This is a genomic window from Nonomuraea angiospora, from assembly GCF_014873145.1.
Classification (GTDB): Bacteria; Actinomycetota; Actinomycetes; order Streptosporangiales; family Streptosporangiaceae; genus Nonomuraea; species Nonomuraea angiospora.
The window spans coordinates 4,038,031-4,152,279 of sequence record NZ_JADBEK010000001.1; the positions used below are offsets into that span (position 1 = coordinate 4,038,031).

Consider the following 114,249-nt stretch of genomic DNA (forward strand, 5'->3'; position numbering starts at 1 on the left):
AAGGACGCGCTGAGCGGCCTCAACATGACCTTCGTCTCCTACGGAGGCGTCTACCAGGAGGGCCAGCAGAAGGCGGCGGTGGACCCGTTCGCCCAGGAGTCGGGCGCCAAGATCCTCCAGGACGGCCCGACCGACTACGCCAAGATCAAGGCCCAGGTCGACTCCTCCAACGTCACGTGGGACGTGATCGACGCCGACTCCATCTGGGCCGAGGCCCAGTGCGGCAAGCTGCTCCAGCCGCTGGACTACTCGATCATCGACAAGTCCAAGGTCCCCGAGGGCCTGTCCGGCCAGTGCACCGTCCCCGCGATGCAGTACGGCATGGTGCTCGTCTACAACAAGGACAAGTTCGGCGCCAACCCGCCCAAGGGCTGGAAGGACTTCTTCGACACGACGAAGTTCCCCGGCAAGCGCGCCATCTCCGGCAACCCCGGCGACTCGGCGCCCGGCCCGTTCGAGGGCGCGCTGATCGCCGACGGCGTGGCCCCCGACCAGCTCTACCCGCTGGACGTCGACCGGGCGACCAAGAAGCTGCAGTCGGTCCGCTCCAACCTGGTCTTCTGGAAGACCGGCGCGGAGGCCCAGCAGCTGCTGGAGTCCGGCGAGGTGGACATGGGGATGGTCTGGAGCGGCCGGGCCTACGCCGCCGTCAAGAACGGCGCGCCGTTCCAGGTCGCCTGGGACCAGTGGATGCCGATCATGGACTCGCTGGCCGTGCCGAAGAACGCCAAGAACCCCAAGGCGTCGATGGCGCTGATCAACTACTACCTGGGCGCCCAGCAGCAGGCCAAGCTGACAGAGCTGACCTCGTACTCGCCGATCAACACCGATGCCAAGCCGAGCCTCGACCAGGCCGGCCAGGCGTTCCTGACCACCGCTCCGGGCGTGCCGGAGAAGGCACTCAAGATCGACTCCAAGTGGTGGGCCGAACACCAGCCGGAGATGATCGAGAAGTGGTCGGCCTGGCTCGGCGGCTGATCGCGCATGGCCTCCACCCTGCAGGCGGTCGCCCCGCCCGCCGCCGCCAGGCAGCCGGCGGACCCTGAGCGCCGCCCGGCGCTCCTGGTCCTGCCGGCGCTGGTGGCGCTCGCCGTCTTCTTCCTGTTTCCGCTGATCTCGATGGTGATCAGCGCGTTCACCGATCCGGTGCCCGGTCTGGGCAACTTCACCTGGTTCTTCAGCGAGACCCAGAACCTGCGGGTGCTCGGCCGCACGTTCACCACCGCCCTGTGGGTGACGGTGGTCGCGCTGGTCCTGTCGTACCCGTACGCGTACGCCATGACGATCGCCGGCACCCGGGCCAGGGCCGTGCTGACGCTGCTGGTGCTGGTGCCGTTCTGGACCAGCCTGATGGTGCGGACCTTCGCGTGGGTGATCCTGCTGCAGGACACCGGCGTGGTGAACGACCTGCTCGGGACCATCGGGCTGGGTCCGTTCAGCCTGATCCGCACCCAGACGGGCGTCGTGATCGGGATGGTGCAGTTGCTGATGCCGTTCATGGTGCTGCCGCTCTACGCGGTGATGAGCGGGATCGACCGGCGGCTGCTCACCGCGGCCGGCAGCATGGGAGCGCGGCCCGTCAAGGCGTTCCTCGACGTCTACGTGCCGCTGTCGCTGCCCGGGGTGTCGGCGGGGTGCCTGACGGTGTTCATCAGCGCGCTCGGGTTCTACGTCACGCCCGCGCTGCTCGGCTCCCCCACCGACGCGCTGCTCTCGCAGCAGATCTTCACGCAGGTCAACGGCCTGCTGAAATGGGGGCGCGGCGGCGCCATGGGCGTGGTCCTGCTCGGGCTCACGCTGGCCATGATCGCGCTGCTGGCGGTCACGCTGCGCCGCGCCGGGAAGAAGGTGACCGGATGAGCGCCCGGGTGGGACGCGGGGCGCTGTGGGCGTTCTGCGCGCTGGTCGGCGTCTGGCTGGTGGCCCCCGCGCTGATCGTGGTGCCGCTCAGCTTCACCTCGAAGGCGTCGCTCAAGTTCCCGCCGGACGGCTGGTCCACCCGCTGGTACGAGCACTTCTTCGGCGACCCGGCCTGGATGTCGGCCCTGTGGACCTCGCTGGAGGTGGGCCTGCTGGTCACCGTCGTCGCCACCACGCTCGGCACGGCGGCGGCGCTCGGCCTGACCAGGGCCAGGATGCGCGGCCTCGCGCTGGTCCAGGGGTCGATGCTGGCCCCGATGATCGTGCCCGGGGTCGTGCTGGCCATCGGCGTCTACGCCGTGTTCCTGAAGCTGCAGCTCGTCGGGACGCTCATGGGCTTCGTCATGGCGCACACCGTGCTGGCGCTGCCGTTCGTGATGATCCCGGTGACGGCGTCGCTGAGCGGGTTCGACCGGCGGCTGGAGAGCGCGGCGGCCAGCCTGGGCGCGGGCCGCTGGACCACGTTCCGCACCGTGACGCTGCCGCTGGTCGCCCCCGGGGTGGCCGCGGGCGCGCTGTTCGCGTTCGTCACGAGCTTCGACGAGGTGGTCGTCTCGCTGTTCATCCAGAGCCCCTACCTGCAGACCCTGCCGGTGAAGATGTACGCGAGCGTCACCCGCGAGACCGACCCGACCATCGCCGCGGCGGCCACGATGATCATCGTGCTGACCACGAGCCTCGTCCTGATCGCCACCTTCTTCGTCGCCAGGAGGTCACGTGCCCACCAGTAACGATCTCGCCGCCCGCGGCGCCGGCATCGAGCTGACCGGACTGACCAAGCGCTACGGCGACTTCGTCGCCGTGGACGACGTCTCGCTGTCGATCAAACCGGGCGAGTTCATCACGCTGCTCGGGCCGAGCGGCTCGGGCAAGACGACCACGCTGAACATCATCGCCGGCTTCGACCACCCCACCACCGGCGAGCTGACCGTGGACGGGACCGCCATCGCCGCGACGCCCGCCCACAAACGGGACATGGGCATGGTCTTCCAGCACTACGCCCTGTTCCCGCACATGACGGTCGCCGAGAACATCGCGTACCCGCTCAAGCAGCGCAAGGTGCCCAAGGGCCGCCGCGCCGAGCTGGTCGCGGCCGCGCTGGCCACCGTCCACCTCGGCGAGTACGGCCACCGCTACCCGCGCGAGCTGTCCGGCGGCCAGCAGCAGCGCGTGGCCGTGGCCCGCGCCATCGTCTACAGCCCGCGCGTGCTGCTGATGGACGAGCCGCTGGGCGCGCTGGACAAGAAGCTGCGCGACTGGCTCCAGCTCGAGATCAAGCGCATCCACGGCGAGCTCGGCACCACGTTCGTGTACGTCACGCACGACCAGGACGAGGCGCTGGTGCTGTCGGACCGGATCGCGGTCTTCAACCGCGGCCGCATCGAGCAGGTCGGGGCCGCCGAGGAGCTGTACGAGCGGCCCGCCACGCTGTTCGTGGCCCGCTTCCTCGGCGAGTCGACGATCCTGCGCGGCGACGTCACGCCGGACGGCATCGGCGTGTGCGCGCGGCTGCTGCGGGCGCCGGGCACCTTGGCCGACAAGGCGGGGGCGCTCGTCGTGCGCCCGGAGCGGCTGGCCGTGCGCGAGGCGGGTTTCTCCCCCGACCCGGAATGGAACGCCCTGCCGGCCACCGTCACCGGCGAGATTTACCTGGGCTCCAGCAGGAAGCTGGAGCTGAGGCTGCCCGACGGCTCGTCCGCGCTGGTGCGCGAGCAGGCCGGCAGCCTCAGCGACGCCCGTGGCGGCGACGAGGTCACGCTGACGTGGCGCGTCGCCGACTCCGTCCTGCTGCCCGACTCGCCCGATGTGGAGGCTGTGCTCACGTGAAAGGCATCCCGCTCACCAAGGATTTCGCCAACGGCGGCGTCTCGTTCTGGTACCGGCAGATCGGCCTGCCGGACCGGCGTCCCCCGCTGCCGGGGCCGCGCTCGTACGACGTGGCCATCGTCGGCGGCGGCTACACCGGCCTGTGGACCGCGTACTACCTGAAGAAGGCCGAGCCGGGCCTGCGGATCGCGATCCTGGAGAAGGAGTTCGCCGGGTTCGGCGCGTCGGGGCGCAACGGCGGGTGGCTGTCGGCGGAGTTCGCCGGGTCGCGCAAGCGGCACGCCAAGGCGCGCGGGCGGCAGGCGATGATCGACCTGCAGCACGCCATGTTCCACGCCGTGGACGAGGTCATCGAAGTGACCCGCGAGGAGGCCATCGACGCCGACATCCACAAGGGCGGCCTCATCCACGTCGCGACGAACCCGGCCCAGCGGCGCCGGCTGCGCGCGGAGCTCGACGACCTGCGCACCTGGGGGTACGGCGAGGGCGACCTGCGGCTGATGGACCGCGACGAGCAGCGCGAGCGCGTGCAGGTGGCGGGCACCCTGGAGGCCACCTACTCGCCGCACTGCGCCCGCATCCAGCCCGCCAAGCTGGCCGTCGGCCTGGCCGAGGCGGTCGCCCGGCTCGGGGTGGACATCTTCGAGGACACCACGGTCACGAAGATCATCCCGCGGCGGGACGGCAGCCAGGCGGCGGCGGTCACCACGCGCGGGGCGGTCACGGCGGACTACGTCATCCGCGCCACCGAGGGCTTCACCGCCTCGCTGGCCGGGCAGCACCGGCAGTGGCTGCCGATGAACAGCTCCATGATCGTCACCGAGCCGCTGCCGCCCGAGGTGTGGAAGCACATCGGCTGGCAGGGCAACGAGCTGATCGGGGACGAGGCGCACGCCTACATCTACGCGCAGCGCACCGCCGACGACCGCATCGCGATCGGCGGGCGGGGCGTCCCCTACCGGTACGGCTCGCGTACCGACGTGCGGGGCGCCACGCAGCCGCAGACGGTCGCGCTGCTGTGGCGGATGCTGGTCAAGCTCTTCCCCGCGGCGGCGGACGCGCGGATCCAGCACTCCTGGTGCGGCGTGCTGGGCGTGCCGCGCGACTGGTGCTCGACGGTGCACCTGGACCACGCGAGCGGCCTCGGCTGGGCGGGCGGCTACGTGGGCAGCGGCGTCACCACCACGAACCTGGCCGGCCGCACCCTGCGCGACCTGGTGCTGCGCCAGGACACCGAGCTGACGTCCCTGCCCTGGGTGGGCCGCCAGGTGCGCCAGTGGGAGCCCGAGCCGCTGCGGTGGACGGGGGTGCAGCTCATCTACGCGCTCTTCCGCGCCGCCGACCGGCAGGAGAACGACCACGGCACCACGACGTCGCCGTTCGCGCGGCTGGCGAACCTGATCTCCGGCCGCTGACGCGCCTCCCCGGGGTGTGCTCAGCGCTCCGGGGGCCCGGCGCCGCGCCAGGGGTCGTAGTCGACCTCCAGCGGCTCCTGCGGAGGCCGCTCGGCCTCCGGCACGTGCTGGAGGTTGACCCGTATGCGATACCACACGCTGCTGCGCCCCCTCATGCCGTCGACCAGCACGTCGGCGGGCTCCAGCCGGTCGGCGACCGCCGGGTGGCGGACCTTCCACCGCTCGAACCCGGCCAGCGCCTCCTCCTTGTGCTCCGCCCGCGCGATCTCGATGACGGGCATCGTCTGCTGCCTGCGCCCGCTGCCCTTGGGCGGCTTGGGCGCCGGGCCGAGCTCCTCGGCCAGCTCCAGCAGCGAGTCGAGCGAGCCCGGGTGCAGGTCCATGTCCTCCCACGGGTCGCCGGCCTCGGCCAGCCGCTTGGGCACGGTGTCGATCGTGAACGCCTCGGGGCGGCAGCCGGGCACCTCGTCCCAGGTCAGCGGCGTCGAGACCCGGGCGTCGGGCACGGCCCGCACGGACCAGGCGGAGGCCACGGTGCGGTCGTAGGCGTTCTGGTTGAAGTCGACGAACACGCCGTGCCGCTCCTCCTTCCACCACCGGCTGGTGGCCAGCTCGGGCGCGCGCCGCTCGACCTCGCGGGCCACCGTCTCGGCCGCCCTGCGCACCTTGGCGAAGGGCCAGCGCCGCTCGATGCGGGCGTAGACGTGGAACCCTCGCGACCCGGACGTCTTGGGCCAGGCGACCAGCCCGTGGTCGGCCAGCACCTCGCGCGCCACCTGAGCGGTGGCCAGCACGTCGGCCCACTCGACGCCCGGCACCGGGTCGAGGTCGATGCGCAGCTCGTCGGGCCTGGACAGGTCGTCGGCGCGCACCGGGTGGGGGTTGAGGTCGACGCACCCGAGGTTGACCACCCACAGCAGCTGGGCCAGGTCGGTGCAGACGACCTCCTCCGCGCTCAGCCCCGAGCGGTATTTCAGCTCGGCCACCTCGATCCAGTCGGGCCGCTTGGCCGGGGCGCGCTTCTGGAAGAACGCCTCCTGCTCGATGCCGTGCACGAACCGCTTGAGCACCATCGGCCGCCCGTGGACGCCCCGCAGCGCCGCCTCGCCCACGGCCTGGTAGAAGCGGATCAGGTCGAGCTTGGTGTGGCCGGACTGCGGGAAGACCACCTTGTCGGGGCTGGTGATGCGGACCTCGTGACCCGCGACCTCGATGTCAGGCATACGGTCACGATACGCGGGGCCACCGACAAGGCTCGGGGCACCGGCTCGGCGGGCGTTCTCAGGCCATCGGCTCGGCACGACGGCGCGAGGGCTCAGGGTGCCAGCTCGGCGCGGCGGGCGCGGCTGCGCGACTCCAGGTAGGTCAGGCCGAGCCGCCGGTGCCGGGCGGCGGCCGCCCGGTTGTGCTCGAGCGCCTGCTCCGTACGCCCGAGCCGGAGCGCGAGCTCGGCCAGCACGTCGTGCACGCAGCCCAGGGCCGCGCTCCCCGTGCCCAGGACGATGGGCTGGTCGGCGATCGGCAGCAGCCGCTCGTACATCTCCCCGGGGTCGGGGGTGCCGAGCTGGGCGGCCACCAGGCCCCAGACCGGGAAGAAGAAGTCGGCCGACCAGTCCTCCCGCAGGTCCACGCCCCACCGTTCGAGAAGCTCCCTCGCCTGTTCGGTGCGGCCCACGTCCAGGGAGGCCAGGATGGCGAGCGGGCGCACCAGGCTCATGAGCGGGCGGTCGCCCGCTGCCACCAGCTCGTCCAGCAGCTCCGCCACCCGGCCCTGGCCGCGCCGGCAGGTGTAGAGGACGCCGAGGCGGCGGGCCTCCTGGCCCCACAGGCTCGCCCCGAAGGAGATCTTGGGGAAGCTCTCGGCCAGCGCCTCCGCCTCCGCCCACCGCCCGTGCAGGGCGTGGTCGGCGGTCTGCGCGACGCGGACCATGGCCTCCAGCTCGGGCCGGGCGACCTCGTGCAGGAGCTGCTCGCAGCGGGCCAGGTCCCTGCTCCACTCGGCCAGCTCGCCCGCGCGCAGCAGGCACGACATGCGCAGCACCCGCGCCACCAGCCTGGCCTCCCTGGGCAGGCCGGGGATGGCCAGCATCTCCTCGGCCGCCGCCAGCCGCTCGGGGTTGCGGCCGGGTACGAAGCTCGCGATCACGTAGTTGTTGAGCGCCCTGGCCAGCAGCATGGGGTCGCCCGAGCGGCGGGCCAGGCCGACCGCGTCGAACGCCAGCCGCTCGCCCTCGGCGCGCCGGGGGCCGTAGTGCAGCTCGATGCCGAGCGTGCCCAGGAGCGCGGCCCTGGACCGGTCGTCGAGGTCGCCCGCCAGGAGGTCCTCCAGGATCGCGACCATGTCCTCGTCCACGACGCCGTACGGGCGCCAGTTCCACACCGACAGGCCGCCGAAGACCGAGACCGCCGCCACCAGCGCGTCCCGGTCGCCGAGCCGCTGGGCCTGGGCGACGGCCTCGGTCAGGTCGCGGTAGGCGCCTTCGGCGTCGCCCGTGGTGCGCCGGGCCTGGCCCAGCTCGGTGAGCACGCGGCAGCGCTCGGGCGAGTCGCCGGGCGGCAGGTGGTCGAGCGCCAGCTCCCACAGCTGCACGGCCTCCTGGTAGCCGTGGCGCTCCGCGGCCTGCGCGGCGGCCCGGACGGCGTACGTGACGGCCTTGGGCGCGCCGCCCAGCCGGGCCCCGGCGGCGAAGTGGCCGGCCAGGATCGCCGGGTCGGCGCCGGGCAGGGTCTCCAGGTGCCCAGCGGCCCTCAGGTGCAGGCGGGCGCGCTCCAGCCGGGTGAGGCCCTGGTCGAGCGCCTGCCGTACGAGGGCGTGGGAGAAGCGGTAGTCGGCGGCCCCGGTCGGCGGCTGGGCCAGCAGCCCGGCGGCCAGCGCGGGCTCCAGCCGCGACATGACCTCCTCGACGGGGCGGTCCGCGAGGGCGGCCAGCAGGTCCAGCTCCACCTCCCGGCCCGCGACCGCGGCGGCTCCGAGCAGGTCCCGGGTGGGCTCGGGGAGGCGGGCCAGGCGGCGTTCGATGACGTCGCGGGCGCCGGGCGGGACGAGGTGGCGCTCGCGTTCGGGCAGGCGGAGCAGCTCGGTCAGGTAGAACGGGTTGCCGCCCGAGCGGTCGAGCAGCTCCTGGGGGTCGGCCGCCACGTCGCGCAGGCGCAGGTAGTCGCGCACGCCCGAGGCGTCGAACGGCGCCAGCGGCAGCCTGCGACCCTCCCTGGCCAGCGCGCCCAGGGTCTCGCGCAGCTGCTCGGGGTGGTCGCCCGGCTCGGGCCTGAGCGTGGCCACGACGAGCGCGGAGGTCCTGGCCAGCTCACCGGCGACGTGGCCGAGCAGCTTCAGCGAGGAGGCGTCGGCCCAGTGCAGGTCCTCCAGCACCACGAGCAGGGGGCCGGTCCGCAGCTCCGCCAGCACGGCGTCGTACAGGTCGAACAGCTCGGCCTGCGGCGACGGCGGGATCAGGCCCGCGCGGGTCCACGGCCAGAACGCCGGGGCCGTGCCGCCGTCGAGGCAGCGGCCCCACTCCACCCGGAAGCCCCTGGCCGTGGCCACGTCGGCGACGGCCCTGGCCAGGCTCGTCTTCCCGATGCCCGCCTCGCCGGTGACCAGCGCCAGCCCGCCCCTGCCGTGCCTGGCCCGCGCCAGCAGCTCCTCCAGGACCCGCAGCTCGCCCTCCCTGGCCACGAGCCTGTCGGACCCCGGGCCCGCGGGGACGGGCGCGGGAACGGGATCAGAGGCGGGCGCCGGGTTGGGCTTGGGGCCCGGGTCGAGCTCGGGCGCCTGCTCGAACACCGCCTGCTCCAGCCGCCTCAGCTCCGGCCCCGGCTCGATCCCCAGCTCGCCCGCGAGCAGGGCGCGTACCTTGCGCAGCGCCGCGAGCGCGTCGGCCTGGCGGCCCGCCCGGTACAGCCCGAGCACCAGCAGCCCCCACGCCCGCTCCCGGTAGGGGTGCGCCTCCGTCAGCGCCTCCAGGTCGGGCACGCTGGCCTCGCCGAGCGCCAGCCGGGCCTCCAGCCGGTCCTCCTCGGCCGCGAGCCGCAGCTCCTCCAGCCGCGCGGACGCCGCCGGCGCCAGATCGGGGAACTCCGCCAGCGGCTCCCCCCGCCACAGCGCGAGGGCCCGGTCGAGCGTCCGCGCGCCCTCCGCGTGCCGCCCCTGCCTGACCAGGCGCGCCCCGTCGGCGGCCCACGCGGCGAAGCGGCCCACGTCCGTCTGGGCGGGCGTGACGTCCAGCACGTAGCCGGGCTCGCGGGTCAGCAGCACCCGGGGCGGCGTGCGCGGCTTGCGGCCCGGCTCCAGCACCCGCCGCAGATGCGAGACGTACGCCTGCAGCGTCGCCGTGGCCTTGGCCGGCGCCTCCCCCGCCCACAGCTCCTCGATCAGCCGGTCGAGCGGCACGACGCGGCCGGGCTCGAGCGCCAGCCTGGCCAGGACCGCCCGCTGCTTGCGGGTGCCGAGGTCGAGCCGGTTGCCGTCGCCGTCGTCCACCTCAAGCGGACCGAACAGTCTGAACTCCACGGACCCCAAGTCAACCTCAAATACATCCCAAGTGCCGAAACGCATGCTTGATCCATGAACGAACTGAAGAACTTGACGACCGGCCGCGTCCTCCTCCCCGGCGACGAGGGTTTCGACGAGGCGCGCAGGCCCTGGAACCTGGCCGTCGACCAGCCGGTGCGCGCGGTCGTGGACGCCGCCGACGCCGACGACGTGGCGGCCACGATCGGCTACGCCCGCCTGAACGGGCTGTCGGTGACCGCGCAGCCGAGCGGCCACGGAGCCTCCGGCGACACCGAGGGCGCCATCCTGCTGCGGACCGGCGGCCTGGGCGGAGTGGAGATCGACAACGGGGTGGCGCGCGTCGGCGCGGGCGTGAAGTGGGGCGAGGTGCTGGCGGCGGCGAGCCCGCTCGGGCTGACCGGCCTCGCGGGCAGCTCCCCCGTGGTCGGCGTGACCGGGTACACGCTGGGTGGCGGGCTGAGCTGGTTCAGCAGGAAGTACGGCTTCGCCGCCGACGGCGTGCGGGCCTTCGACGCGGTGGACGCCGAGGGCCGGCGGATCCGGGTGACGGCCGAGCGGGACCCCGAGCTGTTCTGGGCGCTGCGGGGCGGCGGCGGTGACTTCGCGGTCGTGACGGCGATGGAGTTCGAGCTGCGGCCCGCCCCGTTCCTGTACGGCGGGCGGATCACGTGGCCGATCGAGCGGGCGCCCGAGGTGCTGGCCGCCTACCGCGAGGTCACCGCGACCGCGCCGGACGAGCTGACGGTCTGGTTCGACCTGCTGCAGATCCCCGGCGGGCCGGGGTTCGTCATGGTCGACAGCACGTACCTGGGCCGGGACCCGGGCGCGCTGCTGCGGCCCTTCGAGCTGATCGGCGGCGCGATCGGCGACAACCGGCGGCTGCTGCCGGTGGCCGAGCTGGGCTCCATCTGCGACGAACCCACCGACCCCCAGCCCGGCACCAGCCGGTGCGAGCTGCTGACCGGGCTCGACGACCAGGTGGCCGGCGTGCTGCTGGGCGAACCGATCGACCCGATGATCAGCCTGCAGATCCGGCACCTGGGCGGCGCGCTGTCCAGGCCCGCCGACGGGGGCGGCGCGGCGGGGCACCTGGACGAGCCGTACCTGGTCTACGCGATCGGCCGGCCCACGGAGGCCACGGCCGAGCGGCTGGAGCGGCTGGGCAAGGCGCTGGTGCCGTTCAGCAGCGGGCGCAAGCCGTACACGATGCTGCACGGCGGCGAGCAGGCGGCGGCGGCGTTCCCGCGCGAGTCCCTGGCCAGGCTCCGCGACCTCAAGCGCTCCCGCGACCCGCACGGCGTCATCCGCGCCAACTTCCCCGTGCTGGGGTAGCCCTTTTCACCCGATGACCCGGGCCAGGAAATCGCGGATCAAGGGGACGATCTCGCCGAGGCTGGTCTCCAGCGCCCAGTGGCCGGCGTCGAGCATGCGCAGCTCGGCGTCCGGCAGGTCGCGCAGGTACGCCCTGGCCGGCCTCGCGGTAGAAGACCTCGATCCCGTCGACGTCGATCCTCCGATGCGCGACCACGGCCGGCGTGCCGTGTCGGTTTCCGGTCATGGGACAAGGACCTACCCCGCAGGCCCCGGATGGTGTCCTGCGGAGTGCCTAAAGGTCGCCGAAGTCTCCGTGGCGGCCCGCGCCGGCGGCGAAGCGGGCGGCGCCGCCCACGGCGTCGGGCAGCGAGACGAGCCCGTGACGCAACTCGTTCCGCATCGCCTCCTCCTCGCCCAGCCCCTCCTGCTCCAGCGCCGACAGCCGGTCGCCGCGCAGGCAGGTCTGCGGGAAGCGCGCGATCTCGCGGGCCAGCTCCTCGGCGTGCCGCCGGGCGGTGCCGTCGGGCACGAGCCGGTTGGCCAGCCCCCACTCGTACGCCTCCCGCCCGTCGACGGGCCGGCCGGTGAGGATCATGTCCATCGCCCGGGAGGCGCCGATGAGCCGGGGCAGCCGTACGGTGCCGCCGTCGATGAGCGGCACCCCCCACCTGCGGCAGAACACCCCGAAGGCGGCCCCCTCCTCGGCCACCCGCAGGTCGCACCAGAGGGCCAGCTCCAGCCCGCCGGCGACGGCGTGCCCGGCCACGGCGGCGATGACCGGCTTGGACAGGCGCATCCTGGTCGGGCCCATCGGCCCGTCGCCGTCCTCGCCGACGTGGTTGTCGAGCGCCTTTAGATCGGCCCCGGCGCAGAACGTGCCGCCCTCGCCCCACAGCACCGCCACGGCGGCGTCGGAGCCCTCGAAGTCACGGAACGCGCCCGCCAGCGCGTCGGCCGTCTTGCGATCGACCGCGTTACGCGCCTCCGGCCTGCTGATCACCACGGTGGTGACCGGTCCCTCGCGCTCCACGCGTACGGTCATGCGGCCCTCCTCGGGCAGGTCCTCGGGGAACGGGGCGAGCGTACGTCCAAGCCGGGGTCCCCGGCCAGCAACTCACCGTCAGCCATTGCCGAGAAGCCGCCTCGAACCGGTCTGGCCGGGCTCCACTCGGCGCGGGCCGCCCTGGTTAATCCGTGCTCGTTGCTTGGCGGCGGTTGTCTAGCAACCGGGCAGTGGTCTGCCGATCATCGGGCCTCTCCGCGCAGGATCTGCTGGAACATGCGTCTGGCGGTCGCGGTCAACGTCCACGCGGTTTCGCGTACGGTCCGCTTCGCGCGGTCGGTACGGCGGACGAAGCCCTGGCCGGCGGCGGCGCACAGTTCGTACGTCGTCTCGCGGCATTCACAGGTGTGTGAGATCACCCGGATACGCGGCGCCCGAGGAGTGGGTTCGTACCATGACAGCTTGACGTGGCCGGACAGGGGCGGCTCGATGTGCGGGCCATGGAAGTCGGTGATCTTCGACATGTCACGCGGTCCTTCCCTCAAGTTCTCGGCGAGGTTCCTGCACGTGATGCCGATGCGGGACATCCGCGATGTCCACTGCGGCAGGGGCTTGGACAGACAGCTCGAACCAGACGGTTCGGCCGAACGAGCGCCTTCTGACTCCCCATTTCGTCGCCACGGCCGCCAAGATCTGAAGTCCTCGTCCGCCGGTCTCGAATGGGTCGTCACGGAGTCTCGGCCCCGACCACCATCCCTGGTCCATCACTTCGATACGGATCCGATCGGCGCCGAGCCACAGGCGGACTCGAAATGACCCCCATTTCCAGCGACCGGACATGGTGTGCTTCATCGCGTTCGCGGCGAGCTCGGTGACCAGGAGCCGCAGATCCTCCAGAAGATTCTCATCATCGGCGGCCTCCGGCAGTGCCATAACGAGCCAATGAGCAGCATAAATCCGTACATCACGGATTACCTGAGGGCACCCAGGAAACCGCATTGAGCCGACGAGTTTCATTTCGCGTGAAGGCACATTTATCACCCATACCCCTATTAGCCCGGCATAACGATGCCATCATTGGTCCTGCCGGGCTCTGTTATGAGCGCTTGCGAATCATCCATCTCCGCAAGCCCCTTTAAACAATGCCTGCGACGCGCTACATTGTCTTGCGAAACAATCCCAGAGCGGTCCCAGACTTCAACTGGCAACAAACCAGAAGAGCTGGAATGGACGTGGTTACGGGAGGCGTGATGCCAGCACCCAAGGAGCTCGACCCAACCGCCAGCCCAGCGGCACATTTCGGTGCCGATCTACGCAAATACCGATATGCCGCTAAATGGACTCAGGAACAGCTCGCCGAGCGCATCGGCTACAGCAAGAGCCGTATCGGCAACGTAGAACGCGGAGAGGAGAACCCCACGCGCGAGTTGATCGAGCTCTGCGAAGAGGCACTTGGCCTCAACGGCCCCCTGCTCTCCCACTGGCCGGCCATCAGCGGCAACCGGATGCCCGATTGGTTCCGTCAGTGGCCGCCGATCGAGCGGAAAGCCGATCAGCTCCTCACCTGGGCCCCTCTCATCGTGCCCGGACTGGTACAGACGGAGGAGTACGCGCGTGCGATCTTCGAGGGCGGGCCGCACGCGACCCCGCAGCAGGTTGACGAAGCGGCCGAGGCCCGAGTGGATCGACAATCCATATTCAATCGGCCGAATCCCCCTCAATTCCTTGCTGTGATAGACGAAGGCATCCTGTATCGTCCGATTGGAGACGAGTTCGTAACCCACCGCCAGCTAGAACACCTGATCACTTTGGCCGAGAACAAGTGGTTCACAGTCCAACTACTCCCGTACGCAGCCCGGTGTACGGCAGTGCTGGTGGGCCCAGCTCTCTTGGCACAGCAGAACGGAGTGCCGATCGCCGCCTACGTCGAATCAGCCGTCCACGGTCGCGTCGTTGACTCCACCAGCGAGATCAAGCGACTCGTGGACCGACTCGAACTCATACGCAGCGCGGCACTCCCTGAGTATCTGTCAGTGCAGCGGATCAAGGAGAGATTGCAGCGTGGAGTTGAATGAGGAAGTCGCCAAGGAGATAGCAAGCCCGGCCGGATGGATCACCGCGTCAAGCGACCAGGGTGGCGACTGTCTGGAGGCCAAGCATCTGCCGGATGGCCGCATCGCGTTGCGCGACACCGAACAGCCGGATGCCGAGCCATGGGTGGTCCGCCGGGCCGTCTGGGACAAGTTCGTAGCAGGCGCAAAGAACGGCATATTCGACTTTTAGTGTCATCAACGGTGCGGCCCCCGAAATCCGTCAGGGGGCCGCACCGTTCCTGACCCTGTGATCCTGCAGCCTCACCGGGACTTGTCCAGCAGGAGGGGTTTGAGCTGGCGGAAGAACTCGGTTGCGTCCGCCAGAGAGTCCCGGCCTGGCGCCCCTTCCATGATGTTGACAGTGAGAAGGCGCTTATAGTCGGGGGTCCATCCGTAGACAAAGGCGATGGTCTCGTCCTGGGCGTTCTTTCTCCGCGCCGCGAAGCCCGGCCCGAGTTCGTCGGACAGGTCCTTCCCTCGAGTGGACAACTTGGTGTTCTCCAAGTCTTCCGCGTCGTTTGGAGACGGATCGAAGACTTCGATCAAGAGGCCTTGGGTTTCTTTGGTGTCGGATTTCTCGCTCACAGTGCACGACTCGAAACTTCGACCCATGTCCATCTTCGTCCCGAATGCCTTGTAGTCGTTGAGGCCGGTTGCGATCTTGATGGCATTTGCCGAGATCAGATCGCACTCTCGCGGGGCGGCAATCACATTACCGAGTGGCCGGGTGTCCGGTGGCGGAGTGGGCGGAGATGTGCATCCCCCCGCCAAAACAAGGGCGGCAAGGATGGGGAACACTAGTGGCCTAAGTCTCATGAGCCATGTCCGGAATAGTATTTTTCTGCACTCCTGAAGCCGGCCTCGATGGATTCATCCGGACGACCGAAAACGCGACCCGTCTCGTTCAGATCCAACCACTCCTCGTAGGCCTCACGCTCGTCGGCATTCATATCGGCCCAGGGCTTGATCTCCCCATCCGCCAAGAAGTGACCTTTCGAGCCCGGAGCGAAATCCTTGTAGCGGTATGGGTGCGTCTTGGCGGGCACGGATCCGTCCCCGAACAGGCCATGGCGCATCATCGTGGCTGCCGTGAGATCGGTGAACATGTGCTTGGCCGCTCCCATCGCGGTGTCCGCGTCCTGGCGAGCCTGGTCCTCGTGGCCGGACTTGATCTTTCCGAAGATCGCGCTCTTGGCCTCGTCGACCAAGAGCCCGACGAACTTCCCCTGCGGCCCTGGAGCCAGGCCCACGACTTTCTCCGTCATCTCCTTGAAGGCGGCGACGCGTGCGTCGTTCTCCTTCGCCTCTCCGATCTTGGAGATATTGGCGGCATCGGTGATCACCCAGGTCGTCATGCCGAGGCCGCGCGTCGCCCGGGAGAATTCCGCGCCTCCGCTGCGGCTCATGCGCTCTTCGAGGATGTCCTGCCGTGCGGCGTCGAGTTGCTGCTTTGTGGCCTCCGGATGCGACTTCCGCCATGCCGCGAAATCGGCGTCGACCTCCTTCGCGACCTTGGCAGCCAGTTCGTCCAGCACCTTGGCGGAATACAGCCCGTGCGCGGCGGCCACGCTCTGAAACGCGTCGTCGTCTGCGAACGCCCATGTCATCGCCTTCTTGACCTCTGGCGCATTGAACTTGGCGCCGTAGGGTTCCGCGCCTAGCAGGTTCTTGTCCGAGTCCGCTTCTGTCACCACAGCCGGCGTTTTCTCGCTGAAGGATTGGAAGTCGCGGTGCAAATCCCCGGTGTATTGGGCCAAGATCTCGCCGAGGTTGGCGCGGGTATTGGGAAGATTCTTCTGGACCTTGGCATCGCTCCAGAAGTGGGCTGCCCACGAGGCGATCAGGGCGGACTTGTAGCCGCGGGAATTGCCAGGCGGCAGGCCGTGATCGCGGAATTCCGTGCTGGCCGCCTGGATGGCCCAGCCGAGATCCGCGTCGGCGTCGCCATCCCAGTGGTGCTGTCGCATCAGGTAGGCAAGTGGTTTGCGCTGCGGGTCGGTGAAGAAGTCCTGGGCGACGGCGGGATGGTGGGCGAGCGCGACCAGGGCCGTGCCCATGGGGCTGAGATCGCCGGGCGAGACGTCCTTGGGGCCGGGCATCGTCCACGGATCGCGTGGCCGGCTCGGGTCGGGTGGATGAGCCACGTCCTTGTCGTACAGCTTCCGGGCCACCGTGAGCAGGAACGTATGGTCGAACTCGCCGTCTTGGAGCAGCTTTTTCACCGCGAACGCGTCCTGCGGGTTCTCGACGTCGGCGACCAGTTGATCAGCGTAGTCGTCGGCCAGCTTCATCCGGCCCACTCCGCGCGAGGCCGTACCAAGGATCTTGCTCAGCATGGTGGCGAGCCTGTCCTGTGTCCTGACGTCGCGTTGGGATGGTCGGCCCGACTGCGGGAGGCCGGCTCCGTACAGCCTGTTGATCAGGGCTTTGAGCTCGCGCGGCGGTATTTCCTTGGCGAAGGCCACGGCGAAGTACGGATCGTTCTTGTGCCGCTCGATTTCGGCCACTGTCTCGGCGTCGAGGGAGTGACCCTTGACCTGGTCCCGCAACTTGGTGGCCAGAGCCTTGGCGGATGCCGCGCCCTCGGCGGGAGACTTCGACAGCCAGTCCGATTCGTTGGCCCAGAGAACGCCGCCCTTACCGGATTTGCGGTCCGGTTCGGCGAGGATGAGGTCGAGGCGGCCCTGGAGCGAAGGGATCTGCTCGCTCATCTGGCGGCCGATGGCATGGGCAGGGCCGTACAACTCGACGCCCAGCGAGGCCACAGCCCGTTCCACCTGGAGGCTGACGTCCGGGATCGTCCCGCTGACCCGCTTCATATTGTTGATCAGTTGCGTCATCAGCGTGGGGTTGATGCCGACCATCGGGCTCATCGGGGGGCCGCCCCCTTGCCCGGCCCGGATGAGGGTAGGGAGTCCAGCAGGGACAAGGCACGGGTGAACAGGTCCTTGAAGCCCCGATCCCATGCGCGTATATCAGCGGCGAGCCTGTCTCCGGCCTCGCCTTTGAGCGCACCATCCTCGACCAGGCGTGCAAGCGCGATGACGTCATTCACATGCTCATCGCGTAATCGCTCGATGTTACGCCGGGCGGCGTCGATCTCTTCCTGCGTCGCCATCATCACCCGATCTCGTGGAAGTGGGAGATACCGGGGTCGATGGCATGGTAACTACAGGGAACGTCGGGTTAAAGCGGAATGCCATATACCCAACGAGATAACTATGAATGGGTGCGTTCCCCGCGCATGCCTGCCGTGTTCTCCGCAATGCATCAGACAGCGGGGACTCCATACCGGGCGCATGCGACTCGTCATCACTGATCGTGTTGATGATGTAACCATGAGCGCCACGCCGTCCCTCGACATGATGCCCTCGTCCAGATCATCCGCGACCGCCACCAGTTTGCGATGGAGATCCTGCGTGACCAGGCTGCCAGTAGCTGTGTGCATACCCCACATGCATGAAAAGCATTATGCTTACAGCATGGATGCCACCTTGCAGGTCAGAGGGTTGGACGCGGAAGTGGTCGCAGAACTGAAGGCACGGGCCGCGCGTAAGCGGATGTCGCTTTCCGCGTATGTGGCCGTCATCCTTACCGAGGTCGCCGCCACTCCCGCCCCGGATACGATCAGAGAACGGCTGGAGGCGCTCCGGTCGCTCGGCGGCGGGGCGAGTCACGACGACGTCGTATCCGAGATACGGAAGATCCGCGAGTCGTGATCGTCATCGACAGCTCGGCGCTCGTCGAGGCCCTGGCCGGAGACGCCCCCGCAGACGAACTGCTCACACGCGTCGCCGAGAACCGGCTCCACATCCCTTACCTGCTCGACTACGAGTTCCGCAATGCCATGCGCGGCCTGCTCCTCGGCGGGAAGATCAGCGAGGCGCGCGCCGAGGGAGCCCGGATCGTCAAGGCGGGTCTGCCCTTCACCCGTCACGCCGACGACGTGACCGCCGAGCGCGCCTGGGACCTGCGGGCCAACTTCAACGGTTACGACGCCACTTACGTCGCCCTCGCCGAAGCGCTGGACTGCACCCTGGTCACCACGGACGAGAAGATCTACAAGGTAGCCCGCAAGTACATCAACATCGACCTCTGCTGATCTCTCGATCGATCGCGAGTATCTGCCGTGAAGCTCGGACCTTTGGCCTCAATACTTCTGGCTGCCTTCCGGCCCGCCTGCCGGGCCCCATTGCCCAGTCCGGACGACTGGAGAGAGCCCGGCAGGCACGGGCGAACGGATCCTTGAAGCCTGATCCGACCCAGGTAGATCGGCAGTGAGCCTGTGCACAAAATCGCCACTTAGAGTGATGGCGCAGCTACGATTTGACCTGTGAGCAGCTACGTCCGAACCATTCGCGAGTACATGCGCCAGCAACCGCCCCCAACTTGGACAGAACTGCCGCTTGCGGGCGAACAACTCTCGGAGATCATCCTTTTTGGTCATGGGAAGGATGCCGATGTCATGGTGGAGCTGCTTGACGGGCGGCAGTTCGTCTTGGGTCTGGGCGGCACCCTACGAGTACACGGCTGCCCTGGGCTGGAAACCGAGGTAACCAGATGGGATGACCGTTCGCTGGTCATCCGGTATTTCGGCCAGAACCTGAAAGTGGCTGCTGTACGGCTTGGCGTTCCGGACCGGGCCGACGTGGAGGAGCTTGTCGCTGATGCTCACGAATGGCTGGCGACGGACGGTGTTGAGGACCTGCTTTGGGGCGTGTCTATCGAGATTGAGGTCGTGCCGATCCTCCAAGATGCCGATTGAGGGTCAGCGGACCGTCACAAGCGAAGCGGCGCCGTTGCCGCGGGCACCAAGCGCCTGGACGTGCTGGTCCGCTGGCCCTACACCGGTCCGGAGGGCGAACGGCTGATGCAGCGGGAGGCGATGGAGCTGAAGGTCTGGCGGACGGGCGGGGACGACCGTACTGCGTGTGTGACGGGTTGCCCTCCTGAACCCGCTCGAACACAGGCGCGACAGAGGCGGGAAAGCGATACGACAGCCCTCCTTGATTGGCTCGATGCGTCGCGCCGTTTCTCGCTCAAAAGGCGGGTTCGTACGGCGTCGGTTCCGCGATCAGCAGGAAGGACAGACATCGCATGCTTACCCGAATCCGCCGTCGAGGGCTGGTTCTCGCACTCGCCACGGGACTGCTCACCACCCAGGTGGTGGCCGCCGGGGCGTCCCCCGCCGCCGCGTCGCCGCAGGACTGCGAGGGGGGCGCCAACGGCTTCCGCGACATTCCCGACACCCTGCGGGGCACGCAGGCGCCGGTGGCACCGGTCGGCATCTTCGGACGGACCGCCACCCTCTACTACGGCCAGGTCGGCGGTGTCACCCGCGGTTGGGCTCACCTGGGTGGGGACACGCTGTCGGGTGACAGCGTGTGGATGGACTGGACCAAGGACGGCGGCAACACCTGGCTCCAGTGCGGTCCGTTCGAGGTGACCTCCGGCGGGCAGACCAAGACCAGCGCGGCACAGCGCACCAGCTCCGACGCCAACTGGCGATTCCGGGCGTGCCTGAGGTGGGGTCGTCACGAGCCGCCGCACGTTCGCTGCACCGCTTGGTGGTGATCGCCGGCTGGAAACGCTGGGGTGAGCGGATCGCTCACCCCAGGTTCGTCAGAGCGCGACAGCCCCTGAAAGGAGGTCGTCGAACAGCTCCTGGCCCTCCGCCGGGCGGTCGATCCCGCGCAGCGGGCCGTGCTCCACGAGGTGGGCCTCGGCGTAGAGCCGGGCCACCAGCGCCTTGCGGCCGTCGTCGAGCCCCCAGGTGGCCTGGTCCTCCAGCAGGGCGGCGGCGTACACGTCGGCCATGAACTGCGCCAGCGGATACAGCCGCTCCTCCGCCACCGAGGGCTCCAGCGCGGCCCACGCCGTGACGGCCTTGGCGAGGTCGTCGATGCGGGCGTGCAGCAGGCCGGAGGTGGCCAGGTCGCGCAGGCGGTCGAGGAAGGGCAGGTGGGCCTGCTCCTTCACCATGGCCCGCCGCACGTCGAGGCAGAGGATGTTGTCGCCGCCCTCCCAGATCGGGTTGACCTGGGCGTCGCGCAGGAGGCGGGCCACCGGCCACTGCTCGATGTAGCCGTTGCCTCCGTGCACCTCGATCGCGTCGCTCGCCGCCGTCACGCCGAGGCGGGCGGCGCGCAGCTTGATCAGGGCGGGGGTGATGCGCAGGCGGGGGCCGGCGAGGCCGTCGAAGGCGAGCGCCTGGGCGGCCTCGACCTCGACGATCAGCTCGCTCAGCTTGCGGCGCATGAGCGGCTGGTCGATGAGCGGCCGGCCGAACGCCTCGCGGGCCCGGGCGTAGCAGATCGACTCCACGAGCGCGCGCCTGGCCACGCCGACGCCCATCATGGCCACGCCGAGCCTGGAGGCGTTGGTGAGCTTCATCATGGTCCCGAGCCCGGAGCCGGTGGTGCCCTCTCCGAAAAGAGGGAACGCCTCCGCGTCGCTGAACTCGACCTCCGCCGAGGCGACCGAACGGGTGCCGAGCTTGTCCTTGAGCCTCCGGATCCGCAGGCCGTTGCGGCTTCCGTCCCGCCGCTCCCACAGCACGAGGAACGGCGACACGTTCCCGTCAGGGCGCCTGGCCAGCACCACGAACGCGGAGCCGTTGGCGTTGGACGCGAACCACTTGAAGCCGGTCAGCAGCCACGCGTCGCCGGCGGGCTCCGCCGTGGCCTCCAGCGCGGCCAGGTCCGAGCCGCCCGTCCGCTCGGTGAACATCTGAGCGGCTTCGCCGGAGTAGTAGCCGTTGGCGAAGATCTCCCGCACCCGATCGCGTACGTCCTCGGGCGCGTACTTGTCGGCGAGGGAGACCACCATGTCCCCGCCGGTACCGAGCGCACAGCCCATCCCGATGTCGGCCTGATCGAGCAGGTACGTCCAGGCGGCGCCGAGCGCGGCCGGATCAGCCCCGTGCGCCCGGGCCTCGGCGGCGAAGGACGGCGAGGTGAAGTTGTCCTCCATGAGCGCCTGCCGGGCCGTGTGAAAGGACGGCGGCATGACGACCTCGCTGACGTCCCTGCCCCACTTGTCGTACTTCTCCAGCCGCGGCGGGTTGCGGTCGGTCTCCTCCGCGGACTCGGCCACGAGCCCGCCCATCAGCGCGCCCAGCCGGTCCAGGCGCGGCTCCGCCCAGGCGAAGCCCTCGCCCAGGTGGCGCCGCATGAGCAGGCGCAGCGTGGGATCGCAGGTCCACCAGTTGCGCCCGGCGGCGCCCTGGTAGCGCTCGGTGGCGTAACGGTCGCTGCGGTCGAAAGGTTCGATGAGATAGCGCCCCATACTCGCGAGTGTTACATATACTCGACACGCGATGGAAGAGCGTAACACCCTGAGCGCCAGATCGGCCGTGCTGAGCGCGCTGCTGGGCAGCCACCCGCCGCGGCTGCCCGCCCGGCAGCTGGTGCGCATCGGCGCGCTGTTCGGCATCGCCGAGGGCACCGTACGGGTGGCGCTGTCGCGCATGGTCGCGGCCGGCGACCTCCTCCAGGACGGTCGCTTCTACACGCTGTCGGAGCGGCTCGCCGAGCGCCAGGCCAGGCAGGACGAGAGCCGCGACCCGCACACCAGGCCGTGGGACGGCACCTGGGAGATCGCCGTGGTGACGGCGGAGCGGCGCGCGCCCGCCGACCGGGCCGCCTTCCGGGCCACGATGACCGCGCTGCGCCTGGCCGAGCTGCGCGAGGGCACCTGGATGCGGCCCGCCAACCTGGTGCGCGCGTGGCCGGAGGCCGTCACGGCGCAGTGCACGCTGATCGACGGCCGCCCGCACGACGACCCCACTCCCCTGCTGTGGGACCTGGACGGCTGGGCGGCCGAGGCCCACCGGCTGGAGCGGGCCCTCGACCGATCCCTCGACCGGGCCGGCGGCCTGGCCGAGGGCTTCCTGGTCTCGGCCGCCGTGCTGCGCCATCTCCTGGCCGACCCGCTGCTCCCGAGGGAGCTGCTGCCGGCCGGCTGGCCGGGCGCGGAGCTGCGCGCCCGCTACGACGACTTCGACCGCCACTACCGCGAGGTGCTGTACGAGCACCTCAAGGGCTGAAGGCCCCTAGAGGGGCACGCCGAAGATGATCCGGCGGTTCCTGAACTCGGTGACGCTCCACAGCTTGCCGCCCTGCACCGTCAGGTCCTCCGGCCCGATGGGGAAGCCCCGCGTCTGCAGCCTGCCGTCGGCCTGGACGAGCAGCTTGCCGTTGGCGTTCGCGCCGGCCGCCTGGCTCAGGTACCACTTGCCGCCCCACGAGACGGCCCCCTGGATCTTGGGCTGTCCCATCACGTAGGCGTCCTCGGGCTCGCCGCCGGACAGGCCCAGGGGCCAGCGGCCCACCCAGCCGCCCGGGTCGTCCTCCCGGTACTCGCCGGTGACCAGCCGCGGCGTGCCGCCGCTGCGGTCGATCGAGACGAACGAGAAGAGCGGCCCCGGCTTGGCGACCTTCCAGAAGTCGGTCTGGGGGATCACGTACCGGTAGCCGAAGGCGTGGAACTTGCCGCCGTGCCGCCCGACCTGCTTGGGGTCGCCCAGGTCGCTCTGGGCGGTACGCAGGTCGAGCACGTGCTTGAGGTCGAAGACGCGCAGCCCCCGCTTGGTGTCGGCGATGTAGAGCAGGTCGCCGTCGCACGCGACGCCGCCCGCGTGGATGTTGATCGGCCCGTACGAACCATCCGGCTTCGCCTCGACCAGCAGCGCATGCTGATATTTCAGGGTTTTGGGGCTGAGAAAGGACAGCCTGATGCCCCGCTCGCCCACCTCCGGCTTGAAGTACCAGGTCGCCAGGAACGCCGGCACCCCGATGGAGCCCGACTCGTCCGAGCAGGTCAGCCCCTGCGGGTACCAGTCGACCGTGTCCTGGTCCTTGACGTCGAAGGCGTACCACTCGGCCGGTTTCGGGCTCATCGCCCCGAGCGCGCCCGATGCCCCCTTGCGGGTCGCCACCCGGTTCGCCTGCGCCAGCACCGCCTCGACACCGGCGCTGCCGATCTCCCCCGCCAGCTTCGCCGCCCCTTCGGCCAGGTCGCCCGTTTCCCGGCGCAAGGCGAAGGGTGCCTTGTTCGTGGGTACCATCCCCGTTGCCGCCATAACTTCCTCGCTTTGCCGTCCCTTGACCTAGTTTGACGGACGGAGTGCGATAGAAGTTTGCGTTCAGGGCCACAAATGCACCGGAAGCCCCGACAGTGACAGCTCGCGGTAACGCTGGACGAGCCGTTCCCTGTCGCCCTCGAAACGCTCCAGAGCCTCCCGCTGCCAGACCGCGCCCGTGCGGCGCAGCCGGGTGCGCTGCGCGATCACGTCCAGCGCGCCGTCGGCGTCAGACGGCGTCACCCCCGCCGCGAGCAGCCCTTCCCGCGCCTCGGGCAGCAGGCGGAGCACCAGGTCGGCGGCCTCGAATTCGGCGTCGGAGCCGGGCCAGGAGAGCTTGGCGTCCAGCCCGTGCATGGCGGCGCGGTAGAAGTTCTGGTACGCCTCCCCGAACCGGAAGCCGGTCAGGTCCCGCTCCGCCTGCGACAGCGTGAGCCCCAGCAGGAACGCCGTGTTGGCCGCCATGTCCGCGCACGAGGGCCCCGCCGGCAGCGCCCGCATCTCGATCCGCAGGTGGCCGCCGTCGGCCGGGTCGTACACGGGCCGGTTCCACTGCCAGATCGTGCCCTGGTGCAGCCGCAACTCCGGCACCTCGTACGGCTCCGCGTCGTCCCGCAGATCGGGCAGCACGGGATCGTAGTCCCGCACGTACCGCTCGAACAGCTCGTACGCCCCCTCGCGCACCCAGTCGGAGCCGAACGTGACCCGCCCGTCCCTGCGCTCGCGCCGCTGCACGTCCCGGTCGTCGGCGGCCTCCTCCATCAGCGCGATGCGCGTCTCCTCCCACAGCCGCCTGCCCAGGAAGAACGGCGAGTTCCCGCAGGCGGCCAGCACCGGGCCGATGGCGAGCTGGGCGGCGTTGAACAGCCGCGCGAAGCGCTCGGGCGGCGTGCGCATGTGCACCTGCCAGGAGGTGTTGGCGCTCTCGAGGATCACGTCCTCCACCGACAGCTCCAAATCGTCGATCTTGACCAGGAACGGCTCCAGCCGCAACCGCCTGATGCCCCTGCTCATGGCCCGGTAGCGGTTCTGGTCGCTCATCGCGCCGACCGTGAAGTCCTCGGCGTCGAGCGTGGGCAGGATGCCGATGGGCAGCGCGCCCCCGCCCTCCACGGCCCCGTCCACCTTGACGACCGTCTCCTGCACCTCGCCGCTCAGCCGCTCGAAGGGCCGCCCGGCCAGCGGGGTGGGGGTCAGGTTCACTTCAATGTTGTAGCGGCCCAGCTCCAGCACCACGCGGGGGTCACCGAGGGCTTCGAGCACCTGGCTGTTGCGGGGCAGCGGCCGGCCCCGCTCGTCGACCAGGAACAGCTCCAGCTCGGCCCCGATCGTGGCCGGGCCCTCGCCGAAGCCGGGGGTGGCGAGCAGCTCGCGCAGGACCCCGAGCTGCTCCCGGATCCGCTCCCCGAAGGCGGCGTACTCCGCCTCGGTGAACCGCTCCTTATCTAGATCTCGTCCCATCACCCCCTTCTGTCCTATTCACCAGGCTTGACACCTCACCAATTGACAGATCCGCGGTCTTCCAGGAACGCCCCGGTAGGGCCGTCCGCGTCGAGGGTGGCGAGCCGCACGGCGATGGCCGCGCCCTGCTCGGCCGTCCGGAACCCGCTGTGCCCGTTGAGGTCGGTGGCGCAGTAGCCGGGGTTGGCCGCGTTCACCTTGATCGGGGTGTCGATCAGCTCCTTGGCGTAGCTGACGGTGACCATGTTGAGCGCCGTCTTCGAGGAGTTGTAGGGCATGATGTTGACGTCCCAGTAGGGGCTCTCCCGGTCCATCGCCATGGTCAGCGAGCCCAGCTCGCTCGTCATGTTCACGATCCGCCCGGCCTCCGACTCCCGCAGCAGCGGCAGCATCGCGTTGATGACCGTCACCACGCCGAAGACGTTCGTCTCGTAGACCTCCCTGAGCACCCCGGCGGGGGTGGCGCTGGGGCGCGGGTCCATGAAGCCGCCGGTGATCCCGGCGTTGTTGACCAGGATGTCCAGCCGGCCGTACTCCTGCTCGATCCACTTGGCGGCGGCGGCCACGCTCGCCTCGTCGGTCACGTCGAGCCGCACGTACGGCTGCCCCAGCCGCTGCGCGGCGGCCCTCCCGCGTTCCTCGTCGCGCGCCCCCACGATCGTGGTGACACCCTGCTCGGCCAGCAGCCGCGCGATCTCGTAGCCGATTCCCTTGTTGGCGCCCGTGATGAGGGCGATCGTCGTCATGCCTCCACGTTCGCGCAGGTCACAGCCGGTCCGGGAGAGGTCTGGGGAGGCTGGTATCAGCGGTACCACCCACGCGCGGCCGGACATCCCTGAGGATGGAGGCATGAACCGCGACGAACTCGCCGACTTCCTTCGCGTCAGGCGCTCCCGTGTCACCCCCGCCGAGGTCGGCCTGCCGGGCGGCGAGCGGCGCCGCACGCCGGGCCTGCGCAGGCAGGAGGTCGCGCAGCTCGCGGGCATGTCGATCGACTACTACATCCGCCTGGAGCAGGGCCGGGGCCCGCACCCGTCCCGGCAGGTGCTCAACGCGCTGGCCCGGGCGCTCATGCTGAGCGGCGACGAGCGCACCCACCTGCTCCACCTGGCCGGGCACGCGGTGGAGACGCCCCGGATCAGGGAGGACGTGCCCCAGAGCCTGCTGCACCTGCTCGAGTTCATGGAGGAGGTCCCCGCGTACGTGCTGGACGCCCGGTACGACATCCGCGCCTGGAACCCCCTGGCCAACGTGCTCATGGGCGGCCTCGACACCGTGGCCCCGGACGACCGCAACGTCATCCGCTGGGTCTTCATGTCCCCCCACATCGCCGAATACCTCAGCGACGAGGAGAAGGGCCGCTTCGCCCGCTCCTCCGTCGCCGACCTGCGCGCCGCCGCGGGCCGCTACCCCGACGACCGCAAGATCCAGGCGCTGGTCGCCGAGATGCTGGCGCTCAGCCCGCACTTCGCCGAGCTGTGGGCCAGGTACGAGGTCGAGATCCGCAGGGAGCAGCGCAAACAGGTCACGCATCCGCTGGTCGGCACCATCGACGCGATCTGCCAGGTCATGCCCGTGCCCGACCGCGAGGACCTCCGCCTCGTCCTCTACACCACCGAACCCGGTTCGCCCTCCCACCAGGCCTTGCGCGACCTGCGGCAACTGACCCTAAGCTCATGAGATGCGAGCCGTTGCGTTTGACATCTTCGGTGGTGAGCTCGACGTGCGCGAGCTGCCCGACCCGTCCCCCGCCCCGCACGGAGCGGTGATCAGGGTCGAGGCGACGGGGCTGTGCCGGTCCGACTGGCACGGCTGGCAGGGGCACGACCCCGACATCAAGGTCCTGCCCCACGTGCCGGGCCACGAGCTGGCGGGCGTCGTCGAGGCGGTGGGCTCCGACGTGCGCGGCTGGCGGCCGGGGGCGCGGGTGACGGTCCCCTTCATCTGCGCCTGCGGCTCGTGCCCGTCCTGCGCGACCGGCGACCAGCAGGTGTGCGAGCGGCAGACGCAGCCCGGCTTCACCCACTGGGGCTCGTTCGCCGAGTACGTGGCCATCGACCACGCGGACGTCAACCTGATCGCGATCCCCGAGGACATGGACTACGCCACCGCGGCCGGGCTCGGCTGCCGCTTCGCCACCGCCTTCCGCGCCGTGGCGCAAGTGGGCGAGGTGCGGCCGGGCGAGTGGGTGGCGGTGCACGGGTGCGGCGGCGTGGGCCTGTCGGCCGTGATGATCGCGACGGCGGCCGGGGCCCGCGTGGTGGCCGTGGACATCAGCACCGACGCCCTGCACCTGGCGGAGCGGGCGGGCGCCACGCACTTCGTCAACGGTTCGGCCGGGGACGTGGCGGCCCAGGTCAGGGAGCTGACCAGGGGCGGCGCCCACGTGTCGATCGACGCGCTGGGCAGCCCGCAGACCTGCGCCGCCTCCATCGAGAGCCTGCGCCGCAAGGGCCGCCACGTTCAGGTGGGGCTGCTGCCGGGAGGGCCGACGCCGCTGCCGATGGCCCGCGTGGTCGGCCATGAGCTGCGGCTGCTGGGCAGCCACGGCATGGCCGCGCACGCGTACCCGCCGATGCTGGAGATGATCAGGGCCGGGATCCTCCATCCCGACCAGCTCGTCACCCGCACGATCGGGCTGGCCGACGCCGGCAAGGCGCTGGCCTCGATCGGCTCGGTGCCGGGCGTCACGATGATCACTCCTCGAGTTCCACTCTGAGGGTCCTGAGCACGAGCGCCAGCATGGTGTAGTGGGCCACCAGCACGACCAGCTCGATCCTGCCGGGCTCGTCGTAGCGGTCGCAGAGCGCCGTCCAGGTGGCGTCGGTCAGGTCGCCGGCGTAGTGGAGGTCGTCGGCGACCTGGAGCACGAGCTGGTCCTCGACCGGCCAGAGGGCGTCCGGGTGGCTCACCGAGGCAATCTCCTGGTCCGTGAGCCCGGCCTCGCGGCCCAGGCGCGCGTGGTGGGCCCAGACGTAGGGGCTGCCGGCGTGGTAGGCGGTGCGCAGGATGGCCAGCTCCCGGTCGCGGGCGGGCAGCGTGCCGTTGAGCAGCACGCCACCGAATCCCAGCCACTCCTTGTAGAGGGCGGGGTGGCGGGCCAGCGTGGTGAACACGTTCTGCGGATTGGCCTTCGTGAAATCGTCCCATTCCTCGGGCGGGAGGGGGCGAACGCGTGGTTCCATGTCGGTGTCCATTCCCCAAAAGCGCATGTTTGGTCTGACGGTTATTTGGCAGGACTTTTCACACCCAGGTCAATAAGTCAGGATTAGGGCACTCCCAGACGTTGCAAGCCGGCCGACCGCAAGGACGCATGGTGATTCGAACGTTGCTCGCTGAGGACATGAACCTGGTACGCGGGGCGCTCGTGGCGCTGCTGGCTTATGAGGAGGACATCGAGGTCGTGGCCGAGGTCGCCCGGGGAGATCGCATCCTGGCCGCGGCCAGGGCCTGCCGCCCGGACGTCGCCGTGATCGACATCGCGTTGCCCGGCAAGGACGGGCTCGCCGCCGCCGGCGAGCTGCACGCGAAGCTGCCCGAGTGCGGGGTGCTCATCCTGACCGGCGTGGGCACGCCGGGCCTGCTCAAGCGGGCGCTCGACGTGCACGTACGGGGCTTCATGGCCAAGGACGCCCCGCCGGACCGGCTGGCGGACGGGATCCGCCGGGTGGCCGAGGGAGAGCGGGTCATCGACTCGGAACTGGCCATCGCGGCCATGCGGCCGCCCGAGGCGCCGCTGACGCCGCGCGAGCTGGACGTGATCGGGGCCGCGGCGGACGGGGCGTCGATCGGGGAGATCGCAGCGTCGCTGTACCTGTCGGAGGGCACGGTGCGCAACTACCTGTCCAAGACGACGGCCAAGCTGGGCGCCCGGGGCAGGATCGACGCCATCCGCATCGCCAGGGAGTCAGGCTGGATCTAGTCAGGCTGGATCCAGGCCCGTGTGGGCGGCCAGGAAGGCGAGGGCGTCCGCCGCCAGCGCGACCGACCTGCTGGCCGCCCGCGCGCCGTGGCCCACGTCCGGCTCGTGCCGGAGCAGGATCGGCCGGTCCCCGCCGGCCGCCCACTGCAGGGCGGCGCACATCTTGCGCGCGTGCATCGGATCGACCCGCGTGTCTCCCGCCGAGACCGTGAACAGCGTCGCCGGGTAGTCCGTCCCCTTCCTGACGTGGTGGTAGGGCGAGTAGGCGAGCAGCCAGGCGAGCTGCTCGGGGTCGTCGGGGTCTCCGTACTCGCCGGTCCAGGAGGGGCCGAGGCCGCCGAGGTGGTAGCGGGCCATGTCGAGCAGGCCCGCCGAGCACACCGCCGCCGCGAACAGGCCGGGCCGCTGGGTGAGGGCCGCGCCGACGAGGAGGCCGCCGTTCGACTCGCCCCAGATGCCGAGCTGCCCGGGGGTCGTCCAGCCGCCGTCGATGAGCTTGCCGGCGGCGGCCGCGAAGTCGTCGAAGACGTTCTGCTTGCGCTCCAGCATGCCGTCCCGGTGCCATTCCTCGCCCTCCTCGCCGCCGCCTCTGAGGTTGGCGACGGCCAGCACGCCGCCCGCCTCGACCCAGGCCAGGGAGTCGGCGGCGTAGCCGGGCCGCAGGGGGATGCCGAAGCCGCCGTACCCGGTGAGGATCGTGGGACGGGGGCCACCCGCCGAGGGGCCCGCCACCACGACCATGCGGACGCGGGTGCCGTCGGCGGAGGCGTACTCGAGGTGGTGGCTGCGCACGGCGGGCCGGCTCACGCGGCCCGGCGGGGCCGACCAGAGGGTGGTCTCGCCGGTGCGGACGTCGTGCCGCCAGACCTCGGGCGGCGTGACGGCGTCGGTGTAGGCGAACCACGCCTCGGAGCCGCCGCCGGGGCGCGAGGTCAGCGAGGCGATCGTGCCGCTGCCGGGCAGCGGCACGGAGCCCAGCCGCTCCCCCGTGCGGGCGTGGTGGACGGCGATCTCCCCCACGGCGTGGCGGGTCCGGGCGACGAGCAGCCGGTCGCCGTCGAGCACGGTGAACGCGCCCAGCACCGCCTGCGGGTCCTCGGGGACCAGCTCCCGCCACGCGGCGGGCTCGGCCGGATCGGCCACGCAGAGCCTGCGCCGCGGCGCGTCCCGGTCGGTGACCAGGTAGAGGCGGCCGTCGCAGGCCACCGCGGCCGCCAGGGCGTCCGGTACGGGGCGGGGCTCGCCCCGGCCGCCCGGCTCGGCGAGCCAGAGCGAGCCGCCCGCCGAGATCGTCAGCCAGCGGCCGTCGGCGCTGATCTGCACGCCGTACCGGAGCGGCCCTCGCGTGAAGACGGGGACGTCCGCCGCGTCGCCGATCGTGTGCAGGTAGACGCCCTCGTGGAAGCGCACGTAGTAGAAGGCCGCGCCGCCCGGCAGCCAGGCGACCGCGGAGTAGCGGCAGCCGCCGATGGGCCCGTCCACGACGGCCCCGGTGTCGACGTCCCTGACGTACAGGTCCGCCTTCTCGTCGCCCCGGCGGGAGATCTGGTACGCCAGGAGGCGCCCTTCCGGGTCGGGCTGCCAGTCGTCCAGCGTCGTGAGCCCCGTGGGGTCGAGGTCCATGGGGTCGAGGACGACGCGGTCGCCGCAGTGGAGGACCGGATGCTCCTGGGAGGTGGTCTGGCGCAGGTGGAAGCTCCGCTCGCCGCGCCAGAGCGGCGGGGTGACCAGGCCCGTCTCCCTGAGCTCGGTGAGCCGGGCGAGGAACCGCTCGCGCTGGGGCAGCCGGGCGGCGTGGTCGCGCCACAGGCGGTCCTGCCCGGCCAGCCAGGTCTTGGTGCCGGGGTCGTCGGGGTCTTCGAGCCAGAGGTACGGGTCGTCGAGGTCGCTCGGTGCCGAGCTGCCGGGGAGGCGCTCAGCGCGCGGATATTTGTCCAGAAATTTCATGACACGGGCTCCGGGTGCCAGTGGCCGGCCAGGTCGGCGTAGAGGGCAGAGGTACTGATCAGCTCGTCGTGGGTGCCGATGCTCACCCGGGTTCCGTCCATGAGGAGGATGCGGCGGGCGCGCAGCGCGGAGGTGAGGCGGTGCGCGACGACGACGAGCGTGCCGCCGCGCCGCGCGAACGCGGTCTCCGCACGTGCCTCGGCTGCGGGGTCGAGGTGGCAGGTGGCCTCGTCGAGGATCACCAGGGGCGCGGGGGTGAGGTAGGCGCGGACGAGCGCGATGAGCTGGCGCTGCCCGGCCGACAGCGCCGCCGGGTCGAGCCGCGCCCCGTAGCCGCCCAGCTCGTCCACCAGCTCCCGGGCGCCGACGGCCGCGACGGCCTCGTCCAGCCTCGCCGGGCCGTCCGGCGTGCCGAGGGCGGTGAGGTTCTCCATGAGGGTGCCGCGGAAGACGTACGCCTCCTGGGGGATCAGTACGCGGACGGCGGGGTCGAGCCGGTCGGCGGGGACGCCGCCGACCAGCGCCTCGCCGCTGCCGGGCAGGAGCATGCCGCTGACCAGGGCCGCGAGCGTGGACTTGCCGGCGCCGCTGGGCCCCACGACCGCGAGGTGGTCGCCCTCGGGGATGGCGAGGTCCAGGCGGTCGACGACGGGGGCCGAGTGCGGGCCGTACGCGAAGGTGACGGCGGACAGCCGCACGTCGCAGGCGCCGGGGCGGATCCTGGGCCGGGGCGGCCCGATGGACGGCCCGGCGGGCGGGGCGGAGGCGGCGATGCGGCCGAGCGTGGCGGCCAGCCGGATGCCGCTGACCCCGAGGCCCTGCACGAGGCCGCCGAGCGCGGGGGCCAGGGACTGCGTGACGTACGCGAGCGTGCCGGCGATCACGCCGGGGCCGAGGTCGCCGTCCAGCAGCCGTGGGGTGCCGGCCAGCACGAGGACGACCGGCAGCCAGCCGCCCACGGCCAGGGCGGCGGTGCGGGCGGCGGTCACCCCGGCGAGCGCGCGGGCGGCGGCGGCCTGCGCGCGGACCTGGCGATCCAGCCGCTCGGCCACGGGTTCGCGCAGGCCGCACGCCTCGATGTCGCGCAGCCCGCCGACCGTGGCCGTCATCTCGTCGGCCAGCCGTTCGTCGGCCAGCAGGAACGCCCGCTGCCTGCGCGCGAGGGCCGGCAACGAGGCCAGGAACAGCCCGAGCCCGGCCGCGAACGGCGGCAGCACGAGGGCGAGCGCCTGCGGGGCCAGCGCCGCCAGGCCCAGCACCACGCCGGCCACCGTGAACACGAACCCCCGCACAGTGGTGACGACGGCCGCGAAGGCGTCCCTGGCCAGCTCGACCTGGAGCGTCGCCCTGGCCACCGCGGCGCTGTCGCGGCTCGCGCCCCGGGTCAGGGTCCCCTCGACGACGTGCGTCAGGAGGTCGTCCCTGAACGGCTCCGCCACCGCCGCGACGCCCAGCACGACCTGCCGCGCGGCCACCGCCCCGACCAGCCACGCGACGCCGAGGGCGGCCAGCCACGCCAGCCCGGTCGCGGGTTCGGCTTTGGCGAACCCGTCCTCGATGGCCCGGGCGACGGCGTACCCGATGAGGAACGCGGGCGCCGCCTCCAGCACGGACCAGAACCCGATCGAGGCCAGCCGCCGCGGCTCCCGCCCCAGCGCCCGCCAGAACATCGCCCCCGCTGGTCGCCGCCGTCGAAGGGGGCGCTTCATGGCGTGGCTCCCTGGAAGACGGCCCGGTAGGCAGGGTCCCGCCACAGCACGTCGTGCGGCCCCCGGCCGCGCACCCTCCCGCCCTCCAGCCAGACGACCTGGTCGGCGCGGGCGGCGGTGGCGAGCCGGTGGGCCGCGATCAGGCGGGTGCGGCCCCGCCGGTCGGTGGTGAGCGCCCGGCCGACCTCGCGCTCGGTCACGGTGTCGAGGCTGGAGGTGGCGTCGTCGAGCACCAGCAGCCGCTCCCCCTGCGCGAACGCCCTGGCCAGGCCGATCCGCTGCCGCTCGCCACCGGACATCGGGGCCTCGCGCAGCGGGGTGCCGTAGCCGAGCGGCAGCCGCCGGACGAACGCGTCGGCGCACGCCGCCTTCGCCGCCTCGACGGCAGGGGGCCCGGCGGCCGTCGTGATGGCCTCCGCCACGGTCTCGCCCACCAGGACCGGGCGTTCGAAGGCGTACCCGATGGCCCTGCGCAGCTCCTCGCGCGACAGCTCCCGCAGCGGGACCCCGTCGAGCAGGACCGCGCCCCGCTCCGGGTCGGCCAGGCGGCCCGCCAGGGCGGCCAGCAGCGACTTGCCCGCGCCGGACCGTCCCACCACGGCGGTCACCGAGCCTCCGGGCAGCGTGAGGTCGCCGACGGTCAGGCCGTCCACCGCCACGTCGCGGAACTCGACCGTGCCCGGCCCGGGAGGGAGCGTCCGCGTGCCGTGCTCGACGGGGGCGAGGTCGAAGATCTCGGCCACCCGCCCGGCGGCCGCCCGTGCCCGGGCCAGCCCGCCGACATGGCCCAGGGCGGTGCTCAGGGACGCCCCGAGCACGGCGTAGCGGGCGGCGGCGTACAGTTCCCCGACCGTCAGCCGGCCGGAGGCGAGCATGAATCCCCCGACGATCAGCACCGCGACCTCCAGCAGCGGCACCACGAGCCCCGACTGGACCGCGGCCCCGGCGTTGGCCCGCCACAGTGACATGCCGTGGGCCCGCAGCCGGGGCAGCGGCTCCAGCACGCGCCGCGCCTCCCGGGCCGCGGTCCCCGCCGCGGCGATCGTGCGCGCCCCCTCCATGGCGTCCACGAGCCGCGCGGCGATCTCCCCCTGCACCTCCTGGTACCCGCCCGAGATCACCGTCGTCGCGCGGAGGAAGGCGCGCAGCACGAGCAGGATGGCGACGATGCCCACCCCGAGCGTCAGCGTCAGGACGGGCGCGATGAGCGTGAGCGCGACGAGCGCGCCCGCCGTGGGCACGAGCAGCGCGAGCGCGCCGGTCACCGTCTCCGGGGCCCGGCCCGCCTCCTCGGCGTTCAGCCCGGCCCGGGTGACCAGCTCGCCTTCCGGGAACCGCCGGGTGGCCGCCGGCCCGGCGCCGAGCACGTGACGCAGGACCCCCAGCCGCAGCCTGGCCGCGGCGAACGCGCCGCAGGCGCCGCGGGCCCAGACGCCGAGGCTCTCGCAGAGCACGACGGCGGCGACGGCGCAGGCGCAGAGCGCCAGCCAGGACGAGCCGTCCGGCCGGCGCAGGACGAAGGCGTCCACGGTGCGCCCGACGAGGTACGGGACCGCCAGCTCACCGGCCGCGCCCACGAGCGCCGTGACGGCCAGGACGGCGGGCCAGGGGCCGCTGCGCCGTACCGTGCCGACCACCAGCCGATCACCAGCGCGGTCTCCCGCTCGCACCCGATACCTCCTGAGAGTCGGCGTCCCCGCGCCGTGGCACGGCGCGGGGACTGATATGGCGGATCAGTGGCAAAGTGCGACACTGAGGTTGCTGGGCTTGCCAGAGTGACACGAGAGAACCGTCAGCGTGCTGCCACCACTGGCGACGTCGCTGGCCGCGGGCGCCTCGAGACCCTGCAGGTCGAGAAGAACCATCCTTGTTACACCTCCTTCCAGGACTCGTCGGGGGCGAGCCGCCCGGGAGCGGCCGCCAGGAACGGCAGGTGGCCAGGCTGGTCGCCCAGAGCCGTGCCGAGGGCGAAGAGCACGCCCGCCGTCCCGGTCGCGAAATCCATGGAGAGGCGCAGCAGCTGGTCGCCGGGGAACGCCAGTCCCCCGCCGTACGGCAGCGCGTGCCATCTCAGGCCCTTGATGTGCTCGCGCGGGTCGCCCGCGCGGGCCGCGAGCATGCCCGCGCGGCCGGTGAACAGCCCCGACTGGACGAAGAAGCCCGCGTGCCCGGCCAGCCGCAGCTCGGCCAGCGCCGTCGCGAGCTCCTCGTCGTGGTGGTGCGCGAGGTAGCGCTCCAGCACGAGGGCGATGCCGGCCGACCCCTCGTCCAGGTACGGCAGCAGCCGCCAGCCCTGGTTCACCTGGAGCGAGCCGTCCACCGAGTGCCGGCAGCGCCGCAGGTCCTGCCGGAGCGCGGTGGCCGCCAGGTCGAGCAGGGCCCGGTCGCCGGTGTGCTCGTACGCGTGCAGGAACAGCAGCGCGGGCCCCGACGAGCCGAACATGAGCCCGGCCCTCGGGTGGGAGCCGCCGCTGAGCTCGGGGACGGGTTCGGCGAGCCGCTCGGCGCAGATGTCCACGGCGCGCAGGGCGAGGTCGGTGCGGCCGAAGCCGAGGAGGTTCAGCCCGATGCCGGACAGGCCGGAGAACAGCGCCGACTCCATCCGCTCCCATTTCTCGCGCAGGCAGACGTCGACCAGCTCCTGCGCGTGCTCGTGGTGTCCGAGCAGGCCGAGGACGTGCGCGATGCCGTGCAGCCCGTCGTACAGGCCGAGCCCGGAGCCCTGGACGGGGCGCAGCGCCCGGTCGCGTAGCCAGCGCTCGTACTCGGGGAACGGCCCGAGTCCCGCGCGGTCGAGCGCGAAGAGCACGCCGGCCGCGCCGTAGGCCAGGTTGAGCCCGCCGCCCGGCCGGAACTGGGCCACGTCGCCGGGGAAGAGCCGGTCGTCGCGCGCGGGCGTGGCGCTGGCCACGATGGCCCGGCACATCGCGTCGCGCAGCTCGGGCCAGGTCTCCGGCATGGTCACGGGCTCGCCGCGGTCGGAAACGGGCCCGCTGATGGCCGCGACGGCGGCGTCCACCGTCGCCTCCTGCACGGGGAACGTCTCCTTGACGATCTCCCCCAGCTGGGCCGCCTTCGCCCGGTATAGCGGCAGCATGATCGTGCACTGCGGCGCGAACAGGCCGAGCCCCAGGCAGGCCAGCGCGTAGCGGTCCACGTCCACGCCCTGGCGGTCGGGGGGCGCGATGAAGGCGGGGTGGGCCAGCGCGGCGCGGGCCCCGTCCGCGACGAGGGTGGCGACCTCGTAGTCGATCAGCGCCACCCGGCCCTCGGCGGTCAGCAGGATGTTGTCCGGGTGCAGGTCGCCGAAGACGACCCCGCGCTCGTGCAGCGACTCGACGGCCCGCTCCACGTTCCGCAGCGTCTCGACCGCCCAGGCCGTGTAGTCGGCCAGGTCCGGCTCGGTGCGGTCGGCGCGGGTCAGCGGGTAGCGCTGCACGAGCCGGCGCTGCAGCGGCGTCCCGTCCACGAACTCCTGCACGAGGAACTCGTGCTCGCCCAGGGCGAAGTAGCCGCGCAGCGCGGGCGCGGCGGGCAGGCCCTCCAGGCGCCGCAGGATGTCGCGTTCGTGGCGGAGGCGGGTGACGGCGTCGCGGCCGGCCGCGTCCAGCCCGGCGTGCGGCCTGGCCTCCTTGAGCACGACCCGCTCGTCCGTACGCGTGTCCCGGGCGAGGTAGACGCCGCCGCCGTTGGAGAAGTGCAGCACGCTCTCGACCCGGTACGGCAGCCCGGTCGTCGTCACGGCGTTGCGCGCGGCCAGATGCGGCTCCAGGAACCCGGGCAGCGTCGTCCACGGCGGCACCGAGAACGTCGCGCCGCGCACGTCGGGCACCAGCCGCCCGTCGCCGTCCTCGACGGCCAGCACGCGCTCGCCGGAGCCGGACAGGCAGTGCCGCTCGGCGAACCCGCCGTACCTGACGAACAGCGGGCCGTCGCCGTAGCGCAGGTCGCTGAGGATGTACGGGCCTTCGACGCCGCGCAGCAGCTCGTCGAGCTCCTTCAGGACCAGCTCCAGCTGGCCCTCGTCCCTCGGGTAGACGGTGATCAGCTTGCCGCTGGACGCCCGGGAGGCGGCCTTCGAGTTGACCATGACGAGCACGGGGGTGCCGCGCAGGAACTTGAACGCGATCCGGCGCGCCAGGCAGTAGTCCCACACGGCGGCGATGGCCCGCTCGGCGTCCTCCACGCGGGCGGACACGTGGATCTTCCAGCCCTGGGCGGGCAGGGGCGGCTCGTTGTCGGGGGCGAAATAGCACCACGTGCCGGTCAGGGCGGTGGACCAACCGTCGGGCAGGGGTTCACGCAGAAGGGGAAAGTCGGCGTCTTCGGCCGTGCCGTGTTCGAGCGAGTCGTAGAAACGCGGATCCACCAGGCAGTACAGCTCGTACTTGTCCATCTGGCGCCGACCTCCAAGGCGTTGTCCCTTAGAGATTGCCGTCGATGGCGGGATTCGGTCTAGTTACACGTAACAACACCGAAATATGGTTATTGAAATTGCATTTGTGTGTTTTTCATAATTGGCTATTTCTTTCGTGGGACGTACGCGCTGAAGGTGAACTGCCCGGTCCTGGAGGACGTGGCCTCCAGCCAGCCGCCCAGGCAGGAGACGCGTTCGGCCAGGTTGAGCAGGCCCTGTCCGGTGTCTTCCGGGCGGCGCGGCGGGCGCACGCCGTCGTTCCTGATCGTCAGGCGGACGAGCTGGTCGCGTTCGAGGAGCTGGATCGAGCACTGCCGGGCCTCGGCGTGCCTGAGGACGTTCGTCACGCCTTCGCGCAGGGCGTGCGTGAGCGCCTCCTCCACATCGCCGGGGAGGTCGGGGCAGGACATCTTGACCTGGCAGCGGACCCGTACCGACTCCAGGAGCGAGCGCGCCGAGCCCAGCTCCGCCGCCAGGGAGGAGCTGCGCAGGCCGTGGGCGACGGCCCGGACGTCGGCGGACAGGCTGCGCAGCAGCTCCACCGTCTCGGACGCCTCGCCCCGCGCCCGCTTGTCGCCCTCGGCCACGAGCCGCTCCAGGAGCTGCGCCTTCAGCACCAGGACGGTGAGCCGGTGGCCGACCAGGTCGTGCAGGTCACGGGTGAAGCGGCGGCGCTCCAGGGCGACGGCCTCGCGCATGACCTCGGTACGCGCCTTCGTCAGCCGCGTGACCCGCCCGCCCAGCGTCACCAGCGCGTACTCGACGGCGCCGAGCACCGGGCCGGCCAGCGCCCAGGCGGGATGGATCATCGCCGGGTCCGGCGCGGCCAGCATCACCGGGCCGCACGCCAGGGCCAGCGCCACCAGCACGACCGAGCGGATCCGGCCCGCCGTCACCAGCAGCGCGCCCGTCAGCAGGGCGGACACCGGGGTCCACGCCGCGCCGAACACCGTCAGCGGCAGGTACGTCAGCCAGGCCTGCACGGCCACGATCCACCACGAGCCCGCCCGCCGTATCGGGGTCTCCATGATGAACCTGACGTGCAGCGTCAGCAGGACGAACAGCGTCACCCCGCCCGCGATCCCCATCCCCGACCGCACCAGCCCGAGCAGGACCGGCACCGTCACGCCGAACAGCCCCGCCGCCAGCCCGAGGCCGCCCAGCCAGCCGGGGTTCTTCAGTTTGGAACGTGCCCACGACAGGAGTGCACGGTGTGCGCCTTCCACCTCACCCCCGGTATGCGGTTGGATCGCCGGTTCCGGCCGTGTCGCGAGAGCCCGCCCGCCGTTGTCTCGCTTCCCCCTAATCGACCCGATCGGGCTCGTCCCTGTAAAGGTCGTTGCCGCTTTTGGACACCCCTGACTTCCCGTCGGGCCGCCGGTTAACCAGACCAATCCGTTCCCTCCCAGGGGGGCGACGAACCACCACAAAGCCCACCCTAGGGTTGGCATATGGAATACACCCGACTTGGCACCACCGGTTTGAAGGTCTCGAAGATCTGCCTGGGCATGATGAGCTACGGCGACCCCGCCAGGCAGGAGTGGGCCCTGGCGCTCGACGAGGCCGAGCCGATCATCCGCAGGGCCGCCGACGCGGGCGTGACCTTCTTCGACACGGCGGACGTCTACAGCCAGGGCGCCAGTGAGACCGTGACCGGCGAGGCGCTGCGCGCGATCTTCCCCCGGCGCGAGGACTACGTACTGGCCACCAAGGTCTACTTCCCCATGGGCAGGGGCGTCAACGACCGGGGGCTGTCGCGCAAGCACGTCCACGCGGCCGTGGACGCCTCGCTCCAGCGGCTCGGCACCGACTACGTGGACCTGTACCAGATCCACCGGTGGGACGACGAGACGCCCATCGAGGAGACCATGGAGGCGCTGCACGACGTGGTCAGGGCGGGCAAGGCCCGCTACATCGGCGCGTCGAGCATGTGGGCCTGGCAGTTCTCCAAGGCGCAGCACGTGGCCGAGAAGAACGGCTGGACGAAGTTCGTCTCGATGCAGAACCACTACAACCTCCTCTACCGGGAGGAGGAGCGGGAGATGCTGCCGCTCTGCGCCGACCAGGGCGTGGGCGTGATCCCGTGGAGCCCGCTGGCGCGCGGCGTGCTGGCCAGGGCCGGCTCGGCCGCGACGACCGCGCGGACCGGGTCGGACGAGCGCATCGACTTCCTGTACGACCCGGAAAACGACAAGGCGATCCTCGACCGGGTGGCGCGCGTGGCCGCCGAGCGCGATCTGCCGGCCGCCCAGGTGGCGCTGGCCTGGCTGCTCCACCAGCCGGCCGTGTCCGCGCCCATCGTGGGGGCCACGAAGGATCGGCACGTGGACGACGCGGTGGCGGCCGTGTCGGTGTCGCTCTCGGAGTCGGAGCTGGCCTTTCTCGGCGAGCCGTACCGTCCCCGTGAGGTGCGCTTCTGACGGTCCTGGATTGTCGGGGCCGACCTTTAGGGTTGTGCCATGCGGGCAAATGAGGAGGCGGCGTCGGCGCTGCAGGAGTACGCGGAGCTGTTCGCGCTCTGCGGCGGCGACGCCTTCCGAGTGCGGAGCTACCAGAAGGCGGCCAAGGCCATCGCGGGGTTCCCCGAGGACATCTCGGTGGTCGACGTGCGCAGCGTCCCCGGGGTGGGCGAGGCGATCGCCAAGAAGATGGAGGAGTTCCTGCAGCGCGGGAGCTTCCGGCAGCTCGACGACCTGCGCGGCCGGGTGCCCGAGGGCGTGCGCGCGCTGACGAAGGTGCCGACGCTGGGGCCCAAGACGGCGATCATGCTGTTCGAGGACTACGGCATCGACTCCACGGCGGCCCTGCGCGAGGCGATCACCTCCGGCCGCCTCGACGGCGTCAAGGGCCTCGGCCCCAAGACGCTGGCAAACCTGCTCAAGGGCATCGATCAGCTCGAGCAGTCCGGCCGCCGCGTCCACGTCGGGGTCGCCATGTCGCTGGCCGAGCAGGTGATGGCCTCGCTGGAGGCCGAGCGCATCGCGTACGCGGGCTCGCTGCGGCGGATGAAGGACACCATCGGCGACATCGACATCCTGGCGGTCGCGCCCGAGTCCATCATGACCGCCTTCCGCGCCCAGCCCTACGTCGCCGAGATCATCGCGGCGGGCGACAAGAAGACCTCGATCCGCACGACGTCCGGCATCCAGGTCGACCTGCGGGTGGTGCCCGCCGAGTCGTGGGGCGCCGCGATGCAGTACTTCACGGGTTCCAAGGAGCACAACGTCGCCATCCGGGAGATGGCGGTGAAGAAGGGCTGGAAGCTGTCGGAGTACGGGCTGTTCGAGGGCGAGCGGGTGATCGCCGCCGCCTCGGAGGAGGACATCTACGCCGCGCTCGGCATGCAGTACGTGCCGCCGCCCATGCGCGAGGACGGCGGCGAGGTCAAGGCGGCCCTGCGGGGCGAGCTGCCGGAGCCGGTGGAGCTGGGCGACCTGAAGGGCGACCTGCACACCCACACCAACCTGACCGACGGCATCGCCTCGCTGGAGGACATGGTGGCGGCCGGGCACGCGCGCGGCTACGCCTACTACGCGGTCACCGACCACGCCCCCGACCTGGCGATGCAGCGGATGACGCTGGACAAGGCGCTGGAGCAGCGGGGGCAGGTGGCCGAGCTCCAACGGAAATATCCCGACATGCGCATCCTGCACGGCACGGAGCTCAACATCGCGCCGGACGGGTCGGTCGACTGGCCCGGTGAGGTGCTGGCCGGGTTCGACGTGTGCGTGGCCTCGGTGCACTCGCACTTCGGGATGTCACGCGACGAGATGACCCGGCGTTTCATCGCCGCCTGCGAAAACCCGTACGTGGACATCATCGGGCACCCGACGACCCGCAAGATCGGCAAGCGCCCGCCCGTGGACGCCGACTGGGACGCGATCTTCCGGGTGGCCGCCCGCACCGGGACCGCCATGGAGATCGACTCCTTCCCCGACCGCTCCGACCTGCCGTCCGACCTGGTGCGGCTGGCCAAGCACCACGGGGTGAAGTTCTCGATCGACAGCGACTCGCACGCGATCCCGCACCTGGCCAACCAGCGGTTCGGGGTGGGGCTCGCCCAGCGGGCCTGGCTGACCACGGACGACGTCATCAACACCTGGCCCCTGGACCGACTCCTCAAATTCCTGGGCCGCTGACCACCACCGCCACCCGAGCGGCCGAGCGGCCGAGCGTGGGCGGCGTTACGGTGCGGGGGGTTGCGGCGCGGACGGCTTTCCGGCCCGGACAGCATCGCGGCCCAGACGGCGTTGCGGCTTCCGGCGTGGGCGGGATCGCGGCTTGCGGTGCGGATGACTTGCGACCTTGTGGTTCAGGGGGACACTCGCTCAGGCCGGTGAGCCGGACCAGTACGGCCAGCCCGTCCGCGCTGCCCGGCCAATGCCGCTCCACCGCCCGCCACCTCAGCCCGGCGCACGACCGCCCGCGAGGCGGCAGCGACGATGAGGCGTCGCGACGCGGACGGGATGGCGACGCGGACGGGATGGCGACGCGGACGGGATGCGGCATTCCCGCGCGGCGGCGTTGTGGCGGGGGCGGCCACAACGCCGCCCGTCATCGGGACCTTGCGGTTCAGCCGGAGCGGCCGCTCAAGCCGGTGAGCCGGACGAGCGCCGCGAACCCGTCCTCGCTGCCCGGCCAATGCCGCTCCACCGCCGCCATCCCGGCCCGGCGGACGACCGACCGTAGAACGGCGGCGACGATGATGGCGTCGTCGGCGTACCCCAGCACGGGGATGAAGTCAGGGATGAGGTCCAGCGGGAAGGCCAGGTAGGCCAGCAGCAGGCCGAGCCGGATCCGTACGCCGCGCGGCAGGGTCCGGTCGGCGGCCAGTCGCCGTACGAGCCGCAACATGTCCGGCAGGAGCCGCAGCGACTCGCGCAGCAGCCCGCCACGCGGACGGACCACGGCCAGCGCGACCACCAGCGCCAGCCACGACACCGCCAGCGCGACCACCAGACCGATCACCAGGTCCCACCACCACGTACCGGTCACGACCCCTCACCTTCCCCGGCGGAAACGGTCACGAAACACCCGCCGCCCTACAAAGGATCCCGCACCTCACGAAGGGATCATCACCATGAACCACGCCATTGCGGCACGCCTCACCGGCCTGGCCTGCGCGATGCTGACGCTGGCCGCCGCCACCACCACGCCCGCGACCGCCACCACCCCGGAGGTTGCCAATGTGCAGCAGGCCCTGGACGCACTCGCCCGGACCAGCGGGGTGGTGGGGACGATCGGGGAGGTGTACGTGGACGGGAAGCGCGTCGGCCAGGGCTCGGCGGGTTCGCGGCTCCTGGGCGGCAAGGGCGGACGCATCCCCGTCGGCTCCCGCTACCGGATCGGGTCGCAGACCAAGCTGCTGACGGGAACGGTGGCGCTCCAACTCGTCAAGGAGGGCAAGCTGGGGCTGGAGGACAAGCTGAGCGACCTCCTGCCGGAGGTGGCGAGCCAGGACATCGTGGAGCGGGCCGACGAGATCACGGTACGGCAGCTGCTCCGGCACACATCCGGCATCCCGAACTGGTTCACTCCCGATCTGGTCGACATCTACGACTTCACCACCTATTACCCGCCGATCGACCTGGTGAAGAAGTCACGCAGCCAGCCGCGTACCGGGGAGCCGGGCGAGAAGTTCTCGTACTCCAACACCAACTACACGCTGCTCGGCATGATCATCGAGAAGGTGACCGGCCGCTCACTGGCCTCCGAGTTCGACCGCCGGCTCTTCGTCCCGCTCGGGATGAGCCGTACGTACCTGGCGGTCAGGCCGCCGCAGGGCATCAAGGGCCCGCACGGGCACGGATACAGCACCGACGACCAAGGCCAGGCGCACGACATGGACCGGCTCAACGCCAGCTACGGGAACGGCTCCGGGGGCGTGATCTCCACCTCGCGCGACATCAGCGCGTTCTACCGCGCGTTCGGCCAGGGCAAACTCCTCCCGCCGGCCCTGCAGAAGCTGCTCACCGACCCGCCGGAGAACGCCCCTTCCCAGCCGCCCCTGTGCGGCGGCGAGCCGCAGCTGCGGGTGATCGCGGGCGGCACCGCCAGCTTCACCTCCGTCACCTTCAGCTCTCCTGACGGCCGCATCCAGTTCGCGACGTCCACCACGACGAACACCCCGGACCCGGCCGCCATCGGCCGCGCCATCAACCAGACGGCGAAGGCCGTCCTCTGCCCGGGCAAGTAAGACGGACGCGAGCTGACCGCACACGCGGCGGCGGACGCGTGTGCTGGAAGCGGCCCCGGACCGGCCGAACACGGGCGGCCGGACACGGGCGGCGAACGCGAGGCGGGGCGGGTGCGGCGGCGGGTGCCCGTGTGGCGGCAGGCGCAGGTGCGGGACGGCGCGGGACGGGCGCGGGCGCGAGTGCCGGTGGAACGGGCCCGGCTTGAGGCACCGTCGACCGATCCCCGCCTCGCACCTCGCCGCCTCCCGCCGGTGAGCCAGCCAGACGCGGGCTGACCCGACGAGGAGCGGCGGACGCGTGTGCTGGGGGCGGCCGGACACGGGGCGGCCGGACACGGGGCGGCCGGACACGGGGCGGCCGGACACGGGGCGGCCGGACACGGGGCGGCCGGACACGGGGCGGCCGGACACGGGGCGGCCGGACACGGGCGGCGGACGCGGGTGCGGCGGCGGGCGCGGGTGCCGTGGAACGGGCCCGGCTTGCGACACCGCCGACCGTGCCGACCGATCCCCCCCTCTCGCACCTCGCAGCCTCCCGCCCCCGGCGAGCCAGCCGGACGCGGGCTGACCCAACGCGCAGCGGCTGACGCGTGTGTTGGTTGAAGCGTCCCTGGGGCGGCCGGACACAGGGCCGCCGGACACGGGCGGCGGACACGGGCGGCGGAGGCGCGTGTTGGGAGCGGCTTCGGGGTCGGCCGGACATGGGGCGGCGGATGCGGGCCTGCGGACCTCCGGCGCGGTGCTGGTGGGAGCGGTTTCAGGGCTGTTGTGGGGGCGGCGGCTGTGGGTAAGGGGCGGGGTGGAGGTGTGGAACGTTCCTGTACTGGTCGGACAGAATTCGGCAACGAGGGACGCCATAGGGCAGCGCGAAGGGATTAAATGGTTTACAGGTAGGAAATAGCTCTTACGGAGGCGGTGTCCATGAAGCAAGCACTGGCGACGATCGTGAAGCCGCTGCCCGACCACCTGTTCAGGGTGCACGGCGCGAGCGCGGAGATGCGCTGGGAGGCCATGTCGGGGCAGGGATACCACACTCCGAACGACCGCTTCTTCGTCCGCAACCACACCGCCACGCCGATCATCGACCTCACCACCTGGCGGCTCCTGGTGCACGGGGCGGGCGTTCGATGTCCGCGCGAGTTCGGCTACGACGAGCTGCGGGCCATGCCGTCCCGCACGCTCGACGTGGCGATCGAGTGCGCCGGGAACGGGCGGCGCTTCTACGGCACGCAGCAGCACGAGGCCGCGCCCGGCACGCAGTGGGGGCTCGGGGCGATCGGCGTCGCGCGGTGGCGCGGGGTGCCGTTGAAGTACCTGCTCAAGCAGGCCGGCGTGCTGCCGGGCGCGGTGGACGTGCTGCCCACGGGGCTGGACGCGCCGTTCGAGGGGTACGGGCACGTACGCCGGCCGCTGCCGATCGACAAGGCCATGGACGACGTCCTCGTCGCCTATGAAATGAACGGCGAGCGGCTGCCGCCGGACCACGGATTTCCGGTGCGGCTGGTGGTGCCGGGATGGGTGGGAATAGCGTCGATCAAATGGCTGGGTGAAATAGAAGTTTCAACGAAAGAACTCTTCACGCCGTGGAACACGGTCTTTTACCCGAATGTCGCGACGCAGCCGGTGAAGAGCGCGTTCGAACTCGCCTGGAATGCGCGCCTGCCTCGCTCCGGCCCGCACATCGTGCGCGGACGGTCATGGTCGGGGCAGGGCAGGATCGTCCGGGTGGAGGTCAGCTTCGACGGCGGGCTGAGCTGGCGTACGGCCGATCACCACGGACAGCACCTGGTCAGCGCCTGGCTGCCCTGGCACATTTCATGGGCCCCCCGGCGCACGGGGGGACACGTGCTCATGGCGCGCGCCACCGACGAGACCGGGGCCACCCAGCCGCTGGTCACGCCGCGTCATCCGTTCGGGTACCACTTCGACGCGGTCGTACGGCATCCCGTCGACGTGGTCATCGGATAGGTAATTGTCACCGGCCGAGGCTGGGCTGGACATTCGCTAAAAGCTGGTACGGCGCACCTGAATTCATCTGAAAGACTCTCGCGGAAACCTTCCGGAAATCCCGTCGTGCGACGCTGCACAGATCACGGGAAAAGGAGAGCAGATGCGCCAGCTGACCGCACTCGACGCCCAGTTCCTCAATGTCGAGACCGCGACCACCGCCGCTCACGTGGCCGGGCTGGCGATCCTCGACCCGGCCGACGGCGCGGTCAACAGGGCCGCGCTGGCCGAGCTCCTCCTCGAACGCCTGCACCTGTCGCCCGCGCTCAGCCTCCGGCTCGCCGCGGTGCCGCTCGGCCTGGACCATCCGTACTGGGCTGAGGACCCCGGCTTCGACCTCGGCAACCACCTGTTCGAGCTGACGCTGCCCGCTCCGGGGGACGACTGGCAGCTCGCGGACGCGGTGGCGGAGATCCACGCGCGGCGGCTGGACCGGGCGCACCCGCTCTGGGAGATGCACCTGATCAACGGGCTGGTGGACGGCCGGGTGGCCGTCTACACCAAGGTCCACCACGCCGCCATCGACGGCGTCTCGGGCGCGGAGACGCTCGCCACCCTGCTCGACCTCACCCCGGACGGGCACCTCAAGAGGCGCGACATCCCGACTGCGAGCGCCGACCGCCTCCGCCGCTCCGGCCCGGCCGCCCCCATCCACCTCGCGAACCACAGCCGCCCCACAACCGCCCCCACCCACGCCGCCAAGGGTCCTCGCCCGACGACCGCCTCCGTCCACGCCGCCAAGGGCCCTCGTCCGACGACCGCCCCCGTCGGCGTCCCGAACGACACGCGTGTCCCGAACGACACCCTCGTCCCGAAGGGCACCGTCGCCCCGAAGGGCACCCGCGCCCCGGAGGGCGTTCCCGGGCTGGCCGCGCAGGACGTTCCCGGGCTGGCCGCGATGCTGGCCGGGGCGGTCATGCGGACGGCGACCCACCCCGTGCGGGCCGTCCAGTCGGTCGTCAGGGCGGCCGAGGACCTCGACGCCATCCCGCTGGCGGCGGGCCTCCCAGGCGCGAAGCTGATCGCCAAGGCCGCGCGGCTGGTCGCCCGTGACCGGCACGAGCGCCCCGAGCTGCCCAGCCTCGCCGTCCCGCGCACCCCGTTCAACGGCCCGATCAGCGCCCGCCGCCACCTCTCGTTCGGCTCGCTGCCGCTCAAGGACGTCAAGAACGTCGCCAAGGCCCACGGCATGAGCGTCAACGACGTCGTCATGGGCCTGTGCGCCTCGGCCCTGCGGTCGTGGCTGCGCGAGCGCGACGCGCTGCCGGAGACGCCGCTGATCGTCGCCGTCCCCGTGGCGGTCCGTACGGCCGGGGCCAAGGACCTGGTCGGCAACCAGATCTCCGCCATGGTCGCCCCCATGCCCACGAACGTCCCCGACCCCGAGGAGCGCCTGCGGGCCGTCGGCTCCGTCATGGGCCGGGCCAAGCGGCGGTTCGCGCTGGCCCCGGCGACCTGGCTGAGTGAGCTGTGCTCGGTGCTGCCCGCCCCGCTCACCAGTCTGGCCACCCCGGCGGTCTTCCGGCTGGCGGGCATGGCGTTCCCGCCCATCAATCTCATCATCAGCAACGTGCCGGGCCCGCAGTTCCCGCTGTATCTGTGCGGCGGGCGGGTGCTGTCGTACTACCCGCTGTCCGTGCTGACCGACGTGAGCGGCGGCCTCAACATCACCTGCTTCTCCTACGACGGCATGCTCGACTTCGGCATCGTGGCCTGCCCCGAACGGATGGACGACGTGTGGGGCCTGCTCGGCCACCTGCGTACGGCGCTGGATGAGTTGCTAGATGAGCGAGTGGGCGATGAGTTCCGCGACGGCGTCGGGATCGATCTGGTGGCCGGTTAGCTGGCAGAGGTTTTCCTGGTAGAGCAGGACGGCGGCGAACGTGGCAGCCGCCACCTCCAGCCTGGCCGCGTCCCCGCGCGCCCCGGGCAGCGCCAGCTCCAGCGCGAACCTGGAGCGCCTGATCAGCTCGCCGTTCAGCCGCCCGAGCCGTTCCTTGACCGAGCCGTGCGTGTCGGCCTCCCTGAACAGGATGCGCCGCATCGCCGGCGAGGCCCGCAGCGGCAGGCCGCGGGCGAGCTTGGACAGGGTGCGCGCCGGATCGCCCGGCACGGCGTCGACCTCTCGCCCCTCCTCGACCAGCGTGCGCTCGTCGACCAGGGCCACCAGGACGTCGATCTTGCGCGGGAAGTAGTGGAAGATCAGCCCTTTGGGCACTTGCGCGAGCCGCGCGATGACCGCGGTCGGGGTGGCCTCGTAGCCGCCGCCCGCGAAGAGCTCCTCGGCCGCGTCCAGGATGCGCGTGCGCGCGTCACCGATCACCACAGCTCGCACCATAGCGTCAGCCGCGATCGCCCCGCCATCCCGCGGAAGCGAGAGCCCCGTGTCCGCCCGCCGCCGTTCGAGGGGGTGCCATCGGGCCTGCTCAGGGGAGGTGCGGATAATGGCGGAATGAGATCGATAGGCACCACGGAGCTGTCCGTTTTCCCGATATCGCTCGGTACGAATGTCTTCGGCTGGACCGCCGACAAGGAGTCCTCCTTCGCCGTCCTGGACGCGTACGTCGAGGGCGGCGGCAACTTCATCGACACCGCCGACGTCTACCCGTACTGGGCGACCGGCGAGTCCACGTCAGAAATGATCATCGGCGAGTGGATGCACCTGCGCCGCAACCGCGACTCGCTCGTGCTCGCCACCAAGGTCGGCATGCTGGAGGGCCTGACCGGCCTGTCCCCTGCGACGATCCGGACGGCGGTCGAGGACTCGCTGCGCCGGCTGCGCACCGACTACATCGACCTCTACTGGGCCCATGTGGACGATCATGACACGCCTCTGGTGGAGTCGCTGGCGACGTTCGACGCGCTGGTCCACGAGGGCAAGGTCCGGTACGTCGGCGCGTCCAACTACGGCGCGGACCGGCTGGCCGAGGCCCTCAAGACCTCCAGCGACGAGGGGCTGACCCGGTACGTGGCGCTGCAGCAGCAGTACAACCTGGTCGAACGCGGCTACGAGAGCGAGCTGCGGGACGTGGTGGCCCAGGAGGGGCTGTCCAGCACGCCGTACTTCGGGCTGGCGCGCGGCTTCCTGACCGGCAAGTACGCGCCCGGGGTGACGGTCGACAGCCCGCGGGCCGGGATGGCGGCGGAATACCTGCAGAAGGAGCACGGGCGCCGGGCGCTGGAGGCGCTGCTCAAGGTGGCGGCCGAGCAGGAGGTGGCCCCGGCCACGGTGGCGCTGGCCTGGCTCGCCGCCCAGCCGACGATCGCGGCCCCGATCGCCAGCGCCAGGGACGTGACGCAGCTCCAGCCACTGCTGGCCGCCGCCGAGCTGACCCTGACGGAGGAGGAGCTCGCCCTCCTGGACGAGGCCTCCCGAGCCTGACACATAGGACGGGCCGCGCCCGCGCGCCCGCAACGGGCGCGCGTGGTCCACGTGCGGGCGCAGTCCGGGCGCGGGTCTTCAGCGGGCGCGGGTCTTCAGCGGGCGCGGGTCTTTAGCGGGCGCGGTCCGCCAGGGAGACGCACAGGGCGCGCAGGTCGGCGGCGTCCGGCAGGTGCTCGTCCATCACCGCCACCGCCGCCGCGACGTACCGCTCCGCCAGCCCCTGCGCGGCGGCCCGGCCGCCGGCCTCCTCGACGAGGCGGGCGGCGTGGTGGACGGAGTCCTCGTCCGAGACCCCCTCCGCGAGGAGGTCGGAGAGCTCGCGGGCGGCGGGGTGGTCGGCGGCGAGGGCCGCGAGGACGGGAAACGTCTTCTTGTCGCGCCGCAGGTCGGAGTAGACGGGCTTGCCCGTGACGCGCGGCTCGCCCCAGATGCCCAGCATGTCGTCGACGATCTGGAACGCCACCCCCAGATCGCGCCCGGTCTCCCACATGAGGTCGCCGAGCTCGGGGGCGCCGCCCAGGGCCACCCCCGCCGCCGCGGCGGCCGCCAGCAGGCCGCCCGTCTTGCCCGCGACCATCTCGGTGTATTCGGCGATCGTGACCGCGTTGGGCCCGCGCCACGGCCGGTTCTCGAAGGCCATGTCCGCGGTCTGCCCATTGACGAGCTCGATCAGCGCTCTCGACAGGTACGTCATCGCCTCGGGCCGTCCGGCGAGCTGGTTGACGGCCAGGGCCAGGAGGGCGTCGCCGGTCAGGAGCGCCGGGCCGACCCCGTACGCCTTCCAGAGCGCCTCCCGGTGCCGCCGCCGCTCGTCGTGGTCGATGATGTCGTCGTGCGCCAGCGAGAAGGCGTGCACCAGCTCCACCGCCACCGCCGCCGGGAGAGCCGACTCGGCGGTGCCGCCCACGGCCTCGGCGCTGAGCATCGCGATGGCGGGCCGCACGCCCTTGCCACCGTCGCCCTGGTGCGGCCTCCCGTCGGCATCCGACCAGCCCAGCGCGAACGCGGCCATCCGGGCACCCCACGGATGCAGGACCGAGACAGCCTCGCGGAGAGCCGGTTCGAGCAGACCCCGGCAACGGGCCACAGCGCCGCCGCCCGAGGGATGGCTGAGATTCAAACGGTGCTCCTACCCCGGTACGATCTTGAATCTACATGCACGAGCATGTGATAATCCACCCATCGATTGACATTTGTCAGGAAATGTCCACGGCGTGAGACGGACACGGTACGCGATGGAGGAAGCACTCGTGGCAATGGATGCCACCCCCTTCGGCACAGAAGGACCGCAGCCACTCCTCCCAAAATACGACAAAGCGGACAAAATCCTAGTAATCGCGATAAATAGCCGTCTAGCCGGCTCTTAGTCGTCTCTCGCAATTGGATCGAGGATCGCCGCCATGTCGTACGCCACGGAAACCTCAGTGACCACTCCTCAAGTCGTCCCCTTTCATCAAGCCATCCGCCGGTTGGTGAAAGACCCGGTCGCCGAACTGGCCAGGATGGGCACCGAGGCCGCGGGACAGGTCGTCCGGGTCGACCTCGGCCCCTTCCGTCCCTATCTGGTGTCACATCCGGACCATGTCCAGCAGGTACTCACGGCACAGTGGAGCAATTTCACCCGCGACGGCATGTTCTGGCGGCCGGTACGGCGCGTGACCGGCCGGGGCATCCTGCGCGAGGGCGACGAGTGGGTGACCGCCAGAAAGATCCTCCAGCCGCTCTTCACCGCCAGGTACACGGCCAATCTGGCCGAGGACATGGCCGACGCCATCGCCGAGCGCGTCCACGGGCTCGAGGTTCACGCGCAAACGGGCGAGCCGATCGACGCCGCCGACCAGATGACGGCGATCATCAACCAGGCCGTGGTCAAGGTCCTCTTCGGCGGCCGCATCTCGCGTGACACCGCCGAGCGGTTGGCGCCCGAGTTCGCCACCTGTGCCACGTCGATCGCCTTCCGGCTGCTTTTTCCGTTCGTGCCGTACTCGATCAAGGTTCCCGGCGATCGCGCGTACCTGAGAGCCATGAACAACATCGACGAGATCGTCTACCCCCTCATCGAGCAGGCGCGCCGCGAGGGCGCGAGCGAGGGGAAGACCGACCTGATCTCGGTGCTGCTCGCGGCCAGGCTGGGGCCGGACGGCAGAGGCGATATGCGGCAGGTCCGCGACGACCTGGTGAGCATGTACGCCACGGCGACGGAGACCACGGCGACGTCGCTGACCTGGCTGTGGGCTGTGCTGCACGAACATCCCGACGTCAGTGCCCGGCTCCACGAGGAGATCGGCCGCGTGGTGGGGCATGACCCGGCACGGCCGGAGCACGTACCCCGGCTCACCTATCTCAACATGGTCCTGCAGGAGCTGTTACGGCTGTATCCGGCGGGCTGGCTCATCCCCCGCCAGGCGGTGTCGGACACGAAGATCGGCGGCGTCCCGATCAAGGCCGGATCGCAGGTTCTGATCAGCCCGTTCACCACCCACCGTCTGGCGGAGTTCTGGGACCGGCCTCTGGAGTTCGACCCCGGGCGCTGGACCGGTGACGGCGCCACGCCCAGGCACCGCTACGCATTCTTCCCCTTCGGCGCCGGACCCCACTCGTGCCTCGGCCAGAACCTGTTCCGCATCGAGGCCCCGCTGGTCATCGCCAGCCTGCTGAGCAGGTACCGGTTGACGGTGACCAATCCCCAGCCGCTCACCGCCCTGCCGGGAGCCTCGGCGCGGCCGAAAGAACAGATCATGCTGCGGCTGGTGCCGATCGAGCGGAGCACACGGTCATGAGCAACGGAAGCGTCGCCGCCGACGCGACGACGGACGCCGCCGCTCTCGCCTCCGAACTGATCGACAGCCTGATGCTCAGGCCGTGGGGGCAGGTCTCGCCGTCGGTCTACGAGACCGGCCGGGTGGTCGCGCTGGCCCCCTGGCTGACAGGTCACCGGGAGCGGATCGAATACCTGACCGGCACCCAGCGCCAGGACGGGGCATGGGGCGCGCCCGACGGGTACGGTCTCGTGCCGACCTTGAGCGCCACCGAGGCGATCCTCACCGCGCTGGCGCGCCAGGACCCGGACACGGACCCCGATCGCCTCACCCAGGCGGCGGAGCGGGGCCTGCGTCTGCTCGCCACCTGGCTGCGCGAGCCGGTCGACCTGCCCGACATGCCGGCGATCGAGCACATCGTGCCGTCGTTGGTGGCCCTCATCAACCGGCACCTCCAGAACCTGCCGGGCCACGCGCCGCTGCCGCTGCCCGGGGGAATGAGCTACGACGGCCTCCAACGGGTCGTGTCGTGGATCGGATCGGGGAACGAGATCCCGGAGAAGCTGCTCCACGCCCTGGAGGTCGCGGGCGACCACGCCGGCGGGGCGCCCAGCGTCCGTCCGGCGGCCATCGGGACCATCGGGGCGTCACCGGCGGCCACCGCGGCCTGGCTGGGCGGGCGGGAGGCGGACGGGCCGGCCCGCGATCATCTGGAGGCGGTCGTCCGGCGCCATGGCGGCCCCGTGCCCGTCGGGCTCCCCATCACCGTGTTCGAACGGAGCTGGGTGCTGAGCTGGCTCGTCCGCGCGGGCGTGCCCGTCGAGGTGCCGCCGGAGATGGTGGCGGACCTCAGGGCGGCGATCGGACCCGCCGGGACGCCCGCAGGGCCGGGGCTGCCCGCCGACGCCGACACAACCTCCGTGGCGCTGTACGCGCTGGCGCTGCTGGAGGCGCCGTGCGAGCCGGAAAGCCTGTGGCGGTTCCGCTCCGGTGCCCACTTCTCCACCTGGCCGGCGGAGCAGGGCGTCTCCGTCAGCGTCAACGCGCACGTGCTGGACGCTTTCGGCCAGTACGTGGCCTGCAGGCCCGCAGCCGCGCCGCTCTACGAGCAGACGATCCGCGAGGTGTCCGCCTGGGTCCGCGAGCAGCAGCGGGCGGACGGGAGCTGGATGGACAGATGGCACGCCTCGCCCTATTACGCCACGGCCAGCTGCGCCCTGGCACTCGGCTCCTTCGGGGGGGACGCGTCGGACGAGCCGGTGCGCGCCGCGGTCGAGTGGGTGCTGGACACCCAACGGCCGGACGGATCCTGGGGCCGCTGGGACGGCACCGCCGAGGAGACCGCGTACGCGATGCAGTCTCTGCTGCTGACCGCGGGCCGAACGGATCCGCGGCGCCTGCGCGCCGCGGCGGCGGGTGAGGAATACCTGATGCGCTCGGCCGGCAGGGAGCATCCTCCGCTCTGGCACGACAAGGATCTCTACGCGCCGCTCGCCATCACCCGCGCCGCGGTGATCGCCGCAGTGCACCTCAGCCGGCGGGCGCGAGGACGTCCCTGGCCGCCGGGCGGTGCGCCGTTTTAGTCCTTGTACGCGTCCACGTCCCTGGCCAGCTCCTGAACGGTGTACGCATGCGTGTCTCTGGCCATGTACCAGCCGCCGTTGAACGCGACGTTCCTGCGCTGGCCCTCCGCGATGCCCGCCAGCGGTTCGGGCAGCGACGCGAGAGCGGCCAGGAATGCCGCATGGAGCTCCGCGTAGTGCGCGAAGACCCGCTCGACGGCCGCCTTCGTGGGCAGGCCCGCACGCTCCAGGATGAGGACGGAGCTCGGCTTGCCCTCGCGCCTCTCCCGTTCGAATGTCCTGATGTCGTTGACGAGCCGCATGCATGCCGCGCCGAGGGAGGTGACCCGGGCGATCGAGTCCCAGTGCCCGGCGTCGGCGGGAGCGGGGCCGCAGATCGCCAGGGCGGCGGCCCACCAGGTGGGGTAGAGGATGGTGAGGCTGCCGTTGGACACGTACTCGTCGTATGTCGGCCAGGGTTCCTCTCCCGCCGCCCACCTGCGCTCACGCATCATGGCGGCGCCGGCCAGCTCGAGCTGCTCCCGCAGATTCGCCGCGTGCGCCGCGGCACCCTCGTGCCCGCGGAAGCGGGCGCACCACGCCTGCCAGACGCGCAGGCCCTGCCCGAGGGCGTCCTCCTCGCCCGGCCGCGCCGGTGCGCCGGAAACCATCGCGCGAAGCTGCTCGAAGAAAGCAGTGATGTCGTGATGAGACCATTGGCCCGCGATGTTGTCGGCGATGTCGTCGAAGGCGAACAAGATCGTGATCATCGTCCCGAGATCGGCGATCTGGTCCGGGCGTGCCCGTGGGAACGTCGCCGCCGCGGACAAGCAACTGAAGGCCAGCCGACTGGCGGCGCTGTCACCGTCGGCGAGCAGGGCCGGGTACGGGCGCACCAGCCCCGCGGCCTCCGGCACCGCGTCGAGCGCGGTCCGGAGCACGCCGCTCCGGTCGTCGTCGGGGACGCCGGCGAGTTGGTGCGATCCGTGGAGCAGACGATCCACGAGATCGTTACTGATAGTGAAGTAGGCAGGCGGGACAGGGTCGCTCACGTTGGAAGGATATCTACTTTGCGTACATTTGACTAATGTTGTCAAAAACGGGATATTTGTTGGCAAAGTGAATGCTGTTGCTTGAGGGGCACTCTGAGCTGCGCTAAGGTTCCTTGATCGACGGCGCCCGGTATGCCACTGCATGTCCCGGTGGTCAGCACACGAAATGACTTTCACAGGGTAGGTACAATGGGTTTCCGCAATACACGACTGCGGACCAAAGTCACGGCTCTGCTTGTCTCGCTCGCGGCGCTGTGGGCCTTCGCTGCGTGGGTCACCCTTCGCGAGGGCGTCAACCTGCTCTGGGTCTCCCAGCTCGACTCGAGCATCATCTCGCCCAGCGAGCCACTTCTGGTCGAGCTCCAGAAAGAGCGCCGGATCTCGGTCGTCAAGCTGAGCAGCACGGGCCTGCGGTCCCGCAAGGATCTGGAAAGCCAGCGCAAGCAGACGGACCGTCTGCTCGCCACCTTCAAGGAGTCGGCGGCCTCCGGCACAGTCGACCTCGCCCTGGACGACGAGGGAGCCAAGCGGCTCGCCGACGTGCTCCAGAAGCTCACCACTCTGAAGCAGACCCGGCAGGCCATCGACTCGGGCCAGATGAACCGGATCCAGGCGACCGCCACCTATGGCGAGATCATCGACTCCGTCTACAGCCTTTACGGTTCGCTGGCGACTCTCGACGACAAGACCCTCGCCAAGGACATCCGTACGCTCCTCTCCCTGAGCCGGGCGCGCGAGGTGATCACCAGGGAGGACGCGCTCGTCGCCGGCGCACTCGCCGAAGGCCGGCTGACCTCCACGGAACACTCGCAGTTCACGCAGACCGTGGGAGCCTGGCGCGTCCTCGCCGACCAGGCCGCGGCCGAACTCCCCGCCACGGAGAAGGCCGCTTACGACAAGGTGGCCAACGGCCAGTCGTTCACCCGTCTCAGGAGCCTGGAAACCTTGCTGTCTGAGCAGGACCCGAGCACCGAGACCCTGCCGTTCGGCGCCGACCAGTGGAAGACGACCGCCGACCGGGCCTTGAACGACTTCAACAACCTGGTGCTCACCGCGGGCGACCGCCTGGTCGAGCGGGCCACCCCTGTCGCCGTCAACGTGATCATCCGGCTGGTCCTGGCCGGCGGTCTCGGGCTCATCGCGGTCATCGCCTCGGTCATTCTGTCCATCACCACGGCCCGTTCCCTGTTCGCCCAGCTGCAGAAGCTGCGCGACGCCGCGCACGAGCTGTCCGACGACCGGCTGCCCGGCGTCGTCGAGCGCATCGGCCGCGGCGAGGACGTCGACCTGGCCAAGGAGGTGCCCGCGCTGGACTTCGGCGACGACGAGATCGGGCAGGTGGGCCAGGCGTTCAACACCGTCCAGCACACCGCCGTCAGCGTCGCCGCCGAGCAGGCCGAGCTGCGCCGCAGCATCCGCGACATCCTGCTGAGCCTGGCCCGCAGGACGCAGGGCCTGGTCCACCGGCAGCTCACCGTGCTCGACGTCATGGAGCGCCGCGAGACCGACCCCGAGGAGCTGAAGGAGCTCTTCCGGCTCGACCACCTGGCCATCCGCATGCGCCGCAACGCCGAGAACCTGATCGTCCTGTCCGGCTCTGCCCCCGCCCGAACGTGGCGCCGCTCGGTCCCCATGGTGGACGTCGTCCGCGGCGCGCTGGCCGAGGTCGAGGACTACACCCGCGTCACGCTCATGCCCATGGGCGACGTCGTGCTCGTCGGCCGCGCCGTCGGTGACGTCATCCACCTGCTCGCCGAGCTGATCGAGAACGCCGTGTCGTTCTCGCCCCCTTACACGAACGTGCAGGTCAGCGGCCAGCTCGTGGCCAACGGGTACGTGATCGAGATCGAGGACCGGGGCCTGGGCATGAAGCCCGAGGACCTGGACGCCGCGAACGAGCGCATCGCGGACCCGCCCGAGTTCCGCATCACCGGCACCGCCCGGCTGGGCCTGTACGTGGTCAGCCAGCTGGCCAAGCGCCACGAGATCCAGGTGGTGCTCAAGGCGTCGCCGTACGGCGGGACGACGGTCGTGGTGCTGCTGCCGCAGGAGCTCGTACAGCTCGATCCCACGCCCGAGCCGCAGGACGGCGGGCGGCGCGAGCGGCTGCCGCGCAGGACGACGGCGGTGGCCGCGGCGGCCACCGGGGCGTCCACCGCTTCGCGGGCGGCGGCCACCGGGGAGAACGTGCGCGCGCTCAAGCCCACGCGCCCGACCCCCGTCCCGGCCCCGGTCCCCGCGCCGGTCCCCCAGCCTTCCCGCCCGATCACCGCCGTGGAGACACAACCCGAAACGCCGGCCGAACCGGAGCAGAAGCCTGTGACCGAGTTCACGTCGAACGGGCTGCCCCTCCGGGTGCCCCAAGCCAACCTGGCGCCAGCGCTGCGGGACGACACGCCCACGCAGCCCGACTTCGAGGAGGACGATGACGAGCGCTCGCCGGAGGAGATCCGCGCGATGATGGGATCTCTGCAGTCAGGCACCCGTCTTGGCCGCACCGAAGCCGCCAAGATGATGGATGAGCAGTCGGGAGATGAGGCATGACCCCCACCTCCGGCACCGACCTGAACTGGCTGCTCGACGACCTCGTCGGCCGTATCAAGGAGGTCGAGCACGCCATCGTGCTGTCGTCCGACGGCTTGCTGATGGCCTCCTCCGCCGCGTTGCAGCGGACCGACGGAGAGCACCTGTCCGCCGTCGCCTCCGGGCTGCAGAGCCTGGCGAAAGGCGTCTCGGACCACATTTCCGGCGGGCCCGTGCGGCAGACGGTCGTGGAGTGGAAGAACCAGTTCCTCATCGTGACCACGGCGGGCGAGCGCGCCTGCCTGGCCGTCCTGTGCGCGCAGAACGCCGACATCGGGCTGGTCGCGTACGAGATGGCGATGATGGTGGCCCGCGTCGGCCAGTATCTCACCTCGGGCGCCCGCAACGCCGAGGCAGTCGCCAGGAGCGACCGGTGAGAGGCGCGGACGAACCGACGGATGAGCACTGGGTGGATCCGGAGATCATCCGGCCCTACGTGGTCACCCGCGGCCGTACACAGCCCGTGCACGGCCGGTTCGACCTGATCTCCATGGCCCTGGCGGTGGGTCCGCCGCCGGGCCCCGACGCCGGGCTCGACCCGGAGCACCTGCGCATCCTCCAGCTCTGCCGCGAACCGAAGTCGGTCGCCGAGATCGCGGCATACCTCGACCTGCCGGCCGGCACGATCCGGGTGCTGCTCGGCGACCTGTTCGACCGCGAACTCGTCTCTGCCCAGGAACCACAATCCGAGGTGGACATGCACGACATGAAGATGTACAGGGCGGTGCTCGATGGTCTTCGCTCGCTCTGAGCGTCCGCGCCTGCCGACGGCGATCAAGATCCTGATCGCGGGCGGCTTCGGCGCGGGCAAGACGACGATGGTGGGCGCTGTCTCCGAGACCCGGCCGCTGCGCACCGAGGAGGTCCTGACCGACCGCGGGATAGGCGTGGACGACATCTCCTCGGTGGAGGCCAAGCGCACCACCACCGTGGCGATGGACTTCGGCCGGATCACGCTGGGCAACGACTACGTCCTGTACCTGTTCGGCACCCCTGGCCAGGAGCGTTTCTGGTTCGTGTGGGACGAGCTGGCGGAGGGGTCGCTGGGGGCCGTCATCCTGGCGGACACGCGGCGCCTGGCCGACTGCTTCCCGTCGGTCGACTACTTCGAGCGGCGCGGGACGCCGTTCGTGGTGGCCGTCAACTGCTTCGAGGGCTCGCCGACGTTCGAGCTGGACGAGGTACGGCTGGCGCTCCAGCTCAACCCGTCCGTCCCCATCATCATGTGCGACGCCCGCAAGAAGGACTCGAGCCGCGAGGTCCTGATCGCCCTGGTCAAGCACTCGGCCCGGCTCCGCGCCGAGCCGGTCGGCAGCTAGCCCCCGGGAGGCGCCCGTTCGTCAGGGGCGCCTCCCGGGGTTTTCAGCGGAAACGGTCCGTCGCGGCGACCACCTCCGCCACCATGTCCCTGCCGCCGTGTCCATCGCCGCAGACCACGAGCTCGCTGCCGGGCCAGCTCTTGTGGAGCTCCCATGCGGTCTCCAGGGGCCCGCTCACGTCGAGCCTGCCGTGGATCAGCACCCCCGGGATCCCCTTCAGCAGGTGGGCCTGCTCCACGAGGTCGCCCTTCTCCGGCAGGAAGCAGTCATTGCCCCAGTAGTGGGTCACCAGCCGCGCGAACGTCATCCGGAAGACGGGATCCTGGAAGCGCGGGTCCGGCTGGTACTGCGGGTCGAGGCTCACGTGCGTGTCCTCCCAGTCGCACCAGTCGCGGGCGGCCTGCTCGCGCGTGCTCGGGTCGGCCAGGAGCCTGGCGTAGGCCGCGGCCAGGTTCCCGTCGCGGTCCCGCTCCGGCACTGCGTCGCGGAAGCGCTCCCACTCCTGCGGGAAGACCCGTCCCACGTCCCGGGTGATCCATGCGATCTCCTTGCGGCGGCTCGCCGTGACCGCCATCAGGATCACCTCGCTCACCCGTTCGCGGTGCCGCTGCGCGTAGGCCAGGCTCAGGGTCGAGCCCCACGAGGCCCCGACCAGCTGCCACTTCTCGATGCCCAGGTGCGCGCGCAGGAGCTCCATGTCGGCGATGAGGTGCTGGGTGGTGTTGACCGACAGGTCGGTCTCGAGCAGCCCGGCGTTCGGCGTGCTGCGCCCGCACCCCCGCTGGTGGAACAGGACGATCCGGTACGCCTCGGGGTCGTGGAACCGCCGCCAGTTCGCCGACATCTCGCCCCCGGGACCGCCGTGCACGATCACCGCCGGCTTGCCCGCCGGGTTGCCGCTCACCTCCCAGTAGACCTGGTTGTGGTCGCCCACGTCGAGCATGCCCTGGTCGTACGCCTCGATCGGAGAATACATAGGCGCCAAGGTAACGCCCGCCGGGCGGGGGCGTCGGCCGGCGCGGGCGCCGCTAGACGCCCTCGGCCGGGACGTAGGTCAGGTTGAGCACGCCGGTCTCGAACGTCTCCGACTTGACCAGCTTCAGCGCGTGGGTCGGGGTGTCCTCGAACAGCCGCTGTCCATGGCCGACGGCGATCGGGTGGACGAGCAGGTTGAGCTCGTCGAGCAGCCCGTTGGCCAGCAGCCACCGCACGGTCGTCGCGGAGCCGGACATCTGGATGTCGCCGTCGATCTGCTCCTTGAGCTCGCGCAGCTTGGCGGCGACGTCGCCGTCGACGACGGTGGTGTTCTCCCAGTCCGCCTTCTCCAGGGTGCTCGTCACGACGTACTTGGGGAGGGCGTTGAAGGTCGCGGCGATCTCCTTGTCGCTCTCCGCCGACGTCCAGTACGCGGACCACTCGTCGTACAGCTTGCGGCCCATCAGCATCGCGCCCGCGCTCCGCATGCCCGCCTCGACGACGGCGCCCATCTCGTCGTTCCAGTACGGGAAGTGCCACTGGTCGGGCGACTCGACCACGCCGTCGAGGGAGATGAAGAAGCTCGAAATGATCTTGGCCATGGTTCCGTTCCTTCTGTCTTTCAAGGGGTCGCCCGATCGGCGTGCTCAGAGCCTACGCGGGCGGGAACAGGCACAGCTTGTACAGAAGCGACAAGGGCGGGCCGCCGATCAGCGCAGGGTGGCGGTGAAGGTGCGGCCGTGGGCGTGGCGGGTGGTCGCCTGGACGAGGGTGCCGCCCGGCACGCGCCGTACCGTCACCCCCTCGTCGGCCTTCTCCAGCCTGAGGGGCGCGCCGGGCAGGACGACGGTGACGCGGTCGCGGTTCATCGTGGGGTCCGACAGGGCGACGACCGTGCGCTCGCCGGACCTGACGATGACCGAGGCGGGGCCGTCGACGAGCAGGTGCCCGGCCTGGCGGGGGCCGTCGGAGAAGACGTTGGCGGCGACGATCCCGAGCGTTTTGTGCCGGACGGCCTGCACGTGCCGGTCGTTGGCCAGGACGGTCAGCGGGCCGTCCGCGTAGCGGCGCAGGCGTGCCTCGGTCGCGTTCGGGACCAGGGCGTAGGCGAGGGCGGGGACGTCGCCGGTGGCGGGGTGGGTGATCGAGGCGGTGAAGACGTTCTTGGTCACGCCGGTGTCGGGGTTGGACGTGCGCACGACCCTGCGGCTGCGGGTCACCGTCTCCAGGCCGGCCGCGACGGGCTGGCGGGTGAGGAAGGCGTACCCGATGGCGGTGGCGCGCGTGCCGTTGGCGTAGCGCAGCCAGCGCGGCGGCGTGGTGTCGCCGGGCTGCCAGGCCCGGCCGCCCCAGCTCTCGCCGGTGAGCGCGACCGCGTCGCCCGGGGCGGCGATGCGGCTGTCCACGGTGGTCACCGCGGCCCGGCCGCCCTGGCCGGAGACGCCCGCGGCCAGCACCACGATCTCGTCGTCGAGCATGAACCAGGACTTGGTCGCGCGGGCGTTGCGGTAGACGACGAAGTCGTCCGGCAGGATGCCGGCCTGTTTGGCGGTGTAGGCGGCGTCGTCGGACTGGACCATGCCGGCCGCGCCGTACGCGCCGAGCGTCGCCCCGCCGGAGAAGGCGTTCCCGGCCTTGGGGAAGTACACGTAGGTGTTCTGGGACTCGGAGGAGGAGGTGAAGTTCAGCGGGTGGCCCGGGTTCTCGTACCAGAGCCGGCCGTACAGCTCGGGCACCGTCCGCCGCTCCTCCACCGGCGCGGTGATCCCGGCCAGCCGGTACGGCGAGACGGCCGTGTAGTAGTCGACGCCGAACACCTCGCGCTGGTCCTCGCCCGCGAGGTAGAGGTAGTACGCGCCGTCGCCCTGGAACCAGGGCATGAGGTTCTCGCCGCTCATGTACTCGTACTTGCTGATCCGCTCGGAGCTGCGCGCCAGGGCGAAGGCGTAGCCGGGGCGGCGGTGGACGGTCCTGTCCATGGAGTTGAACGCCACGCAGCGCGCGGACGGATTGAGGTCGGCGGCCGGGACGGCGGAGTCGGCGCGGATGGCCGCGTACCGGGCGACGCTGACCGGGGAGACGAAGGCGGCCGTGTCGGCGGCCGGCAGGAACCTGACGTACTTCTTCAGCGCGAGAGCCTCGGCGCCCTCGACGTGGTCGGCCAGGTCGGCGATGGCCTCCACGACCACCCCGACGTCGGCGTAGCCGGTGGTCGTGCGCGAGACCGCCCGCCCCTTGACGATCTCCATCATCCAGCCCTCGAAGATCAGCGGGGCGAAGCCGTCGGCGACCCAGCCGTACACCACCCCGGCCAGGTCGGCGGATCCGCCGCTCGTCGCGCCCTCCAGTGTCTTGAGGGTCTGGACGACGCGGGTGAGCAGGGCTTTCCCGTAGGAGCCCGTGTAGGCGACCGAGTGGTGCTGGATGAAGGAGCCGTCGCGGTAGTAGCCGTCGGTGTTGCCGTGCTGGAGGTCGTAGAGGTCGATCGTGGCGAAGACGGTGGCCTGGTCGGAGATGGCCTTGCCGACGCGGGCGTCGTCGCCGGTGAGCGCGCCCTGGAGGATCCGGTTGGCGGTGATGTCGGCCAGGTTCGCCCCGGTGTGGAAGCGCGAGTCGAGGTCGACGTCGCCGTTCTTGCCGTTGCGCAGGTAGGCGTCCATCGAGGCGAGGTACGTCGCCGTCAGGCCGGGCCGCTCCTCCCGTACACGTTCGGCCAGCAGGGCCAGGGTCCTGCTCACGTGGGTGGAGATGCCGATCTCCCAGTTGTGCCAGTTGCCGTAGTAGCCCGCCGACTGGTCGCCGTAGTAGCGCTCGTGCAGCCACTGCAGACCGTCGAGGACCCGCCGCTGCACGGCGGCGTCACCGTCGAGCTGCCCGCCCGGCGTGCGGGTCGAGAGCGCGATCTCGAACAGGTACTGGTACGCCAGCCGCAGGTTGGCGTCGTCGGTGCCGAGCCTCAGCCCGGAGAACAGCTCCCCGGCGCCCGCCTGGTCCATGGCGGCCAGCCGCTGCCGGGCGGTCGTGGTGATCGACGCGAGCTTGCCGGCGACCTCTGGCCGGGCGTTGACGTCCGGGGTGCCCGCGAAGATCGCCACGGTGTTGGCGATCAGCCGGGCGTGGTCGATGCCCGCGGCGGCGCGTGCGGGGGCGGCCGCGGCGAGCAGACCGGCGGCGGGGAGCAGGGAGAGAACCTGGCGACGGGACATGTGCGGCACGGCGAGCTCCAGGCCGTTGGGGGGATATGCCGGGCTCACCCTACATGATCCCTTTCGCCGATCCAGGGAAGGAAAAGCCCATGCTCCCAGCCCGGCCGCCCATCAGGGCTGAGCGACACCGAGCTCGACCGGCAGCGATGCGCTCCCGGCCGACCGGCGGGCGAGGGGGGCGCCGACTGAGGTCAGGCGGGTGGGGTCAGGCGGGTGGCGTCAGGCCGAGGGACTCGATCAGGGCGATCATCTCGTCGCGGTAGATCGCGGCCGGATCGCGCGTGAGCGTGCGCAGGTGGCCGTAGATCTCCAGCGCGACCAGGCCGTGCATGCGGCCCCACACCCGTAGCGTGAGCGCCACCGCGTCCGGCGGCAGGCCCGGGAACCTGGCCTGGATGTCCGCCGCCAGGCCGGGGTCGAAGTCGGACCAGCTGTAGGCGCCCGGGTCGGGGCCGGTCCAGGCCGCCGCGACCAGGCCCGTGAGCCCCCGGCACGCCCGGTGCTCGGCCTCCTTCGCCGGGCCGTCCTCCGGGGGCTGGTAGCCGGGGACCGGGTCGCCGTAGATGAGGCGGAAGCCCTGCGGGTTGGCCAGGGCCCACTCGCGTACGGTCTGCGCCCAGGCCAGGACGCGGCCACCCGGGTCGGCGGCGGGCACGGTGTCGCGGGCGGACTCCGCCCTGTCCACCAGGGCCGTGTAGAGGTCGGCGATGAGCGTGCTGACCAGGTCGTCGCGGGTGGCGAAGTAGCTGTAGATGGCGCCGGCCGTCATGCCCATGTCGCGGGCGATGGCGCGCAGCGAGATGGCGTCGGGGCCGCCGGCCGCCATGAGCTTGAGCGCGATCTCCTTGATCTCCGCCGTGGTCTCCGCGCGCAGCCGCTCACGCCTGCTCATCGTCGTCTGATCACCCACGCTTGACAGTCTACAGCGTTGGGCTACTGTTCCCCGTGTATGAATTGAACGGCGTGTAGAAAGTTCGCGCCGTGTAAAGAGAGGGGATTCCCGAGTGACGCTTGCCACCTCTCGTGCGCCGACCGGCGCGGGCCGTTCCGGGCCCAGGCTGGCGCTCCTGGCGTTCACCCAGCTCATCGTGGCTCTCGACTACAACATCGTTTACGTAGCGCTGCCCGACATCGGGACGGCGCTGGGCTTCAGCGCGCGATCCGTGCAGTGGGTGGTGAGCGCGTACGCCATCGGGCTCGGCGGGCTGCTGCTGCTCGGCGGCCGGGCCGTGGACAAGCTCGGCGCCCGGCGCACGTTCGTGCTCGGTCTGGCGCTGTACGGCGTGGCCTCCCTGGCCGGCGGGCTGGCCCCGGGCTCCGGCGTGCTGATCGCCGCCCGCGCCGTCCAGGGCGTCGGCGGCGCGCTGCTCACCCCGGCCACGCTCGCGCTGATCTACCGGGGGTTCGAGGAGGGGCCCGCGCGCAACCGGGCGCTGGGCGCCTGGGGCATGGCCGGCAGCGCCGGGCTGGCCGCCGGGTCCCTGCTGGGCGGTGTGCTCACCAGCGCCCTGGGCTGGGAGTGGGTGTTCTTCGTGAACGTCCCCCTGGCCGTCGGCGCCGTCCTCGCCGCACCCCGGCTGCTCCCCTCCGACGGCCCTCCCGCGTCCGGGCTGCGCGGGTTCGACGTGCCGGGCGCGCTGCTGGCGACGGCGGGGCCGACGCTGGTGGTGTTCGGCCTGGCGAGCGGGCCGGAGGCCGGATGGGGGTCGGTACGCGGCGCCGGCTCGCTGGTCGCGGGCCTGGCGCTGCTGGCTCTGCTGGTCCTGGTCGAGGCGCGCGGCCGGGATCCGCTGATCCCGCTGCGGCTGGTCCGGCGGCGCGGCCCGGCCACCACGATGGTGGTGATCGCCGTGTTCCAGGGCACGCTGGGCGGCGCCTACTACGTGCTCACCACGTACCTGCAGCCGGTCCTCGGCTACAGCGCCCTGGAGGCGGGGCTGACGTTCCTGCCGCTCACCCTCGTCTGCATGGCCGCCGCGATGAAGGCCGCGCCGGTGATGCTCGGCAGGTGGGGGATCCGTACGACGCTCAGCGTCGGCATGCTCGGCGCCGGAGCCGGGATCGCCGCGCTGACCGCGGGCATGCCCGCGGGCGGCGGCTTCTGGACGCTGATGCCGGGCAGCCTCGTCTGGGGATTCTTCGGCGGCGTGGCCTTCGTCGCCCTGTTCGCGGCGGCCGGCGCCGGGGTGGCGCCGGAGGCGCAGGGCGTCGCCTCGGGCCTGGCCAGCACGGCCAAGGAGGTCGGCGGCGCGATGGGGCTGGCGGTCTTCGTCGCCGTCGCCACCGCCTCCTCCGACCTGCTCGGCGGTCTGCACGCGGCCGGCTGGGCCGCCGCGGCCGCCACCGCACTGGGCGGCCTCGCCGCCCTGGCACTCGAACCGAACCGCACCACGGAAGGAATCACGTCATGATCGACGACCTCATCGCCAAGTACCTGGACGTCTGGAACGAGCGCGACGCCGCCGCCCGGGACCTCCTGATCAAGACCGTGCTCACCGACGACTCCGTCTACTCCGACCCCGACTACGCCGGGCTGCGCGGGCACGCGGAGCTGTCCGAGGCGATCGGCCGGGCCCAGGAGAACTTCGGGGACCTGGTGTTCACCCTCGGCACGCTGATCGGCGCCCATCACGACACGGCGCTGTTCACCTGGAAGCTCGGCGCGCCGGGCTCGGAGACGCCGGTGGCCACCGGCTACGACGTCGTGGAGTTCGCGGGCGACCGCATCAGCCGCGTGGTCGGTTTCTTCTGACGAGACCGCCTTGTCAGGCTGGATTGACAGCGGCTCGCGTGTCAGTCTAGCTTGACAAGCATGCGAACTCTCACACCTGCGGGCCCCGCCCCCATCGCGGGGCCCGGCGACCCGACGCCCAGGCGGCTGCTGCTGTGCGGGGTGGTCGCCGGGCCGCTGTTCGTCGTCGCGTTCCTCGTCCAGGGCGCCCTCCGCCCCCACTACGACCCGCTGCGCCACCCGGTCAGCTCGCTCGCGCTCGGGCCGGGCGGCTGGGTGCAGGCGGTCACCTTCGTCGTGGCCGGTCTCCTGACGCTGGCCTTCGCCGCCGGGCTGCGGCGGGCGCTCCGGAGGGTCTGGGGCCCGGTCCTGGTGGGGGTCTGGGGCGGCGGCCTGGTGGGGGCCGGGCTGTTCACCACCGACCCGGTGAGCGGCTATCCCCCGGGCACTCCTGGCCTGCTGCCCGAGTACGGCAGCACGCACGCGGCGCTGCACGACTACCTCTCGCTGGCGGGATTCGTGGCATTGATCGCGGCCTGCCTGGTCTTCGCGGTCGGGTTCGCGAGGAAGCGGGAGCTCGGGTGGGCGGCGTACTCGGCCGCCAGCGGGGCCGGGTTCACCGTGGCGATGGCACTGGCCACGATCGCCTTCAGCCAGGCCCCGGCACTGGTCGCCCACGGCGGGCTCTACCAGCGCGTCGCGATCACCATCGGCTGGGCCTGGCTGACCCTGCTGGCCCTCCGGACGCTCAGGCGGCGACCCGCCGGGCGGCGAACAGCAGCAGGACGACCGCGCCGACCGTCATGACCGCGTTGCTGGTCAGGTCGGCCGCCGGGCTCGCGGGCACGATCACCTTCCACGGGAACGAGTGCCACGCGTACGTGAGCATCGCCCCCGCCGCGAGCGCCAGCCGGTGCGCGTCCGACCAGCCGGACCGATGCGACCAGCGCCTCACCAGGGCGCCGACCCCGGCGAACAGCGCCAGATAGAGCAGCACGCTCAGCCACGCCGGGACGGCCAGCGCGGCCAGCCAGGGCGACAGGCCCGTGGGGTCGCACGCGTAGAGGAGCACGAAGAGCGCACCGGCCACCAGGGCGAACGCGAACACCGCCCACGGGCCGGGCACGGCGCCCTCGACCGTGGGGGCGCCGCGGCGCAGGCGCAGGCCGAGCACGATGAGCGCGACGACCAGCACGCCGGCGCCGGCGTACTGGATGGGAGTGGCGAACCAGCCGCCGTACATCCCGGTGCCGACGGCGCCCAGCACGAAGAAGACCGCGAAGACCGCCGAGACGACCCGGAGCCCGGTCTTTCCCAGCCAGGGCGTGGTGCGGCGCGATCCGGCGAGCGTCTCCACGACCGCGATCGGGACGCTGATGCTCCAGATCGTGTGCACGCCCGCCATGAACATCAGCCAGGGCACCCCGGTCCCCAGCGCGGGAACGTAGCCGTAGTCGAGGATGCGCACGCCGTACCAGCTCTGGTTCCAGAGCGTCTGGGTGAAGAACGCCTCCTCGAACACCCCGTACGCCAGCGCCCACGCCAGGATCGCCGGCCATCCGCGCCCGGTCCGCCGGGCGACCTCGCGGATGGCCAGCGCGCCGGCGCCGTACAGGAAGGTCGTGGAGATCAGCGTCACGACCTCGGTGATCGCGATGTTCCCCATGAGGAACTCGGCGGTCAGGGGCGCCACGAACCACAGCCCGATCGCGGGCGCCACGCGAGCGAGCAAGGGCATCTGATGAGTCGTTGCCACGACCTCCAGATAACACCACTTCGAGTAAACTTACAACTGATGTAAATATATTCATGATGTAACAACGACGAAGGGCCCGGCCTCGCGGGAGGCCGGGCCCTCGGGTGCAGGCGCCTTCGGAGGGGAGGGGAAAGGCGCCTTCAGGGGGAACGTCAGTGCTCGGTCGCCTTCTCCGCGCCGACGCCGGTGAGAGAGCGGACCTCCATCTCGGCGTACTTCGCCGCGTTGTACTCCTTGCTGAGGATCGTGCCGAGCCACCCGCACAGGAAGCCGATCGGGATCGACAGGATGCCGGGGTTGCTCAGCGGGAACCAGTGGAAGTCCACGCCGACGATCAGCGCGCTCGGCTTGACGCCGGCCGGGGGCGGCGGCGCCGAGACCACCGGCGAGAAGATGACCAGGACCAGGGCCGAGATCAGGCCGCCGTAGATGGCCGAGACCGCGCCCGTCGTGTTGAACCGCTTCCAGAACAGGCTGTAGAGGATCGCGGGCAGGTTGGCCGAGGCCGCGACGGCGAAGGCCAGGGCGACCAGGAAGGCCACGTTCTGGCCCTGGGCCAGGATGCCCAGGCCGATCGCGACGGCGCCGATGACCAGGGCGGACACGCGCGCCACCACGACCTCCTGGCGCTCGCTGGCCTGGCCGCGCTTGAAGACGTGCGCGTACAGGTCGTGCGAGAAGCTGGAGGAGGAGGCCAGCGTGAGGCCCGCGACGACGGCGAGGATCGTGGCGAAGGCGACGGCGCCGATGAGCGCCAGCAGGACCGTGCCGCCGACCGCGCCGAAGATCTCCTGGCCGACGCGTTCGGCCAGCATCGGCGCGGCCGTGTTGCCCGCCGCGTCACCGGCGACGATCGCGGACTTGCCGACCAGGGCCGCGGCGCCGAAGCCGAGGACGAGGGTCAGCAGGTAGAACACGCCGATGATGCCGATGCCCCACAGGACCGACTTGCGGGCGTCCTTGGCGGTGGGGACGGTGTAGAAGCGGATGAGGATGTGCGGCAGGCCCGCGGTGCCGAGCACCAGCGCCAGGCCCAGGCTGATGAGGTCGATCTTGCCGGCCAGACCCTGGGCCTCGGTGCCGTACTTCAGGCCGGGGATCAGGAAGCTGCCCGGGTTCGCCTTGGGGCCGCTGGTGGTGGCGGCCTGGCCGAGCAGGGCCGACAGGTTGAAGCCGAACTTGCCCAGCACCAGCACCGTCACCAGCGCGGCGCCGCCCATCAGCAGCACGGCCTTGACGATCTGCACCCAGGTGGTGCCCTTCATGCCGCCGAAGACCACGTAGACGATCATCAGCGCGCCCACGCCGACGATGGTCCACGCCTTGCCCGCCGGGGAGGTGATGCCGAGCAGCAGGCCGACCAGCGCGCCCGCGCCGACCATCTGGGCCAGCAGGTAGAAGATGCTGACCACGATGGTGGACACGCCCGCCGCCGTGCGCACGGGACGCGGGCTCATCCGGAAGGCCAGCACGTCGGCCATGGTGAACTTGCCCGAGTTCCGCATCAGCTCGGCGACCAGCAGCAGCGCGACCAGCCACGCCACCAGGAAGCCGATCGAGTACAGGAACCCGTCGTAGCCCGACAGCGCGATGATGCCGGCGATGCCGAGGAAGGAGGCCGCCGACATGTAGTCGCCGCCGATGGCCAGCCCGTTCTGCACGCCGGTGAACGACCGGCCGCCGGCGTAGTAGTCGGCGGCCGTCTTGGTCTGCCGGCTCGCCCAGAAGGTGATCCCCAGCGTGGCGGCGACGAAGGTGAGGAAGAGGATCATCCCCAGGGTGTGGGAGCTCACTTGGTCTTCTCCTCAACCTCGTGGCGGAGCTTGTCGGCGATCGGGTCGAGCTTCTTCTCGGCGTGCCTGGCGTACGCCCACGCGATGAGGAACGTGGAGACGAACTGCAGCAAACCGAAGACGAGGCCGACGTTGATCTCGCCGAGCAGCTTGATCCCCATGAAGCCGCGCGCCCATCCGGACAGCACCACGTAGAGCAGGTACCACACGAGGAACGCCACGGTCATCGGGAACGTCCAGGCGCGGAATCGCCGTTTCAGATCCTGGAACTCACTGCTCTCCTGAACTTCCTCATAGACCGATGCGTCATGTTCTTTAGTAGTCACGAGACCTCCACTGTGATGCGGATCACGCCCAACGTAAGAGCGCAACCTACCCGGCGTGGAGGTCCCTGGTGACGTTGTTCGGCGAGTCGCTGGGCTCCGGCGATTAGTTGGGAATGACTTGCGGTGAAAGGTCTGTTGCGTGCGACGAGCGGTTGGGCGCGCCTTTCATCGGGGTGCTTCCACGGAGAGCGCGAACAGGTGGAGCTGGGGCCGGGTGAGCGCGGGCAGGCTGAGCGAGCGCAGCTCCCTGGCCGGGTCGAGCGCCGCCTGCACCTCGAACAGCCCGACCCGCAGCGAGTTGGCGCCCGTGCGGCCGTGGCGGTGGGTGCAGCGGATCACCTCTGAGGCCCCCGCCCCGGGCTGGCCGCCCCAGTCGGGCAGGACGAACGGCACCTGGGCGGTGGTCCCGTCGGCGTACGTGGCGGTCAGCGCGGAGGTGAGGACCCCGGAGCTGGCCGCGCCCAGGAGCCGGACCTTGGCGTACTTCCCGGACGGCACGGCGATCGTCTGCCCCTGGCCGGCGACGTTGTTCCTGGCCGCGTCCCCGTACGCGGGGAAGGCGAAGCTCAGGCCCTCGTGGACGAGCGGCCCGGCGGGCGGCAGCTCCTCGGCCGGATAGGTGTAGCCGGACCCGTCGAAGTCGCCGTCCGCCATCGCCTCGTGCGTGGAGACGCCGTCGTTGTCGAAGTACGCCGACAGGTCCACCGGCGTGGTGGGCCCGGGAGGCGGGATCGGCGGCAGCCCCCAGGCGTCCCCGGGCTTGCTCACCGGCACAGGTCCGATGACCGGGTCGGGCCGCGCGCCCGTGTGGACGAGCACCTCGTCCCCCTTGCCCAGGGCGATCTCCACGACGCCCTCGCCCAGGTCCTTCACCCGGGCGGGACGGCCGTCGGGCAGCACGGCGGTGACCGGCCCGTCGAGCCCGTGCTTGAGCCGCAGCGGCGCCCCCGCCAGGCTCCTGACGCGGATGAACGAGGTGCGGCCGCCCTTGCGCACGGCCGAGACCAGGAACGCGCCCTGGGTCCGGAAGTCGTGGATCGCGACGTCCGCCCATGAGGCGGGCACGGCCGGGAAGACGCGGACGATCCCGCCCCAGCTCTGGCAGAGCAGGTCGTGGAGGGACTGGGCGGCCGACAGCGGCGTCTCGATGACCGGCCCGGCCTCGGCGTAGTGGGTGTTGGCCGTGCACGGGTAGCGGCTGGCCGGGTCGAAGAAGCGCTCCAGGTAGGACAGCGCGGTGTCGCCCCGGCCCATCATGGCGTAGAGCGAGGCGGCGCCGGTGTAGCTGTAGCCGCGGTGCGCGCCCGTCAGCGACTGCCAGTGGGCGACCGACTTCTCGATCAGCTCGCGCTGCTCCGGCTGGTCCCAGTTGACCAGATAGAGGGGGTAGATCATGAGGAGGTGGGAGTAGTGGCGGTGCGACTGCGCGTACGGCGTGCTCGCGCCGATCATGAACCCGTCGGCGTCGGCCGGGTAGTCCACGAGCGTGGCCAGCACCTCCCGCCACTTCGCCTTCAGCGGGTCGTCGATCCCGAGCCGCTCGGCCGACTCGATCAGCGTCCGGCAGCCCCACCGGATCAGCGCCAGGTCGTAGTTGGTGTCCTGGGGCGGGGTGACCGGGTATTCCGGTGAGAGCGTGCTGGGCAGGTGCAACCTGCCGTCCGCGCCGGCGGCCAGGAAGTGCAGGTAGTAGTTGACCGCCCGCCGCAGCAGCGGGAAGACCGTGTCGCGCAGCAGCCTGTCGTCCATGGTGTGCCGGTAGGTGAGCCACACGTTGTGCAGCGCCCACGTGAGGTCGCCCACCTCCGCGCCCGTGCCGGGCGTGCCGACGCTCCGGTTGCCGAACATGTCGGAGCTGCGTCCCACCCCGGCCGAGTCGGCGCGGTAGGCGGCGGGCACGTTGGCGACGAGCTGGTCGCGGTTGCGGTCGAGCGTGCTGGTGAGCGAGTCGAGCTCCAGGTGGTTGGAGCCGTGGATGAGCCAGTACTCGAGCTGCACGTTGAGGTTCCACCACACCGCCGGCCACGGGGTGGACTCCAGCCAGGGGCCGGTGGTGGCCATGACCGGGCCGCCCGTCCGGCTGGCGGAGGCGACCTTGTAGAGCTGGATCCAGTAGAAGCTCTGCAGCCGCTGGTCGGGCAGGGAGACGAAGCTCTTGCCGTAGAAGTCGTGCCACCAGTCGCGGTGCCGCTTCTTCATGGTCCCGTACGGCGGCGCGTTCCGGATCCTGGCGAGCGCGCTCTCCTGGGCCTCGGTCGCCGACGGGAAGGTGTGGCCCACGGTGACCAGGAGCGTCCCGTCCTTGACGCGGTAGGCGGTGGCGGTCTGGCCGCCGCCGGTCAGCGGCTGGAGCACCTGCTCGACGTCGCCGGCGGTCGCGGTGGTCCAGGCCGGGTTGGGCGTGTAGCCGCTGGGCGGGGCCTCGGAGAGCGATCGGGGGCTGACGGCCTCCTCGGGGTGGAAGGTCCAGCGGACCTGCTCCTCGCCCCCGGCCTCCACCTTGGCGACGAGCACTTCGTCGTGGATGAACGCGGAGAAGGACAGCTTGCCCTTGTCCGTGGTGACGGTGCCGGTGACCTCGGCGTCCCACAGGCTGAGCCGCCAGTCGACGGCCGTGATCGTGCCGACGGGGTCGAGGGTGACGTGGCCGACGGGCAGGCGGCAGGTGCCCCAGCCGCTGCCGAACTGGGGGCGGTGGTCCTGGACGCGGCCGTGCTGGACGGTGAAGCGGATCTTGTTCTGGCCGGGCTCCTGGTAGACCATGCTGCCCAGCAGGCCGTCCCCGAGGAACGGGCCCTCGTACCAGGTCCTGGGCATCCTGCCCCAGAGCAGGTCCTGGGCCTTCAAGAACTCGGCCCAGGGCACGCGCTGCCGGAGCTGCCAGCCCGGGGCCGCCCCGGCGTGCTCGGTCGTGGCGAGCGCCGGGGCGGCGGGGACGAGGGCGAGACCTAAGCCGCCGAGCACGGCACGGCGGGTCGGATCGCCGGAGGGGGGTGTCATACGGGACCTCACAGACGAGACATCGGGTCTTTCGCCTGTATGACACGCAAGATGACCTTAGTCAAGGGCGGTCAACCGAAATTCATCGGATGCATCACCCCTTAACGGCACCCGCGGTGAGCCCTTCGACGATGTAGCGGCGGATCGCGGCGAACAGGACGAGGGTCGGCAGCACCGAGATCACGGTGGCCGCGGCCATGGAGCCCCAGTCGATGTCGTACTGGGTGATGAAGGAGTTCATGGCGACCGGGATGGTCTTGGCGTCCTCGCTGTCGATGAACGTGATCGCCAGGAACAGCTCGTTCCAGCACTGCACGAACGCGAAGATGAACGTGGCCGCGATGCCCGGCAGCATGACCGGGATGACCACCCGCACCATGGCCACCAGCCGCGAGGCGCCGTCCACCTGCGCGGCCTCCTCCAGCGCGACCGGCACCCGCTCGTAGAAGCCGCGCATGATGATCGTGGAGAACGGCACCAGCATGGCCACGTAGACCAGCATCAGCCCGGCCAGCCGGTTGAGCAGGTCGAGGTCGGACATCAGCAGGTAGAGCGGGCCGAGCGCGATGAACAGCGGGATCATCTGCGTGACCAGGAACGCCAGCATCAGCGCGCCCCGGCCGGGGAAGGCGAAGCGGGCGAGGGTGTAGCCGCCCAGCACGCCGATCGCGGTCACCACGCCGGCCGCGACGAGCGAGACGAGCAGGCTGTTGAGCAGGTACGCGCCGAAGTCCGCGAACGAGAACAGCTCCTCGTAGTGCTCGAACGTCACGTTGCCCGGCCAGTACCTGAGCGGCATCGAGAAGATCTCGGGCTTGGGCTTGAGCGAGGTGACGACGATCCAGTAGAGGGGGAAGAGGGTGATCAGCAGCCAGACGCCCAGCACGACGACCTTGGCCGCATTCCCGATACGTCTCATCTGGATTTCTCGAATCTCGTCGCGTTCAGGTAGAAGACGCTGAAGGACAGCAGCAGGCCCAGGATGAGCAGGCCCACCGCGCCCGCGCGGCCGTAGTCGCCGCCGATGACCTGCTGGATGAGGAAGGTCGTGATGATGTCGGTGCTACCGGCCGGGCCGCCGCCGGTCATCGAGTAGATGAGGTCGGGGAAGTTGAGGATCCAGATGATCCGCAGCAGCACGATGAGGGCGAGCGTGGGCCGGATGTGCGGCAGCGTCACGTGCCAGAACTGCCGCAGCCGCGACGCGCCGTCCACGTCGGCCGCCTCGTAGAGCTCCTTCGGCACCGACTGCAGCGCGGCCATGATCATGATGGCGAAGAACGTGACGCCGTACCAGATGTTCGCCACGATCACCGACGTCATCGCCCACCCGGGGGTGGCCAGGAAGCCGATGCGCTGGTCGATGAGGCCGGTCTTGAGCAGCAGGTCGTTGATCACGCCGAACTGCCCGTTGAACATCCAGCGCCACAGCAGCCCGATCAGGAACCCCGACATGGCCCAGGGGAAGAACACCCATGCCTGGTAGAGGCCCCGGCCCCGGAAGTGCCGGCGCAGCAGCAGCGCCAGCCCGAAGCCCAGGAAGAACTGGAAGAACAGCGAGACGACCACCCACGTGCCGGTGTTCCGCAGCGCCGTCCAGAACCGCTCCTCCGACAGGACGGCCCGGAAGTTCTCCAGGCCGACGAAGGGCGTCGAGGTGATGTCGAACAGGTTGTAGCGCTGGAAGGCGATGATCGTGCCGCGGATCATCGGGTAGTACGTGAACAGGGTCACGAAGACCACGCCGGGCAGCAGGCACAGGGCGATGAACCTGGCCCGGCGGGCGGTGAAGAGCCTCATGAGACCTTCTTGGCCTGGTCCGTCCAGAAGGCGTCCCACGACTTGAGCACCTCGGCCGTGGTCTTCTTGCCGGTGATCAGGGCCTGGACGTCACGGTCGGAGTCGACGAGGAACTGGCTCCAGCCCGGGTAGTCGACGGGCCTGATCGTGATCACCTGCTTGGGGTCCTGCTGCGCCTGCAGGTACGCCTTCCACGCGCCCTGAGAGAACTGCGGGTCGCTCTGGGCCTGCTTGGAGATCGGGATGAGCGAGTTGCCCTTGGCGAAGGCGATGCTCTGCTTGGCCTCCGACAGGAACTGGACCAGCTTGACCGCCTCCTTCGGGTGCGCGGTGAACGAGGTGGCGCCCCAGCCGGCGTAGCCGACGGGCTGGAAGGCGTATCCGGACGGGCCCTTGGGGATGGGGGCCGTCGCCCAGGCCGTCATGCCGCTCTCCTGGACCGTCTTGATCACTTCGGGGTCCTGGATGAGCATTCCGGTGACGCCCGCGGTGAAACCCTGGACCATCTCGGGGAAACCCCAGGAGACGGAGTCGGGCGGCGACGCCTCCTTGAAGATCTTGACGTAGAGGTCCATGGCCTGGGCGGCCTCGGGGGTGGAGAAGATCGTCCGCTTGTCCTTGAGAAAGAACGATTTTTCGGGATTCAGGGCTTCGCCGTTGTACGCGCTGACCATCATGACCGCGTAGTCGGCCCCGCCCTTGCCGCCCCGGAACGAGTAGCCGAACCGGTCGCCCGAGGTCATCTTCTTGCCGGCCTCGTAGAGCTCCTGCCAGGTGGCCGGCGGCTGCGTCATGCCCCAGTCCGTACGGTAGAAGATCGTGCGCTCGTAGAAGCCGTACGGGATCAGGTACGCCTTGCCGCCGACCTCGACGGCCTTCTTCTGGGCCAGCTCGGTCAGGTCCGACCAGCCGGGCCACTCCGTGGTGGGCAGCTCGGCCAGCCAGCCGTTGTTGGAGAAGGACTTGGCCGTGTGGTCGCGCACTTCCAGCACGTCCAGGTCCTTCTTGGTCTGCAGGATCTGGGTGATCTTCTGGTCGGCGCTGTCGAGCGGCGGCGAGATCAGCTCCACCTTGATGCCCGGGTTGGCCTTCTCGAAGTCCTTCAGCAGCGTTTTGATGAGCTTCGTGCGTTCGGGACTGGTCAGGCTCTCGATCATGCGGAGCCGTACCTCGCCGGGGGACGACGAGCCGGAGCCGCAGCCCGCGAGCAAGAGCGTGGCGGCGGCCGCGGCCGCCAGGAGGGGGGTTCTCATGCTGAGCCTCCAGCTTCAGACAGCGCTGTCAGTCAAGCTAGGCGACCGACCCCCTCCAGCGCTAGACCGAGATCCTTGATCAACGTGTCCGCGGGCTCCAGGCCGACCGAGAGCCGCACGAGGCCGACGGGGATGCCCATGGTGGCCCGCACGCTCTCCTCGGTGGACAGGGCGGGGGCGTTCACCAAGCTCTCAAAACCACCCCAAGACACCCCAATCCTGAAATGTCGCAACTTGTCGAGGAAGAGGCCGACCTCCTGGCGCGACTCCGTGTCCAGCACGAGGCTGAACAGGCTGGAGAACCCCGCCATCTGCCGCTTCGCGAGGTCGTGCCCCGGATGGGAGGGCAGCCCGGGGTGGTTCACCGCCCGCACGGCCGGATGCCCGGTCAGGAACTCGGCCACGGCCAGCCCCCGCTCCTGGTGCGCGGCCATCCGCACGGGCAGCGTGCGCAGCCCCTTGATCACCTTGGCCGCGTCGTGCGGCGACATCGCGGCCCCGTACAGCTGGTACTCGGTCAGCGCCAGCGGCCTGATCAGCCGGGACGGGCCCACCACGACACCGCCCACGAGGTCGCTGTGCCCGCCGATGTACTTCGACAGCGAGTGCACGACGAGATCGACGCCCATGGTCAGCGGCTTCTGGAAGATCGGCGTGGACCAGGTGTTGTCCATCACGCTCACCAGCCCGCGCTCCCGCGCCCACGCCGTGACTTCGGCGATGTCGACCACGGCGTAGGCCATGTAGGAGGGGGACTCGAAGTAGAGTAGACGGGTGCTCGCCCTGATAGCGCTGTCACACTCCGCGAGGTCGTTCACGTGCGTATGCGTGACCCCGAACTTCTCCAGGTAACGCAGGAACTGGGTGGTGGGCCCGTACACTGCGCCCAGCACCAGCACGTGATCCCCGGCCTTGACGAGCGAGGAGATGGTCGCCGAGATGGCCCCCATTCCCGACCCGAAACACTTGGCACGCTCTCCCCGCTCGAGCGCGGCGAGCTTACGCTGAGCGAGATCGACCGTCGGGTTGGTCCCCCGCCAGTAGACGTACCTCTCGTCCTCGCTCCTGATCGCCTCGCCCAGCTCCTGCGCGGTCCTGAACGTGAACAGCGAGTTCTCGAACACCGGCGGGTTGACCGCGCCCAACGCCCAGGGCTCGTCCTCGCCCAACCGGCCACAGATCCATTCGTCATCCATGGGGGCAGACTATGACAGCCAGGGATCTGGGTGACCGGGCGGCCTCCCGGGGCGAAGCCCGCAAGCCGACCATGGCCGACGTGGCCAGGCACGCCGGCGTGAGCCTCAAGACCGTCTCCCGCGTGGTCAACCAGGAGCCGCACGTACGGGCCTCGCTGCAGGAGCGCGTGCAGGCGGCCATCGTCGCGCTCGGCTACCGCCGCAACGAGGCCGCCGCCCGCCTGGCCAGGGGCGCGACCATGCTGACGCTCGGGCTGGTGATGGAGAACATCTCCAACGAGTTCTACTCCCGCCTGGCCGCCGCCGTGGAGTCCGCCGCGGCCCAGTACGACGCGCTGGTGGTGTTCGGCTCGTACGAGGAGAGCGCCGACAAGGAGCGCATGCTCATCGAGTCCATGTACGCGCGCGGCGTGGACTCCCTGATCGTCGTCCCCTCGGCGGCCGACCACGCGTGGCTGGCCGAGCACGCCTCGCTCACCACGGTGTTCGTGGACCGCGTCCCCCCGGGCCTGGAGTCGGCGGACGTGGTGCTGCTGGACGACGTGCGGGGCGGCCGGGCCGCGACCGAGCACCTGCTGGCCCGCGGCCACCGCCGGATCGCGCTGGTCTCGGACGACGAGGGCATCAGCTCGGTGCACGACCGCGCGACCGGCTACCGCGCGGCCCTGCGCGCGGCCGGGCTGGCGGCCGACGACGCGCTGGCGGTCCGCGCGCTCTTCGACCCCTGGCGGGTCTCCCACGAGGTGAACCGCCTCCTGGACCTGCCCGACCCGCCGACGGCCTTCTTCGCCACCAACAACCGCGCCGCGATCGGCATCCTCCAGGCGCTGCGCGAGCGTCCGGAGCGGCCCGCGTACGTGAGCTTCGACGACTTCGCCCTGGCCGACGTGTTCAACCCCGGGGTGACGGTGGTCCGCTACGACACGGCCCGCCTGGCCCGCAGCGCGGTGGACCTCCTGCTGAACCCGTCGCCGTCGCCCCGCCGCGTCAAGGTCCCGGTCGAGCTGGTGGCCAGAGGCTCGGGCGAGCTGCCGCCCTCCTGAACACCATGCGTGAGCGGCGTTCGTCTCGCTAGGGTCGGGTTGTGCCTCTTCCCGCCGCCGACCTCGCCCGGCTCCTCCGCAACCGGCCGGAGCTGGCCGCCGTCCCCTCCGCCGAGGCGCTCGAACGCCTGCTCGCGGCGCCGGAGCTGGCCGTGCCCGCCCTGCTCGCCCTCGACGCCGACTGCCACCTCGTCAGCCAGGCGCTGCAGCTCCTGGGCGGCGAGGCGAGCCGCGCGGCGCTGGCCGAGCTGCTCCACGACCCCGGCGACCGGCTCGGCGAGACGATCGAGACCCTGGCCGCGTGGGGGCTCGTGACGCTCGACGGGAGCGGCGACGGGGGCACGGTGAGATCCCCTCACCCGCAGGGGCTGTGGGCCAACCCGTTCGGGCTGGGCCGGCCGTTGCGCGAGCTGACCGCCGAGGATCTGAAGTCCCTGGTCAAGGGGCTGGGCGGCAGGCCCAAGGGCCGCAAGTCGGAGGTGCTCGCCCAGGCGGCGGAGATCGTGCGCGACGGCCGGGCCGTGCGCGAGCGCGCCGCCGCGCTGCCGCGCGAGGCGGCGGCGCTGCTGGAGTCGATGGCGGGCGGGCAGCCGGTCTTCCAGCACGCCGTCTGGTACGGCTCCGGCGACGCGGACCATCCCGTCACGCGCCTGGCCGAGGCCGGGTTCGTGGTGCGGGACGGCTGGGAGTACGAGATGCCCATGGAGGTCGCGCTCGCGCTGCGCGGCGACGGCTGGAAGCCGGAGCTCACGGGCCAGCCGGACGTGCCGTCCGTGGAGCTCGCCGGGCACTCGGACGGGCTCGCCGCCGCGCTGGCCGCCGTGGACCAGGTGGAGGCGCTGATCGAGCTGACGGGGACGCAGCCCATCGCCGAGCTGAAGGCGGGCGGGGTGGGCGCGCGGGAGCTGAAGCGGGTGGCCAGGGCGCTCGACGTTCCCGAGCAGGCGGTCGTGCTCTGGCTCGACCTCGCCTTCGGCACCGACCTGATCGCCTCCGAGGCCGGCGAGCGGCTGGCCGGCACCACGCTGGCCGACGAGTGGCTGGGCCTGGACCCGGCCTCGCGCTGGCAGGCCCTGGTGGAGTCCTGGCTGGCGATGCCGCAGGCGGCCACGTTCAGGGTGACGGGCTGCTGCGACGAGCACATGACGCCGCAGGCCCCGCCGTACCAGTTCGAGTCCGGGGCCGGCGAGATCCGGCGGGCCGCGCTGCGCGTGCTCCAGACGCTGCCTCCCGGGCGGGGGGCGAGCCCTGAGGGGCTGCTCCCGGCCGTGGGCTGGCGGACGCGGGCGGTCAAGGAGTTCGCGCCGGCCGCCACCGAGTTCACCGCCGCCGCCCTGCGCGAGGGCGAGCTGCTCGGGATGGTCCAGCAGGGCGCGCTGACCGACCTCGGCCGCGCCCACCTCGACGGCGACGGCGTGGCCGGCCGCTTCCCCACGCCGACCCACACCGTGACCCTGCAGAACGACCTGACCGCGATCGTGTCGGGGGTGCCCGCGCCGCAGCTGACGGCGTTCCTGAACGGCTGCGCCGACCTGGAGTCACGCGACCGGGCCAGCGTGTGGCGCTTCTCGCACAAGAGCGTACGCCGGGCGCTGGACGCGGGGACGACGGCCGACGCGCTGCTCGAGGAGCTGGCCCGCGTCGCCGCCAAGGCCGTCCCCCAGCCGCTGCGCTACCTCGTCACCGACGTCGCCCGCAGGCACGGCGCCGTCCGCGTCACCTCCGCCGCCTGCGTGGTGACCGCGGAGGACCCGGCGCTCATCACCGAGCTGTGCGGGACCAGGTCCCTGCGCAAGCTGGCGCTGCGCGCCATCGCGCCCACGGTCGCCCTCAGCGCCCTGCCTCCCGACGAGACCCTCCAGCTGCTGCGCCAGGGCGGCCACGCCCCGGTCGCCGTGGCCCCGGACGGCACCATCAAGGCGGAGCCGCCCCAGCGCCGCCGCCTGCCCGTGGAGCCCGACCCGGCCTGGGACGCCACCGCGATCCTCCAGGGCGGCGAGCCCGGCACGCCCGCCGAGGCCCTGTCGGTGGCCTCCGTCACCGGCGAGCCGATCGTCATCGTCTGGCAGCGGCGCGAGCACTACATGGAGGACATCGAGCTGACCCGCGGCACGGTGTCCGGCTACTGCCACGACTGCGGCACCGAGCACACCTTCCAGCGGGGCCGGATCAAGGAGGCGCACCTGCCCTGACCAGAGAGATCACGACGAGCGGGGGCGCCAGTCGCCGCGGTCGAGGTCCAGGTCCTCCGGGGTGTGCAGCCTGACCATGGTCCTGGCGACCCCGGACGGCACGCGGTGCGGCGTCAGGAAGGACACCGACACCATCACCGCGAACGCGATCGGCACCGTCCACGCCGCCGGCTGGCCCAGCAAGGCGCCGGCGGCGCCCTCGTACGGACCGGCGACGATCGTGACGAGCACGGCCGCGCACGCCAGCCCGCCGCCCACGAACAGCCCGGCCAGCGCCCCCGTGGTGGACAGGCGGCGCCACCAGATGCCCAGCACGAGCAGCGGGCAGAACGACGAGGCCGCCACCGCGAACGCCAGCCCCACCACGTCCGCCACCGGCAGCGCCCGCGCCCACAGCGCCAGGGCCAGCGGCACCACCACCGCCATCAGCGTGGCGATCCTGAACGAGCGCACGCTGCCCTTCAGCAGGTCCTGCGCGATCACCCCCGCGACGGACACGGTCAGCCCCGACGAGGTGGACAGGAACGCGGCGAACGCCCCCGCCGTCACCAGCGCCGTCAGCAGGTCGCCCAGCGTGCCGCCGACCATCCGCTCGGGCAGCGTCAGCACGACCGTGTCGGTGCGGACCAGGTCGGGCGCGTAGAGGCGGCCGAGCCAGCCGTACACGGCGGGCAGCAGGTAGAAGGCCCCGAGCAGCGACAGCACCACCAGCGTGGTGCGGCGGGCGGCCCGGCCGTCCGGGTTGGTGTAGAAGCGCACCAGCACGTGCGGCAGCCCCATGGTGCCCAGGAACGTGGCCAGGATCAGCGAGTACGTCGAGTAGAGCCCGTACTCCTTGCCCCCGGCCAGCGGCACCTGCCAGGTGGCCGCGTCCTGCGGGCTGACCGAGGGCGCCCCGTCGGCCTTCCACGCCATCAGCAGGAACACCAGCGGCAGGGCCAGCGCCGTCAGCTTGAGCCAGTACTGGAAGGCCTGCACGAACGTGATCGACCGCATGCCGCCGGACAGCACGTTCACCGCCACGACGACCGCGACCAGCAGGCCGCCCACCCACACGGGCGCGCCGGTGATCTCCCTCAGCACCAGGCCGGCGCTCTGGAACTGCGGCATCAGGTAGAACCAGCCGATCAGCACGACGAGCACGCTCGCGGTGCGGCGCACGGCCATCGACTCCAGCCTGGCCTCGGCGAAGTCCGGCAGCGTGTACGCCCCCGAGCGCCGCAGCGGCGCCGACACCAGCACGAGCAGCACCAGGTAGCCGCCGGTCCAGCCGACGGGCAGCCAGAGCATGTCCACGCCGAACGACAGGATGAGCCCGGCGATGCCCAGGAACGAGGCCGCCGACAGGTACTCGCCGCCGATGGCCGAGGCGTTCCAGAGCGGGCTGACGGTGCGGGAGGCGACGTAGAAGTCGGAGGTGGTGCGGGAGACCCTGATCCCGAACGCCCCGATCAGCACGGCCGCCACCACCACGATCAGCACCGCCGTCAGGCTCATGCGACCGGCTCCGCCGCTCGCATGAGCCTGGAAGGGCTGCGTCTGATCATTCGCTCGCTGCGCTCGCTCATCGACGTTCGACCAGTTCGGCGAAGTGGCGCTCGTTGCGTTCGGCCTGGCGCACGTACAGCCAGGCGCCGATGACGAAGGCCGGGTAGATGAGCCCGGCGAGCACCGCCCACGGGAGCGGGATCCCGAGCAGGTGGACCGAGCGCAGCTCGGGGATGAGCAGGAACAGCAGCGGCAGCCCGCCGACCACGCACCCCAGCACCGTGCAGACGAACAGCGCCAGCCGGAACTGGGTGCGCAGGAACGAGCGCATGTAGACCTCGCCGAGCCGGGTCTGCTCGTCGATCTCCCGGGTGGCCGGGTAGCGGGGCCGGCGCGCGGCGGCCGTACGCGGGCTCATCACGGCCACCCGGCGCAGGCTCTCGCGCCGGGCCGCCTCGGCGCGGGGCAGCGGGGCCCGGCGCCCGGGACGCGGTTCGGGGCTCATCACGACCTCGCCTTCCTGGCTCTGCGCACCAGCAGGTCGCGCAGCTCGCGCGTGTGGCGGCGGCTGACCGGCAGCTCGGTGTCCCCCACCCGCACCGTGCACTTGCCCGAGTCGATGTGCAGCTCCTCGATGTGCTTGACCGCCACCAGATGGCTGCGGTGCACGCGGACGAACCCGGCCGAGGCCCACCGCTCCTCCAGGGTGGCCAGCGGGATGCGCACCAGGTGGCTGCCCGTCGCCGTGTGCAGCCGCGCGTAGTCCCCTTGCGCCTCGACGTAGATCACGTCGGCGCTGGACACGAACCGCGTCACCCCGCCCAGCTCGACCGGGATCGTGTCGGTCTCCCCCGCCTCCGCGGGCACGTCGGCCGAGACCGCCACCCGCCGGATCGCCTCCGCCAGCCGCTCCGGGCGGACCGGCTTGAGCAGGTAGTCCTCGGCCTTGATCTCGAACGCGTCCACGGCGTGCTCCTCGTACGCCGTCACGAACACCACCCGGGGCGGGTTCGCGAACTGCGACAGCAGCCGCCCGAGCACCACCCCGTCCAGCCCGCGCATCCGGATGTCGAGGAACACCGCGTCGATCGGCCGGCCGTCGGCGATGGCCCGGTCGAGCAGCCGCAGCGCAGCCGCGCCGTCCCTGGCGGTGGCCACCTCGCCGATGCGGGGGTCGGCACGCAGCAGGTACGACAGGTCTTCGAGGGCAGGCAGCTCGTCGTCGACCGCGAGGACCCGTAGTTGCGCCATAGACAGTGATAAAACCGACAAGAAAGATCGAGGTCAACGGGCAGAGACGCCTGGGTGATATTTCGGCAACCTGATGTTGACCTTGGTGCCCGCTCCCTGGGCGGTCTCGACCACGAGTCCGTACTCGTCGCCGTAGACCTGGCGCAGCCGCTCGTCCACGTTCGCCAGCCCGACGCCGCCCGTGGGAGCGATGTCACCTGCGAGGATGCGGCGCAGCCGGTCGGGGTCCATGCCGAGCCCGTCGTCCTCGACGCTGATGCGGCACTCCGCCCCGGCGTCCTCGGCGATGATCGTGATGCGGCCGACGCCGTTGCGGCTCTCCAGGCCGTGTCTGACGGCGTTCTCGACGAGCGGCTGCAGGCACAGGAACGGCACCGCGACCGGCAGCACCTCGGGCGCGATCCGGAGCGTCACCTGGAGCTGGTCGCCGAACCTGGCCCGTTCCAGGATCAGGTAGCGGTCGATCGAGCGCAGCTCCTCGGCGAGCGTGGTGAACTCGCCATGCCGGCGGAAGGAGTAGCGGGTGAAGTCGGCGAACTCCAGCAGCAGCTCCCTGGCCCGCTCCGGGTCGGTGCGGACGAAGGAGGCGATCGTGGTGAGCGAGTTGTAGATGAAGTGCGGCGAGATCTGCGCCCGCAGCGCGCGTACCTCGGCCTCCATGAGCAGCGTGCGCGAGCGGTCCAGCTCGGCCAGCTCGAGCTGCGAGTCGACCCACCCGGCCACCTCCTGCGCGGCCCTGACCAGGCCGGCGGAGGCGTCCTGCCCGTAGGCCGCCAGGGCGCCCACGACCCGGTCGTCGGTGGTGAGCGGCACCACCACGGCCTGGCGGATGGGGCATTCGAGCAGCTCGCAGTCGATGGTCAGCACCTGGGTGCGGCCGTCCTTCAGGGTGGCCGCCGCGTGCTCGAACGCCTGGTCGGCGTGGTGCTCGCCGGCGCCGTCGTACACGAGCAGCCGCTCGCCGTCGGTGATGGCCAGCGCGGCCGAGCCGAGCAGCGCGCGCAGGTGCCGCGAGGCCCGCTCGGCGCCGTCGGCGGTCAGCCCGGCCCGCAGCGGCGGCCCGGCCAGCGAGGCGGTGTGCAGGGTCTCGAACGTGGCCCGCTCCGCCGGGCTGGTGCCCAGCTCGCGGCGGCCCCGCATGACCCGCCAGAGCACGATCGCGGGCACGCTGACGAGCACCGCGACGACGGCGACGCCCACCACGTACTCCACGGCGCCACAGCCTAACTCAGAGGGCCTTGGCTATGAGGTCGGCGTACGACTCGGCCTCCTCGGCGGAGGCGTACGTGGTGCGCGGCCAGAAGAAGCCGCGCAGCCCGTCCTTCTTGTTGCGCGGCACGATGTGCACGTGCAGGTGGGGCACGCTCTGGCTGACGCGGTTGTTCATGGCCACGAAGGTGCCGGCGACCTGCAGCCCCTCCTCCACCGCCCGGGCCATGGCCTGCACCCGCTCGAAGAACGGCCCCACGTCGGCCAGGTCGGCGAGCGTCTCCACGTGGAGCCTCGGCACCACCAGCACGTGCCCCTTGAAGACCGGCCGGACGTCCAGGAACGAGACCGCGACCTCGTCGGAGTGGACCATGGTCGCCGCTCGCTCACCCGCGATGATCTCGCAGAACAGGTCAGTGCTCACCGGCCGACCCTATCCGCCTCATCCGCGTCCACCTCATCCGCGCTGCCGCCCCGCCCGCTCGGCGAAGGCCGTCCAGCTCGTCACGTTGGGCGCCGACCACTCGGCGGGGGCGTGCAGGAAGTGCTCGCCCACCCGCTCGCGCAGCCGCTGCGGCACCTCGGCCACCTTGGCGCCCCGGCAGTGGTAGACCAGCCCGCCCGGACGCTGCCCCATCGCCATCCACGGCAGCCACGGCGAGACCCGGCACCAGGAGAACACGCACGGCACGTCCGGCACGCCCGAGTCCAGGTCCTTGGCCGAGGCGAAGAACTGGAACAGCTCCATCGCCCGGTAGGTGTCGTTCGCCGAGTTGTCGGGGTAGTCGGCGACCTTCAGGGGCGAGGGGTAGGCCAGGCGGATGTCGATGTTGTAGACGACCTGGTCGCCCAGGCGGGTCGTCGGCACCGGGTAGGCGCCGAGCCGCTGGTTGACCGGGTCGTTGAAGACGTGCTGCACCTCGACCGTCCGCTCCGTGAGCGGGTTGTCCCAGGTGTCGAGCACCTCCCTCGTCCTCGGGTCGAGGTAGAGGGCGGCCTCCCTGGTCAGCAGCTGCCAGCCGCCGTCGGCCTCGACCGCCCTGGCCACGTTCAGCCCCTCGAACCCGAACAGGTGGTGCGGCCCGCCGTCGTCCTGCCAGCCGTACACGTCGCCGGTCCAATAGGAGATGGTCTCCGCGCCGTCGGAGGAGGCGCGCACCCGGATGAAATCCATGATCTCCACAGTAACCGGCGGCGCTCTACTTGACCGATACAGTGAAGACGGCCTCGCCCGACTGCTGCCTGCTCTGCTCGTCCGGCGGCGTCGTGGACCGGCCGCACCGCCAGCAGTCGTACAGTTTGATCTCCGTCGTGCCCGGGCGCTTGCTGTTGAAGACGAAGTAGGTCGTGCCCCCGGCGCCGACCCCGCCGCCGCCCTCGGTCTTGTGCTCCTCGCTGATGAACGAGGCCACCTTCGGGTCCGGCACGGCGACCAGCTTCCACTCGTCGCCCACCGACGGGTTGTCGGCGACGGCCAGCGAGAACCGCTGGCCGGATCGCAGCTCGACGGGCACGGTCGTGCCCTTGGCGCCCTTGACGACCGTGCCGAAGTCGCTCACCGCTGAGCCCCCGCCGCACCCGGCCGCCAGCAGGGCGAGCATGGCGGCGGCGATCGTTCGACGCATCACCACGGCAGGGTATCGGCCCGGGCGGGCGCCGGCCGTGCCCGTCCCCTCCTACCGGCGCGGGCGGCGGTTGCGCCGCATCATCATGCGGCGGACGACGAAGGCGAGCACGGCGCCGGCCGCGGCGACGAGCAGCATGGGCCGCTTGCGCGCCTGCCCGGCGGCGTCCTTGACCTGGTGGGGCGTGCCCTCGCGGACCTTGCCCGCCACCTCCGTCGCCATCTCCTTGACGGATCCGGCCATGCCCGCGGCTCTGTCCTTGGCGGTCTCGGCCACGTGGGCGGCCCTGGCCTTGACGTCGGCCTTGGCCGCCAGGGCTCCGACGGTCTCGCCCAGCTCCCTGCGGGTTTCCTCGATCTCCTTGCGCACGTTGCTCTCCTCGTGGTGACCTGTCCCGGGTGCCGTCCGGGGCGTGTGGTGCGTACTGCTGTGGTGGGCACTGTGGTGGGCACTGTGGTGGCGCGGCGACTCCGCCTGGGCCCACTCGCTTTCCAGGGCCTGGGCCCGCTCGTCGGGGATGACGGGTTCAGGGGCGAATGTCTCGTGTGCCGTCCGCTCCTCCTCCACCCGCCGGGCGTTCTCGGCCGCGCCCGGCCTGGTCGGAGGCACGTTGATGGACTCTCGTTCGGTCGGCGTGCCCACTGTCGCCCGGCGGGCGCCGACGTTTCCGGCATATTGTTCGCTGTATCCAGGGTCGGTCTCGCTCATCGCCGTGCCCTTTCCTTGACCATGTCGATGTCGGCCCTGACGCTCGCGAGGGTCTCCGACGGGACCGGCGACCCCGCGCGTCGCACCTGCCCCTTACCGACCAGGCCGAGCAGCGCGGCGATGACGAAGAGCACGCCCGCCACGATGGCGGCGGCGGCCCACGCGGGCAGGACCAGGGCCAGTAGCAGAATGACGGTGGTCACAAGTGCGGCGCCGCCGAAGAACGCGGCCATTCCCGCCGCGCCGAACAGTCCCGCGCCGAAGCCCGCGCGCTTGCCTTTTTCCGCCAGCTCCATTTTCGCCAGGCGGAATTCGTCCCTCACGAGCCTGGAGAACTGCTCGGAAAGGTCGTTGACCAGCTTGTGGGTGTCGTTCACAACGCTCGCCTCCTCCGCTGAGGAAGGCGACTACCCAAACAAACGGCCTTCTATCACGCGCTTTTACCGCTTGACGACCTTGAGCAGGAATCCGAGGGCCGAAAGCACCGGGCCTTTCTGGACTTCGCACCAATTGTCCGGCTGCTTGGGCTTGCTCCACGGAGACGGGAGCTCGCACGAGGGAGCCTGCGGCTTGGGCCGCTCACACCACGATCCGGGAGGATTCATACCTCCATGCTAAGCCTTTCCTCACCTCTTGCGCAGATGAGGTGGACCAGCGCCGCCACCCTCCGGTACGGGTCGGTCCGGCCCGCGCGCTCCTCCGCCGCCAGGATGTCGTCGATGTCCTCGGGGACGGGGGCGCCGTCGGGCGCGGCGTCGCAGAACACCCGCACGCCGTACCACTGCCGCACCCCCAGCCCCTGTACGGCCAGCCGCCGCGTGAGCTCGTCGAGCCGGTCGGCCCTGGCCGGGACCCCGAGCCGGTTGACGTAGCCGGTGCCCTCGAACGCCCGCAGCGCCCCCGCCCAGTCGCCCATGAGCCCGCTCCGCATGGCGAGGGCGTCGCCGTTGCGCACGAGCAGCGAGAGCAGGCCGCGGGGCGCGAGGAGGCGGGCGAGGTCGGCGAGCAGCGGGTCGGGGTCGTCGAAGTACATCAGCACGCCGTGGCACAGGACGATGTCGAAACTCCCCGGCTCGAACAGCTCCCGCAGCCGCTCGGCCCCGGCCTGGACCGTCCGGATGCTCATGCCCGGCTGGATCCCGGCCTCCAGGATCCGGAGGAGGTCGCGGGAGGCGTCGAGGGCGGTGACGTGATGGCCCCTGGCGGCCATCCTGAGCGCCTGCGTGCCCTGGCCACAGCCCACGTCGAGGATGCGGCAGGGGGTCCTGGGGAGATGCTCGGCGAGCTGGCGGGTCACGAGGTCCTGCCGGACGACGTCCCGAAGCGCCCCCAACCGGGCCGCCCACCTGCCCTCTGCCCCTGAGAACCTCATGTGCAGGATCCTAGGCGGAACCGATCTTCCCCTCCGCGCGGGCCCCGGCCAGGAGGGCTCGCTCCGCGCGGTAGCCTGCCGGGGTGCTGGTACACGGGGTCTGGGCGGCCGGGGGGCTCGCCTTCTGGGCGGAGACCGCCGAGGCCGGCGACGCCTCCCCCGGGGTCACCGCCGCGAGGTCGCGAGCCGCCGGGGCGACCGGCGCGGTGCCCCAGGCGCCCGCCCCGCGCCGGCGGGCGGGGCCCGCGCCCCACCCGTTCGCCGCCCCCGCCTCCGAGGTCGCCGCCGTGCTCGGTCTCGACGACCCGCCGTCGCGGACGCTGGAGCTGCTCCTGCCGGGCTCGGCCAAGGAGCCGCTGCCCTCACCCGAGACCGGCCGGCTCTCGGAGACGACCCGGCCGCGGCTGCGCCTGTGGCAGGTGCCCGCCGTGGTGCCGCCCGCCTCGCAGGCCCTGCACGTGCTGGACGGGCACGCCGGCACCGCGACCATGCGCCACTGGGCCGCCGTGGCGGCCTTCGCCCGCGACCTCGTACGCCGGGGCCGCGTCATCCCGCAGCTCGTCCCCTTCTCCGCGGGCGGCGGTGAGCCCGAGGACTCCATGGCCATGTGGGCCGTGCCGGAGGCCGACGCGCGGGCGGTGTGGCGGCCGGTGGTGACCGGGGCCGACGCCGGATACTTCCGGGAGCTGGCCCTGGCCATGCCGCCCGCGTGCCGCACCTCCCGCGTCGAGCGGCCCTCCGCCGGCGTCCTGCTCGACGCCCTTGAGGCCTTCGCCGACGCGCTCGTCCGCCAGACCCTCACCGAGCCCCTGGTCGCCCGGCCCAGGACGCTCCACGAGCGCTGGCTGGCCGCCCTGACCGGCGCCGCGCCACAGTGCCCGGACGTGCCCGGGCTGCGCCTGGAGCTGGAGCGCTGGCGCGAGAGCGTCGCCTCGGCCGAGGGCGCGACCCGGGTGTGCTTCCGGCTGCTGGAGCCCGCCGGCACCGAGGACTGGCGGGTCGAGCTGGCGCTGCAGGCCGCCGACGACCCCAGCCTGTACGTCCCCGCGGCCCACGTCTGGAGCGGCGAGCGGGTGACGGGGCTGCCCGGCAGGCCGGAACGCGACCTGCTGGCCGGGCTGGGCCGGGCGGTCCGGCTCTACCCCGAGCTCGACCGCGCCCTGCGCGGGCCCACGCCGAGCGAGCTGGCGCTGGACACGGCCGGCGCGTTCGGGTTCCTGCGGCAGGCCGCGCCCCTGCTGCAGGCGGCCGGGTTCGGGGTGCAGCTGCCCCGCTGGGCCGGGCGTACGCGGCTGGGGCTGAAGCTGACCACCAGGGCCAAGGCGCAGACGGCGGCCACCGGGCAGGGGTTCGGCCTGCGGGAGCTGGTCGACTTCCGCGTCGACCTGGCGGTGGGCGACGAGACGATCAGCGAGGCGGAGCTGGCCGAGCTGGCCCGGCTGAAGGTGCCGCTGGTCCGGGTGCGCGGCCAGTGGGTGGAGCTGGACGACCGGCAGCTCAAGGCCGCGCTCAGGGCCGTGGAGGGCGCCCGTACGGGGGAGGCGAGCGCCGCCGACCTCCTGCGCCACGTGGTGCAGGAGGACGACGCCGAGCTGCCGCTGCTGGAGATCGACGCCGACGGCGTGCTCGGCGACCTGCTGTCCGGCCAGGCCGAGCGGCGGCTGACGCCCATCGCGACCCCCGCGGGGCTGGACGCCACGCTCAGGCCCTACCAGGAGCGCGGCCTGGCGTGGCTCAGCTTCCTGTCGGAGCTGGGCCTGGGCGGCGTCCTGGCCGACGACATGGGGCTGGGCAAGACGGTCACCACGCTGGCCCTGCTCGTCCACGAGCGGGCCGGCACGCCCACGCTGCTCGTCTGCCCGATGTCCCTGGTCGGCAACTGGCAGCGGGAGGCCGCCAGGTTCGCGCCCGGCCTGCGCGTCTACGTGCACCACGGCAGCGGGCGCGACGCGGCGCTGATCCCCGGCGCCGATCTGGTGATCACCACGTACGGCACCGCCCACCGCGACCTGGAGACGCTCAAGGGGCACGAGTGGCGCAGGGTCGTGTGCGACGAGGCCCAGGCGATCAAGAACAGCGGCACGCTCCAGGCCCAGGCCGTGCGCTCGATCCCCGCGGGCGGCCGGCTCGCCCTCACGGGCACCCCGGTCGAGAACCACCTGGCCGAGCTCTGGTCGATCATGGAGTTCGCCAACCCGGGGCTGCTGGGCCCGCGCTCGCGGTTCAGGACGCGCTTCCAGGAGCCCATCGAGGCCCGCCAGGACGAGCAGGCCGCGCGGGCGCTGAAGCGGGCGACGGGGCCGTTCATCCTGCGCCGCGTCAAGACCGACAAGTCGATCATCTCGGACCTGCCGGAGAAGCTGGAGGTCAAGGAGTGGTGCCCGCTCACCACGGAGCAGGCCACGCTCTACCAGGCGGTCGTGGACGACATGCTGGCCAGGATCGACGACAGCGAGGGCATCGAGCGGCGCGGCCTGGTGCTGGCGGCCATGGCCAAGCTGAAGCAGGTGTGCAACCACCCGGCCCACCTGCTAAAGGACGGCTCCCGGCTGGCGGGCCGCTCCGGCAAGCTCACGCGGCTGGAGCAGTTGGCCGAAGAGATCCTGGCCGAAGGCGAGAAGGCCCTGCTCTTCACCCAATACGCCGAGTTCGGCACCATGCTGCAGCCGTACCTCGCCCAGCGGCTCGACACCACGGTCCTGTGGCTGCACGGCGGCCTGCCGAAGAAGACCCGCGACCGCCTGGTCGACCGGTTCCAGAACGACGAGGAGCCGATGCTGTTCGTGCTGTCGCTCAAGGCGGCCGGGGTGGGGCTCAACCTGACCGCCGCCAACCACGTCGTCCACGTGGACCGCTGGTGGAACCCGGCCGTCGAGGACCAGGCCACCGACCGGGCGTTCCGCATCGGGCAGCGCAAGAACGTGCAGGTGCGCAAGCTCATCTGCGCCGGCACCCTCGAAGAGCGCGTCGACCAGATGATCGAGCGCAAGAAGGCCCTGGCCGAGCGGGTGGTGGGCACCGGGGAGGACTGGCTGACGGACCTGTCGACGGAGGAGCTGCGCGAGGTGTTCAGGCTCACGGCGGAGGGGGTGGGCGGATAGTGCCGGACTGGTTCGAGGCGACCGGGCCGATCAGGGTCGAGGGCGGCATCAGGGCCCGCACCCGGCGCGGCACCATCGGCTCCACGTGGTGGTCCAGGCGTTTCATCGACATCCTGGAGCGCGTCTGCGACAAGGGCCGGCTCTCGCGGGGCCGCGCCTACGCGCGCCAGGGGCAGGTCCTGTCGATCGACCTGTCCCCCGGCGAGGTCAGGGCCGCCGTCCAGGGCTCGCGGCGGGAGCCGTACGCGGTCGTGATCAGGATCGAGGCGTACGACGAGCGGCGCTGGGCCGTCATCGAGGAGTCGATCGCCGAGCAGGCCGTCCACCGGGCCAAGCTGCTGGCGGGAGAGATGCCGCCGGAGATCGAGGAGCTGTTCGCGGCGCTCGGGATCGACCTGTTCCCCCGCGACCTCGACATGGACTGCTCGTGCCCCGACTGGGGGTTCCCGTGCAAGCACCTGTCGGCGGTCCTCTACCTGCTGGCCGAGTCGTTCGACGACGACCCGTTCCTGGTGCTGGCCTGGCGCGGCCGGACCCGGGAGCAGCTGCTCGGCTCGCTGGCCGAGGACGCGCCCAGGCTGGAGGTGCGCGACGTGCCGTTCGCCGACCGGCTGGCCGACTTCTACGCGCCCGGCGCCACGGCGCACCGGCCCGAGCGCCGCCCCGCGGCCGCCGCCCCGGACCTGCTCCTGCGCGTCTTCCCGCCGCCCGCCGACCTGGCCCGCACGCTCACGCCGGCCTACCGGAGGCTCGCCGGCTCCTGAGACCCCTGGCGGTCAGCGGTCCTCGAAGGAGGAGGGCACCATCACGCGCACGCCGTTGGGGACCACGCGCAGCCGGATCGGGGTGCGCAGCCGCACCTCGCCGTCCACGTCGGCCGCCATCGGCGGGTCGGTCTCCAGCAGCATCTCGCGCCCCACCACGAACGGCCCGCCGGCCAGGCTGCGCCACCGCCCGGTGGTCGCCCTGATCAGGGTCTCGCCGAGCAGGCGCAGCTTCTTGCCCGAGCCGAGCTGGTAGGCCACCAGCATGCCGTTGTCGATGCTGATGTCCTTGGCCACCTGCCAGCCGCCGTGGAAGCGGCCGTTGGCGATGTTGAGCTGGTGGGTGAGCAGCTCGTGGCGCTGCCCCTCGACCGTGATGTACGCCCGGAACGGCGTGTGCCCCGGCAGGATCGTCAGGGCGGTCAGCGGGTAGGCCGGGCGCCCCACGATGCGCTTGAGCCACGGCTTGACCTTGCCCGCCACCTCGACGGACACCCCGAAGCTGGCCAGGTTGGCGAAGGGCCGGTCGTCGGCCATGCCCAGGTCGATGTCGGCCACCTTGCCCTCGGCGAACACCCTGATCGCCCCCGCCAGGTCGAGCGGCAGGCCGAGGCTGCGGGCGAAGTTGTTGGTGGTGCCCAGCGGGAGCACCCCGAGCGCCACGTCGCGGTGGGCCACGTGGCGCACGGCCGAGGAGAGCGTGCCGTCGCCGCCGCCCACGACGAGCAGATCGGGCTTGGTGGCCAGGGCCGAGTCGAGCAGCTCGCGCAGCCGCTTGGGGTTGTAGACCGACAGCTCCACCAGCGGCTCGAAGCCGAGGTTGTGGATCTGCTCGATCACCTCGAAGTAGTGGCGGCGGCCGCGGCGCGAGCGAGTGTTCACCACCACTGCCACCTTGCGATCTCTCCGGATCGCCTCGGTGTGCTCGTCTTTGGTGCGCAATTCGCTCATGGTCACCAATGGTAGGCGCAGACCGCGCCGCCTATGGCCGGACGCAGGAGGGCCGCCGGGATGCCCCGGCGGCCCTCTCGATCGTTGTTACTTCTCCAGCGTTACTTCTCCGGCGTCACTTCTTCGGCGGGACGACCTGGACGATGGCGCCCAGGTTGCCCGGCAGCGGGCTCACCAGCTTGAACTGAACGCCCAGCGCCTTGCCCTCGTCACCGGGGTTGCCGGTGCCGAGCACCGAGCCGGCGGCCACCTGGCCGTACAGCTCCGTGGCGGGGGTGCCGTCCTGGTGCACCACGCGAGTGCTGTACGTCTGGTCGCCCTTCGACGGCACGACCACCGAGGCGTCGGAGTCACGGTAGTAGAGACCGGTGCCGATCACCTCGAGGCCCGGGAACCAGGTCTTCGCGTCGGTGAAGGCCGGGACGCCCTTCTGCGCGGGCAGGTCCGTGCAGTACGCGCTGAACGGCTCGTCCGCCGCCTCCAGGCACTCCTTGAACGGGTACGTCTTGCCGAACCCGAACGCGGCGTTGGACGACTGGACGCGTCCCTGGAGGTTCTTCTGCAGCGTCGGGTCCTTCTCGGCCGCGGTCCCGGTGCGGCGCAGCGGGTCGAAGTGCGAGTCCACGACCAGCAGGCTGCCCTTCGGACCGAGGCTCGGCGGGAGCCGCAGGGTGCTGCCGACGTTGTTGTTGATGAACGTCGAGTCGCGGTACCACACCAGCAGGCCCGGCGCGTTGTACTTCAGCTTCTGCACCTTCCACGCCCCGTCGCGGGAGTAGTCGGTGTCGTAGGCGTACTGCAGGCCCTTGTCGAAGCCGTCGAAGTTGCGCCACTCGGCCAGGTAGAACCGGGAGATCTCGCGAGAGCCGTTGTTGCGGGTCCAGCCGGTGCCGCTGGTGTTGGTGAACGTGCCGCCGACGGCCTTCCACCCGTTGTCGCCGTTCTCGACGTCGTCGCTCCACACGGCCGTGCCGCCGTTGGTGAGCTGGAAGTCGTCGGCGTGCCAGCCGCGCTCCTGGAAGGCGGCGTCGGTGTTGTACGTCAGCCGCAGCTTGATCGTCTTCCCGGCGAACGGCGTCAGGTTGACGTAGTCGTGCCGCCAGCCACCGCTGTCACCGGTGAGGCCGTACTTCTTCTCGCCGAAGGCGTGCAGGTTCTTGTTCGGGTCCGGGTAGTCGTCGGGCGTGCTGACCTCGGTGCCGGCCTCGTCGAAGACCTTCTGCTGGGCCCAGGTCTGGCCGCCGTCGGTCGAGATCTCGACGAAGCCGAAGTCCCAGTCCTGCTCGATGACGTAGTTGTTCCACATCCAGAACTTGAGATCGGTCCCGGCGGGGACGGGCACGTCGCGGGTCACAGTGAGGTTGGCCCAGTCCTGGTCGAGACCGCTCCACCAGGCGTTCGCGCCGCTGTGGACGTCGATCATCTTGAGCGGCGTGGAGGCCAGGTTGACCCGGACGCCGTCCTCGGTGAGCTTGGGCGTGCGCGAGGACTGTCCGACCGTGACGAGCTTGGAGGCGTCGCCCGGGTTGAACGTCTTCGGGTTCGCCCAGCCGAGCACCCACTTGTCCCACAGGCCCATGTGCGACGGCATCGACTGGAAGATCGGGCCGGAGTGGGAGCCGCTGGACATCAGGTCCCAGAAGTCCACGGCCGAGCTGGCCTGGCCCGAGGTGTCGTACAGGTCGGGCAGGCCCAGGTCGTGGCCGTACTCGTGGGCGAAGACGCCGACGCCGGAGTCCTCGGGCTGCACGATGTAGTTGGAGATCTTCTTGTCGGTGCCGGGGATCTTGTAGCCGCCGGCGACCGCGCTGGAGTGCGCCCAGATCGCGTACGTGCCCTCGGCGCCGCCGTCGGAGGACTTGTCCTTGCCGGCGTGCACCAGCACCAGGTGGTCGATCACGCCGTCGGGCTCGTTGAAGTTGCCGTCACCGTCGGCGTCGGCGACGTCCTCGACGTCGTAGTCGGCCCACGGGAAGCTCGGCTGGGACTTGACCAGGCTGTCCACCACGTCGATGGGCAGCTGCTGGGCGCCGCGCGGGTTGCCGGGGTGGCCGGACATGTCCTGGGGAGGACCGCCGCAGGCCGCGGCGCCGTACCAGGCCTCGGAGTGCGGGACCTTGATCCAGCCGACCGCCGAGCCGGTGACGGAGTAGGCGCCCTTGGACATCTCCTCGTACATCTTCTTCATCGTGTAGCCGGAGATGTCGATGCCCGGCTTGCCGTCGCGCGGGTCCTTCAGGTCGGGGCGGACGCGCTCGGTGATGCCCTTGTCGGTGTAGAGCATCTTGTTGAAGTGCTCGGGGCTGAAGTCCTTGACCCAGAAGGAGTTGTTGTCCTTGTGCGGCAGCGTGGCCGGGTTGGGGATGTTGTTGTGCAGCGGCCCGTTCTTGAGCGTGCCGGGCGGCTCCACGACGCAGTCGTTGGGGTCGCTGTCGGTCGTGCGCAGCCGGTTGAAGCCCGAGAAGTCGTCGTTGGCCTGCTCGTTGAACTCGACGAGGATCGTCAGGAGCTTGGCCGTGCGGGTCTGCTTGGAGTTCTTGAAAATCCACTCAGCGGGATTGCGGCCAGTCCTGATGGCCTCGTTCTCGCGGGCGGCGAGAATGCGGCCGGCGGCCGGATTTCCACTGGTGAACTTGCGGTCGAACTTCTGTGCCGGACTGAGCGAGCGCTGGTTCTTGTCGTTGACCGACGGCTCCTGCGGGTCCTTCTCCACCGCCGGAGGCACGTAGTTGATGTAGTAGTCCGCCGCGGTGGGCTTGTAGTCGGCGACGGACGCCGCCTGAGCCGTGGGAGCGGACAGGGCGGCGCCGAGAAGGGCGACCGCCGGCAATGCTGCTAATAAGCGCTTCGTGCTGGGCACCAGGAACCCTCTCTGCCCGGGGTCGCCGGGCGCATGGCCATAGGGGTGTGCAATGCCGGACGCTAGAGGGTGTTTCAACGAAACGTAAAGTACGTTGTTGAAATGTGATCAAAGGGGGACATTTAGCGCAGCGTTGGCGTAAGGAATCAGAACAATACGAGCCCGGCCACGATCCCGCCCGCGACGGCGCCCCCGTAACAGATCAACGCGATGACCAGGTCGAATCTGGCGAGGCCGAGCAGTTCCTCGCTGGTGAACCTGATCCGGTGCGCGGCGTGGAAGAGGCACAGCACGGCGACCGCGAGCAGCGCGAGCCGTACCGGCACGGGGTCGAGCAGCGCGCCCAGCTGCTCGGGGGCGGGCCAGCCGACCACGCCGAGCGGCATGAGCACCCCGAAGAGCAGCACGAGCACCGGCAGCACCAGCGCCGCCACCACTCCCCCGCCGCTGAAGAGCAGCCACAGGTACGGCTCCAGGGTGCGTCTCATGGCGACCTCAGGACGAAGTAGGCGATGAGGAGGGAGATCGCCACCCAGGCCGAGTGGTTGCCGCCCTGGATCATCCAGGCGGGCACCCGCCAGCCGTCCAGGCGGACGACCGTGGCCTTGGGGGCGAGGTTGAGGAACGTGATCGTGTGGAAGACGGTCGCGGCCAGCGCGAGCACGTTGATCGCGATCATCCACGGCCGGGCGGCCAGCGCGGCGAACTCCTGGAGGGCGCCGCCGCGCAGCGCGTCGGCGAACATCAGCACGAAGACGATCGACCAGGCCACGAAGACGCTGGTCAGCTCGCGCAGCACGAACACCGCGCAGTGGCGGGTGCGGACGAACCAGAGGTTGTCGCGCGGCGGGCGGTAGGCGGTCGTCATCGCCTGCTCCACGGCAGGACCGAGCGCAGGGCGGCGGTCACCTTGTAGCGCTGGATGGCCTCGGCCGGGTCCACGTGCTTGGGGCAGACCCGCGTGCACTCCCCGACGAAGGTGCACCCCCAGACGGCGTCCTCCTGGTTGAGCACGTCGAACCGGTCGCCCATGTCGCGCGAGTCCAGGTTGTAGCGCTGGGCGAGCGCGATGGCGGCCGGGCCGAGGAAGTCGGGGTCGAGCACGTAGACGGGGCAGGCCGAGTAGCAGAGCAGGCAGTTGATGCACATGCTGTACTGCTTGTACGCCTCCAACTGCTCGGGCGTCTGGGCGTACTCGGCGCTCAGCGGCAGCTCCTCGCCCTCCCTGACCAGCCAGGGCCGCACGGACGACAGCTTGGCCAGGAACCCGTCGATGTCCACGACCAGGTCCCTGATGACCGGGAAGCCCTTCAGCGGCTCGATCCTGATCGGGCCCCCGCCGAACTCGGTGAGGAAGGTGCCGCAGGTCAGCCTGGGCTCGCCGTTGACCGTCATGCCGCACGAGCCGCACACGCCCATCCGGCACGACCAGCGGTAGGACAGGCTGCCGTCGAGCTGGTCCTTGATGTAGTTGAGGCCGTCGAGGACCGCCCAGTCGGCCACGAGCGGCACGTCGTACCCCTGGAACACCGGCTCCTCGTCCTGCCCGGGCCGGTACCGGGCCACCTCGACCCTGATGTCAGTCACGTCCGTACACCCTTTCTCCCGGAGGCCAGCGGGTGATCGTCACGGGCAGCAGCCCGACGGACGGGGTGCCGTCGGGCGCGCGGTGCACCAGCGAGTGCGCGAGGTAGGCGGCGTCGTCCCTGGCGGGGAAGTCGGTGCGCTGGTGCGCGCCGCGCGACTCCCGCCGGTTCAGCGCGCAGGCCACGATGGTCTGCGCGACCTCCAGCATGGTGTGCAGCTCCTGAAGGTTGATCAACTCGGTGTTGAACGCGGTGCTCGTGTCGTCGATGCGGACCTCCTCGGCGCGCTCGCGCAGCCCCGCGAGCGTGTCGGCGGCCTTGGTGAGCACGTCGCCCGCGCGGTAGATGCCGGCGGCCCCTTCGAGCGTGTGCTGCATCTCCTCCCGCAGGTCGGCGATGCGCTCACCGGTGCTGCTGCCCTCCCGGACGCGTTCCAACCGGCGCCGCTCGTCGTCCCCCTGGCTCCGCACGGCGGGCGGCTCGCCGTCCCGGTGCGACCTGGCGAACTCGGCGGCGGCGATCCCGGCCCGGCGGCCGAAGACCAGGCACTCCGGCAGCGAGTTGGAGCCGAGCCGGTTGGCGCCGTTGATGCTCACGCAGGCGGTCTCCCCCGCCGCGAACAGCCCCGCGACGGGGGTGGCGCCGTCGATGTCGGTGTGGACGCCGCCCATCATGTAGTGCACGACCGGGCGCACCGGGATGAGGTCGGTGGCCGGGTCGAGGTTCTGGTAGCTGCGGCACAGCTCGCGCACGAACGGGATGCGGGCGTCGATCTTGCCCTCGCCCAGGTGGCGCAAATCCAGGTAGACGACCGGGCCGTACGGGGTGTCCACCGTGCGGCCCTTCTGCTGCTCGTGGACGAACGCCTGGGAGAGCCGGTCGCGCGGGCCCAGCTCCATGCTGCGCAGCTTCGGGGTGGGCGTGGGCCTGCCGAGGTCGTAGTCCTGGAGGTAGCGGTAGCCGTCCTTGTTGATCAGCCAGCCGCCCTCGGCCCTGGCCGCCTCGGTGATGAGGATGCCGGTGAACGGCAGGCCCGTGGGGTGGTACTGGACGAACTCCATATCCTTCAGCGGCGCTCCCGCCCGGTAGGCCAGGGCCATGCCGTCGCCGGTCTTGATGGCGGCGTTGGTGGTGAAGGGGAAGACCCGGCCGCAGCCGCCGGTGGCCAGGATGACGGTCCTGGCGGCGATGGTCTCGATGCGGCCGGTCCTGATCTCGACGGCCACGACGCCGTGGACGCGGCCGTCGTCGACGACGAGCTTGGTGACGTACCACTCGTCATACCGCAACACGTCCTGATATTTCAGGGTTGTTTGGAACAAGGTGTGCAAGAGGTGAAAGCCCGTTTTGTCGGCCGCGTACCAGGTGCGCATCTTCTTCATGCCGCCGAACGGGCGGACCGCCACGCGCCCGTCGCCCTCCCGGCTCCATGGGCAGCCCCAGTGTTCGAGCTGGATCAGCTCCTGGGGGGCCTCGGCCACGAACGCCTCGACGGCGTCCTGGTCGCACAGCCAGTCACCGCCGGAGATCGTGTCGTAGCAGTGCTCGTCGAGCGTGTCGCCGAGGCCGATCACCCCGGCGGCGCCGCCCTCGGCGGAGACGGTGTGGCTGCGCATGGGATAGACCTTCGAGACGACCGCCACCTTCAAGGACGGGTCGCTCTCGGCAACCGCGACGGCCGCCCGCAGGCCCGCTCCGCCTCCTCCGACGATGAGCACGTCGATCATTACGTCACTTCCCGTGGTCGGGTTGTATCGGGTCCTTCACCCGTTTGCCGTCGTGCCGGATGGCGGACAGGTGGATGCTGCCGTCGTGGTACTCGTGCCGGATCCGGCGGCAGCCGCAGTCGAAGAACTGGTCACGGATCACCAGGCCGTAGCCGTCGTCGTCGACGAGGCGCTCACCGCCGGACGCCTTCCCGCAGGGGGCCGTCTCGGGGGTGAAGGGGATTCGCGTGCCTGACATCGCCGATCTCCCTAGATAGGCGAAATTTCATGATCAGTCGGGATTCTCCGGGCGGGGCTCGGCCTCGGAGGCCTCGTCGCGCTCACCCTCCTGCTCCCCCGCTGAGGGCAGCTCCGGCTGCTCGTGGGGGTAGTGCAGGTCGAAGGCGGGCCGCTCGGAGCGGATCGGGGGCATGCTGACGAAGTTGTGGCGCGGGGGCGGGCAACTGGTGGCCCATTCGAGGGAGTTGCCGTACCCCCACGGGTCGTCGAGGGTGACCTTGGGCGCGTACCTGGCCGTCTTCCAGACGTTGTAGAGGAACGGCAGCGTCGAGGCTCCGAGCAGGAACGCCCCGGCGGAGGAGATCTCGTTGAGCGCGGTGAAGCCGTCGCCCGGGCTGTAGTCGGCGTACCGGCGGGGCATGCCGAGCTGGCCGAGCCAGTGCTGCACCAGGAACGTGGTGTGGAAGCCGATGAACAGCGTCCAGAAGTGCAGCTTGCCGAGGCGGTCGTCGAGCATCCGGCCGGTCATCTTCGGCCACCAGAAGTAGAAGCCGGAGAACATGGCGAACACGACCGTGCCGAAGACGACGTAGTGGAAGTGCGCGACCACGAAGTAGGTGTCGCTGATGTGGAAGTCGAGCGGCGGCGAGGCCAGGATGACCCCGGTGAGCCCCCCGATCAGGAACGTCGCCAGGAAGCCGACCGCGAAGAGCATCGGCGTCTCGAAGCTCAGATGGCCCCGCCACATCGTGCCGATCCAGTTGAAGAACTTCACCCCGGTCGGCACCGCGATGAGGAACGTCATGAGCGAGAAGAACGGCAGCAGCACCTGGCCGGTGGGGAACATGTGGTGCGCCCAGACGGTCATCGACAGCCCGGCGATGGTGATCGTCGCGCCGACGAGCCCCAGGTAGCCGAACAGCGGCTTGCGGCTGAAGACCGGGATCACCTCGGAGATGATCCCGAAGAACGGCAGCGCGATGATGTAGACCTCGGGGTGGCCGAAGAACCAGAACAGGTGCTGCCAGAGCAGCGCGCCGCCGTTCTCGCTGTGGAAGACCTGCGTGCCCAGCTTGCGGTCCGACTCCAGCACGAGCAGCGCCGCGGCCAGCACGGGGAACGCCATCAGCACCATCATGCTGGTCAGCAGCACGTTCCAGGTGAACAGCGGCACCCGGAACATGATCATGCCGGGCGCCCGCATGCCGATGATCGTGGCGATGAAGTTGACCGAGCCGAGGATCGTGCCGAGACCCGACAGCGCCAGGCCCATGATCCACAGGTCGCCGCCGATCTGCGGCGAGTACAGCGCCGTCGACAGCGGCGTGTAGGCGAACCAGCCGAAGTCCGCCGCCCCGCCCGGGGTGAGGAACCCGGCCACCACCATCAGCCCGCCGAACAGGAACAGCCAGTACGCGACCGCGTTCAGCCGGGGGAAGGCCACGTCGGGCGCGCCGATCTGCAGCGGCATGACCACGTTCGCGAACCCGGCGAACAGCGGGGTGGCGAACAGCAGCAGCATCACCGTGCCGTGGATGGTGAAGAGCTGGTTGTACTGCTGCTGGGTGACCAGTTGCATGCCGGGGGAGACGAGCTCGGCCCTGATGATCATGGCCATGACGCCGGCCACGAGGAAGAACCCGAACGAGGTGATCAGGTAGAGATACCCGATGACCTTGTGGTCGGTCGTCGACAGCCAGGAGGCGATGACGGTCCCGGTGCGGCGGCGCCTGACCTGCTCGATCGAGGTCTCGCGAACAGTCGTCACGGCTGCTCCCTCCAGTGCGGAGTGCTACCTGCGACGGACCGCTGGACGCCGCCCGCCTCAGGCGCGATTCGGCTACCTGCGGCGGACCGCCGGACGCGGCCCACCATGGCCTGCCCCGATCTACCCATTCCACGTCAAGCAGCGCCGCTCGGGAAGGCGTTCTTTAACATTCGCGCCGGAAGGTTTGCCATGCGGGCCGGACATGCGACCCATGCGTGATCGTCGCTGGTGGATCGCCTGAATCCGGCCTAGCGTTCTCAGGCGTGCCCATGACGCTCGGATTTCACATGCCCAACGGCTACGCCGGCGCCGGCCGCCGCGGCGCCGCCAGGATCGCCGCGCTGGCGGAGGAGCTGGGCTACGACTCGCTGTGGACGGCCGACCACGTCGTCCTGCCCAGCCCGCGGGTCGAGCCCTCGCCGCTCGAACCCGGCGCCCCGCTGCTGGACGCCGTGGTCTCGCTGGCCTTCCTGGCCGCGCACACCGAGCGGATCCTGCTGGCCACCGGCTGCGTGGTGCTGCCCCAGCGCGACCCGCTGGTGCTGGCCAAGCAGCTGGCGAGCGTGGACGTGCTCAGCGGCGGGCGGCTGGTGTTCGGGGTCGTGGCCGGCTACCTGGAGCCGGAGCTGCGCGCGCTCGGCGTGCCCCTGGAGGGCCGCGGCGAGCGCACGGCCGAGTACCTGCGGGCGATGCGCGCGCTGTGGGAGCAGGACGCGCCCGCCTTCCACGGCCGGTACGTGTCCTTCGAGGGCGTTGACGCCCACCCCCGCCCGCTCCGGCGCGTGCCGGTCGTCATGGGCGGCCACACGCGCGCCGCGCACCGGCGGGCCGCCGAGCTGGCCGACGGCTGGTACGGCTGGATGCTGGGCCTGCGGGCGGCGGCGGCCCAGGTGGAGTCCGTACGCGCCGAGGCCGCGGCGGCGGGCACGACCCCGCACGTCTCGGTCACCCCGGCCCGCCCTCTCGACCCCGCGACCGTGCGCGCCTACGCGGAGGCGGGGGTGGACCGGCTCATCCTGGCCCACCGCCCCGGGCTGTCCCTGGCGGAGGTGGAGGACTTCCTGCGCCGCAACGCGCCCGGCCGCCTCCTCTCCCTCCTCGCCTGACGCGCCACATGTCCCACATTGCGGATATCCCCCGGCGCATCGGGTGAGGTCTTCTATCCTTCGTAACCGGACCCGACTTCGGAGGAGAAGATCTCGTGACTGCTCAGGCTGACTACGCCGCCCTCGTCCAGCGAGGGCTCTCGCTCGACCTCACCAGGGGCAAGCCGTCGCCGCGCCAGCTCGATCTCTCCAACGACCTGCTCAGGCTGCCCGCGTCCTACCGGGCGGCCGACGGCACCGACGGCCGCAACTACGGCAACCTCCAGGGCCTGGCCGAGCTGCGCGAGCTGTTCGCGCCGCTGGTCCAGGTGCCCGCCGGCCAGCTCGTCGTGGGCGGCAACTCCAGCCTGGCCCTGATGCACGACACGATCGTGCACGCGCTGCTGACCAAGGTGCCGGGCGCCGCGCGGCGGTGGGTGGAGGAGCCGGAGGTCACGTTCCTGTGCCCGGTCCCCGGGTACGACCGGCACTTCACGATCACCGAGCGGTTCGGGATCAAGATGGTGCCCGTCCCGATGAACGCCGAGGGCCCCGACATGGACGTGGTCGAGCGCCTGGTGGCCGCCGACGCGAGCGTCAAGGGCATCTGGTGCGTGCCGAAGTACAGCAACCCGTCCGGCGTCACCTACAGCGACGAGACGGTCCGCAGGCTGGCCGCCATGCCGGCCGCCGCGCCCGACTTCCGGATCTTCTGGGACAACGCGTACGCGGTGCACCACCTCACCGAGACCCCGGACGAGCTGGCCGACCTGCTGGCGCTCGCCGCCGAGCACGGCAACGCCGACCGCGTGTTCGTCTACGCCTCCACCTCCAAGGTGACGCTGGCGGGCTCGGGCGTGTCCTTCTTCGGCTCCTCGCCCGCCAACGTCGAGTGGTTCCTGCACAACACGGGCAAGCAGTCCATCGGTCCCGACAAGATCAACCAGCTCCGCCACGTCGAGTTCCTGGGCGACCCGGCGGGCGTGGCCGCGCACATGCGGCGGCACGCGGAGCTGATCGGGCCGAAGTTCGAGCTGGTCGACAAGGTGCTGACCGAGCGGCTCGGCGACCTCGGCAGCTGGACGAGCCCCGCGGGCGGCTACTTCATCAGCCTGGAGGTGCCGCACGCCGCCGAGGTGGTGGCCAGGGCCAAGGCCGCGGGCATCGCGCTGACGCCCGCGGGCGCGACGCACCCGTACGGCAAGGACGCCGCCGACCGCACGATCCGGATCGCCCCGACCTTCCCCGAGCTGGACGAGCTGGAGCAGGCCATCGAGGGCCTGGCCGTCTGCGTCCGCACGGTGGCGGAGGAGCTGGGCTGACCTAGCGGCCGTTCCTGAAGCCGAAGATGTACTCGCGCGTCTCGCTCGGATGGAACGAGACGCCGACCCCCGGCTCGAACACGACGTTGTCGCGCGCGCAGTAGGAGAGGCCCTCCCACACGGCCAGGGCCTTCTCCCTGGCCGGGGCCTCGATGGTGTCGCGCTTCCTGGCGCCGTACGAGCCGAGCACGTTCAGCAGCCCGAGCCCCCAGAACAGGCCGGTCAGGCAGAACGGGGCGAGCAGCACCTCGCCCCACTTGGGGTCCTGGCCCATGGCGATGACCAGCGACACGACCAGGTGCACCAGGGCCGCCAAGAGGAGCAGCAGATAGCCCTGGTTCCTGGCCCACGGGGTGTAGTGGCGGCTGGGGAACGACAGCCAGACCGCGAGCTGCGTACGGCTCATGACGTGCTTCGAGGCGCCCAGTGCCGCCGCCGTGGGCAGGTCGGCGACCTCGCGCGTCCCTGGCAGCCGCACCCTGCCGATCTTGTACGTGGTCCCGGCGGCCACCGCTCCAGGAACCGCGACGACCTGGTCGGTCTCCGAACACACCGGGCACCTGACTTCCACCTGGGCAGTTTGGCCTTAAGTAACGACCTGCGCAAACCGGGAGGCGGAGCGTGTCCGGCCGGCCCCACCGGCCGAGTGATATCCACCTAAAGTGCATGGTGTGAAGCCGATTGATGCTTTGGTGAGCTCTCTGCCCGAAGGCCGCGTCCTGACCGACCCGGATGTGATCGACTCCTACGCCCGCGACCGGACGTTCGTGGCGCCGGGCAAGCCGCTCGGCGTGGTGCTGGCCGCCTCGCGGGACGACGTGGTCACGACGATGAGGTGGGCCACCGAGCACCGGGTGCCCGTGGTGCCGCGGGGCGGCGGCTCTGGCCTGGCGGGCGCCGCCGTCGCCGGTGACGGCTCGATCGTGCTCTCGCTGGCCAGGATGAACGCGATCAGGGAGCTCTCCCCCGCCGACGAGATCGCCGTCGTCGAGCCCGGCGTCATCACCGCCGACCTGGACAGGGCCGCCAGGGAGCACGGGCTCATGTACGCGCCGGACCCCTCGTCGTACGAGATCTCCACGATCGGCGGCAATCTGGCCACCAACGCGGGCGGCCTGCGGTGCGTGAAGTACGGCGTGACCAGGGACTCGGCGCTCGGGCTGGAGGTCGTGCTGGCCGACGGGCGGGTGATCGACACCGGCCGGCGCACGATGAAGGGCGTCACGGGCTACGACCTGACCGGCCTGTTCGTCGGCTCCGAGGGCACGCTCGGCGTCATCACCGCGGCCACGGTCCGGCTCAGGCGGGCGCCCGCGGCGCCGCCGGCCACGTTCGCCGCGGAGTTCGGCTCGCTCCGGGACGCGGGCGCGGCGGTCTCGGCGATCATGGCGGCGGGCTGCCAGCCGTCCCTCATGGAGCTGATCGACCGCGCCTCGCTGGAGGCCCTCGACGACTGGCTCAACATCGGGCTCGAACCGGACACGCAGGCCACGCTGATCGGCCAGTCCGACGCCACCGACAGCCAGGCCGTGGTCGAGCGCATGGAGCGGCTGTGCCTGGAGAACGGCGCCTCGTTCGTGGCCGTCTCCTCGAGCCCGCAGGAGGCCGAGGAGCTGATCAGGCTGCGCCGGCTGGACTATCAGGCCAAGGAGCGGCTCGGGGCGTGCCTGGTGGAGGACGTGTGCGTGCCCCGGTCCCTGCTGCCCGACATGATCACGGCCATCGAGGAGACGTCCGCGCGGCACGGCGTGAAGATCCTCACGGTGGCGCACGCCGGCGACGGGAACCTGCACCCGGTCTTCATCTTCGACCGCGGCCTGCCGGAGCCGCCGGCGGAGGTGTGGGCGGCGGCGGACGAGGTGTTCACCCGCGCGCTGGAGCTCGGAGGCACGCTGACCGGGGAGCACGGGGTGGGCCTGCTGAAGCGGCGCTGGCTCGACCTGGAGTCGGGGCCGGTGGTCACCGAGGTCCAGCAGGGAATCAAGGCGGTCTTCGACCCCCTTGGCATCCTCAATCCGGGCAAGGCGATCTAGCTCTGGCCTGGGGAATCTCGGACTGTGGGCACCTTCACCAAGCCGTGACATTGGGGCCTGATGCCCGTCCGACCTGCGACGCAGGGCTGACGGTGGCCTGACTTTCCTCGTCAGAACATGAAAGTTCTGACAGGTCCGGCAGACGTCCCAAGCATCACGCTGGTAGCGTTTTGCCCCATCTAATGGGTTGTAATGGGGGTCCGACGTGAATCAGTTCCAGCCGTTGGCGGCGGACGATCCGCGGCGGCTGGGGGCGTATGAAATCGTCGCCCGGCTCGGCGAGGGCGGCCAGGGCGTTGTCTATCTGGGTGAGAGCGACTCCGGGGAGCAGGTGGCGGTCAAGCTGCTGCACCATGCCCTGGTGGCCGACGCCGACGCCAGGACGAGGTTCCTGCGCGAGGTGGCGGTGGCACAGCGGGTGGCCAGGTTCTGCACCGCTCCAGTGCTCCACGCCGACCTGGACGGCAGCCGCCCGTACATCGTGAGCGAGTACGTCCCGGGGCCGTCGCTGCGTGAGATGGTCATCAACGAGGGGCCGCGGCGGGGCGCGGCGCTCGAACGGCTCGCGATCAGCACGGCCACGGCGCTCGCGGCCATCCACCGCGCCGGCATCCTGCACCGCGACTTCAAGCCCGCCAACGTCCTGATGGGGCCCGAGGGTCCCGTCGTGATCGACTTCGGCATCGCCCGCGCCCTGGACTCGCCCGGCGCGACGGCCACGGGGATGGCCATGGGCACGCCCTCGTACCTGGCGCCCGAGCAGCTCAGCGGGGCGGCGGTGTCGGAGGCGGCCGACGTGTTCGCCTGGGGCGTCACGATGGTGTTCGCGGCGACGGGCAAGCCCGCCTTCGGCGCCGACTCCATTCCCGTCGTGATGAACCGGATCCTCAACGAGGAGCCGGAGCTCGGGCGGATGGAGGGCATGCTCGGGGAGCTGGTCGGCCTCTGCCTCTCGAAGGACCCTGCGCAGCGGCCCAGCGCGGACGAGCTCATCGTCCGCCTCACCGGCCAGCCGGCCCCGAAGTCCGCCATCGAGCCGGTGACGGGCCAGCAGCTCGTCGGCGGCGCCGCCGCCGCGGGCGTGGAGAGCGCCGCTCCTGCGGCGAAGGGCCAGGACGTCTACCCGGGCCCCTGGACCCAGCCCACCGGCCCCGTGGCCCCGCCGCAGACGGGCCCGTACGGCCGCCCCGCCGCGGCCGGCCCCCAGGCCGCGTCCGCCACGCCGGGCAACCAGCCCCAGGGCGGCCCCCAGCCGGGGACCCCTGGTATGCCCGGGACCCCTGGTATGCCGGGGACTCCTGGTGCGCCTCAGCCCGGAATGCCCGCCAGTCCCGCTGCCGGTCCCGCCGGCCCTGCTGCCGGCCCCGCCGGCCCCCAGTCCGGGATGCCCGCCGGGCCGGTCGGCTCCCAGCTCGGAATGCCCGGCAGCGCCACGCCAGGGGCACCCGCGCCGGCCAACGGCCCGCAGGCGGGAGCGCCCCACGGAGGCCCTCAGGCGCCGCACGTAGGACCTCAGAGCGGCCCTCAGGGCGCCCTGCAGGGTGCGGCCGCGGCCGGGATGCCGCCGCACGGTGCCGCCTCCGGCGTACCCCTGCACGGCCCCGGCACGCCTCAGGGCCAGCCGGCCTTCCAGGCGGGAACCCCGGGCGGACCGGGCCGTCCCGGAACGCAGGGCGGCCCCACCCGTCCCGGCGGCCCGTCGGGCCCTGGTGACGGCGCGCCCGCGAAGCAGCGCCGCACGCTGACACTCGCCCTGTCCGGAGCCGCGGCGGCCGCCCTCCTCGTGGTCGTCGGCGCCGTGGTGGTGCAGGCCAACACCAAAGAGGTCCCGGTGGTGGCCGTCGGCAACTCCTCCAACAAGACCAGCGGCGACGGCTCGGGCGGCGGCCAGCCCGTCGACCCGCCGCCCGGCGACCAGACCCCGCAGCCGCTGCCCACGGACACCTCGGTCTCGGTGCCCACGCTGAGCCTCGAACCGACGGAGTCCAAGAAGGCGAAGCACACCAAGCAGCCGGAACCCATCTCCCAGGTCCCGAACCCGGTCACCCAGGCACCCCAGCCCCAGACCACGACCAAGCGGCCGGAGCCCACCCCGACCCAGACCAAAAAGAAGAAGAAGTCTTCCAACACGGTCGACCCCATAGTGGAGCCGACGCTCAGTGACTCGACGGACCAGCCGGACACCGGCCCGTCGACGACCCTTCGCCCCTCGGGCAAGCCGTCCAAGACGACCGCTTCGGGCAAGCCGAACCCGTACCAGGCGACGAGCGTGTGCGGCGCCGGTTACAAGGTCGTCGACTCCCGCTCCATCGCCGGTGGCAACGCCACCGTGTATCTTCTGTACAACACCGGCGCGGGCAAGAACTGCGTGGTCACGATGGCGCGCCTGGTGTTCCCGCAAAAGGTGCAGATGAACGCGGTCCTCCAGGTGAAGGGCGGATCCAGCGGCAGCAACCCCGGCAGCTTCTCTGCCTACGCGGGGCCCGTCCGGCTGCCGGCGAAGCAGAAGTGCGTGATCTGGGGCGGCTCGTGGGGCGGCCAGGTGTGGAAGTCCGGCTGGAGCCACTGCACCTGACGAGCTCCCAGAACGACACGTGATTCCGTGAGCCGGTGCCCATGTCCAGGGCACCGGCTCACGTGTTGGCGCTCGCAATACGCGTCACCTCGGCGTCCCGAAGATCACCCGGTCCGGGCGGCCCTGTGCCTCTGCCTGCCCGCCGCGGCCCGGAACCTGATGACTGGAGCTCGCTGCTGCGTTAGCGTAGTTGACATGATCGTCAGGTCTTCGGTGCCGACGTCCAGGGGCAGGCGGACGCGGGCCGCGCTCCTGCAGGCTGGGCGGGAGGCGTTCGAGGAGCACGGCTACGACGCCGTGCGGATCGACGACGTGTGCGGGCGCGCCCAGGTGTCCCACGGCACGTTCTACACCTACTTCGGCTCCAAGGAAGCGCTGTTCGGCGAGGTCGCGGCGGCCGTGGTCGGGGAGATGTTCGCGGCCAGCGTCGTCGGCGCGGCGGCCCCGGACGATCCGTACGCCCGGATCGAGGCGGCCAACCGGCTCTACCTGCGGGCCTGGGCGGCGAACTCGCGGCTGGTGCGGATGGTGGAGCAGGCGGCCACGTCCGAGGAGAGGTTCGGGCGGTTGCTGCTCGAGCTGCGGGAGGTGTTCGTGCGGCGGGGCGCGGAGGGGCTGAAGCGGCTGCAGGAGCAGGGGCTGGCCGATCCGGAGCTGGATCCGCGGCTGACCGCCGTCATGCTGGGCGGGATGGTGGAGCACTTCGCCCACGTGTGGCTGGATCTCGGGGAACGGGCCGACGAGCAGGTGGCGGTCGATCACCTGACGCGGTTGTGGGCCAGGGCCATCGGGTTGACGGTGACGTCAGGTTCACGGAAGGAGGGTGCGTGATCAGGAGCAGGCTCGACACCGAGGGTGACGACTACCGCGGGCGCCGCGCGGCCATGCTCGCCAAGCTGCGCGAGCTGGACGCCGAGCACGCCAAGGCGGTGGCCGGGGGCGGCGAGAAGTACGTCGAACGGCACCGCAGGCGCGGCAAGCTCCTGGCCAGGGAGCGGATCGAGCTGCTGGTCGACCCCGACTCGCCCTTCCTGGAGCTGTCGCCGCTGGCCGCGTGGGGCAGCGAGTTCCCGGTCGGGGCCGGCATGGTGTCGGGGATCGGGGTGATCGAGGGCGTCGAGTGCGTGATCACCGCGAACGACCCCACGGTCCGCGGCGGCGCGTCGAACCCGTGGACGCTGAAGAAGTCCCTCCGCGCGGCCGACATCGCGCTGCGCAACAGGCTCCCGTACGTGAACCTGGTCGAGAGCGGCGGCGCGGATCTGCCGACGCAGAAGGAGATCTTCATCCCGGGCGGCCAGATATTTCGTGACCTGACACGGTTGTCGGCGACGGGCGTTCCGACCATCGCGTTGGTGTTCGGGAACTCCACGGCAGGCGGCGCGTACGTACCCGGCATGAGCGACTACGTGGTGATGGTGCGGGAACGAGCGAAAGTGTTCCTGGGCGGCCCGCCCCTCGTGAAGATGGCCACCGGGGAGGAGTCGGACGACGAGTCCCTGGGCGGGGCCGAGATGCACGCCAGGACCAGCGGCCTCGCCGACTACCTCGCCCAGGACGAGCACGACGCGCTGCGGATCGGGCGGCGGATCGTCCGTTCCCTCGGCTGGCGCAAACAGGGCATGAGCCCGCAGGCGGCGCGCGAGCCCGGATATCCGGCCGAGGAGCTGCTGGGGATCGTCCCCGAGGACCTGAAGGTGCCGTTCGACCCCCGCGAGGTGATCGCGCGGGTGGTGGACGGGAGCGAGTTCGAGGAGTTCAAGCCGCTGTACGGCGCCTCCCTCGTGACCGGCTGGGCGCGCATCCACGGCTACCCGGTGGGCGTGCTGGCCAACGCGCGCGGCGTGCTGTTCAGCGAGGAGTCGCAGAAGGCCACCCAGTTCATCCAGCTCGCCAACCAGTCGCGCACTCCGCTCCTGTTCCTCCAGAACACGACCGGTTACATGGTCGGCAAGGACTACGAGCAGGGCGGCATCATCAAGCACGGCGCCATGATGATCAACGCGGTGTCCAACTCGACCGTCCCCCACCTCACCGTCGTCATGGGCGCCTCGTACGGGGCGGGCAACTACGGCATGTGCGGGCGCGCGTACGAGCCCCGCTTCCTGTTCAGCTGGCCGAGCGCCAAGTCGGCGGTGATGGGCCCGGCGCAGCTGGCCGGGGTGCTGTCCATCGTGGGCCGCGCGTCCGCGCAGGCCAAGGGGCAGGTGTACGACGAGGAGGCCGACGCGGCGATGCGCGCGATGGTGGAGGCCCAGATCGAGGCGGAGTCGCTGCCGTTCTTCCTGTCGGGCCGCCTGTACGACGACGGGGTCATCGACCCGCGTGACACCCGTACCGTCCTGGGCCTGTGCCTGTCGGCCGTCAACAGCGCGCCGGTGCCCGAACCGGCGGGATTCGGGGTGTTCCGGCCATGATCACCCGCCTGCTCGTCGCGAACCGGGGCGAGATCGCCCGCCGCGTCTTCCGCACCTGCGCCTCGCTCGGCATCTCGACGGTCGCCGTCTTCTCCGACCCCGACGCGGACGCGCCGCACGTGGCCGAGGCCGACCTGGCCGTACGGCTGCGGGGCGCCCGCCCGTCCGACACGTACCTGGACATCGGCCGCGTCCTGGACGCCTGCCGCGCGTCCGGCGCGGATGCCGTGCATCCCGGATACGGCTTCCTGTCCGAGAACGCGGAGTTCGCGCGGGCCGTGCTGGACGCCGGGCTGGTGTGGGTGGGGCCGCCGCCCGAGGCCATCGCGGCCATGGGGTCCAAGGTCGAGGCGAAGCGGCTGATGGCGGAGGCCGGGGTGCCCGTGCTCCCCTCGCTCGACCCGGAGGCGCCCGGGGAGTTCCCGGTGCTGGTCAAGGCGTCGGCCGGTGGGGGCGGGCGCGGCATGCGGATCGTCCGCGAGGCCGGGGACCTGGCGCGGGAGGTCGAGTCGGCGCGGCGCGAGTCGGCGGCGGCGTTCGGCGACGGAACCGTGTTCGTGGAGCCGCTGCTGGAGAACGCCCGGCATGTCGAGGTGCAGGTGCTGGCCGACCGGCACGGCACGGTGTGGACGCTGGGCGAGCGCGAGTGCAGCGTGCAGCGGCGGCACCAGAAGGTGGTCGAGGAGTGCCCGTCGCCGGGGATCTCGGCCGAGCTGCGGGAGCGGCTGTGCGGGGCGGCGGTCAGGGCCGCGCGGAAGATCGGCTATGTCGGGGCCGGGACCGTGGAGTTCCTGGTCAAGGGGGATCGGGTGGCGTTCCTGGAGATGAACACCCGGCTCCAGGTCGAGCACCCGGTCACCGAGCTGGTCTACGGGGTCGATCTGGTGCGGCTGCAGCTCGAGGTGGCCGAGGGGGCCGCCCTGCCGGTGACGCCGCCCGAGCCTGCCGGGCATGCCGTGGAGGTGCGGCTTTATGCGGAGGACGGGGACTATCTGCCGCAGAGCGGGGTGTTGCGGCGGTTCGAGGTCTCCGGCGAGGTGCGGGTGGATTCGGGGGTGGAGTCCGGGTCGGTGATCTCGCCGTACTACGACCCGATGCTGGCGAAGGTGATCGGGTACGGGCGGGTACGGGCGGAGGCGGTGCGGAAGCTGGTCACGGCGCTCCGGCGGGCGAAGCTCCACGGGGTGACGACAAATCGGGATTTACTGGTAAAAATCCTGACAAATCCGGCTTTTGGGGCGGGCGACACCCACACCGGCTTCCTCGCCCCCGACGGCCCTCTTGACCGCAGCTCCCCGGACGAGCCTGGCGAGCTCCCGATGCTGGCCGCCGCCCTCGCCATGGCCGCCGGCAACCGCCGCCGGGCGACGGTGCTGGCGGGCCTCCCGAGCGGCTGGCGCAACGTGCGCTCCCAGCCCCGCCGGGCCCGCTTCGAGGAGGCCGAGGTCTGCTACGACCCGCTCCCCCAGGGCGTCACCGTGATCAGCGCGGAGCCGTACGAGGTGGTCCTGGAACGCGACGGCGTCCGGCACACCTTCGAGGTGGCCCGCTACGACGAGGACGGCAAGATCTACGTCGACCACGTCGGCGGGTGCGCCGAGCTGACCCCGCTCCCCCGCCTCCCCGAGCCGGTCGAGCACGTCGCGCCCGGCTCCCTGCTGGCCCCCATGCCGGGCAGCGTGCTGCGGGTCGAGGTGGAGCCCGGCGACCGGGTGACGAAGGGGCAGCCGGTGCTGGTGCTGGAGGCGATGAAGATGGAGCATCGGATCGTGGCGCCGTCCGACGGCGTGGTGGCGGACGTACCCGTCGAAAAGGGCCGGCAGGTCGAAGCGGGCGCGGTGCTGGCGATCATCCAGGAGGAGACCTCATGACGAGCCTGGTGCACGAGGACCTGGCGGCGGGCGTCGCGACCGTCACGCTGGACTCGCCGCCCAACCGCAACGCCCTGTCCATACGGCTTCTCGCTGACCTGTCCGACCGGCTCCACCGGGCGCTGGCCGAGCCGGAGGTCAGGGTGATCGTGCTGACCGGCACCGGCAACGTGTTCTGCTCGGGCGCCGACCTCAAGGAGCAGAAGGCCTCGGGCGCGGCGGTGACGGCGTCGTTCCCCGACGTCCTCAAGTTGATCTGGGAGAGCCCCAAGCCGGTCATCTGCCGCCTGAACGGCACGGCGCGGGCGGGCGGCCTGGGCCTGGTGGCGGCGTGCGACTTCGCGATCGCGCCGCTGACGGCGTCCTTCGCCTTCTCCGAGGTACGGCTCGGCGTCGTACCCGCCATGATCTCGGTGCCGGTGCTGCGCCGGGTCGAGCCCCGGGCGGCGGCCGAGTACTTCCTGACCGGCGAGGTGTTCGACGCGGCACGGGCGGCGGAGATCGGGCTGCTCACGCGGGCCGTCCCGGAGGACGAGCTGGACGCGACGGTCGCGCACTACGCCGAACTGCTGATCAAGGGCGGCCCCGAGGCGCTGGCCGTCACGAAGCGGATGGTGCGGGAGGTGCCCGCGCTGTCGTTCGAGGAGGGGCTGCGGCGGATGACCGAGCTGTCGGCCGAGCGCTTCACCTCGGAGGAGGGGCAGGAGGGCATCGCGGCGTTCAGGGAGAAGCGGCCGCCCAAGTGGGCCGCCCGATGACGCTGCGGATCGCGAACTGCAGCGGCTTCTACGGCGACCGCCTCTCCGCCGCCAGGGAGATGGTCGAGGGCGGGCCGATCGACGTGCTCACCGGCGACTGGCTGGCCGAGCTGACCATGCTCATCCTCGCCGGGAACCGCCTCAAGGGCCGCCCCGGCTACGCGCCGACGTTCCTCCGGCAGTTGGAGGACGTCCTGGGCCCTTGCCTCGATAAATCCATCAAAATCGTGACTAACGCCGGCGGCCTGGACCCGGCCGGCTGCGCGGAGGCGGTTCACGACCTGGCCACCCGCCTCGGCCTGTCCCCCACGATCGCCCACATCACGGGCGACGACCTCACCGGCCGCCCGCTGGACCTGACCAACGCCGACACCGGCGAACCCCTCACCGCGACCCCCCTGACCGCGAACGCCTATCTCGGCGGCCGCCCCATCGCCACCGCCCTCGCGGCGGGCGCGGACGTGGTGGTGACCGGCCGCGTGACGGACGCCGCCCTGGTGACCGGCCCCGGCATCTGGCGGTACGGGTGGGGGCCCGGCGACCTGGACCAGCTCGCGGGCTCGGTGGTCGCGGGACACGTCATCGAGTGCGGCTGCCAGGCGACCGGCGGCAACTACGCGTTCTTCCAGGACGTACCGGACCTGGCGCACTGCGGCTTCCCCATCGCCGAGCTGAACGCGGACGGCTCCGCCGTGATCACCAAGCACCCCGGCACCGGCGGGCTGGTCTCGGTCGGCACGGTCACGGCGCAGCTCGTGTACGAGCTCGGGGGCCCGCGCTACCTGGGACCCGACGTGGTGGCCCGCTTCGACACGATCACCCTCACGGACGACGGCCCCGACCGCGTCCTGATCTCGGGCGTCCGGGGCGAGCCGCCGCCCGGCACCCTCAAGGTGGCCGTCAACTACCTGGCGGGCTACCGCAACACGATGACCCTGGTGCTGACGGGCCTGGACGTGGAGGCCAAGGCCCGGGCCGCCCAGGACGCCCTCTGGGCCCGCGTGCCCCGTGACTCGTTCGACCGGGTGGACGTGGAGCTGACGGACACGGGCCTGCTGCGGATCACCGTCATGGACGCCGACGAACGCCGGGCGGGACGCGCGTTCTCCTCCGCCGTGGTGGAGACGGGGCTCGCCAGCTATCCGGGCTTCTACGCCCTCACCCCACCGGGCAACGCCACGCCGTACGGGGTCTACTGGCCCGTCCTCGTCCCCGCCTCGGAGGTCCACCCCCGGGTCTTCCTCAACGGCAACGAACTCCCACCCACCGCCCCCGGTACACCGGGCCCACCGCACACGGCGAATGCCACCGCACGGGCTTCCGGGGCGACGGAGACGGCGAGCACGACGGATGCGGCCGGCCGGAGGGAGACGGCGGGCGCAGCGGAGGCGGCGGAGGCGGCAGGCGACGTAGCCGAAGCCGCCACCCCGCACCCCGCGCCGGCCCTCCTCTCAGCGCCGGGTCGGCGAGAAGCGGCACGGCGCGACCCGGCACCTGCGAACGGCGACCAAGAGGCGTCGGTGGTCGAGACTCAGGTGCGGGTGCCGTTGGGGTGGATTGCCGGGGCGCGATCCGGGGACAAGGGCGGGAACGCGAACCTGGGCGTCTGGACCGACACCCAGGAACGGTACGCCTGGCTGGCCGCCCACCTCACCCCCGACACCCTCAAACGCCTCCTCCCAGCCCTCGCCCCCCACCGCGTCGACCGCCACGAGCTCCCCAACCTCAAGGCGCTCAACTTCGTCATCCACGGCCTCCTCGGCAGGGGCGTGGCGGCGAGCCCCAGGATGGACCCGCAGGCGAAGGCCTTGGGCGAGGAGCTGCGGGCGAAGGAGGTGGACATCCCCCCGCACCTACGAAACTGACCGCCAGCCCAGCAGCCCCGCCCCGAGCAGCCCGGCGCGCACGCCGAGGGACGACGCCACCACCTCCGGTGCCCGCCGGAAGGCCAGCAGTCCCGCCAACCGCTCCCGCAGCGGCACCAGCAGCGCGTCCCCCGCCAGCGAGACCCCGCCCCCGATGACGATGCGCGCCGGGTCGAGCAGCAGGGTGTACGTGGCCAGCGCCAGGGCGAGCGTGTCCACGGCCGAGGACCACACCTCCGCCGCCCGCTCGTCCCCCTCGGTGGCCAGGCGCACCACGTCCGCGGAGGTGCCCGAGCCGTAGCGGGCCGCGATGGCCCCGCCCGACGCGTACGCGGCCAGGCATCCCCGCTGCCCGCACCCGCAGGCCAGCCCGTCGGGCCGGACCGGGATGTGACCGATCTGCCCGGCGAAGCCTTCAGCTCCCCCGTACAGCGAGCCCGACAGGACGACCGCGCCCGCGATACCCGTACCGATAGGGAGGAACAGGACGTCGTCCCCGCCCGCCCCATAGGCCAGCTCGGCCTCCCCCGCCGAGCGGACGTCGTGCCCGAGCGCCACCGGCAGGTCCACGTCCGCGAACGACGAGACGGGCACGTCCCGCCACCCGAAGGCCGCCGAGTAGACGGCGTGGGTGGGCGTGACCAGTCCCGGCACCGCCAGTCCCACGGCGAGCGGGCGGCGTCCGGCGCGGGGCCGGGCCAGGTCGGCGACGAAGGCGGAGATGGCCGCGATCACCTGGCCGGCACCGCGAGGCGTTACACGTCGCTCGAAATGCAGAATTGTCCCGTCTCGGGCGACAAATCCGCCTTTGAAGGTGGTGCCGCCGACATCGACGGCAACGACATAATCCATCGTGCCATCGTCCCCCAGGGTGCCATCATGGCCGTCATGACCATCCGCCGCCTCACCCAAGAGGACCTTGACGACTGCACCCGCC

100 protein-coding genes (2 of these 100 cut by a window edge) are annotated in these 114,249 nt (G+C 71.2%); 45 read left to right on the plus strand and 55 right to left on the minus strand.

The genetic code is table 11. The annotated features are described in order from the left end of the window. The 5 genes in view from H4W80_RS18260 to H4W80_RS18280 are tightly spaced (at most 6 nt apart) and all read left to right on the plus strand, a layout consistent with a single transcriptional unit that may run on beyond the window. Positions 1-978 carry the 3' portion of an ABC transporter substrate-binding protein gene (locus tag H4W80_RS18260; RefSeq protein ID WP_192786193.1) on the plus strand. 141 nt of this gene lie to the left of the window's left edge, so only the last 978 of its 1,119 coding nucleotides appear in the window; its start codon lies off the left edge, out of view; its stop codon occupies positions 976-978. A 6-nt stretch (positions 979-984) separates the two neighbouring features. After that, positions 985-1,860, plus strand: a complete 876-nt coding sequence (locus tag H4W80_RS18265; RefSeq protein ID WP_192786194.1) for an ABC transporter permease — start codon at positions 985-987, stop codon at positions 1,858-1,860. Beyond that, the gene (locus H4W80_RS18270) at positions 1,857-2,651 is read left to right on the plus strand and encodes an ABC transporter permease (RefSeq protein WP_192786195.1); all 795 of its coding nucleotides are present in this window, start codon (positions 1,857-1,859) and stop codon (positions 2,649-2,651) included. The genes H4W80_RS18265 and H4W80_RS18270 overlap by 4 nt, the downstream gene beginning before the upstream one ends. Beyond that, complete coding sequence (locus H4W80_RS18275) at positions 2,638-3,747, plus strand: ABC transporter ATP-binding protein (protein WP_192786196.1); 1,110 nt, start codon at positions 2,638-2,640, stop codon at positions 3,745-3,747. Before H4W80_RS18270 ends, H4W80_RS18275 begins: the two co-directional genes overlap by 14 nt. Continuing rightward, entirely contained in the window at positions 3,744-5,162 is a 1,419-nt protein-coding gene (locus H4W80_RS18280; protein WP_192786197.1) for an NAD(P)/FAD-dependent oxidoreductase, read from the plus strand. Before H4W80_RS18275 ends, H4W80_RS18280 begins: the two co-directional genes overlap by 4 nt. A gap of 20 nt (positions 5,163-5,182) precedes the next feature. On the opposite strand, the gene ligD is transcribed toward H4W80_RS18280, so the two are convergent. Both ligD and H4W80_RS18290 read right to left on the minus strand, forming a co-directional pair. Continuing rightward, positions 5,183-6,385 carry a non-homologous end-joining DNA ligase gene (ligD, locus tag H4W80_RS18285; protein ID WP_192786198.1) on the minus strand — a complete coding sequence of 401 codons (1,203 nt, stop codon included), beginning with the start codon at positions 6,383-6,385 and terminating at the stop codon, positions 5,183-5,185. Positions 6,386-6,477: 92 nt separating this feature from the next. After that, entirely contained in the window at positions 6,478-9,672 is a 3,195-nt protein-coding gene (locus H4W80_RS18290) for an ATP-binding protein (RefSeq protein ID WP_192786199.1), read from the minus strand. A 54-nt stretch (positions 9,673-9,726) separates the two neighbouring features. Here H4W80_RS18290 and H4W80_RS18295 point away from each other — a divergent pair, with 54 nt between their 5' ends. Continuing rightward, positions 9,727-11,007, plus strand: coding sequence for an FAD-binding oxidoreductase (locus H4W80_RS18295; protein ID WP_192786200.1), 1,281 nt, complete (start codon positions 9,727-9,729; stop codon positions 11,005-11,007). Positions 11,008-11,281: 274 nt separating this feature from the next. On the opposite strand, the gene H4W80_RS18305 is transcribed toward H4W80_RS18295, so the two are convergent. The 3 genes from H4W80_RS18305 to H4W80_RS18315 form a co-directional block, all read right to left on the minus strand. After that, positions 11,282-12,031 carry a crotonase/enoyl-CoA hydratase family protein gene (locus H4W80_RS18305; protein WP_192786201.1) on the minus strand — a complete coding sequence of 250 codons (750 nt, stop codon included), beginning with the start codon at positions 12,029-12,031 and terminating at the stop codon, positions 11,282-11,284. A gap of 203 nt (positions 12,032-12,234) precedes the next feature. Next, the gene (locus H4W80_RS18310) at positions 12,235-12,516 is read right to left on the minus strand and encodes a hypothetical protein (RefSeq protein ID WP_192786202.1); all 282 of its coding nucleotides are present in this window, start codon (positions 12,514-12,516) and stop codon (positions 12,235-12,237) included. A 1-nt stretch (position 12,517) separates the two neighbouring features. Beyond that, the gene (locus H4W80_RS18315; protein ID WP_337960000.1) at positions 12,518-13,009 is read right to left on the minus strand and encodes an ATP-binding protein; all 492 of its coding nucleotides are present in this window, start codon (positions 13,007-13,009) and stop codon (positions 12,518-12,520) included. Positions 13,010-13,218: 209 nt separating this feature from the next. Here H4W80_RS18315 and H4W80_RS18320 point away from each other — a divergent pair, with 209 nt between their 5' ends. Both H4W80_RS18320 and H4W80_RS18325 read left to right on the plus strand, forming a co-directional pair. Beyond that, positions 13,219-14,067 carry a helix-turn-helix domain-containing protein gene (locus H4W80_RS18320; RefSeq protein ID WP_192786204.1) on the plus strand — a complete coding sequence of 283 codons (849 nt, stop codon included), beginning with the start codon at positions 13,219-13,221 and terminating at the stop codon, positions 14,065-14,067. After that, positions 14,054-14,275, plus strand: coding sequence for a DUF397 domain-containing protein (locus tag H4W80_RS18325; RefSeq protein ID WP_318786927.1), 222 nt, complete (start codon positions 14,054-14,056; stop codon positions 14,273-14,275). Before H4W80_RS18320 ends, H4W80_RS18325 begins: the two co-directional genes overlap by 14 nt. 71 nt (positions 14,276-14,346) lie before the next feature. On the opposite strand, the gene H4W80_RS18330 is transcribed toward H4W80_RS18325, so the two are convergent. From H4W80_RS18330 to H4W80_RS18340, 3 genes are all read right to left on the minus strand, one after another. After that, positions 14,347-14,796 (minus strand): hypothetical protein, encoded by a 450-nt coding sequence (locus H4W80_RS18330; RefSeq protein WP_192786205.1) that lies wholly within the window; start codon positions 14,794-14,796, stop codon positions 14,347-14,349. A 101-nt stretch (positions 14,797-14,897) separates the two neighbouring features. Continuing rightward, a complete protein-coding gene (locus H4W80_RS18335; protein ID WP_192786206.1) occupies positions 14,898-16,958 on the minus strand; it encodes a DUF6571 family protein in 2,061 nt (686 codons plus the stop codon). After that, complete coding sequence (locus tag H4W80_RS18340) at positions 16,955-17,206, minus strand: hypothetical protein (protein ID WP_192786207.1); 252 nt, start codon at positions 17,204-17,206, stop codon at positions 16,955-16,957. The genes H4W80_RS18335 and H4W80_RS18340 overlap by 4 nt, the downstream gene beginning before the upstream one ends. Before the next feature lie 361 nt (positions 17,207-17,567). On the opposite strand from H4W80_RS18340, the gene H4W80_RS18345 reads away from it, so the two are divergent. From H4W80_RS18345 to H4W80_RS18360, 4 genes are all read left to right on the plus strand, one after another. After that, entirely contained in the window at positions 17,568-17,804 is a 237-nt protein-coding gene (locus tag H4W80_RS18345; RefSeq protein WP_192786208.1) for a FitA-like ribbon-helix-helix domain-containing protein, read from the plus strand. Beyond that, on the plus strand, positions 17,801-18,187 hold the full coding sequence (locus H4W80_RS18350; protein ID WP_192786209.1) for a type II toxin-antitoxin system VapC family toxin: 387 nt from the start codon (positions 17,801-17,803) through the stop codon (positions 18,185-18,187). The genes H4W80_RS18345 and H4W80_RS18350 overlap by 4 nt, the downstream gene beginning before the upstream one ends. Positions 18,188-18,418: 231 nt before the next feature. After that, positions 18,419-18,850 (plus strand): hypothetical protein, encoded by a 432-nt coding sequence (locus H4W80_RS18355; protein ID WP_192786210.1) that lies wholly within the window; start codon positions 18,419-18,421, stop codon positions 18,848-18,850. Positions 18,851-19,182: 332 nt separating this feature from the next. Continuing rightward, positions 19,183-19,659, plus strand: a complete 477-nt coding sequence (locus tag H4W80_RS18360; RefSeq protein WP_192786211.1) for a hypothetical protein — start codon at positions 19,183-19,185, stop codon at positions 19,657-19,659. Between the two features lie 48 nt (positions 19,660-19,707). On the opposite strand, the gene H4W80_RS18365 is transcribed toward H4W80_RS18360, so the two are convergent. Then, a complete protein-coding gene (locus tag H4W80_RS18365; RefSeq protein WP_192786212.1) occupies positions 19,708-21,372 on the minus strand; it encodes an acyl-CoA dehydrogenase family protein in 1,665 nt (554 codons plus the stop codon). Between the two features lie 31 nt (positions 21,373-21,403). Here H4W80_RS18365 and H4W80_RS18370 point away from each other — a divergent pair, with 31 nt between their 5' ends. After that, complete coding sequence (locus tag H4W80_RS18370) at positions 21,404-22,132, plus strand: PaaX family transcriptional regulator C-terminal domain-containing protein (protein ID WP_192786213.1); 729 nt, start codon at positions 21,404-21,406, stop codon at positions 22,130-22,132. Positions 22,133-22,138: 6 nt separating this feature from the next. Here H4W80_RS18370 and H4W80_RS18375 read toward each other — a convergent pair whose 3' ends face one another. From H4W80_RS18375 to H4W80_RS18385, 3 genes are all read right to left on the minus strand, one after another. Beyond that, positions 22,139-23,122, minus strand: coding sequence for a hypothetical protein (locus H4W80_RS18375; RefSeq protein ID WP_192786214.1), 984 nt, complete (start codon positions 23,120-23,122; stop codon positions 22,139-22,141). Between the two features lie 108 nt (positions 23,123-23,230). Then, positions 23,231-24,628, minus strand: a complete 1,398-nt coding sequence (locus H4W80_RS18380; protein WP_192786215.1) for a glutamate-cysteine ligase family protein — start codon at positions 24,626-24,628, stop codon at positions 23,231-23,233. 35 nt (positions 24,629-24,663) lie between these two features. Then, positions 24,664-25,374: an SDR family oxidoreductase gene (locus H4W80_RS18385; protein WP_192786216.1), complete on the minus strand. Its 711-nt coding sequence runs from the start codon at positions 25,372-25,374 to the stop codon at positions 24,664-24,666. Positions 25,375-25,477: 103 nt separating this feature from the next. Between H4W80_RS18385 and H4W80_RS18390 the strand changes: the two genes are divergently transcribed. Beyond that, entirely contained in the window at positions 25,478-26,308 is an 831-nt protein-coding gene (locus H4W80_RS18390; protein ID WP_192786217.1) for a helix-turn-helix transcriptional regulator, read from the plus strand. Position 26,309: 1 nt separating this feature from the next. Further along, positions 26,310-27,347 (plus strand): zinc-dependent alcohol dehydrogenase family protein, encoded by a 1,038-nt coding sequence (locus H4W80_RS18395; protein WP_192786218.1) that lies wholly within the window; start codon positions 26,310-26,312, stop codon positions 27,345-27,347. Here the strand turns inward: H4W80_RS18395 and H4W80_RS18400 are convergent. Continuing rightward, positions 27,325-27,813: a carboxymuconolactone decarboxylase family protein gene (locus H4W80_RS18400; protein WP_192786219.1), complete on the minus strand. Its 489-nt coding sequence runs from the start codon at positions 27,811-27,813 to the stop codon at positions 27,325-27,327. The genes H4W80_RS18395 and H4W80_RS18400 overlap by 23 nt on opposite strands. Before the next feature lie 128 nt (positions 27,814-27,941). On the opposite strand from H4W80_RS18400, the gene H4W80_RS18405 reads away from it, so the two are divergent. Continuing rightward, positions 27,942-28,550, plus strand: coding sequence for a response regulator transcription factor (locus H4W80_RS18405; RefSeq protein WP_192786220.1), 609 nt, complete (start codon positions 27,942-27,944; stop codon positions 28,548-28,550). Here the strand turns inward: H4W80_RS18405 and H4W80_RS18410 are convergent, their stop codons facing one another. The 6 genes from H4W80_RS18410 to H4W80_RS63625 all read right to left on the minus strand — a co-directional run bounded on the left by H4W80_RS18410 (position 28,551) and on the right by H4W80_RS63625 (position 37,849). Continuing rightward, the gene (locus H4W80_RS18410) at positions 28,551-30,497 is read right to left on the minus strand and encodes a prolyl oligopeptidase family serine peptidase (RefSeq protein WP_192786221.1); all 1,947 of its coding nucleotides are present in this window, start codon (positions 30,495-30,497) and stop codon (positions 28,551-28,553) included. Then, on the minus strand, positions 30,494-32,206 hold the full coding sequence (locus H4W80_RS18415; RefSeq protein WP_192786222.1) for an ATP-binding cassette domain-containing protein: 1,713 nt from the start codon (positions 32,204-32,206) through the stop codon (positions 30,494-30,496). Before H4W80_RS18415 ends, H4W80_RS18410 begins: the two co-directional genes overlap by 4 nt. After that, positions 32,203-33,876 carry an ATP-binding cassette domain-containing protein gene (locus H4W80_RS18420; RefSeq protein ID WP_192786223.1) on the minus strand — a complete coding sequence of 558 codons (1,674 nt, stop codon included), beginning with the start codon at positions 33,874-33,876 and terminating at the stop codon, positions 32,203-32,205. Before H4W80_RS18420 ends, H4W80_RS18415 begins: the two co-directional genes overlap by 4 nt. 63 nt (positions 33,877-33,939) lie before the next feature. Then, positions 33,940-34,071 (minus strand): SapB/AmfS family lanthipeptide, encoded by a 132-nt coding sequence (locus H4W80_RS18425; RefSeq protein ID WP_103955008.1) that lies wholly within the window; start codon positions 34,069-34,071, stop codon positions 33,940-33,942. A 5-nt stretch (positions 34,072-34,076) separates the two neighbouring features. Further along, positions 34,077-36,602 (minus strand): class III lanthionine synthetase LanKC, encoded by a 2,526-nt coding sequence (gene lanKC / locus H4W80_RS18430; protein WP_192786224.1) that lies wholly within the window; start codon positions 36,600-36,602, stop codon positions 34,077-34,079. Between the two features lie 125 nt (positions 36,603-36,727). Then, positions 36,728-37,849 carry a sensor histidine kinase gene (locus tag H4W80_RS63625; RefSeq protein WP_192786225.1) on the minus strand — a complete coding sequence of 374 codons (1,122 nt, stop codon included), beginning with the start codon at positions 37,847-37,849 and terminating at the stop codon, positions 36,728-36,730. A gap of 225 nt (positions 37,850-38,074) precedes the next feature. Here H4W80_RS63625 and H4W80_RS18440 point away from each other — a divergent pair, with 225 nt between their 5' ends. Both H4W80_RS18440 and polX read left to right on the plus strand, forming a co-directional pair. Next, entirely contained in the window at positions 38,075-39,043 is a 969-nt protein-coding gene (locus H4W80_RS18440; RefSeq protein WP_192786226.1) for an aldo/keto reductase, read from the plus strand. Positions 39,044-39,082: 39 nt separating this feature from the next. Further along, positions 39,083-40,762, plus strand: a complete 1,680-nt coding sequence (gene polX, locus H4W80_RS18445) for a DNA polymerase/3'-5' exonuclease PolX (protein ID WP_192786227.1) — start codon at positions 39,083-39,085, stop codon at positions 40,760-40,762. 433 nt (positions 40,763-41,195) lie between these two features. Here the strand turns inward: polX and H4W80_RS18450 are convergent, their stop codons facing one another. Continuing rightward, positions 41,196-41,618, minus strand: coding sequence for a YkvA family protein (locus H4W80_RS18450; RefSeq protein ID WP_192786228.1), 423 nt, complete (start codon positions 41,616-41,618; stop codon positions 41,196-41,198). Between the two features lie 85 nt (positions 41,619-41,703). Between H4W80_RS18450 and H4W80_RS18455 the strand changes: the two genes are divergently transcribed. The 3 genes from H4W80_RS18455 (at position 41,704) to H4W80_RS18465 (ending at position 46,669) form a co-directional block, all read left to right on the plus strand. After that, positions 41,704-42,819, plus strand: coding sequence for a serine hydrolase domain-containing protein (locus H4W80_RS18455; protein ID WP_192786229.1), 1,116 nt, complete (start codon positions 41,704-41,706; stop codon positions 42,817-42,819). A gap of 921 nt (positions 42,820-43,740) precedes the next feature. Next, entirely contained in the window at positions 43,741-44,787 is a 1,047-nt protein-coding gene (locus H4W80_RS18460) for a sulfite oxidase (protein ID WP_192786230.1), read from the plus strand. 142 nt (positions 44,788-44,929) lie between these two features. Next, a complete protein-coding gene (locus H4W80_RS18465; protein ID WP_192786231.1) occupies positions 44,930-46,669 on the plus strand; it encodes a wax ester/triacylglycerol synthase domain-containing protein in 1,740 nt (579 codons plus the stop codon). Here H4W80_RS18465 and H4W80_RS18470 read toward each other — a convergent pair. Next, positions 46,607-47,152 (minus strand): TetR/AcrR family transcriptional regulator, encoded by a 546-nt coding sequence (locus H4W80_RS18470; protein WP_318786928.1) that lies wholly within the window; start codon positions 47,150-47,152, stop codon positions 46,607-46,609. The genes H4W80_RS18465 and H4W80_RS18470 overlap by 63 nt on opposite strands. Before the next feature lie 126 nt (positions 47,153-47,278). Here H4W80_RS18470 and H4W80_RS18475 point away from each other — a divergent pair, with 126 nt between their 5' ends. Then, entirely contained in the window at positions 47,279-48,208 is a 930-nt protein-coding gene (locus tag H4W80_RS18475) for an aldo/keto reductase (RefSeq protein ID WP_192786233.1), read from the plus strand. Between the two features lie 112 nt (positions 48,209-48,320). Here the strand turns inward: H4W80_RS18475 and H4W80_RS18480 are convergent, their stop codons facing one another. Then, the gene (locus tag H4W80_RS18480; RefSeq protein WP_192786234.1) at positions 48,321-49,223 is read right to left on the minus strand and encodes a polyprenyl synthetase family protein; all 903 of its coding nucleotides are present in this window, start codon (positions 49,221-49,223) and stop codon (positions 48,321-48,323) included. A 460-nt stretch (positions 49,224-49,683) separates the two neighbouring features. Between H4W80_RS18480 and H4W80_RS18485 the strand changes: the two genes are divergently transcribed. Further along, entirely contained in the window at positions 49,684-50,991 is a 1,308-nt protein-coding gene (locus H4W80_RS18485) for a cytochrome P450 (RefSeq protein WP_192786235.1), read from the plus strand. Then, positions 50,988-52,553 (plus strand): prenyltransferase/squalene oxidase repeat-containing protein, encoded by a 1,566-nt coding sequence (locus tag H4W80_RS18490; protein WP_192786236.1) that lies wholly within the window; start codon positions 50,988-50,990, stop codon positions 52,551-52,553. The genes H4W80_RS18485 and H4W80_RS18490 overlap by 4 nt, the downstream gene beginning before the upstream one ends. Here the strand turns inward: H4W80_RS18490 and H4W80_RS18495 are convergent. Further along, a complete protein-coding gene (locus H4W80_RS18495) occupies positions 52,550-53,536 on the minus strand; it encodes a terpene synthase family protein (protein WP_192786237.1) in 987 nt (328 codons plus the stop codon). The genes H4W80_RS18490 and H4W80_RS18495 overlap by 4 nt on opposite strands. 237 nt (positions 53,537-53,773) lie before the next feature. On the opposite strand from H4W80_RS18495, the gene H4W80_RS18500 reads away from it, so the two are divergent. The 4 genes from H4W80_RS18500 to H4W80_RS18515 are packed head-to-tail and all read left to right on the plus strand — an operon-like array spanning position 53,774 to position 57,486. Next, on the plus strand, positions 53,774-56,128 hold the full coding sequence (locus H4W80_RS18500; RefSeq protein WP_192786238.1) for a sensor histidine kinase: 2,355 nt from the start codon (positions 53,774-53,776) through the stop codon (positions 56,126-56,128). Then, a complete protein-coding gene (locus tag H4W80_RS18505; RefSeq protein WP_192786239.1) occupies positions 56,125-56,544 on the plus strand; it encodes a roadblock/LC7 domain-containing protein in 420 nt (139 codons plus the stop codon). The genes H4W80_RS18500 and H4W80_RS18505 overlap by 4 nt, the downstream gene beginning before the upstream one ends. Next, positions 56,541-56,918 carry a DUF742 domain-containing protein gene (locus H4W80_RS18510; protein WP_192786240.1) on the plus strand — a complete coding sequence of 126 codons (378 nt, stop codon included), beginning with the start codon at positions 56,541-56,543 and terminating at the stop codon, positions 56,916-56,918. The genes H4W80_RS18505 and H4W80_RS18510 overlap by 4 nt, the downstream gene beginning before the upstream one ends. After that, the gene (locus tag H4W80_RS18515) at positions 56,899-57,486 is read left to right on the plus strand and encodes a GTP-binding protein (RefSeq protein ID WP_192786241.1); all 588 of its coding nucleotides are present in this window, start codon (positions 56,899-56,901) and stop codon (positions 57,484-57,486) included. Before H4W80_RS18510 ends, H4W80_RS18515 begins: the two co-directional genes overlap by 20 nt. Before the next feature lie 43 nt (positions 57,487-57,529). Here the strand turns inward: H4W80_RS18515 and pip are convergent, their stop codons facing one another. From pip to H4W80_RS18535, 4 genes are all read right to left on the minus strand, one after another. Next, on the minus strand, positions 57,530-58,462 hold the full coding sequence (gene pip / locus H4W80_RS18520) for a prolyl aminopeptidase (protein WP_192786242.1): 933 nt from the start codon (positions 58,460-58,462) through the stop codon (positions 57,530-57,532). A 52-nt stretch (positions 58,463-58,514) separates the two neighbouring features. After that, a complete protein-coding gene (locus H4W80_RS18525) occupies positions 58,515-59,063 on the minus strand; it encodes a dihydrofolate reductase family protein (RefSeq protein WP_192786243.1) in 549 nt (182 codons plus the stop codon). Between the two features lie 108 nt (positions 59,064-59,171). Further along, complete coding sequence (locus H4W80_RS18530) at positions 59,172-61,715, minus strand: polysaccharide lyase family 8 super-sandwich domain-containing protein (protein WP_318786929.1); 2,544 nt, start codon at positions 61,713-61,715, stop codon at positions 59,172-59,174. 157 nt (positions 61,716-61,872) lie between these two features. Continuing rightward, a complete protein-coding gene (locus H4W80_RS18535; protein ID WP_318786930.1) occupies positions 61,873-62,577 on the minus strand; it encodes a TetR/AcrR family transcriptional regulator in 705 nt (234 codons plus the stop codon). A 94-nt stretch (positions 62,578-62,671) separates the two neighbouring features. Between H4W80_RS18535 and H4W80_RS18540 the strand changes: the two genes are divergently transcribed. The 3 genes from H4W80_RS18540 to H4W80_RS18550 are packed head-to-tail and all read left to right on the plus strand — an operon-like array spanning position 62,672 to position 65,205. Then, entirely contained in the window at positions 62,672-64,078 is a 1,407-nt protein-coding gene (locus H4W80_RS18540) for an MFS transporter (protein ID WP_192786244.1), read from the plus strand. Beyond that, entirely contained in the window at positions 64,075-64,419 is a 345-nt protein-coding gene (locus tag H4W80_RS18545; protein ID WP_192786245.1) for a nuclear transport factor 2 family protein, read from the plus strand. Before H4W80_RS18540 ends, H4W80_RS18545 begins: the two co-directional genes overlap by 4 nt. A gap of 60 nt (positions 64,420-64,479) precedes the next feature. Further along, entirely contained in the window at positions 64,480-65,205 is a 726-nt protein-coding gene (locus H4W80_RS18550; protein ID WP_192786246.1) for a DUF998 domain-containing protein, read from the plus strand. On the opposite strand, the gene H4W80_RS18555 is transcribed toward H4W80_RS18550, so the two are convergent. The 8 genes from H4W80_RS18555 to H4W80_RS18590 all read right to left on the minus strand — a co-directional run bounded on the left by H4W80_RS18555 (position 65,147) and on the right by H4W80_RS18590 (position 75,522). Further along, the gene (locus H4W80_RS18555; RefSeq protein WP_192786247.1) at positions 65,147-66,136 is read right to left on the minus strand and encodes a hypothetical protein; all 990 of its coding nucleotides are present in this window, start codon (positions 66,134-66,136) and stop codon (positions 65,147-65,149) included. The two genes, H4W80_RS18550 and H4W80_RS18555, sit on opposite strands and share 59 nt — an antisense overlap. Before the next feature lie 170 nt (positions 66,137-66,306). Further along, positions 66,307-67,926 carry a solute symporter family protein gene (locus tag H4W80_RS18560; protein WP_192793586.1) on the minus strand — a complete coding sequence of 540 codons (1,620 nt, stop codon included), beginning with the start codon at positions 67,924-67,926 and terminating at the stop codon, positions 66,307-66,309. A gap of 17 nt (positions 67,927-67,943) precedes the next feature. Beyond that, on the minus strand, positions 67,944-68,273 hold the full coding sequence (locus H4W80_RS18565; RefSeq protein WP_185077545.1) for a DUF485 domain-containing protein: 330 nt from the start codon (positions 68,271-68,273) through the stop codon (positions 67,944-67,946). A gap of 165 nt (positions 68,274-68,438) precedes the next feature. Next, positions 68,439-71,273, minus strand: coding sequence for a glycosyl hydrolase family 95 catalytic domain-containing protein (locus H4W80_RS18570; RefSeq protein ID WP_192786248.1), 2,835 nt, complete (start codon positions 71,271-71,273; stop codon positions 68,439-68,441). Between the two features lie 94 nt (positions 71,274-71,367). Further along, positions 71,368-72,192, minus strand: coding sequence for a carbohydrate ABC transporter permease (locus H4W80_RS18575; RefSeq protein WP_192786249.1), 825 nt, complete (start codon positions 72,190-72,192; stop codon positions 71,368-71,370). Continuing rightward, a complete protein-coding gene (locus H4W80_RS18580) occupies positions 72,189-73,073 on the minus strand; it encodes a carbohydrate ABC transporter permease (protein WP_192786250.1) in 885 nt (294 codons plus the stop codon). Before H4W80_RS18580 ends, H4W80_RS18575 begins: the two co-directional genes overlap by 4 nt. Further along, positions 73,070-74,326 carry an ABC transporter substrate-binding protein gene (locus H4W80_RS18585; RefSeq protein WP_192786251.1) on the minus strand — a complete coding sequence of 419 codons (1,257 nt, stop codon included), beginning with the start codon at positions 74,324-74,326 and terminating at the stop codon, positions 73,070-73,072. The genes H4W80_RS18580 and H4W80_RS18585 overlap by 4 nt, the downstream gene beginning before the upstream one ends. A gap of 32 nt (positions 74,327-74,358) precedes the next feature. Then, complete coding sequence (locus tag H4W80_RS18590; RefSeq protein ID WP_192786252.1) at positions 74,359-75,522, minus strand: trans-sulfuration enzyme family protein; 1,164 nt, start codon at positions 75,520-75,522, stop codon at positions 74,359-74,361. Positions 75,523-75,533: 11 nt separating this feature from the next. Here H4W80_RS18590 and H4W80_RS18595 point away from each other — a divergent pair, with 11 nt between their 5' ends. Both H4W80_RS18595 and H4W80_RS63630 read left to right on the plus strand, forming a co-directional pair. Next, positions 75,534-76,565 (plus strand): LacI family DNA-binding transcriptional regulator, encoded by a 1,032-nt coding sequence (locus H4W80_RS18595; protein ID WP_192786253.1) that lies wholly within the window; start codon positions 75,534-75,536, stop codon positions 76,563-76,565. 41 nt (positions 76,566-76,606) lie between these two features. Then, on the plus strand, positions 76,607-78,757 hold the full coding sequence (locus H4W80_RS63630) for a helicase-associated domain-containing protein (RefSeq protein ID WP_192786254.1): 2,151 nt from the start codon (positions 76,607-76,609) through the stop codon (positions 78,755-78,757). Positions 78,758-78,766: 9 nt separating this feature from the next. On the opposite strand, the gene H4W80_RS18605 is transcribed toward H4W80_RS63630, so the two are convergent. The 10 genes from H4W80_RS18605 to H4W80_RS18650 form a co-directional block, all read right to left on the minus strand. Beyond that, complete coding sequence (locus H4W80_RS18605; protein ID WP_192786255.1) at positions 78,767-80,254, minus strand: sodium/solute symporter; 1,488 nt, start codon at positions 80,252-80,254, stop codon at positions 78,767-78,769. A 67-nt stretch (positions 80,255-80,321) separates the two neighbouring features. Beyond that, positions 80,322-80,750, minus strand: a complete 429-nt coding sequence (locus tag H4W80_RS18610; protein ID WP_225963525.1) for a hypothetical protein — start codon at positions 80,748-80,750, stop codon at positions 80,322-80,324. Next, positions 80,750-81,496: a LytR/AlgR family response regulator transcription factor gene (locus tag H4W80_RS18615; protein WP_192786256.1), complete on the minus strand. Its 747-nt coding sequence runs from the start codon at positions 81,494-81,496 to the stop codon at positions 80,750-80,752. Before H4W80_RS18615 ends, H4W80_RS18610 begins: the two co-directional genes overlap by 1 nt. A 33-nt stretch (positions 81,497-81,529) precedes the next feature. Beyond that, on the minus strand, positions 81,530-82,708 hold the full coding sequence (locus tag H4W80_RS18620) for a histidine kinase (RefSeq protein WP_192786257.1): 1,179 nt from the start codon (positions 82,706-82,708) through the stop codon (positions 81,530-81,532). Positions 82,709-82,724: 16 nt separating this feature from the next. Next, positions 82,725-83,129, minus strand: coding sequence for an HIT family protein (locus H4W80_RS18625; protein ID WP_192786258.1), 405 nt, complete (start codon positions 83,127-83,129; stop codon positions 82,725-82,727). A 33-nt stretch (positions 83,130-83,162) separates the two neighbouring features. Continuing rightward, positions 83,163-83,879, minus strand: coding sequence for a DUF1838 family protein (locus H4W80_RS18630; protein WP_192786259.1), 717 nt, complete (start codon positions 83,877-83,879; stop codon positions 83,163-83,165). 25 nt (positions 83,880-83,904) lie between these two features. Then, positions 83,905-84,330 carry a protease inhibitor I42 family protein gene (locus tag H4W80_RS18635; RefSeq protein ID WP_225964990.1) on the minus strand — a complete coding sequence of 142 codons (426 nt, stop codon included), beginning with the start codon at positions 84,328-84,330 and terminating at the stop codon, positions 83,905-83,907. Between the two features lie 51 nt (positions 84,331-84,381). Next, positions 84,382-85,038, minus strand: coding sequence for a DUF3618 domain-containing protein (locus H4W80_RS18640; protein ID WP_192786261.1), 657 nt, complete (start codon positions 85,036-85,038; stop codon positions 84,382-84,384). Then, the gene (locus H4W80_RS18645) at positions 85,035-85,415 is read right to left on the minus strand and encodes a phage holin family protein (RefSeq protein WP_192786262.1); all 381 of its coding nucleotides are present in this window, start codon (positions 85,413-85,415) and stop codon (positions 85,035-85,037) included. The genes H4W80_RS18640 and H4W80_RS18645 overlap by 4 nt, the downstream gene beginning before the upstream one ends. A 224-nt stretch (positions 85,416-85,639) precedes the next feature. Next, complete coding sequence (locus tag H4W80_RS18650; RefSeq protein WP_192786263.1) at positions 85,640-86,410, minus strand: methyltransferase domain-containing protein; 771 nt, start codon at positions 86,408-86,410, stop codon at positions 85,640-85,642. Between the two features lie 83 nt (positions 86,411-86,493). On the opposite strand from H4W80_RS18650, the gene H4W80_RS18655 reads away from it, so the two are divergent. Next, positions 86,494-89,511, plus strand: coding sequence for a DEAD/DEAH box helicase (locus tag H4W80_RS18655; protein ID WP_192786264.1), 3,018 nt, complete (start codon positions 86,494-86,496; stop codon positions 89,509-89,511). Next, positions 89,511-90,275: an SWIM zinc finger family protein gene (locus H4W80_RS63635; protein ID WP_192786265.1), complete on the plus strand. Its 765-nt coding sequence runs from the start codon at positions 89,511-89,513 to the stop codon at positions 90,273-90,275. The genes H4W80_RS18655 and H4W80_RS63635 overlap by 1 nt, the downstream gene beginning before the upstream one ends. A gap of 12 nt (positions 90,276-90,287) precedes the next feature. Here the strand turns inward: H4W80_RS63635 and H4W80_RS18665 are convergent, their stop codons facing one another. From H4W80_RS18665 to ctaD, 8 genes are all read right to left on the minus strand, one after another. After that, positions 90,288-91,226 (minus strand): diacylglycerol/lipid kinase family protein, encoded by a 939-nt coding sequence (locus tag H4W80_RS18665; protein ID WP_192786266.1) that lies wholly within the window; start codon positions 91,224-91,226, stop codon positions 90,288-90,290. Positions 91,227-91,341: 115 nt separating this feature from the next. Beyond that, a complete protein-coding gene (locus H4W80_RS18670) occupies positions 91,342-94,086 on the minus strand; it encodes an immune inhibitor A domain-containing protein (protein WP_318786932.1) in 2,745 nt (914 codons plus the stop codon). A gap of 146 nt (positions 94,087-94,232) precedes the next feature. Continuing rightward, positions 94,233-94,574, minus strand: a complete 342-nt coding sequence (locus tag H4W80_RS18675; protein ID WP_192786267.1) for a fumarate reductase subunit D — start codon at positions 94,572-94,574, stop codon at positions 94,233-94,235. Then, the gene (locus H4W80_RS18680; RefSeq protein WP_192786268.1) at positions 94,571-94,954 is read right to left on the minus strand and encodes a succinate dehydrogenase/fumarate reductase transmembrane subunit; all 384 of its coding nucleotides are present in this window, start codon (positions 94,952-94,954) and stop codon (positions 94,571-94,573) included. Before H4W80_RS18680 ends, H4W80_RS18675 begins: the two co-directional genes overlap by 4 nt. Next, positions 94,951-95,673, minus strand: coding sequence for a succinate dehydrogenase iron-sulfur subunit (gene sdhB, locus H4W80_RS18685; protein WP_192786269.1), 723 nt, complete (start codon positions 95,671-95,673; stop codon positions 94,951-94,953). The genes H4W80_RS18680 and sdhB overlap by 4 nt, the downstream gene beginning before the upstream one ends. Then, positions 95,666-97,399 (minus strand): fumarate reductase (quinol) flavoprotein subunit, encoded by a 1,734-nt coding sequence (gene frdA / locus H4W80_RS18690; protein WP_192786270.1) that lies wholly within the window; start codon positions 97,397-97,399, stop codon positions 95,666-95,668. The genes sdhB and frdA overlap by 8 nt, the downstream gene beginning before the upstream one ends. A gap of 4 nt (positions 97,400-97,403) precedes the next feature. Next, entirely contained in the window at positions 97,404-97,637 is a 234-nt protein-coding gene (locus H4W80_RS18695) for a hypothetical protein (RefSeq protein ID WP_192786271.1), read from the minus strand. A gap of 33 nt (positions 97,638-97,670) precedes the next feature. Further along, positions 97,671-99,386, minus strand: coding sequence for an aa3-type cytochrome oxidase subunit I (gene ctaD, locus H4W80_RS18700; protein ID WP_192786272.1), 1,716 nt, complete (start codon positions 99,384-99,386; stop codon positions 97,671-97,673). A 269-nt stretch (positions 99,387-99,655) separates the two neighbouring features. On the opposite strand from ctaD, the gene H4W80_RS18705 reads away from it, so the two are divergent. After that, positions 99,656-100,492 (plus strand): TIGR03619 family F420-dependent LLM class oxidoreductase, encoded by an 837-nt coding sequence (locus tag H4W80_RS18705; protein WP_192786273.1) that lies wholly within the window; start codon positions 99,656-99,658, stop codon positions 100,490-100,492. A gap of 95 nt (positions 100,493-100,587) precedes the next feature. Beyond that, positions 100,588-101,793 (plus strand): aspartate aminotransferase type Ic, encoded by a 1,206-nt coding sequence (locus tag H4W80_RS18710; RefSeq protein ID WP_192786274.1) that lies wholly within the window; start codon positions 100,588-100,590, stop codon positions 101,791-101,793. A gap of 1 nt (position 101,794) precedes the next feature. On the opposite strand, the gene H4W80_RS18715 is transcribed toward H4W80_RS18710, so the two are convergent. After that, positions 101,795-102,364 carry a hypothetical protein gene (locus H4W80_RS18715; RefSeq protein ID WP_192786275.1) on the minus strand — a complete coding sequence of 190 codons (570 nt, stop codon included), beginning with the start codon at positions 102,362-102,364 and terminating at the stop codon, positions 101,795-101,797. Positions 102,365-102,464: 100 nt separating this feature from the next. On the opposite strand from H4W80_RS18715, the gene H4W80_RS18720 reads away from it, so the two are divergent. The 7 genes from H4W80_RS18720 (at position 102,465) to H4W80_RS18750 (ending at position 113,312) form a co-directional block, all read left to right on the plus strand. Beyond that, positions 102,465-103,826 carry an FAD-binding oxidoreductase gene (locus tag H4W80_RS18720; protein ID WP_318786933.1) on the plus strand — a complete coding sequence of 454 codons (1,362 nt, stop codon included), beginning with the start codon at positions 102,465-102,467 and terminating at the stop codon, positions 103,824-103,826. A gap of 205 nt (positions 103,827-104,031) precedes the next feature. Further along, on the plus strand, positions 104,032-106,401 hold the full coding sequence (locus H4W80_RS60805) for a serine/threonine protein kinase (protein WP_318786934.1): 2,370 nt from the start codon (positions 104,032-104,034) through the stop codon (positions 106,399-106,401). A 195-nt stretch (positions 106,402-106,596) separates the two neighbouring features. After that, positions 106,597-107,232: a TetR/AcrR family transcriptional regulator gene (locus H4W80_RS18730; RefSeq protein ID WP_225963526.1), complete on the plus strand. Its 636-nt coding sequence runs from the start codon at positions 106,597-106,599 to the stop codon at positions 107,230-107,232. A gap of 53 nt (positions 107,233-107,285) precedes the next feature. Continuing rightward, on the plus strand, positions 107,286-108,818 hold the full coding sequence (locus H4W80_RS18735) for an acyl-CoA carboxylase subunit beta (protein ID WP_192793590.1): 1,533 nt from the start codon (positions 107,286-107,288) through the stop codon (positions 108,816-108,818). Beyond that, positions 108,815-110,689, plus strand: coding sequence for an ATP-binding protein (locus H4W80_RS18740; protein WP_192786277.1), 1,875 nt, complete (start codon positions 108,815-108,817; stop codon positions 110,687-110,689). Before H4W80_RS18735 ends, H4W80_RS18740 begins: the two co-directional genes overlap by 4 nt. Continuing rightward, a complete protein-coding gene (locus H4W80_RS18745; protein WP_192786278.1) occupies positions 110,686-111,447 on the plus strand; it encodes an enoyl-CoA hydratase-related protein in 762 nt (253 codons plus the stop codon). The genes H4W80_RS18740 and H4W80_RS18745 overlap by 4 nt, the downstream gene beginning before the upstream one ends. Beyond that, positions 111,444-113,312: an acyclic terpene utilization AtuA family protein gene (locus H4W80_RS18750; protein ID WP_192786279.1), complete on the plus strand. Its 1,869-nt coding sequence runs from the start codon at positions 111,444-111,446 to the stop codon at positions 113,310-113,312. The genes H4W80_RS18745 and H4W80_RS18750 overlap by 4 nt, the downstream gene beginning before the upstream one ends. Here the strand turns inward: H4W80_RS18750 and H4W80_RS18755 are convergent. Then, positions 113,301-114,164 carry an ROK family protein gene (locus tag H4W80_RS18755; protein WP_192786280.1) on the minus strand — a complete coding sequence of 288 codons (864 nt, stop codon included), beginning with the start codon at positions 114,162-114,164 and terminating at the stop codon, positions 113,301-113,303. The genes H4W80_RS18750 and H4W80_RS18755 overlap by 12 nt on opposite strands. Positions 114,165-114,200: 36 nt before the next feature. On the opposite strand from H4W80_RS18755, the gene H4W80_RS18760 reads away from it, so the two are divergent. Then, on the plus strand, positions 114,201-114,249 hold the 5' end (the start) of the coding sequence (locus tag H4W80_RS18760) for a GNAT family N-acetyltransferase (RefSeq protein ID WP_192786281.1). The gene runs 758 nt beyond the window's last position; 49 of the gene's 807 nt are visible here — the first part of the coding sequence; its start codon is at positions 114,201-114,203; its stop codon lies beyond the right edge, outside the window.

What these genes read in the sequence shown, in the direction of transcription:
- H4W80_RS18400 (WP_192786219.1), bottom strand. Translation starts at nt 27,813, where the DNA reads ATGGAACCACGCGTTCGCCCCCTCCCGCCCGAGGAATGGGACGATTTC.
- H4W80_RS18480 (WP_192786234.1), bottom strand. Translation starts at nt 49,223, where the DNA reads ATGGCCGCGTTCGCGCTGGGCTGGTCGGATGCCGACGGGAGGCCGCAC.
- H4W80_RS18665 (WP_192786266.1), bottom strand. Translation starts at nt 91,226, where the DNA reads ATGAGCGAATTGCGCACCAAAGACGAGCACACCGAGGCGATCCGGAGA.
- H4W80_RS18415 (WP_192786222.1), bottom strand. Translation starts at nt 32,206, where the DNA reads ATGAAGCGCCCCCTTCGACGGCGGCGACCAGCGGGGGCGATGTTCTGG.
- H4W80_RS18270 (WP_192786195.1), top strand. Translation starts at nt 1,857, where the DNA reads ATGAGCGCCCGGGTGGGACGCGGGGCGCTGTGGGCGTTCTGCGCGCTG.
- H4W80_RS18640 (WP_192786261.1), bottom strand. Translation starts at nt 85,038, where the DNA reads ATGAGCGAGACCGACCCTGGATACAGCGAACAATATGCCGGAAACGTC.
- H4W80_RS18635 (WP_225964990.1), bottom strand. Translation starts at nt 84,330, where the DNA reads ATGCGTCGAACGATCGCCGCCGCCATGCTCGCCCTGCTGGCGGCCGGG.
- H4W80_RS18595 (WP_192786253.1), top strand. Translation starts at nt 75,534, where the DNA reads ATGACAGCCAGGGATCTGGGTGACCGGGCGGCCTCCCGGGGCGAAGCC.
- H4W80_RS18395 (WP_192786218.1), top strand. Translation starts at nt 26,310, where the DNA reads ATGCGAGCCGTTGCGTTTGACATCTTCGGTGGTGAGCTCGACGTGCGC.
- H4W80_RS18490 (WP_192786236.1), top strand. Translation starts at nt 50,988, where the DNA reads ATGAGCAACGGAAGCGTCGCCGCCGACGCGACGACGGACGCCGCCGCT.
- H4W80_RS18630 (WP_192786259.1), bottom strand. Translation starts at nt 83,879, where the DNA reads ATGGATTTCATCCGGGTGCGCGCCTCCTCCGACGGCGCGGAGACCATC.
- H4W80_RS18545 (WP_192786245.1), top strand. Translation starts at nt 64,075, where the DNA reads ATGATCGACGACCTCATCGCCAAGTACCTGGACGTCTGGAACGAGCGC.
- H4W80_RS18550 (WP_192786246.1), top strand. Translation starts at nt 64,480, where the DNA reads ATGCGAACTCTCACACCTGCGGGCCCCGCCCCCATCGCGGGGCCCGGC.
- H4W80_RS18365 (WP_192786212.1), bottom strand. Translation starts at nt 21,372, where the DNA reads ATGGGGCGCTATCTCATCGAACCTTTCGACCGCAGCGACCGTTACGCC.
- H4W80_RS18755 (WP_192786280.1), bottom strand. Translation starts at nt 114,164, where the DNA reads ATGGATTATGTCGTTGCCGTCGATGTCGGCGGCACCACCTTCAAAGGC.
- H4W80_RS18360 (WP_192786211.1), top strand. Translation starts at nt 19,183, where the DNA reads ATGCTTACCCGAATCCGCCGTCGAGGGCTGGTTCTCGCACTCGCCACG.
- frdA (WP_192786270.1), bottom strand. Translation starts at nt 97,399, where the DNA reads ATGATCGACGTGCTCATCGTCGGAGGAGGCGGAGCGGGCCTGCGGGCG.
- H4W80_RS18750 (WP_192786279.1), top strand. Translation starts at nt 111,444, where the DNA reads ATGACGCTGCGGATCGCGAACTGCAGCGGCTTCTACGGCGACCGCCTC.
- H4W80_RS18705 (WP_192786273.1), top strand. Translation starts at nt 99,656, where the DNA reads ATGACGCTCGGATTTCACATGCCCAACGGCTACGCCGGCGCCGGCCGC.
- H4W80_RS18570 (WP_192786248.1), bottom strand. Translation starts at nt 71,273, where the DNA reads ATGACACCCCCCTCCGGCGATCCGACCCGCCGTGCCGTGCTCGGCGGC.
- H4W80_RS18265 (WP_192786194.1), top strand. Translation starts at nt 985, where the DNA reads ATGGCCTCCACCCTGCAGGCGGTCGCCCCGCCCGCCGCCGCCAGGCAG.
- H4W80_RS18745 (WP_192786278.1), top strand. Translation starts at nt 110,686, where the DNA reads ATGACGAGCCTGGTGCACGAGGACCTGGCGGCGGGCGTCGCGACCGTC.
- H4W80_RS18370 (WP_192786213.1), top strand. Translation starts at nt 21,404, where the DNA reads ATGGAAGAGCGTAACACCCTGAGCGCCAGATCGGCCGTGCTGAGCGCG.
- H4W80_RS18380 (WP_192786215.1), bottom strand. Translation starts at nt 24,628, where the DNA reads ATGGGACGAGATCTAGATAAGGAGCGGTTCACCGAGGCGGAGTACGCC.
- polX (WP_192786227.1), top strand. Translation starts at nt 39,083, where the DNA reads ATGCGGGCAAATGAGGAGGCGGCGTCGGCGCTGCAGGAGTACGCGGAG.
- H4W80_RS18555 (WP_192786247.1), bottom strand. Translation starts at nt 66,136, where the DNA reads ATGCCCTTGCTCGCTCGCGTGGCGCCCGCGATCGGGCTGTGGTTCGTG.
- H4W80_RS18390 (WP_192786217.1), top strand. Translation starts at nt 25,478, where the DNA reads ATGAACCGCGACGAACTCGCCGACTTCCTTCGCGTCAGGCGCTCCCGT.
- H4W80_RS18475 (WP_192786233.1), top strand. Translation starts at nt 47,279, where the DNA reads ATGAGATCGATAGGCACCACGGAGCTGTCCGTTTTCCCGATATCGCTC.
- H4W80_RS18580 (WP_192786250.1), bottom strand. Translation starts at nt 73,073, where the DNA reads ATGAGGCTCTTCACCGCCCGCCGGGCCAGGTTCATCGCCCTGTGCCTG.
- H4W80_RS18730 (WP_225963526.1), top strand. Translation starts at nt 106,597, where the DNA reads ATGATCGTCAGGTCTTCGGTGCCGACGTCCAGGGGCAGGCGGACGCGG.
- H4W80_RS18345 (WP_192786208.1), top strand. Translation starts at nt 17,568, where the DNA reads ATGGATGCCACCTTGCAGGTCAGAGGGTTGGACGCGGAAGTGGTCGCA.
- H4W80_RS18440 (WP_192786226.1), top strand. Translation starts at nt 38,075, where the DNA reads ATGGAATACACCCGACTTGGCACCACCGGTTTGAAGGTCTCGAAGATC.
- H4W80_RS18340 (WP_192786207.1), bottom strand. Translation starts at nt 17,206, where the DNA reads ATGATGGCGACGCAGGAAGAGATCGACGCCGCCCGGCGTAACATCGAG.
- H4W80_RS18740 (WP_192786277.1), top strand. Translation starts at nt 108,815, where the DNA reads ATGATCACCCGCCTGCTCGTCGCGAACCGGGGCGAGATCGCCCGCCGC.
- H4W80_RS18460 (WP_192786230.1), top strand. Translation starts at nt 43,741, where the DNA reads ATGAAGCAAGCACTGGCGACGATCGTGAAGCCGCTGCCCGACCACCTG.
- H4W80_RS18605 (WP_192786255.1), bottom strand. Translation starts at nt 80,254, where the DNA reads ATGAGCCTGACGGCGGTGCTGATCGTGGTGGTGGCGGCCGTGCTGATC.
- H4W80_RS18425 (WP_103955008.1), bottom strand. Translation starts at nt 34,071, where the DNA reads ATGGTTCTTCTCGACCTGCAGGGTCTCGAGGCGCCCGCGGCCAGCGAC.
- H4W80_RS18590 (WP_192786252.1), bottom strand. Translation starts at nt 75,522, where the DNA reads ATGGATGACGAATGGATCTGTGGCCGGTTGGGCGAGGACGAGCCCTGG.
- H4W80_RS18695 (WP_192786271.1), bottom strand. Translation starts at nt 97,637, where the DNA reads ATGTCAGGCACGCGAATCCCCTTCACCCCCGAGACGGCCCCCTGCGGG.
- H4W80_RS18680 (WP_192786268.1), bottom strand. Translation starts at nt 94,954, where the DNA reads ATGACGACCGCCTACCGCCCGCCGCGCGACAACCTCTGGTTCGTCCGC.
- H4W80_RS18650 (WP_192786263.1), bottom strand. Translation starts at nt 86,410, where the DNA reads ATGAGGTTCTCAGGGGCAGAGGGCAGGTGGGCGGCCCGGTTGGGGGCG.
- H4W80_RS18335 (WP_192786206.1), bottom strand. Translation starts at nt 16,958, where the DNA reads ATGAGCCCGATGGTCGGCATCAACCCCACGCTGATGACGCAACTGATC.
- H4W80_RS18500 (WP_192786238.1), top strand. Translation starts at nt 53,774, where the DNA reads ATGGGTTTCCGCAATACACGACTGCGGACCAAAGTCACGGCTCTGCTT.
- H4W80_RS18455 (WP_192786229.1), top strand. Translation starts at nt 41,704, where the DNA reads ATGAACCACGCCATTGCGGCACGCCTCACCGGCCTGGCCTGCGCGATG.
- H4W80_RS18315 (WP_337960000.1), bottom strand. Translation starts at nt 13,009, where the DNA reads ATGAAACTCGTCGGCTCAATGCGGTTTCCTGGGTGCCCTCAGGTAATC.
- H4W80_RS18675 (WP_192786267.1), bottom strand. Translation starts at nt 94,574, where the DNA reads ATGAGACGCACCCTGGAGCCGTACCTGTGGCTGCTCTTCAGCGGCGGG.
- H4W80_RS18515 (WP_192786241.1), top strand. Translation starts at nt 56,899, where the DNA reads ATGGTCTTCGCTCGCTCTGAGCGTCCGCGCCTGCCGACGGCGATCAAG.
- H4W80_RS18525 (WP_192786243.1), bottom strand. Translation starts at nt 59,063, where the DNA reads ATGGCCAAGATCATTTCGAGCTTCTTCATCTCCCTCGACGGCGTGGTC.
- H4W80_RS18305 (WP_192786201.1), bottom strand. Translation starts at nt 12,031, where the DNA reads ATGACCGTACGCGTGGAGCGCGAGGGACCGGTCACCACCGTGGTGATC.
- H4W80_RS18575 (WP_192786249.1), bottom strand. Translation starts at nt 72,192, where the DNA reads ATGAGACGTATCGGGAATGCGGCCAAGGTCGTCGTGCTGGGCGTCTGG.
- H4W80_RS18295 (WP_192786200.1), top strand. Translation starts at nt 9,727, where the DNA reads ATGAACGAACTGAAGAACTTGACGACCGGCCGCGTCCTCCTCCCCGGC.
- H4W80_RS18610 (WP_225963525.1), bottom strand. Translation starts at nt 80,750, where the DNA reads ATGAGCCCCGAACCGCGTCCCGGGCGCCGGGCCCCGCTGCCCCGCGCC.
- H4W80_RS18560 (WP_192793586.1), bottom strand. Translation starts at nt 67,926, where the DNA reads ATGATCCTCTTCCTCACCTTCGTCGCCGCCACGCTGGGGATCACCTTC.
- H4W80_RS18585 (WP_192786251.1), bottom strand. Translation starts at nt 74,326, where the DNA reads ATGAGAACCCCCCTCCTGGCGGCCGCGGCCGCCGCCACGCTCTTGCTC.
- H4W80_RS18410 (WP_192786221.1), bottom strand. Translation starts at nt 30,497, where the DNA reads ATGAAATTTCTGGACAAATATCCGCGCGCTGAGCGCCTCCCCGGCAGC.
- H4W80_RS18465 (WP_192786231.1), top strand. Translation starts at nt 44,930, where the DNA reads ATGCGCCAGCTGACCGCACTCGACGCCCAGTTCCTCAATGTCGAGACC.
- ligD (WP_192786198.1), bottom strand. Translation starts at nt 6,385, where the DNA reads ATGCCTGACATCGAGGTCGCGGGTCACGAGGTCCGCATCACCAGCCCC.
- lanKC (WP_192786224.1), bottom strand. Translation starts at nt 36,602, where the DNA reads ATGGACAAGTACGAGCTGTACTGCCTGGTGGATCCGCGTTTCTACGAC.
- H4W80_RS18405 (WP_192786220.1), top strand. Translation starts at nt 27,942, where the DNA reads ATGGTGATTCGAACGTTGCTCGCTGAGGACATGAACCTGGTACGCGGG.
- H4W80_RS18385 (WP_192786216.1), bottom strand. Translation starts at nt 25,374, where the DNA reads ATGACGACGATCGCCCTCATCACGGGCGCCAACAAGGGAATCGGCTAC.
- H4W80_RS18310 (WP_192786202.1), bottom strand. Translation starts at nt 12,516, where the DNA reads ATGTCGAAGATCACCGACTTCCATGGCCCGCACATCGAGCCGCCCCTG.
- H4W80_RS18615 (WP_192786256.1), bottom strand. Translation starts at nt 81,496, where the DNA reads ATGGCGCAACTACGGGTCCTCGCGGTCGACGACGAGCTGCCTGCCCTC.
- H4W80_RS18320 (WP_192786204.1), top strand. Translation starts at nt 13,219, where the DNA reads ATGGACGTGGTTACGGGAGGCGTGATGCCAGCACCCAAGGAGCTCGAC.
- H4W80_RS18735 (WP_192793590.1), top strand. Translation starts at nt 107,286, where the DNA reads ATGCTCGCCAAGCTGCGCGAGCTGGACGCCGAGCACGCCAAGGCGGTG.
- H4W80_RS18505 (WP_192786239.1), top strand. Translation starts at nt 56,125, where the DNA reads ATGACCCCCACCTCCGGCACCGACCTGAACTGGCTGCTCGACGACCTC.
- pip (WP_192786242.1), bottom strand. Translation starts at nt 58,462, where the DNA reads ATGTATTCTCCGATCGAGGCGTACGACCAGGGCATGCTCGACGTGGGC.